General features: G+C 61.2%; 101 protein-coding genes (1 of these 101 running past the window's edge). 57 read left to right on the forward strand and 44 right to left on the reverse strand.

Annotated features, from left to right (window positions below; all coding sequences use genetic code 11):
• The 3 genes from GVL12_RS05980 to phbB all read left to right on the forward strand — a co-directional run.
• Positions 1-1,613, forward strand: the 3' portion of a protein-coding gene (locus GVL12_RS05980) for an alpha/beta hydrolase (protein WP_159911861.1). The gene continues 112 nt to the left of window position 1, outside the view; 1,613 of the gene's 1,725 nt are visible here — the last part of the coding sequence; its start codon lies beyond the left edge, outside the window; its stop codon occupies positions 1,611-1,613.
• Between the two features lie 93 nt (positions 1,614-1,706).
• Positions 1,707-2,888: an acetyl-CoA C-acetyltransferase gene (locus tag GVL12_RS05985; protein WP_159911863.1), complete on the forward strand. Its 1,182-nt coding sequence runs from the start codon at positions 1,707-1,709 to the stop codon at positions 2,886-2,888.
• 126 nt (positions 2,889-3,014) lie between these two features.
• Positions 3,015-3,752, forward strand: coding sequence for an acetoacetyl-CoA reductase (gene phbB, locus GVL12_RS05990; protein WP_159911865.1), 738 nt, complete (start codon positions 3,015-3,017; stop codon positions 3,750-3,752).
• A gap of 672 nt (positions 3,753-4,424) precedes the next feature.
• On the opposite strand, the gene GVL12_RS05995 is transcribed toward phbB, so the two are convergent.
• The 6 genes from GVL12_RS05995 to dapC all read right to left on the reverse strand — a co-directional run bounded on the left by GVL12_RS05995 (position 4,425) and on the right by dapC (position 12,192).
• Positions 4,425-6,455, reverse strand: a complete 2,031-nt coding sequence (locus GVL12_RS05995; protein WP_159911867.1) for an ABC-F family ATP-binding cassette domain-containing protein — start codon at positions 6,453-6,455, stop codon at positions 4,425-4,427.
• A gap of 120 nt (positions 6,456-6,575) precedes the next feature.
• Positions 6,576-7,493 carry a 50S ribosomal protein L3 N(5)-glutamine methyltransferase gene (gene prmB, locus GVL12_RS06000; protein ID WP_159911869.1) on the reverse strand — a complete coding sequence of 306 codons (918 nt, stop codon included), beginning with the start codon at positions 7,491-7,493 and terminating at the stop codon, positions 6,576-6,578.
• Positions 7,494-7,504: 11 nt separating this feature from the next.
• Positions 7,505-8,701 (reverse strand): succinyl-diaminopimelate desuccinylase, encoded by a 1,197-nt coding sequence (gene dapE / locus GVL12_RS06005; protein ID WP_159911871.1) that lies wholly within the window; start codon positions 8,699-8,701, stop codon positions 7,505-7,507.
• A 75-nt stretch (positions 8,702-8,776) separates the two neighbouring features.
• A complete protein-coding gene (locus tag GVL12_RS06010) occupies positions 8,777-9,955 on the reverse strand; it encodes a PilT/PilU family type 4a pilus ATPase (protein ID WP_159911873.1) in 1,179 nt (392 codons plus the stop codon).
• 200 nt (positions 9,956-10,155) lie between these two features.
• Entirely contained in the window at positions 10,156-10,980 is an 825-nt protein-coding gene (gene dapD, locus GVL12_RS06015) for a 2,3,4,5-tetrahydropyridine-2,6-dicarboxylate N-succinyltransferase (RefSeq protein WP_159911875.1), read from the reverse strand.
• 6 nt (positions 10,981-10,986) lie between these two features.
• Positions 10,987-12,192, reverse strand: a complete 1,206-nt coding sequence (gene dapC / locus GVL12_RS06020) for a succinyldiaminopimelate transaminase (RefSeq protein ID WP_159911877.1) — start codon at positions 12,190-12,192, stop codon at positions 10,987-10,989.
• Positions 12,193-12,235: 43 nt separating this feature from the next.
• On the opposite strand from dapC, the gene GVL12_RS06025 reads away from it, so the two are divergent.
• A complete protein-coding gene (locus tag GVL12_RS06025) occupies positions 12,236-12,544 on the forward strand; it encodes a GIY-YIG nuclease family protein (protein ID WP_159911879.1) in 309 nt (102 codons plus the stop codon).
• A gap of 802 nt (positions 12,545-13,346) precedes the next feature.
• Here GVL12_RS06025 and rsxB read toward each other — a convergent pair.
• From rsxB to dusA, 3 genes are all read right to left on the reverse strand, one after another.
• Positions 13,347-14,018 carry an electron transport complex subunit RsxB gene (rsxB, locus tag GVL12_RS06030; RefSeq protein WP_159911881.1) on the reverse strand — a complete coding sequence of 224 codons (672 nt, stop codon included), beginning with the start codon at positions 14,016-14,018 and terminating at the stop codon, positions 13,347-13,349.
• A 14-nt stretch (positions 14,019-14,032) separates the two neighbouring features.
• Complete coding sequence (locus GVL12_RS06035) at positions 14,033-15,634, reverse strand: polyhydroxyalkanoate depolymerase (RefSeq protein ID WP_159911883.1); 1,602 nt, start codon at positions 15,632-15,634, stop codon at positions 14,033-14,035.
• A 136-nt stretch (positions 15,635-15,770) separates the two neighbouring features.
• Positions 15,771-16,787, reverse strand: a complete 1,017-nt coding sequence (gene dusA / locus GVL12_RS06040) for a tRNA dihydrouridine(20/20a) synthase DusA (protein ID WP_159911885.1) — start codon at positions 16,785-16,787, stop codon at positions 15,771-15,773.
• Positions 16,788-17,294: 507 nt separating this feature from the next.
• Between dusA and GVL12_RS06045 the strand changes: the two genes are divergently transcribed.
• A complete protein-coding gene (locus GVL12_RS06045) occupies positions 17,295-18,818 on the forward strand; it encodes a hypothetical protein (RefSeq protein WP_159911887.1) in 1,524 nt (507 codons plus the stop codon).
• 207 nt (positions 18,819-19,025) lie between these two features.
• On the opposite strand, the gene GVL12_RS06050 is transcribed toward GVL12_RS06045, so the two are convergent.
• Positions 19,026-19,682, reverse strand: coding sequence for a DNA/RNA non-specific endonuclease (locus GVL12_RS06050; protein ID WP_200843527.1), 657 nt, complete (start codon positions 19,680-19,682; stop codon positions 19,026-19,028).
• Between the two features lie 915 nt (positions 19,683-20,597).
• Between GVL12_RS06050 and GVL12_RS06055 the strand changes: the two genes are divergently transcribed.
• The 15 genes from GVL12_RS06055 to GVL12_RS06125 all read left to right on the forward strand — a co-directional run bounded on the left by GVL12_RS06055 (position 20,598) and on the right by GVL12_RS06125 (position 42,626).
• On the forward strand, positions 20,598-21,392 hold the full coding sequence (locus GVL12_RS06055; protein WP_200843528.1) for an ABC transporter permease: 795 nt from the start codon (positions 20,598-20,600) through the stop codon (positions 21,390-21,392).
• A complete protein-coding gene (locus GVL12_RS06060) occupies positions 21,389-22,063 on the forward strand; it encodes an ABC transporter ATP-binding protein (RefSeq protein WP_159911893.1) in 675 nt (224 codons plus the stop codon). Before GVL12_RS06055 ends, GVL12_RS06060 begins: the two co-directional genes overlap by 4 nt.
• Before the next feature lie 158 nt (positions 22,064-22,221).
• On the forward strand, positions 22,222-23,178 hold the full coding sequence (locus tag GVL12_RS06065) for a hypothetical protein (protein ID WP_200843529.1): 957 nt from the start codon (positions 22,222-22,224) through the stop codon (positions 23,176-23,178).
• A gap of 96 nt (positions 23,179-23,274) precedes the next feature.
• Positions 23,275-25,062: an SLBB domain-containing protein gene (locus GVL12_RS06070; RefSeq protein ID WP_159911897.1), complete on the forward strand. Its 1,788-nt coding sequence runs from the start codon at positions 23,275-23,277 to the stop codon at positions 25,060-25,062.
• A 118-nt stretch (positions 25,063-25,180) separates the two neighbouring features.
• The gene (locus tag GVL12_RS06075; protein ID WP_159911899.1) at positions 25,181-26,836 is read left to right on the forward strand and encodes a hypothetical protein; all 1,656 of its coding nucleotides are present in this window, start codon (positions 25,181-25,183) and stop codon (positions 26,834-26,836) included.
• Positions 26,837-26,918: 82 nt separating this feature from the next.
• Complete coding sequence (locus GVL12_RS06080) at positions 26,919-29,108, forward strand: hypothetical protein (RefSeq protein ID WP_159911901.1); 2,190 nt, start codon at positions 26,919-26,921, stop codon at positions 29,106-29,108.
• Positions 29,109-29,139: 31 nt separating this feature from the next.
• A complete protein-coding gene (locus tag GVL12_RS06085) occupies positions 29,140-30,414 on the forward strand; it encodes a nucleotide sugar dehydrogenase (RefSeq protein ID WP_159911903.1) in 1,275 nt (424 codons plus the stop codon).
• A 186-nt stretch (positions 30,415-30,600) separates the two neighbouring features.
• Positions 30,601-32,964: a glycosyltransferase gene (locus tag GVL12_RS06090; RefSeq protein WP_159911905.1), complete on the forward strand. Its 2,364-nt coding sequence runs from the start codon at positions 30,601-30,603 to the stop codon at positions 32,962-32,964.
• 150 nt (positions 32,965-33,114) lie between these two features.
• Positions 33,115-34,365 carry a glycosyltransferase family A protein gene (locus GVL12_RS06095; RefSeq protein WP_159911907.1) on the forward strand — a complete coding sequence of 417 codons (1,251 nt, stop codon included), beginning with the start codon at positions 33,115-33,117 and terminating at the stop codon, positions 34,363-34,365.
• A gap of 30 nt (positions 34,366-34,395) precedes the next feature.
• Positions 34,396-35,844 (forward strand): glycosyltransferase family 2 protein, encoded by a 1,449-nt coding sequence (locus GVL12_RS06100; RefSeq protein WP_159911909.1) that lies wholly within the window; start codon positions 34,396-34,398, stop codon positions 35,842-35,844.
• Positions 35,845-35,972: 128 nt separating this feature from the next.
• Positions 35,973-38,060: a capsular polysaccharide biosynthesis protein gene (locus GVL12_RS06105; protein ID WP_200843530.1), complete on the forward strand. Its 2,088-nt coding sequence runs from the start codon at positions 35,973-35,975 to the stop codon at positions 38,058-38,060.
• A gap of 360 nt (positions 38,061-38,420) precedes the next feature.
• The gene (locus tag GVL12_RS06110; protein WP_368855038.1) at positions 38,421-39,632 is read left to right on the forward strand and encodes a capsular biosynthesis protein; all 1,212 of its coding nucleotides are present in this window, start codon (positions 38,421-38,423) and stop codon (positions 39,630-39,632) included.
• Positions 39,629-40,876 carry a hypothetical protein gene (locus tag GVL12_RS06115; RefSeq protein WP_200843532.1) on the forward strand — a complete coding sequence of 416 codons (1,248 nt, stop codon included), beginning with the start codon at positions 39,629-39,631 and terminating at the stop codon, positions 40,874-40,876. Before GVL12_RS06110 ends, GVL12_RS06115 begins: the two co-directional genes overlap by 4 nt.
• A gap of 83 nt (positions 40,877-40,959) precedes the next feature.
• Entirely contained in the window at positions 40,960-42,285 is a 1,326-nt protein-coding gene (locus GVL12_RS06120) for a cytochrome P450 (RefSeq protein ID WP_200843533.1), read from the forward strand.
• A complete protein-coding gene (locus GVL12_RS06125) occupies positions 42,282-42,626 on the forward strand; it encodes a hypothetical protein (RefSeq protein ID WP_159911915.1) in 345 nt (114 codons plus the stop codon). The genes GVL12_RS06120 and GVL12_RS06125 overlap by 4 nt, the downstream gene beginning before the upstream one ends.
• Before the next feature lie 448 nt (positions 42,627-43,074).
• Here GVL12_RS06125 and GVL12_RS06130 read toward each other — a convergent pair whose 3' ends face one another.
• Positions 43,075-43,968 (reverse strand): LysR family transcriptional regulator, encoded by an 894-nt coding sequence (locus GVL12_RS06130; RefSeq protein ID WP_159911917.1) that lies wholly within the window; start codon positions 43,966-43,968, stop codon positions 43,075-43,077.
• A 125-nt stretch (positions 43,969-44,093) separates the two neighbouring features.
• Here GVL12_RS06130 and GVL12_RS06135 point away from each other — a divergent pair, with 125 nt between their 5' ends.
• Positions 44,094-44,960: an MBL fold metallo-hydrolase gene (locus tag GVL12_RS06135; RefSeq protein ID WP_159912091.1), complete on the forward strand. Its 867-nt coding sequence runs from the start codon at positions 44,094-44,096 to the stop codon at positions 44,958-44,960.
• A 39-nt stretch (positions 44,961-44,999) separates the two neighbouring features.
• Here GVL12_RS06135 and GVL12_RS06140 read toward each other — a convergent pair whose 3' ends face one another.
• The 14 genes from GVL12_RS06140 to GVL12_RS06205 form a co-directional block, all read right to left on the reverse strand.
• Positions 45,000-45,257, reverse strand: coding sequence for a DUF2798 domain-containing protein (locus GVL12_RS06140; RefSeq protein ID WP_159911919.1), 258 nt, complete (start codon positions 45,255-45,257; stop codon positions 45,000-45,002).
• A 142-nt stretch (positions 45,258-45,399) separates the two neighbouring features.
• Entirely contained in the window at positions 45,400-46,530 is a 1,131-nt protein-coding gene (locus tag GVL12_RS06145) for a peroxidase-related enzyme (protein WP_159911921.1), read from the reverse strand.
• 80 nt (positions 46,531-46,610) lie between these two features.
• Complete coding sequence (locus GVL12_RS06150; RefSeq protein WP_159911923.1) at positions 46,611-47,924, reverse strand: acyl-CoA thioester hydrolase/BAAT C-terminal domain-containing protein; 1,314 nt, start codon at positions 47,922-47,924, stop codon at positions 46,611-46,613.
• Between the two features lie 12 nt (positions 47,925-47,936).
• Complete coding sequence (locus tag GVL12_RS06155; protein ID WP_159911925.1) at positions 47,937-49,511, reverse strand: ABC transporter substrate-binding protein; 1,575 nt, start codon at positions 49,509-49,511, stop codon at positions 47,937-47,939.
• A gap of 64 nt (positions 49,512-49,575) precedes the next feature.
• Positions 49,576-50,616: an ABC transporter ATP-binding protein gene (locus GVL12_RS06160; protein WP_159911927.1), complete on the reverse strand. Its 1,041-nt coding sequence runs from the start codon at positions 50,614-50,616 to the stop codon at positions 49,576-49,578.
• Positions 50,613-51,665: an ABC transporter ATP-binding protein gene (locus tag GVL12_RS06165; protein ID WP_159911929.1), complete on the reverse strand. Its 1,053-nt coding sequence runs from the start codon at positions 51,663-51,665 to the stop codon at positions 50,613-50,615. The genes GVL12_RS06160 and GVL12_RS06165 overlap by 4 nt, the downstream gene beginning before the upstream one ends.
• A 7-nt stretch (positions 51,666-51,672) precedes the next feature.
• Entirely contained in the window at positions 51,673-52,608 is a 936-nt protein-coding gene (locus GVL12_RS06170) for an ABC transporter permease (protein WP_159911931.1), read from the reverse strand.
• Positions 52,605-53,579 (reverse strand): ABC transporter permease, encoded by a 975-nt coding sequence (locus GVL12_RS06175; protein ID WP_159911933.1) that lies wholly within the window; start codon positions 53,577-53,579, stop codon positions 52,605-52,607. The genes GVL12_RS06170 and GVL12_RS06175 overlap by 4 nt, the downstream gene beginning before the upstream one ends.
• Entirely contained in the window at positions 53,576-55,054 is a 1,479-nt protein-coding gene (locus tag GVL12_RS06180) for an NAD(P)/FAD-dependent oxidoreductase (protein ID WP_159911935.1), read from the reverse strand. Before GVL12_RS06180 ends, GVL12_RS06175 begins: the two co-directional genes overlap by 4 nt.
• Entirely contained in the window at positions 55,051-56,052 is a 1,002-nt protein-coding gene (locus GVL12_RS06185; RefSeq protein WP_159911937.1) for a LysR family transcriptional regulator, read from the reverse strand. The genes GVL12_RS06180 and GVL12_RS06185 overlap by 4 nt, the downstream gene beginning before the upstream one ends.
• Before the next feature lie 186 nt (positions 56,053-56,238).
• Positions 56,239-57,180: a LysR family transcriptional regulator gene (locus tag GVL12_RS06190; RefSeq protein WP_159911939.1), complete on the reverse strand. Its 942-nt coding sequence runs from the start codon at positions 57,178-57,180 to the stop codon at positions 56,239-56,241.
• A gap of 1,019 nt (positions 57,181-58,199) precedes the next feature.
• A complete protein-coding gene (locus tag GVL12_RS06195) occupies positions 58,200-59,249 on the reverse strand; it encodes a tyrosine-type recombinase/integrase (RefSeq protein WP_159911941.1) in 1,050 nt (349 codons plus the stop codon).
• A gap of 86 nt (positions 59,250-59,335) precedes the next feature.
• On the reverse strand, positions 59,336-61,051 hold the full coding sequence (locus GVL12_RS06200) for a diguanylate cyclase (RefSeq protein ID WP_159911943.1): 1,716 nt from the start codon (positions 61,049-61,051) through the stop codon (positions 59,336-59,338).
• A gap of 210 nt (positions 61,052-61,261) precedes the next feature.
• Positions 61,262-61,900, reverse strand: a complete 639-nt coding sequence (locus GVL12_RS06205) for a GntR family transcriptional regulator (protein WP_159911945.1) — start codon at positions 61,898-61,900, stop codon at positions 61,262-61,264.
• Between the two features lie 88 nt (positions 61,901-61,988).
• On the opposite strand from GVL12_RS06205, the gene scpA reads away from it, so the two are divergent.
• From scpA to GVL12_RS06250, 9 genes are all read left to right on the forward strand, one after another.
• Positions 61,989-64,181, forward strand: coding sequence for a methylmalonyl-CoA mutase (gene scpA / locus GVL12_RS06210; RefSeq protein WP_159911947.1), 2,193 nt, complete (start codon positions 61,989-61,991; stop codon positions 64,179-64,181).
• A 7-nt stretch (positions 64,182-64,188) separates the two neighbouring features.
• Entirely contained in the window at positions 64,189-65,217 is a 1,029-nt protein-coding gene (meaB, locus tag GVL12_RS06215; protein ID WP_159911949.1) for a methylmalonyl Co-A mutase-associated GTPase MeaB, read from the forward strand.
• A 76-nt stretch (positions 65,218-65,293) separates the two neighbouring features.
• A complete protein-coding gene (locus tag GVL12_RS06220; protein ID WP_159911951.1) occupies positions 65,294-66,826 on the forward strand; it encodes an acyl-CoA carboxylase subunit beta in 1,533 nt (510 codons plus the stop codon).
• A gap of 25 nt (positions 66,827-66,851) precedes the next feature.
• Complete coding sequence (locus GVL12_RS06225; protein WP_159911953.1) at positions 66,852-68,912, forward strand: acetyl/propionyl/methylcrotonyl-CoA carboxylase subunit alpha; 2,061 nt, start codon at positions 66,852-66,854, stop codon at positions 68,910-68,912.
• 420 nt (positions 68,913-69,332) lie between these two features.
• Positions 69,333-70,952 carry a methyl-accepting chemotaxis protein gene (locus tag GVL12_RS26480; protein WP_306770576.1) on the forward strand — a complete coding sequence of 540 codons (1,620 nt, stop codon included), beginning with the start codon at positions 69,333-69,335 and terminating at the stop codon, positions 70,950-70,952.
• Between the two features lie 120 nt (positions 70,953-71,072).
• Positions 71,073-71,966 (forward strand): LysR family transcriptional regulator, encoded by an 894-nt coding sequence (locus GVL12_RS06235; RefSeq protein ID WP_159911957.1) that lies wholly within the window; start codon positions 71,073-71,075, stop codon positions 71,964-71,966.
• Positions 71,967-72,101: 135 nt separating this feature from the next.
• Complete coding sequence (locus GVL12_RS06240; protein WP_159911959.1) at positions 72,102-73,076, forward strand: tripartite tricarboxylate transporter substrate binding protein; 975 nt, start codon at positions 72,102-72,104, stop codon at positions 73,074-73,076.
• A 1-nt stretch (position 73,077) separates the two neighbouring features.
• Entirely contained in the window at positions 73,078-74,247 is a 1,170-nt protein-coding gene (locus GVL12_RS06245; protein ID WP_159911961.1) for a CaiB/BaiF CoA-transferase family protein, read from the forward strand.
• A gap of 5 nt (positions 74,248-74,252) precedes the next feature.
• On the forward strand, positions 74,253-75,005 hold the full coding sequence (locus GVL12_RS06250) for an enoyl-CoA hydratase (protein WP_159911963.1): 753 nt from the start codon (positions 74,253-74,255) through the stop codon (positions 75,003-75,005).
• A 154-nt stretch (positions 75,006-75,159) separates the two neighbouring features.
• Here GVL12_RS06250 and GVL12_RS06255 read toward each other — a convergent pair whose 3' ends face one another.
• Positions 75,160-75,939, reverse strand: a complete 780-nt coding sequence (locus GVL12_RS06255) for an IclR family transcriptional regulator C-terminal domain-containing protein (protein ID WP_159911965.1) — start codon at positions 75,937-75,939, stop codon at positions 75,160-75,162.
• Between the two features lie 173 nt (positions 75,940-76,112).
• Between GVL12_RS06255 and GVL12_RS06260 the strand changes: the two genes are divergently transcribed.
• From GVL12_RS06260 to GVL12_RS06270, 3 genes are all read left to right on the forward strand, one after another.
• Positions 76,113-77,102 (forward strand): tripartite tricarboxylate transporter substrate binding protein, encoded by a 990-nt coding sequence (locus GVL12_RS06260; protein WP_159911967.1) that lies wholly within the window; start codon positions 76,113-76,115, stop codon positions 77,100-77,102.
• Positions 77,103-77,117: 15 nt separating this feature from the next.
• Complete coding sequence (locus GVL12_RS06265) at positions 77,118-78,311, forward strand: FAD-dependent monooxygenase (RefSeq protein ID WP_159911969.1); 1,194 nt, start codon at positions 77,118-77,120, stop codon at positions 78,309-78,311.
• A gap of 219 nt (positions 78,312-78,530) precedes the next feature.
• On the forward strand, positions 78,531-79,001 hold the full coding sequence (locus GVL12_RS06270) for a VOC family protein (RefSeq protein ID WP_159911971.1): 471 nt from the start codon (positions 78,531-78,533) through the stop codon (positions 78,999-79,001).
• A 13-nt stretch (positions 79,002-79,014) separates the two neighbouring features.
• Here the strand turns inward: GVL12_RS06270 and chrA are convergent, their stop codons facing one another.
• Positions 79,015-80,214 (reverse strand): chromate efflux transporter, encoded by a 1,200-nt coding sequence (gene chrA, locus GVL12_RS06275; RefSeq protein ID WP_235033811.1) that lies wholly within the window; start codon positions 80,212-80,214, stop codon positions 79,015-79,017.
• A 379-nt stretch (positions 80,215-80,593) separates the two neighbouring features.
• Here chrA and bioB point away from each other — a divergent pair, with 379 nt between their 5' ends.
• Positions 80,594-81,628, forward strand: a complete 1,035-nt coding sequence (gene bioB / locus GVL12_RS06280; protein ID WP_159911975.1) for a biotin synthase BioB — start codon at positions 80,594-80,596, stop codon at positions 81,626-81,628.
• 43 nt (positions 81,629-81,671) lie between these two features.
• Here bioB and GVL12_RS06285 read toward each other — a convergent pair whose 3' ends face one another.
• The 3 genes from GVL12_RS06285 to GVL12_RS06295 all read right to left on the reverse strand — a co-directional run bounded on the left by GVL12_RS06285 (position 81,672) and on the right by GVL12_RS06295 (position 83,975).
• Positions 81,672-82,088 (reverse strand): organic hydroperoxide resistance protein, encoded by a 417-nt coding sequence (locus tag GVL12_RS06285; RefSeq protein WP_159911977.1) that lies wholly within the window; start codon positions 82,086-82,088, stop codon positions 81,672-81,674.
• 29 nt (positions 82,089-82,117) lie between these two features.
• Positions 82,118-82,591 carry a MarR family winged helix-turn-helix transcriptional regulator gene (locus GVL12_RS06290; protein WP_159911979.1) on the reverse strand — a complete coding sequence of 158 codons (474 nt, stop codon included), beginning with the start codon at positions 82,589-82,591 and terminating at the stop codon, positions 82,118-82,120.
• Positions 82,592-82,889: 298 nt separating this feature from the next.
• Positions 82,890-83,975 carry a site-specific integrase gene (locus GVL12_RS06295; RefSeq protein WP_159911981.1) on the reverse strand — a complete coding sequence of 362 codons (1,086 nt, stop codon included), beginning with the start codon at positions 83,973-83,975 and terminating at the stop codon, positions 82,890-82,892.
• Positions 83,976-84,148: 173 nt separating this feature from the next.
• Here GVL12_RS06295 and GVL12_RS06300 point away from each other — a divergent pair, with 173 nt between their 5' ends.
• Positions 84,149-85,123, forward strand: a complete 975-nt coding sequence (locus GVL12_RS06300; RefSeq protein WP_159911983.1) for a DNA-binding protein — start codon at positions 84,149-84,151, stop codon at positions 85,121-85,123.
• Positions 85,124-85,238: 115 nt separating this feature from the next.
• The gene (locus GVL12_RS06305; RefSeq protein ID WP_159911985.1) at positions 85,239-85,505 is read left to right on the forward strand and encodes a hypothetical protein; all 267 of its coding nucleotides are present in this window, start codon (positions 85,239-85,241) and stop codon (positions 85,503-85,505) included.
• A 71-nt stretch (positions 85,506-85,576) separates the two neighbouring features.
• Here the strand turns inward: GVL12_RS06305 and GVL12_RS06310 are convergent, their stop codons facing one another.
• The 10 genes from GVL12_RS06310 to GVL12_RS06355 form a co-directional block, all read right to left on the reverse strand.
• The gene (locus GVL12_RS06310) at positions 85,577-86,095 is read right to left on the reverse strand and encodes a (2Fe-2S)-binding protein (protein ID WP_159911987.1); all 519 of its coding nucleotides are present in this window, start codon (positions 86,093-86,095) and stop codon (positions 85,577-85,579) included.
• Positions 86,092-88,377, reverse strand: coding sequence for a xanthine dehydrogenase family protein molybdopterin-binding subunit (locus GVL12_RS06315; protein ID WP_200843535.1), 2,286 nt, complete (start codon positions 88,375-88,377; stop codon positions 86,092-86,094). The genes GVL12_RS06310 and GVL12_RS06315 overlap by 4 nt, the downstream gene beginning before the upstream one ends.
• A complete protein-coding gene (locus tag GVL12_RS06320; RefSeq protein WP_159911989.1) occupies positions 88,374-89,204 on the reverse strand; it encodes an FAD binding domain-containing protein in 831 nt (276 codons plus the stop codon). The genes GVL12_RS06315 and GVL12_RS06320 overlap by 4 nt, the downstream gene beginning before the upstream one ends.
• A 9-nt stretch (positions 89,205-89,213) precedes the next feature.
• Complete coding sequence (locus GVL12_RS06325) at positions 89,214-89,717, reverse strand: nucleoside deaminase (protein ID WP_159911991.1); 504 nt, start codon at positions 89,715-89,717, stop codon at positions 89,214-89,216.
• A 24-nt stretch (positions 89,718-89,741) separates the two neighbouring features.
• Complete coding sequence (locus tag GVL12_RS06330) at positions 89,742-90,500, reverse strand: ABC transporter permease (protein ID WP_159911993.1); 759 nt, start codon at positions 90,498-90,500, stop codon at positions 89,742-89,744.
• 49 nt (positions 90,501-90,549) lie between these two features.
• Positions 90,550-91,323 carry an ABC transporter ATP-binding protein gene (locus tag GVL12_RS06335; protein ID WP_159911995.1) on the reverse strand — a complete coding sequence of 258 codons (774 nt, stop codon included), beginning with the start codon at positions 91,321-91,323 and terminating at the stop codon, positions 90,550-90,552.
• Between the two features lie 73 nt (positions 91,324-91,396).
• Positions 91,397-92,386, reverse strand: a complete 990-nt coding sequence (locus GVL12_RS06340) for an ABC transporter substrate-binding protein (protein WP_200843536.1) — start codon at positions 92,384-92,386, stop codon at positions 91,397-91,399.
• Positions 92,387-92,539: 153 nt separating this feature from the next.
• Positions 92,540-93,322 (reverse strand): alpha/beta fold hydrolase, encoded by a 783-nt coding sequence (locus tag GVL12_RS06345; RefSeq protein WP_200843537.1) that lies wholly within the window; start codon positions 93,320-93,322, stop codon positions 92,540-92,542.
• Between the two features lie 4 nt (positions 93,323-93,326).
• Positions 93,327-94,298: an isopenicillin N synthase family oxygenase gene (locus GVL12_RS06350; protein WP_159911997.1), complete on the reverse strand. Its 972-nt coding sequence runs from the start codon at positions 94,296-94,298 to the stop codon at positions 93,327-93,329.
• A gap of 115 nt (positions 94,299-94,413) precedes the next feature.
• Positions 94,414-95,313: a LysR family transcriptional regulator gene (locus GVL12_RS06355; RefSeq protein ID WP_159911999.1), complete on the reverse strand. Its 900-nt coding sequence runs from the start codon at positions 95,311-95,313 to the stop codon at positions 94,414-94,416.
• Between the two features lie 49 nt (positions 95,314-95,362).
• Here GVL12_RS06355 and GVL12_RS06360 point away from each other — a divergent pair, with 49 nt between their 5' ends.
• Positions 95,363-95,950, forward strand: a complete 588-nt coding sequence (locus tag GVL12_RS06360; RefSeq protein WP_159912001.1) for an NTP transferase domain-containing protein — start codon at positions 95,363-95,365, stop codon at positions 95,948-95,950.
• A 13-nt stretch (positions 95,951-95,963) separates the two neighbouring features.
• On the opposite strand, the gene GVL12_RS06365 is transcribed toward GVL12_RS06360, so the two are convergent.
• Positions 95,964-96,200, reverse strand: coding sequence for a hypothetical protein (locus GVL12_RS06365; protein ID WP_159912003.1), 237 nt, complete (start codon positions 96,198-96,200; stop codon positions 95,964-95,966).
• A 99-nt stretch (positions 96,201-96,299) separates the two neighbouring features.
• A complete protein-coding gene (locus GVL12_RS06370; RefSeq protein WP_200843538.1) occupies positions 96,300-96,614 on the reverse strand; it encodes a hypothetical protein in 315 nt (104 codons plus the stop codon).
• Positions 96,615-96,739: 125 nt separating this feature from the next.
• On the opposite strand from GVL12_RS06370, the gene GVL12_RS06375 reads away from it, so the two are divergent.
• From GVL12_RS06375 to GVL12_RS06425, 11 genes are all read left to right on the forward strand, one after another.
• Positions 96,740-96,988: a hypothetical protein gene (locus tag GVL12_RS06375; protein WP_159912005.1), complete on the forward strand. Its 249-nt coding sequence runs from the start codon at positions 96,740-96,742 to the stop codon at positions 96,986-96,988.
• On the forward strand, positions 96,985-97,248 hold the full coding sequence (locus GVL12_RS06380; protein WP_159912007.1) for a hypothetical protein: 264 nt from the start codon (positions 96,985-96,987) through the stop codon (positions 97,246-97,248). Before GVL12_RS06375 ends, GVL12_RS06380 begins: the two co-directional genes overlap by 4 nt.
• A gap of 265 nt (positions 97,249-97,513) precedes the next feature.
• A complete protein-coding gene (locus GVL12_RS06385) occupies positions 97,514-98,776 on the forward strand; it encodes a replication initiation factor domain-containing protein (protein WP_159912009.1) in 1,263 nt (420 codons plus the stop codon).
• A gap of 21 nt (positions 98,777-98,797) precedes the next feature.
• On the forward strand, positions 98,798-99,121 hold the full coding sequence (locus GVL12_RS06390; protein ID WP_159912011.1) for a hypothetical protein: 324 nt from the start codon (positions 98,798-98,800) through the stop codon (positions 99,119-99,121).
• Entirely contained in the window at positions 99,121-99,318 is a 198-nt protein-coding gene (locus GVL12_RS06395) for a hypothetical protein (protein ID WP_159912013.1), read from the forward strand. Before GVL12_RS06390 ends, GVL12_RS06395 begins: the two co-directional genes overlap by 1 nt.
• Before the next feature lie 77 nt (positions 99,319-99,395).
• Complete coding sequence (locus tag GVL12_RS06400) at positions 99,396-99,605, forward strand: major capsid protein (RefSeq protein ID WP_159912015.1); 210 nt, start codon at positions 99,396-99,398, stop codon at positions 99,603-99,605.
• Between the two features lie 15 nt (positions 99,606-99,620).
• Positions 99,621-99,788: a hypothetical protein gene (locus GVL12_RS06405; protein WP_159912017.1), complete on the forward strand. Its 168-nt coding sequence runs from the start codon at positions 99,621-99,623 to the stop codon at positions 99,786-99,788.
• A gap of 375 nt (positions 99,789-100,163) precedes the next feature.
• A complete protein-coding gene (locus GVL12_RS06410) occupies positions 100,164-101,342 on the forward strand; it encodes an IgG-binding virulence factor TspB family protein (protein ID WP_159912019.1) in 1,179 nt (392 codons plus the stop codon).
• Positions 101,339-101,626, forward strand: coding sequence for a DUF2523 domain-containing protein (locus GVL12_RS06415; RefSeq protein WP_159912021.1), 288 nt, complete (start codon positions 101,339-101,341; stop codon positions 101,624-101,626). The genes GVL12_RS06410 and GVL12_RS06415 overlap by 4 nt, the downstream gene beginning before the upstream one ends.
• Positions 101,623-102,825, forward strand: a complete 1,203-nt coding sequence (locus tag GVL12_RS06420; RefSeq protein WP_159912023.1) for a zonular occludens toxin domain-containing protein — start codon at positions 101,623-101,625, stop codon at positions 102,823-102,825. The genes GVL12_RS06415 and GVL12_RS06420 overlap by 4 nt, the downstream gene beginning before the upstream one ends.
• 240 nt (positions 102,826-103,065) lie before the next feature.
• Positions 103,066-103,257: a hypothetical protein gene (locus tag GVL12_RS06425; RefSeq protein ID WP_159912025.1), complete on the forward strand. Its 192-nt coding sequence runs from the start codon at positions 103,066-103,068 to the stop codon at positions 103,255-103,257.
• A 6-nt stretch (positions 103,258-103,263) separates the two neighbouring features.
• Here GVL12_RS06425 and GVL12_RS06430 read toward each other — a convergent pair whose 3' ends face one another.
• The gene (locus GVL12_RS06430; RefSeq protein WP_200843539.1) at positions 103,264-103,575 is read right to left on the reverse strand and encodes an AlpA family transcriptional regulator; all 312 of its coding nucleotides are present in this window, start codon (positions 103,573-103,575) and stop codon (positions 103,264-103,266) included.
• Positions 103,576-103,891: 316 nt separating this feature from the next.
• Between GVL12_RS06430 and GVL12_RS06435 the strand changes: the two genes are divergently transcribed.
• From GVL12_RS06435 to GVL12_RS06475, 9 genes are all read left to right on the forward strand, one after another.
• Positions 103,892-104,206 carry a helix-turn-helix domain-containing protein gene (locus tag GVL12_RS06435; protein WP_159912029.1) on the forward strand — a complete coding sequence of 105 codons (315 nt, stop codon included), beginning with the start codon at positions 103,892-103,894 and terminating at the stop codon, positions 104,204-104,206.
• Positions 104,203-105,540 carry a type II toxin-antitoxin system HipA family toxin gene (locus GVL12_RS06440; RefSeq protein WP_159912031.1) on the forward strand — a complete coding sequence of 446 codons (1,338 nt, stop codon included), beginning with the start codon at positions 104,203-104,205 and terminating at the stop codon, positions 105,538-105,540. The genes GVL12_RS06435 and GVL12_RS06440 overlap by 4 nt, the downstream gene beginning before the upstream one ends.
• A gap of 151 nt (positions 105,541-105,691) precedes the next feature.
• Positions 105,692-106,387, forward strand: coding sequence for a GntR family transcriptional regulator (locus GVL12_RS06445; protein WP_159912033.1), 696 nt, complete (start codon positions 105,692-105,694; stop codon positions 106,385-106,387).
• 17 nt (positions 106,388-106,404) lie between these two features.
• The gene (locus tag GVL12_RS06450; RefSeq protein WP_200843540.1) at positions 106,405-107,478 is read left to right on the forward strand and encodes a tripartite tricarboxylate transporter substrate binding protein; all 1,074 of its coding nucleotides are present in this window, start codon (positions 106,405-106,407) and stop codon (positions 107,476-107,478) included.
• A 76-nt stretch (positions 107,479-107,554) separates the two neighbouring features.
• On the forward strand, positions 107,555-108,973 hold the full coding sequence (locus GVL12_RS06455; RefSeq protein ID WP_159912035.1) for an MmgE/PrpD family protein: 1,419 nt from the start codon (positions 107,555-107,557) through the stop codon (positions 108,971-108,973).
• Complete coding sequence (locus GVL12_RS06460; RefSeq protein WP_159912037.1) at positions 108,973-109,941, forward strand: D-2-hydroxyacid dehydrogenase family protein; 969 nt, start codon at positions 108,973-108,975, stop codon at positions 109,939-109,941. The genes GVL12_RS06455 and GVL12_RS06460 overlap by 1 nt, the downstream gene beginning before the upstream one ends.
• Before the next feature lie 129 nt (positions 109,942-110,070).
• Positions 110,071-110,505, forward strand: coding sequence for a lactoylglutathione lyase (gene gloA, locus GVL12_RS06465; protein ID WP_159912039.1), 435 nt, complete (start codon positions 110,071-110,073; stop codon positions 110,503-110,505).
• Positions 110,506-110,598: 93 nt separating this feature from the next.
• Entirely contained in the window at positions 110,599-111,246 is a 648-nt protein-coding gene (gene pdxH / locus GVL12_RS06470) for a pyridoxamine 5'-phosphate oxidase (RefSeq protein WP_159912041.1), read from the forward strand.
• Between the two features lie 111 nt (positions 111,247-111,357).
• Positions 111,358-112,434, forward strand: a complete 1,077-nt coding sequence (locus GVL12_RS06475; protein ID WP_159912043.1) for a site-specific integrase — start codon at positions 111,358-111,360, stop codon at positions 112,432-112,434.
• 210 nt (positions 112,435-112,644) lie between these two features.
• Here the strand turns inward: GVL12_RS06475 and GVL12_RS06480 are convergent, their stop codons facing one another.
• Positions 112,645-114,738 (reverse strand): TonB-dependent receptor, encoded by a 2,094-nt coding sequence (locus tag GVL12_RS06480; RefSeq protein WP_159912045.1) that lies wholly within the window; start codon positions 114,736-114,738, stop codon positions 112,645-112,647.
• Between the last annotated feature and the right edge of the window lie 145 nt (positions 114,739-114,883).

Raw genomic sequence — 114,883 nt, forward strand, 5'->3', positions numbered from 1 at the left:
CCGCCGCCGTGCCCGCGGCCCCGGCCTTGCAGTTCGACCCGCAAAAGCTCCAGAGTTTGCAGCAGCACTACCAGCGCGAGCTCACGCGGCTGTGGAGCCATGCGAGCCAGCCGCCGGTACAGGCGCCGAAAGACAAGCGTTTTGCCGCCGACAGCTGGCGCAGCCAGCCCGGTGCGGCGCTGATGGCCGAAGTCTATCTGCTCAATTCCCAGACCCTGCTGGACCTCGCCGACGCGGTGCAGGCCGACGAGAAGACCTGCCGGCGCATCCGCTTCGCGGTCGAGCAATGGACGGCCGCGCTGTCGCCCAGCAACTGCCTGGCCTTCAACCCCGAAGCGCAGCAAAAGCTCATCGCCTCGCAGGGCGCGAGCCTGGCCAAGGGCATCAGCAACCTGCTGCACGACATGCAGCAAGGCCATCTGTCGATGACCGATGAAAGCCGTTTCGAGGTCGGCCGGAACATGGCCACGACCGAAGGCGCGGTGGTGTTCGAGAACGAACTCTTCCAGCTGATCGAATACAAGCCGCTGACCGACAAGGTCAGCGAGCGGCCGCTGCTGATGGTGCCGCCCTGCATCAACAAGTACTACATTCTCGACCTGCAGCCCGAAAGCTCGCTGATCCGCTACGCGGTCGCGCAGGGCCAGCGCACTTTCGTGGTGAGCTGGCGCAACCCCGATGATTCGCTGGCCAAGGCGAGCTGGGACGACTATATCGACGGCGCCGTGCTCACGGCCATAGAGCGCGTGCGTGAAATTTCGGGCGCCGAGCAGATCAACACGCTGGGCTTTTGCGTAGGCGGCACCATGCTCACGGCGGCGCTGGGCGTGCTCGCGGCGCGTGGCGAGAAGCCGGTGGCCAGCGCCACGCTGCTGACCACGCTGCTCGACTTCAGCGACACCGGCATTCTCGACATCTTCATCGACGAGCCCATGGTGCGCTACCGCGAATGGCAGCTGGGGCAGGGCGGCCTGCTCAAGGGCCAGGAGCTCGCCTCGACGTTCAGCTTCCTGCGGCCCAACGACCTGGTCTGGAACTATGTTGTGGGCAACTACCTGCAGGGCGAAACGCCGCCGCCGTTCGACCTGCTCTACTGGAACAGCGATTCGACGAATCTGCCCGGCCCTTACTACGCCTGGTACCTGCGCAATCTCTACCTCGAGAACAAGCTGGTGCAGCCGCGCGCGCTCACCGTGTGCGGCCAGCCGCTGGACCTCTCGCAGCTCGACATCCCGGTCTACATCTACGGCTCGCGCGAAGACCATATCGTGCCCATCAACGCCGCCTACGCGTCCACGCGCCATCTGCCGGGCGCCAAACGCTTCGTGATGGGCGCTTCTGGCCATATCGCGGGCGTGATCAACCCGCCGGCGAAGAACAAGCGCAGCCACTGGATACGCGACGACGACCAGCTCCCTGAAAGCCATGCCGAGTGGCTCGGCGGCGCGAGCGAACGCCCGGGAAGCTGGTGGGGCGACTGGGCGCAATGGCTGGCCCGGCAGGGCGGCAAACAGGTCGCGGCGCCCAAGCGCTACGGCCGTGGCAAGGCCTTCGCGCAAATCGAACCCGCACCGGGTCGCTATGTCCGGCAAAAAGCCGGCGCAAATAGTTGACAATGTTGCGGTGCAATATCCGTAGCATGTGGCGATCCCTGGCCCAGCGCTGAAAGGGCCGGACGCCGAAACCAGAGTCATCAAAGGACCATCATGGAAGACATCGTCATCGTTTCTGCTGTTCGTACCCCCGTGGGCAAATTTGGCGGCACGCTCGCCAAGGTTCCCGCCACCGACCTCGGCGCCCTGGTCATCCGCGAGGCCCTGAGCCGCGCCCAGGTGCCGCTGGACCAGGTCGGTGAAGTCATCATGGGCCAGGTGCTCACCGCGGGCGTGGGCCAGAACCCCGCGCGCCAGGCCATGATGAAGGCCGGCGTGGCCCAGGAAACGCCCGCACTGACCATCAACGCCGTCTGCGGCTCCGGCCTCAAGGCCGTGATGCTCGCCGCCCAGGCCGTGGCCACGGGCGACAGCGAAATCGTGGTCGCGGGCGGCCAGGAAAACATGAGTCTTTCGCCCCATGTGCTCAACGGCTCGCGCGACGGCCAGCGCATGGGCGACTGGAAGATGACCGACACCATGATCGTCGACGGCCTGTGGGACGTCTACAACCAGTACCACATGGGCATCACCGCCGAGAACGTCGCCAGGGAAAACGGCGTGAGCCGCGAAGCCCAGGACGCGCTGGCGCTGGCCAGCCAGCAAAAGGCCGCTGCGGCGCAGGACGCGGGCAAGTTCGTCGATGAGATCGTTCCCGTTTCGATTCCCCAGCGCAAGGGCGAGCCGCTGCAGTTCGCGGCCGACGAATACATCAACCGCAAGACCAATGCCGAAGCGCTCGGCGGCCTGCGCCCCGCGTTCGACAAGGCCGGCTCGGTCACGGCCGGCAATGCGTCGGGCCTCAACGATGGCGCGGCCGCGGTGGTCGTCATGTCCGCAGCCAAGGCCAAGGCGCTGGGCCTGACGCCGCTGGCGCGCATCGTTTCCTATGCGACTTCGGGTCTCGATCCGGCCACCATGGGCATGGGCCCGGTTTTTGCTAGCCGTAAGGCACTCGAGCGCGCCGGCTGGAAGGCCGAAGAGGTCGATCTGTTCGAGCTCAACGAGGCGTTCGCGGCCCAGGCCTGCGCGGTCAACCAGCAGTTGGGCATAGACCCGGCCAAGGTCAACGTCAACGGCGGTGCGATCGCGCTGGGCCACCCCATCGGTGCCTCGGGCTGTCGCGTGCTGGTGACGCTGCTGCACGAAATGCAGCGCAGCGGCGCGCGCCGCGGTCTCGCGGGTCTGTGCATCGGTGGCGGCATGGGCGTGGCCATGGCGCTGGAACGCGTCTGATACGGCGCGTGGATACCCGGAGTCCGCGCGTTTTTAGCGCGGACTCAGTAGTTACCTCAGCCTTGCTGCCGGCTAATTTCGATAGAGTGTTTGAATCGTACGAGTGGTTTGTCCAGGAGAAATTGCATGAGTCAAAAAGTAGCGTATGTCACGGGGGGTATGGGCGGCATTGGTACATCGATCTGCCAGCGTCTGCACAAGGACGGCTTCAAGGTCATTGCCGGCTGCGGCCCTACACGGGATTTCAACAAATGGCTCAAGGAGCAAAAGGACCAGGGCTTCGAATTCCATGCGTCCGTCGGCAATGTCGGTGACTGGGACTCGACGCACGCGGCCTTCAGCGCGGCCAAGGCCGAGCACGGCACCATTGACGTGCTGGTCAACAACGCCGGCATCACGCGCGACCGCATGTTCCTCAAGATGACGCGCGAGGACTGGGACGCGGTGATCGAAACCAACCTGACGTCCATGTTCAACGTTACCAAGCAGGTGGTGGGCGACATGGTCGAAAAAGGCTGGGGCCGCATCATCAACATCAGCTCGGTCAACGGCGTGAAGGGCCAGTCGGGTCAGACCAACTACTCGGCCGCCAAGGCCGGCATGCACGGCTTCACGATGGCGCTGGCCCAGGAACTGGCCACCAAGGGCGTGACGGTCAACACCGTGAGCCCGGGCTATATCGGCACCGACATGGTCAAGGCGATCCGCACCGAAGTGCTCGACAAGATCGTCGGCACGATTCCGGTGCGCCGCCTGGGCGAGCCGGGCGAGATCGCTTCCATCATTGCCTGGCTGGCGTCGAATGACGGTGGTTACTCGACCGGGGCCGATTTCTCGGTCAACGGCGGCCTGCACATGCACTGACCGGACCGGAAAAGAAAAAACCCGCTGCGGCGGGTTTTTTCATTGCCGCCGGGCCGCCCCAAGGCAATGGCGCCCCCTTGGGGGGCAGCGGCTACACGCAGTGAGCAAGCGTGGGGGTGTTTGTATTGCCGCCGGGCCGCCCCAAGGCAATGTGCGCCCCCTTTGGGGGGCAGCGGCTACACGCAGTGAGCAAGCGTGGGGGTGTTTGTATTGCCGCCGGGCCGCCCCAAGGCAAGGAGCGCCCCTTTGGGGGGCAGCGGCTACACGGAGTGAGCAAGCGTGGGGAGGGGGGGAGATACCGTCTTGGCGGCGGGTTGAAATTGCGGGTCTGGCATCTGTGTATGGATGCCCGCCCGGCTTGGAAGATAGGGTGCATGCGGTTCGATCAAGCGGCACCGCGCACCGTGAAAATGCGTCTTAGCAGCGGGCTGGAGCGCGTTTGCGATCGCGTTCATCTTCGGGCCAGGCAGACGTGTGGGCAGTCATGTTCATTTAAAAAGCTCCTGTGATGCTTGTTCAACGCGAGGCCCATGGACCGCGTTGACAGCCAAACGCAAATAAATGAAACGAAAACGCGTCTTTTTTTGAAAAAACTTCATAGCTATCAAAATAGATAGCAAAAAACCAAGGGTGGGCCTTGGTTTTCTGGTTTCTTGAAGCCTGGCCTCGTGCTTACGAATCGTTGCCAGCCTGGGCCGTCAAACCTTCCATCGCGTCGTTGATCTCGAGCCAGCGCTCTTCGAGCGCGTCGATTTCATCGCTGCAGGCCTTGAGGCGCTTGCCGGCTTCGACGATTTCAGCGGCGGGCAGCGGCTCGGTCAGGCGCTGTTCGATCTGGGCGCGTTCGGCCGTGAGCTGGGCCAGCTTCTTGTCGTTGGCCTCGAGTTCCTTCTTGAACGGGCGCATCTTGTCGGCGAGTTCCTGTCGGGCCAGCGCAGCCAGGCGGCGCTGCTCCTTCTGGTCCACGGCCGGGGCGGGCGCTGTGGGCGCGGGCGGCGGGGCCACGGGCGCAATGGCTGCCGGAGCGAGCGCGGGTGCGGGGGCCGCAGCCGCGGGCCTGGCCTCTTCGTTCTTGGCTTCCTCGCGCAGGCGCTTGGACTCTTCGAGCAGGTAGCGCTGGTAGTCGTCGAGGTCGCCGTCGAACGGGCCCACCGCGCCGCGGCCGACCATCCAGAACTCGTCGCAGACCGCGCGCAGCAGCGCCCGGTCATGGCTGACCAGCATGACCGTGCCTTCGAACTCGTTGAGCGCCATCGACAGCGCCTCGCGCGTGGCCAGGTCCAGGTGGTTGGTAGGCTCATCGAGCAGCAGCAGGTTGGGGCGCTGCCAGACGATCATCGCCAGCACCAGTCGCGCCTTTTCACCACCGCTCATCGTGCCCACGGCCTGCTTGACCATGTCGCCCGTGAAGTTGAACGTGCCCAGGTAGCTGCGCAGGTCCTGCTCGCGCGACGGTTCGCGGCTGTTGGGGCCCTGCTCGCGCGCCAGGCGGATCATGTGTTCGAGCGGGCTGTCCGCGGGGCGCAGCACGTCGAGTTCCTGCTGCGCGAAGTAGCCTATGTTCAGGCCCTTGCCTTCGGTGACCTGGCCGGCGAGCGCGCCCATTTCGTGGGCAATCGTCTTGACCAGCGTCGACTTGCCCTGGCCGTTCGCGCCCAGGATGCCGATGCGCTGGCCGGCGAGCACCGAGCGGCTCACATTGCGCAGGATGACGGTGTCGTTGCCGTCCTCGCCGCGGTAGCCGAACGCGGCGTCCGAAATCGCCAGCATGGGGTTGGGCAGGTTGAGCGGTTCCTTGAACTCGAACGTGAAGTCGGCTTCGGCCAGCACCGGGCCGATCTTCTCCATGCGCTCCAGGGCCTTGACGCGGCTTTGCGCCTGCTTGGCCTTGGAGGCCTTGGCCTTGAAGCGGTCGATGAACTTCTGCAGGTGGGCGATCTTTTCCTGCTGCTTGGCAAAGCTCGCGCCCTGCAGTTCGAGCTGCTGGGCGCGCAGTTCCTCGAACTTGCTGTAGTTGCCGCCGTAGCGGTTGAGCTGGGCGGCGTTGATCTGCAGCGTGACCGTGGTCACGGCATCGAGGAATTCGCGGTCATGGCTGATGACGATCATCGTGCCCGCATAGCGCTTGAGCCAGGCTTCGAGCCAGACCAGCGCGTCCAGGTCCAAGTGGTTGGTGGGCTCGTCGAGCAGCAGCAGGTCGGAGGGGCACATCAGCGCGCGTGCGAGCTGCAGGCGCATGCGCCAGCCGCCCGAGAAGCTGTCGACGGGGTTGTCGAGCTCGGACGACTTGAAGCCCAGGCCCAGGATCAGTGCCTGGGCGCGTGCCACGGAGTCGTGTGCGCCGGCATCGGCGAGGTCGCAATACGCCTGCGCGATCGCCATGCCGTCGTCGCTGGCCTCGGCGTCGCGCAGCTGCTGCTGCACTTCGGCCAGGCGGGTGTCGCCGTCGATAACGAACTGCGTTGCCGACTGGTCGGTCTCGGGCATGTCCTGCGCGACCTGGGCCATGCGCCACTGGCGCGGCTTGGAGAATTCGCCGCCGTCTTCGGCCAGAGCGCCGGTGAACAGCGCGAACAGGCTGGACTTGCCCGCGCCGTTGCGCCCCACCAGGCCGACTTTTTCACCCGGGTTGATGGTCGCCGTCACTTTGTCGAGCAGCACCTTGGCCGATCGGCGCAAGCTCACGTTCTTAAGGGTAATCATTGAGAAGTCCAGGGCGTGGCGTGGCCACGTAAAGGCCCGCAGGCCTGGAAAAAAGAGAATGCCTGATTTTCCGCCGCTCCCGCCTCCAGGGCAAAAGCCGGCGCAAAGCCAGGCAGATGTTCAGAGGTCGGCGAGCGCCTGGCGTACCAGCGCTTCGCGGGTGATCAGCAGCACCTGTTCGTCGCCCGATGAGGTGTCGAGCCAGAACACCGGCAGCCGCGGGAACGCGGCCTCGAAGTATTCGCGCTCGTTGCCGATCTCCAGGATCAAGATTGCATGCTCGCGCATGCGGCTGGGCGCATCGCTGAGCAACTGCTTGATGAAGTCCATGCCGTCGGCGCCACCGGCGAGCGCGAGCTGGGGCTCGGCCTGGTATTCGGCGGGCAGCTCGCTCATGCTGTTGGCGTTGACGTAGGGCGGGTTGCACAGTATCAGGTCCCAGGGGCCGGGCGTCTGTGCCATGCCGTCGGATTCGATCAGTTGCACGCGCTGCTGCAGTTCATGGCGGTCGACATTGATGCGCGCCACGGCCAGCGCATCGGTCGACAGGTCGGCGCCCGTGACCTGTACGTCGGGGTAGGCCATCGCGGCCAGGCAGGCGAGGCTGCCGTTGCCGGTGCACAGGTCGAGCACGTCACGGGTCTTGTCGCTGAGCCAGTCGTCGATGGAGCCGTCGGCCAGTATTTCGGCAATGAAGCTGCGCGGCACGATGGCGCGTTCGTCCACATAGAACGGCACGCCCTGCAGCCAGGCTTCCCGGGTCAGGTAGGCAGCGGGCTTGCGCGTGCGTATGCGCTCGTCGAACAGCGCGGCGACGCCGGCCTGCTGCGCAGCATCGACGGCCTGCTCGGCGAGCGCGGCGTCGTCCAGGTCGCAATCCAGGGGAATGCCCAGGCGCCAGAGCACCAGCCAGGTGGCTTCATCATGGGCGTTGCTGGTGCCGTGGCCAAAGGCCACGCCAGCGGCGGTGAGTGCGCCGGCACCGGACGCGATGAGCGCGGCCACCGTCGTGCCGTGCACGGCTTGGGGTTCAATCATGGAGCTTTCGGTCACGCCGCGCCGGGGGCTGCACAGGCCGCGAGGGCCTGGGCATGCAGGTTTTCCAGCGTGCGGCGGTAGATGTTGGTCAGTGGCGCGATATCGGCCAGAACGATATTTTCGTCGATCTTGTGGATGCTCGCGTTGGGTGGGCCCATTTCGATGACCTGGTCGCAGATCTGGGCGATGAAACGTCCGTCGCTGGTGCCCCCCGTGGTCGAGAGTTCGGTCTGCAGCCCGGTCTCATCGGCGATCGCCTGCTGCACGGCGTGGACCAGGCTGCCTGGCGTGGTCAGGAACGGCTGGCCGCCAATGGTCCAGTCGAGCTGGTACTCGAGGCCATGGCTGTCGAGTATCGCCTTGACGCGCGCCTGCAGGCCTTCGGCCGTCGACTCGGTGCAGAAGCGGAAATTGAAGTCGATCACCACGCTGCCCGGAATCACATTGCTTGCGCCCGTGCCGCCGTGGATATTGCTGATCTGCCAGCTCGTGGGCGGGAAGAACGCATTGCCCTGGTCCCAGGCCGTGGCCGCGAGTTCGGTCAGCGCCGGCACGGCCTGGTGGATGGGATTGCGCGCGAGCTGCGGGTAGGCGATGTGGCCCTGGATGCCCAGCACCGTGAGCTTGCCGCTCATCGTGCCGCGGCGGCCGTTCTTGATCATGTCGCCGGTGCGCTCCACCGCCGTGGGCTCGCCGACGATGCAGTAGTCGAGGCGCTCGCCCCTGGCCTTGAACTGCTCGACCACGACCTTGGTGCCATCGATCGACGGGCCTTCCTCGTCGCTGGTCAGCAGAAAGGCCAGATCGATCAGCGGCTCGGGCGTCGCTGCCAGGAACTCCTCGACGGCAACGACAAACGCCGCAATCGAGGTCTTCATGTCGCTTGCGCCGCGGCCGTAGAGCCGGCCATCGCGGTGCGTGGGCGTGAACGGCGGGCTGCTCCATTGCTCCAGCGGGCCCGTGGGCACGACGTCGGTGTGGCCGGCGAACACCAGGGTCTTGGGCGCAACGCCGCTGGCGCCCACGGCGCCCGGGCGCTTGGCGTAGAGGTTTTGTACGCGAAAGCTGTCGGGGCCGCTGTCGAGGCGCTCGCAGACAAAGCCCAGCGGCGCGAGCCGCGCGGCGATCAGGTCGAGGCAGCCCGCATCTTCGGGTGTGACGGAAGGGCGGCTGATCAGTTGCTCGGCGAGCTGCAGTGTGCGGGACATGGAAAATACAGTGTTGGAAGTGCGGGACAGCAGTGGGCGGGTGGTGGGCGGCGGGCGGCTAGGCGCCCGCCGCGTTCAGCCGTTGGCGCCGATGTCCAGCACGATTTCGGTGAAGGAGGCGTGTTCGTCTTCGGCGGGCGCGGCGGCCTTGGCCTTGGTTTCCGTGCCCGGCGGCGGCGCGGGCTTGGTGCCCGGAAAATCGTTTTGCAGCCGCCACATCAGGTTGGTGGGCGAGTCGGCATGGGCCAGGCCTTCCTTGCGGTCTATGGTGCCCGCGACAATCAATGCGGCCAGCGCTTCCTCGAAAGTCTGCGAGCCTTCGGCCATGGATTTTTCCATGGCTTCGCGCACGGCCGAGAAATCGCCTTTTTCGATCAGGTCGGCGACCAGCTTGGTGTTGAGCATCACTTCCACGGCCGGCACGCGCAGGCCCGCGGGCGTGCGCACCAGGCGCTGCGACACCACGGCGCGCAGCGCAGCCGCGAGATCGCCGAGCATGGTGTCGCGCACTTCCACGGGATAGAAGCTCAGAATGCGGCTGAGCGCGTGGTAGCTGTTGTTGGCATGCAGCGTCGCCAGACACAGGTGGCCGGACTGCGCATAGGCCAGCGCGGCCGACATGGTTTCGCGGTCGCGGATCTCACCGATCAGTATCACGTCGGGCGCCTGGCGCAGCGCGTTCTTGAGCGCCGTCTGCAGCGAGTCCGTGTCGCTGCCGATCTCGCGCTGGTTGACGATGGAGCGCTGGCTGCGGAACTGGTATTCGATCGGGTCCTCTATGGTGAGGATATGGCCCGTGACGTTCTTGTTGCGCGCATCGATCATCGACGCGAGCGTGGTGCTCTTGCCCGAACCCGTCGCGCCCACGACCAGCAGCAGCCCGCGCTTTTGCAGGATCAGCTCGCTGAGTACAGGCGGCAGGTTCAGCGTCTCGAGCGCCGGAATATGCTGGGCAATGAAGCGGATCACCACCGCGTAGGTGCCGCGCTGGCGCATGGCGCTGACGCGAAAACGGCCCACGCCGCGCAGCGGAACGCCCATGTTGAGCTCGCCGGTCTGCTCGAGCTCCTGCATGCGCTCGGGCGGCACGATCTCGGCCAGCAGGCTGCGCGGCGCGTCGGGCGGCAGCAACTGGCTGTTGATCGGCACGCACTCGCCATGGATCTTGATCAGCGCGGGCGCGTTGGCTGAAAGGTAGACGTCGGACGCCTGCTTTTCCCCCATCAGGCGCAGGATTCGCTCCATGGTGCTCATGTCATCTTCCTCGTCTGTACTAGCTATACAAGAAATCATGGCGCTTGCGCGACCCACAGCTTAGGAAACTGGCATGACCCAACTCAGGGGCAGCGAGGAAGGGCCGCCCCGCACCGAGGCTGCCGTCCCTGGCCGGGCGCCCCCCTCCACCGAAGGTTGAGAGGGGGAAGCGGCAGTAGCCGCTCAGGGGGTGTTTCAAGTTAATCGCGCAGCAGATCGTTCAAGCTGGTGGTCGAGCGTGTCTTGGCATCGACCTTCTTGACGATGATCGCGGCATACATGCTGTAGCGGCCGTTGTCCTTGGGCAGATTGCCCGACACCACCACCGAGCCGGCGGGCACGCGGCCGTAGCTGATTTCGCCGGTTGCGCGGTCATAGATGGGGGTGCTCTGGCCGATGTACACGCCCATGGAGATCACAGAGTTCTCTTCGACGATCACGCCTTCGACGACTTCCGAGCGCGCACCGATGAAGCAGTTGTCTTCGATGATCGTGGGGTTGGCTTGCAGCGGCTCGAGCACGCCGCCCAGGCCCACGCCGCCCGACAGGTGGACGTTCTTGCCCACTTGCGCGCACGAACCGACCGTGGCCCAGGTGTCGACCATGGTGCCTTCGCCCACATAGGCGCCGATGTTCACATAGGAAGGCATCAGGATCGCGCCCTTGGCGATGAACGAGCCGCGGCGCGCCACGGCAGGCGGCACGACGCGCACGCCGGTCGCGGCGATCTCGGCTTCCGACATGCCTTCGTACTTGGTGGGCACCTTGTCGAAGAAGTTCAGGCTGCCCGAATTCATCAGCACGTTGTCCTTGAGGCGGAAGGACAGCAGCACGGCCTTCTTGATCCACTGGTGCACGGTCCACTGGCCCACGCCTTCCTGGGTGGCAACGCGCAGCTGGCCGTCATTGAGCTGGGCGATCACATGTTCGACGGCATCGACGATTTCTGCGGGCGCGCTCGCGGGGCTCAGGTTGGCACGGTTGTCCCAGGCGGCGTCGATGATGGATTGCAATTGCTGAGTCATGAAAGCTTACTTCTTCAGGTTTTGGATAAATTGGACGATGCGCCGGGCCGCTTCGAGGCATTCCGCGGTCTCGGCGACCAGGGCCATGCGTACGCGATTCGCACCGGGGTTGTGGCCTGCGACATCCCGGGCCAGATAGCTGCCCGGCAGGACCGTGACATTGTATTGAGCATACAGCGCGCGTGCGAACTCGACGTCGTCCATGCCCAGGGATTCGGGCACGCCGGCCCAGAGATAAAAGCCGGCGTCGGGCAGGCGCACGTCCATCACGCTGGCCAGCAGCGGCGTGACTTCGGCGAACTTCTGGCGGTACTGGCGGCGGTTGTCGATCACATGCGCTTCGTCGTTCCAGGCCACGATGCTCGCTTCCTGCACGGCCGGGCTCATTGCGCCGCCGTGGTAGGTGCGGTACAGCAGGAAGGCCTTGAGCAGCGCGGCGTCGCCGGCGACAAAACCGCTGCGCAGTCCCGGCACATTGCTGCGCTTGGAGAGGCTGGTGAACGACACCAGGTTCCTGAAGTCCGTGCGGCCCAGCTTGGATGCGGCCTCGAGGCCGCCCAGCGGCGCTTCCTCGCGGAAATAGATTTCGCTGTAGCACTCGTCCGAGGCAATCACGAAGCCATGGCGGTCGGACAGCGCGAACAGCTTTTCCCATTCGCCCAGGGGCATGACCGCGCCCGTGGGGTTGCCCGGCGAGCAGACATACAGCAGCTGCGTGGTCTGCCAGACGGCGTCGGGCACGCCGTCCCAGTCGATGGCGAAATTGCGCGCCGGGTCGCTGGGCACGTAGACCGGCTTGGCGCCAGCCAGCAGGGCCGCGCCTTCGTAGATCTGGTAGAACGGATTCGGGCAGACCACGGTCGCGCCGGGCTGGGACGAGTCGACCACTGTCTGCGCAAACGCAAACAGCGCTTCGCGCGAGCCGTTGACGGGCAGCACCTGGGTGGCAGGGTCGAGCGCCAGGCCGTAGCGCTGGTTCATCCATTGCGCCGCGGCCGCACGCAGCCGCGGGTCACCGCCCGTGGCCGGGTACTTGGCCAGCGCGCCCGGGCTGTTGCCCAGCACCTCTTCGATGAAAGGCGGCGTGGGGTGGCGCGGCTCGCCAATGCCCAGGCTGATCGGGCGATACAAGGGCGAGGGCGTGACCCCCGCGAAAAGCTGTCGCAGCCGTTCAAACGGATAAGGCTGCAGTTGGGAGAGCAGGGGATTCATTGCCCGCATTATCCACGCTGTTCCAGCGCAGCGAGAATTGCCCATGGGCTTTTGGGTCTACATGCTGCACTGCAACGACGGCAGCTATTGCACCGGACACACCGACGATCTGGAACAGCGGATCGCGCAGCATGCGTTCGGCACTTTTCCCGACTGCTATACGTTTTTGCGTCGCCCGATAGCACTGGTCTTTGCCCAAGAGCATGCCACGCGTGAGGAAGCGCTGGCCGCCGAGCGGCAAATCAAGGGCTGGAGCCGGAAGAAGAAAGAGGCGCTGATGCGAGGGGATTGGGCGGAGGTATCGCGCCTGGCGCATTTGTCCCGAAAGCATCCTTCGACGGGCTCTGGATGAGCGGACCCCCCGTTCGCCCAGAGCCTGCTGAAGGCCCCCGTTCGTCCTGAGTCCGTCGCAGGCCTCCCCCCGTTCACCCTGAGCCCGTCGAAGGGTGGGGGCCTACGTTAGCCCACCGCATTCCCGTTCCCCACTCGCTCTGAGTCCTGAGCCCGCCGAAGGAGGGAAGCGCCGTTTGCAGAAAGGGCTTCGACAGGCTCAGCCCGAACGGTTTTATACATTGCGCACTGTGCCACGGCGCACCCAGAACCTGCGGAAGGCCCCCGTTCGTCCTGAGTCCGTCGCAGGCCTCCCCCCGTTCACCCTGAGCCCGTCGAAGGGTGGGGGCCTACAGTTAGCTCACCGCGTTCCCATTCCCACTTGCTCTGAGTCCTGAGCCCGCCGAAGGAGGACAGCGCCATTTGCAGGCAGGGCTTCGACAGGCTCAGCCCGAACGGGTTTTTACATTGCGTGCTGTTCCACGGCGCACCCAGAACCTGCGGAAGGGCCCCGTTTGTCCTGAGTCCGTCGCAGGCCTCCCCCCGTTCACCCTGAGCCCGTCGAAGGGTGGAAACCTACAGTTCGCCCACCGCATTCCCGTTCCCCACTCGCTCTGAGCCCTGAGCCCACCGAAGGAGGGCAGCGCCATTTGCAGGCAGGGCTTCGACAGGCTCAGCCCGAACGGTTTTATACATTGCGTACTGTGCCACGGCTCACCCAGAACCTGCGGAAGGCCCCCGTTTGTCCTGAGTCCGTCGCAGGCTTCCCCCCCGTTCACCCTGAGCCCGTCGAAGGGTACCCGCGTCGAGAAGACGCCCCCTGCTCAAGTCCCCGCCCGCTGCGCTCGGGCCCTGGCCATCGCCGCGGCAATCGCCGCTTTCTTGGCATCGACAGGGTCTGCGGCAGCAGCCGGTTCCGCAGTCACGGCAAGCGCCACCTCCAAGCCCGCAGCCATTGCCGCCTTGGGCGCCGCCGCGCGTTCGGACCCGCCGAGTCGGCGCTGGCGCCGGGTATAGCGCGACAGAGCGTGCGTGGCCTGCTCCTGCGACCACGCGGCCCAGCCGGTCGCGCCGCCGCTGGCCGGAACCAGCGTGATGCAGTCGACGGGGCAGACCGGTATGCACAGCTCGCAGCCCGTGCAATGCGGCGCGATCACGGTATGCATGCGCTTGTTGGCGCCGACGATCGCATCGGTGGGGCAGGCCTTGATGCACAGCGTGCAGCCAATGCACCAGGCTTCGTCGATCACGGCCAGCGTGCGCACGGACTCGATGCCGTGCTCGGCTGAAAGCGGCAGCACGGGCCGACCCGTGAGCGCCGCGAGCCGGGCAATGCCTTCGGCGCCGCCCGGTGGGCACTGGTTGATGGCGGCCGCGTCGTCGGCAATCGCCTGCGCATAGGCGGCGCAGTCGGGATAACCGCAGCGCGTGCACTGGGTCTGCGGCAAGGCGGCGTCGATGCGAGCCGCCAGGCCTTGCAGGGCGGAGGCTGGCATGACGCGTCCTCCTGTCAGCTGCGGCGTGATCCGCGCGCAGCGCGCGGCTTGGTTTTTGTCGCTGCGGGGGCGCGCACCTGCGGGCCTTGCTCGGTCGTCGCCACTGCTTCTTCCTGGCCCTGTTCCAGCGCCGTTTCAAGCATGGTCTTGGCCGTTTCAGGCGCCGTGACCTGGGCTATTTCCAGTGCAATCTCGAGCACTGACACATCCAGGGTTGCGGTGGGCGCAAGCGCTGGTGCCACTTCGACCACCGGGGCGGCCGTGACGGGAGCGGCAGCGGCCTGGCTGGCGGGAGTCAATCGCGTGGGCAGGCCGTCATGGCCGACGCCGTCGTCGACCGGCACGGGGGCCTGCGTGGTGTGCGCGAGGATGAACTCGCGCACCTGCGGGTACACCTTTTCGCGCCAGCGGCGGCCGCTGAAGATGCCGTAGTGGCCCGCGCCCGGGACTTCGAGGTGCTGCTGCTGCTCGGCCGGCACACCCGTGCACAGGTCATGCGCGGCACGCGTCTGGCCCGATCCCGAGATATCGTCGAGCTCGCCTTCCACGGTGAGAATGGCGCTGCCCGTGATGTCTTGCGGGCGCACGCGCTCGATCTGGCCGTCTGGCGACTTCACGTCCCAGGTGCCCTTGACCAGCGAGAAGTTCTGGAACACGGTGTAGATCGTTTCCAGGTAATACGCCGCATCCATGTCGAGCACGGCGTTGTACTCGTCGTAGAACTTGCGGTGCGCTTCGGTGCCGGTGTCGTCACCCTTGAGCAGGTTCTCGAAATAGTCGTAATGGCTGGTCGCATGCCGGTCGGGGTTCATCGCGACGAAGCCCGTGTGCTGCAGGAAGCCCGGGTACACGCGCCTACCCGCGCCCGGGTAGTTGGACGGCACATCGTGGATCACATTGCTCTCGAACCACTCGTAGCTGTGGTTGGTCGCGAGGTTGTTCACTGCGGTGGGCGAGCGGCGCGCGTCGATGGGGCCGCCCATCATGGTCAGCGTCAGCGGCGTGGTTTCGCCGCGGCTGGCCATCAACGATACCGCAGCGAGCACCGGCACGGTGGGCTGACACACGCTGACCACATGACAATTGCCATACTTGCCCTGCAGGTGGCGGATGAACTCCTGCACATAGTTCACATAGTCATCGAGATGGAACACGCCCTGGTCCATTGGAACCAGGCGCGCGTTCTTCCAGTCGGTGACATAGACCTTGTGGTCCGACAGCATGCTGCGCACGGTGTCGCGCAGCAGCGTCGCGTAATGGCCCGACAGCGGCGCCACGATCAGCACCACGGGTTGCGCGAGCATGGTCTGCAGCGTGGCCGCTTCGTCGGTGAAGCGCTTGAAGCGCCGCAGCTCGCAGAAGGGCTTGTCGATCTCCACCCGCTCCATGATGGTCACGCCGACGCCGTCGACATCCACCGTGGTGATGCCGAACTGCGGTTTCTCGTAGTCCTTGCCCAGCCGGTGGAACAGCTCGAACCCCGCGGAAATACGTTGGGACAGCGGTGTTTGGCTGAAAGGCGACAGTGGATTGCTGTACAGCTTCGAGGCTGCGAGCGCAAAGTCGGCGAAAGGCTCCACGAGGGAGCGCTGGGTTTCATACATTTGGTAAAGCATGGGCAAGACCTTGTTATGTTGCAGTGCAATATAGCAGTTGTCTGGCATGAAGGTGCAAGACATTCCCACAAGCACTTCTGCCATCCTGGAAAAGCAGGTCGAGAAAACCCTTTTGCTTGTGCAGGCTGGAAGGGCCTCAGCCCCCGGCGCCCAGGCCCTGCGGCGCCCGCGCAATCGCCATGACTTCGCGCGCCGGCAAGCCCTTGAGGCGGTGGTCGCTCCAGGCCTGGCGCCAGCGGCGCGCACCCGCGAGCCCATGGCGCAGGCCAAGCATATGGCGCGCAATGCTGTACCAGTGCGTGCCATGCGCGAGCGCTTCGCGCTCCATGTAGTCGACCATCTGCTCCTCGACGGCCTCGCGCGTCAACGTGTTGGGTGCAGCGCCGTAGAACTGCGCATCCCAGCTCGCGAGCCACCAGGGGTTGTGATAGGCCTCGCGGCCGACCATCACGCCGTCGACGCACTCGAGCTGCTCGGCGACTGCCGCGCTGTCCTTGAAGCCGCCGTTGATGGCAATCGTCAGCTGCGGAAAATCGCGCTTGAGTTGGGCCACGACCTCATAGCGCAGCGGCGGCACCTCACGGTTCTCCTTGGGCGACAGGCCCTTGAGCCAGGCATTGCGCGCATGCACGATGAACACTTCGCAGCCCGCTTCGGCCACGGTGCCAATGAAGTCGCGCACGAAGTCGTAGCTTTCGCTCTTGTCGATGCCTATGCGGTGCTTGACGGTCACCGGAATCTGCACCACGTCGCGCATGGCCTTGACGCCGTCGGCCACCAGTTGCGCCTCGTTCATCAGGCAGGCGCCAAATGCGCCGCGCTGCACGCGCTCGCTAGGGCAGCCGCAGTTGAGGTTGATCTCGTCATAGCCCCATTGCGCGCCCAGCTGCGCGGCGCGCGCCAGATCAGCCGGCTCGCTGCCGCCCAGCTGCAGCGCGAGCGGGTGCTCTTCGGCATTGAAGCGCAGGTGGCGCGGCACATCGCCATGCAGCAGCGCGCCCGTGGTCACCATTTCGGTATAGAGCAGCGTATGGCGGGTCAACAGCCGGTGCAGGTAGCGGCAGTGGAGGTCTGACCAATCCATCATGGGGGCCACGGACATGCGCCACATCGAGTGGTGGGCTGATTCTGGCTTGTCGCTATTGGAAGTCATGCAATTTCGTGCCCATCAAGGGCTTTTCTGAATCATCTTGGTGTTGCCCGTGGGCCATGGGCTGGGCAACAGGGCCATGGTGTCGCAAGGCACTGGCCAGCAAGTACACGCGCAACTGGGGCAGGGACCCAGCGGGCCGTGAAATCTGGGGGATTATCTCAGCGCCCGTGGCTTTTTGCCCGTATGGGGACGTGGCAGCAAAGGTGGCGAAGGCTGGGGCGCGTCTTGAATTTTTTGGGCATTAATCCAGATCGGATTTTTTGGGGAGCTAAATGGCCCGCGGAGTGGGTCGGGGGCTGTCCATCCTGGGCCGGCCAGGCAAGCTCAGGGCGCATGCCCAGAGAATCCGCTCTCTTGGTCACTTCAGCATATGCATGTGCATCGCAGGGTAATCGAGGGGTGCGAAATGTCTCAGGTGCAACCATTGCGTGCAGCCAGACGATACAGTTGTATCCAAGAGTGCGGCATGTCAGCTGTTTCGCAGTCTTGGAATTCAAAGGAGCAGGCATGGGACACCTTGGCAATGCATTGAGTTTTGGCGAATCCGTTGTGACCACAAGGAGGTCATCAACTATGCCCGTCTTTGATGGGGTTCCCTTTGAAGGACGCGCGCGCGATGGCGCCGAGCGCCGCAGTTGCTGCCAGGCCCGCAGTCACTTTGCAGCGCCCCTGTCGTGGTCGACGCCATGCCGCCTGCTCGTGCTCGCCGTGGCCGCAGCCTTTCTGACGGGCTGCGCCAGCCCCATCATGCGCATCGAGGCGCCGGGCTATAGCGTTGCGCAGAGCCCCCCGCCAACCCGCGCGCCGAAGGATATGAGCGATGCCGTGGCCAAGCTGGAATTCTTTCGTGCGGTCTATTACGAAGCCATCGTCGATCGCGCGCAGGCCCAGCAGAACGCAACCACGGGTCTGGTCTGGCTGGGGGCCGCCGTGGTCGCGATGGCTGCCGGCACGGTCCACCGTGACCCGATTCTGGGCGCGACGCTGATCGGCGGCGCCACGTACGGTCTCAGCCGCACACAACTTGACGCGCGCCATGTGCAAGTGTGGCACCAGGGCATCAAGGCACTCAACTGCGCCAAGGAGGCAGCGCTGCCGATGGATATCGGCCAGAAACGCTCTGCCGGCCTGGAGGACGCCATCACGCAATTGTCCGTACAGCGGGCCACGGTGGAGAGGCTGCGTGTGCAGACCGCAGCAACTGCTGCCTTGGTGAAACCCGGCGGCGCCGCTCTAGTGAAAAGCGCTTACGCACTTCTGTCCACGGTGGACGAAGCGCTGATCGAGGCAGACCGCAGTGCCAATGCCGGCGCCGCTCTTTTGCACCAGGCAAAAGGTGCCGAACTGGGTGTGGCGGTGGACAAGATCCATGCCAAGGTCACCGAAGCGATGGGCGACCTGCTGGTCGATGTGTCGGCGGTGCCGCAACTCATTGCCGGGTTGGGTAGTTTCGCCTCTGCAGTGGCCCCTGGTGCCCCCGGTGTGGATGTGAAAGCACTGCTGTCAGTGGTGGGGGGGCCGAAAGTGGATATGGACGCACTGCTGGCAGCGATGAAGGCACAGGGCTTTTCGGAGGCTAGTAGTGGGGGCTTGGAGAAAATCAACGACATGAAAAAGCTGGAGCAGCAAATGGACAGCCTAAAGTCCGCCATGGATTTTCTCCGTGTGGACCAGCAGCGCGTCAACGGCATGCTGGTGACCGTGGACCGCGCGGCCGTGCTCGCGGCGCTCAAGGCCTGCGGTGTTGCTGGCGTCAGCACGGCCATGGTCCTTCGCCCCGCCACTTTGCAATTCAAGGCCGCTACCGCGGACGTCAAGGGATTCCAGATCAGCGGAGGAAAGGCACCGTATACCGTGGAGATGCTGGACAGCCCGCCAGAATGGCTGACGCCGGTCTTCCACGGTGGCCTGGCCGACACGGCACAGATCAAGGTGACCGACAAGGCTGTTGCTGGCAAGAGCTACAGCGTGCTGGTTTCGGATTCGAGCCCGACCAAGAACTCGCAAATCCTGACCGTGACCATCCCATAGGGAAATCTGCAGAGCGCGCCCTTCTTTGGTAATGCCGGCTCGTTGAAGGGACCGGTTCCCGTTCGCCCTGAGCCCGTCGAAGGGCATCCTGTCGAAAGGTCACCGCAGCATCTTGGCACTTGGCACTTGGCACTTGGCACGCCACATCATTTCGCTGCGCCGGTGCGCTTTGTTCTTTGTGGATGATCCGAAAGACTGCGGACGGGTTCAACGCGGCACAAACTCAATGCCGGTGCGCCGCACGAGCTCTTCGTAGCTGATGGGGGCGCTCACCTTGCGGCGGGGTTCATTGGGCTGCCAATGGGCCCAACTGCGGCCGGTGCTGGGGTCGTACACCAGCTTGTAGAAGAACTGTGGAACATGGACACCGCTGCGGCCAATGGTCTGTGGCGCTGACGAGTAGACCGGCCCGGTGAACACATAGACGCCGCCCTGAGCGCGCTGCACATATTTGCGCGTAGCTTGCTCGATGTCGTTCCAGGCGCCGTTGTTGAGCTCCACGTCTTGCGGCGCCATGTTCGCCAGGCTGAAGCTCTGGGCCTTGCCTTCGACCGAACCCATGTCGCCTGCGGGCGCCATATGGCCGCGTGAGTAGCCCGAATTCCTGTAGTCCCCGACTTCCGCACGCTCATCGCTGGGCAGCCGCGCTTCGGCATAGAAGTGGTCGCTGCGCTGGATATTGCGCCCCTGCTGAAGAACGGCGCGATCCAGGTGTTCGGCGACAAACACCGGCGTCTTCGTCTGTCCGCTGTGCAGCACCGCAAACCCGTTGAAGCACAACTCACGCTGCAGCGGCGCCTTGGGAACGATGGGCGGCAGGCCTGCGGGGAAAAAGTGCTTGCATTGCGAAAACTCGGTTGCCACATGTTCCGCAATGGGGGAGGGCGCAAACGCCTGGCCCGCCGCCTGCAATGCAAAAAAGGCCAAGGTCAATAGCAGCCAAGGTTGTTTCAGTGGGCGCGTTGCGGAAGTACGTGCAGCCATATCACACCTTTATGGGATGCGTTGAGGGGAAGATGGGGCGAAAATTACGCTGCTTCCAGCCGGATTGTCAGCCTCGAGCCATGCTTGCCGCTGCGGTGACGCAGCTTCACTGTGCCCTCGCGTCGCAAAAGACCAAGCCGGGTAGTCAAGATAGGTTTTGTAGGAACTGCGGCAGCAGGGGACGGTATTCCCGGATGACATGGCCCGTTCAGACGAATCAAAAACAGACAAATCGTTGATGGCCTGATCGCCTCTGTCATTGATGAGTTGCCTTTGAATTCTTCTGCCAGTAGCTGCAGTCGGCGATAGCTCACGGTGATGTGAAGCGGCTGCTGGAGCGAGGCTGGTGGGCGTCAGAGAGGGATCGTTAGCTGAGCTTGCCGAGGGTGAACGTCAGCCCGGTGCGAAAGCGCTCTGATGAAATGAGTAAAAGTTAGTTGTCGCTATTACATCTGCTAGCAGGCGTTTTCATCATTGATTGATATCTAATCAGATCATTAGTGATCATTTGCTGACTGTATCGAAATATAAATTCGATAGTGCCTGACTATTAAAATGGAGATTTTCAGTTTGAGTTACACATTTATGAGCAACCCACGTCGGGCATAATAGGGACGCATTTTTTTGCTCCCGTTTGGCGCATCCCTCGTTCAGGCGATGCACCGGTACCGAAGGCCGTAATGGCCTTCATTACTTTTCATATATCCCACCAATGACTCCCCCGACCCCCGATACCGAGTTGCGCGTGCAACTTCGGCAATGGTTGTTCCATCTGTTCCACGCAAGGGGGTGGCGGTGAGTCAAGTCACCCTGAAAACGGGCGCTTTCCAAAGGGCCACAGCCGTTTGGAAAGCGCTTTTTTTGCGTGAAGCCATGGTACGCATGTTTGGCTCGCGCATGGCGTGGGTCTGGCTCGTGCTCGAGCCCGTAGTCAATGTGCTTTGGCTCATATTGATCTTTACGGTCATCCGTATCCGGCATATCGGCGGTATCGAAACCGCCCTGTGGATTGCCGTGGGCATGCTGGTGTTCATGACCTTCCGACGTACTTTGTCACAGGTGCAAAACGGCGTGGACGCAAATAGCGCGCTGTTTGCCTATCGCCAGGTGCGGCCTGCGGATGTGGTGCTGGTGCGTGCCGGCGTCGAGGGCCTGAGCATGCTGCTGATCAGCAGCATGGTGTTTTTTATTGGCGCCATGCTGGGCTGGATGTCATGGCCTGCCAGTGTATGGAAAGTGCTTGAAGCCTTTACCTTGGCCTGGCTTTGTGGCCTGGGCCTGGGGATGACGTTTGGCGTGCTGGTCAAACTGGTCCCTGAGGTGGGGCGTATCGTCAGCTTCATTATGATGCCATTGATGATGATCTCCGGGGTCATCTTTCCCTTGTCAATGGTGCAGGAGCCTTATCTGGGCTGGTTGTTGCTCAATCCCTTGGCCCATGCCATCGAGGCCGCGCGCGTGGGCTTTGCGCCTTACTACCATGCAGTAAATGGGCTTGATCTAAGTTACGCCTACGCCTGTGCTCTGGTGCTTTTGTTCACGGGACTGGCGCTGTTTCGTCGCTTCAACGAACGATTGGTGACGCAATGATCGAGGTCATCGATGTACACAAGCGCTACTACACCGACCATGGCATGGGCCCATGGGTGCTCAAGGGCGTGAACCTGAGCATTCCTGCCGGATGCAGCGTCGGGCTGGTGGGCGGCAACGGCGCGGGAAAGTCCACACTGCTACGCATCATTGGTGGCGTGGACTACCCCTCCAAAGGCGAGGTACGGAGGCACTCAAAGGTGTCTTGGCCCATGGGTTTTGGCGGTGGTTTGCAAGGCAGCATGACGGGGCGGCAGAACACCAAATTCGTGGCTCGCATCCATGGCATGGACCATGACATTCCACGTATTCTTCAGCAGGTGCAGAGCTTTGCAGAAATCGGCGCGGCCTTCGAAGAGCCCATCAAAACCTATTCCTCGGGCATGAAATCGCGGCTGCAGTTCGCATTGTCGCTGGCATTCGATTTCGATGTCTATATCTCGGACGAAGTCACGGCAACCGGCGATCGGGCTTTCCAGGCCAAGGCAGCCAAGGCCTTCAAGGACATGGTGGGCAAGGCCAGCATCATCATGGTTTCGCACAGCGAAAGCACGCTCAAGGATTTTTGCCAGGCCGGTATCTGGCTGCACCAGGGCAAAGCGCATTGGTTTGACCAGATCGACGACGCCTTGCGCGCTTACCACGACAGCACCTCCATTATTAGTTCATGACAATTGCTCCTCCCCTTGAGCGTAGCCTGCAATGGCTGCGACGTTCCCCTTTGCGCGGCCTGACGGCCGTCGCTTGCGTTTGCAGTGCGGTGTATTGGCTGGGTATTGCTTCCGACCGCTATGTATCCGAATCACGTCTAATTATTCAAAGCACAAGCTTGAGCAGCGGCGCTTCGCTTGATTTGGGTAGCCTTATTTCGGGTACTTCGGGGGGCAACCGTGCAGACCAGCTCCTGCTGCGCGAGCATCTGCGTTCGCCCGACATGGCCGAGCAACTCGATGCCAAGCTGGGCCTGCGTACCCATTACAGTGCTGAAGGCGACTGGCTTTCGCGTCTTTGGGGTACCGACGCCAGCCGCGAAGACTTCCATGCCTATTACCTGCGCCGCGTGCAGGTGGAATACGACGAGTTCGCGGGCGTGCTGGTGCTCAAGGCCCAGGCCTATGGGCCCGAAGTGGCGCAGCAGATCAGCCAGGCGCTGGTGCAGGAGGGCGAGCGCTTCATGAACCGCATGGCCCATGCCATTGCGCAGGACCAGGTGACTTTTCTCGAAGGTCAGGTTCAGGCCTTGAACACCAAGGTACAAAGCACCCGCCAGGCATTGCTGAGCTTCCAGGAGAAAAAAGGCCTGATCTCACCCGAAGCCGCGGCGCAAGCCATTGGGACCATCGTCGCCAACCTGCAAGGGCAGTTGGCGGACTTGCAGGCCCAGCGCGGCGCCTTGCAGGCGTATCTGGTGAAAGACCACCCGAATATCGTCCTGCTCGACCAGCGCATTACGGCCCTGGAAAAGCAGATGCAGCAGGAGCAGGCCAAGCTTGCCGCGCCGGGCGGCAAGACGCTGAACCGCACGGCCGAGGCTTTTGCGCAACTCGAGTTGCAATCGCAGTTTGCGCTTGACATGTACAAGACCGCGCTCACGGCACTCGAACAGGGCAGGCTTGAAGCCACGCGCACGCTCAAGAAAGTCTCTGTGTTACAGCAGCCCAATCTGCCGCAAGAAGCCACAGAACCCCGACGCCTATACACCACGAGTGTGTGGATCATCGTTATTCTGCTGCTCGCTGGCGTGGCCCATCTGTTGATGGCCATTGTGCGGGACCACCGTGATTGACGAGTATTGCCTGTGGCTGGGCTTGCCCAGGCCGCTCCTTATTGCACTGCCTGCAGCTGTTGCTGGGCAGGCTATTACCTATTGATTGATCCATAGATGAAGACAAGCCAAACGCAACGTGCCGGAATCGCACCCGTTACCCGGTTGCGGCAAGTTGCTTCAGCCGCATTGCTCGTGACGCTGTTGCAACCTGCCTGGGCACAATACGATTTGAATACGGGCTTGGGGCTAGGTGCTGCCACGCCATCGGCAGCGGCTGCTGACGGCGCCAATGCCGCGGCCAGGGCCCAAGCTCAAGCCCGTGCAGCACAGAATATGGGAGGCGCACCTGCACTGCCTGCAACAGCCGTCGCCGCGCAAAGCCAGGACCATTTGAACAACCAGATCAGCGACGTTTTTGGCGCGCAGTTGTTCACGGGCGCTTTCAGCCAACCCGGTGCGACCCAGTTCAACCCCGATTACGCCATTGCAATCGGCGACCAGATCCAGGTGCGGCTCTGGGGGGCCTTTACCTTTGAAGAGACGCTCACGGTAGACCCCAAAGGCAATATCTTCCTGCCCCATGCTGGCCCCGTAAAGGTGCAGGGCGCACGCAATGAGGAACTGCAGGCAGTGGTGCAAGCTGCTATGCGCAGAACTTTCCGTAATAACGTCAGCAGCTATGCAAGCCTGGCAGCAGCCCAGCCGGTACGCGTGTTTGTGGGCGGCAATGTCAACCGCCCCGGTCTATACAACGGCACAAGCATGGACAGCGTGCTGCGCTATCTGGACATGGCGGGTGGTGTAGACCCTGAGCGCGGCAGCTATCTGCAAGTGAGCATCAAGCGCGGCCAGACCACCAAGGCTGTGGTGAACCTTTACGACTTCCTGCTCGATGGCAGCATGCCCATGGTGCAACTCGCCGATGGCGATGTGATCTTTGTGCCGCCGCATGCACAACGCGTCAAAGTCAAGGGCTTGGTCGCCAATGCCAAGCGCTTCGAGTTCAAGGCCGGCACGCAAAGTGTGGCGCAGTTAATGGAGTTTGCAAAGCCTTTTGCTACCGCCACCCATGTACGTGTAATGCGCAACACGGGCAGTGTGCGCAACGCCGAGTATTACCCTTTGAGTGAGGCCAGCATGGTGGCACTGGCCGACGGCGACGAGTTGGAGTTCACTGCGGACAAGAAGCCCGGCACCATCACCGTGCGCGTGGAAGGCGAACACAACAGCGCCCAGGAATATGTGCTGCCCTATGGCACGCGCATGGGTGCGCTCATGGGGCAAATCGCACCCACGGCCGATGCCGACACCCAAAGCGTGCAGCTTTTTCGCGAAAGCGTAAAGCAACGACAAAAGGAAATGCTGGCCACCAGCCTGCACAACCTGGAAATGAGCCTGCTCACGGCTCGCAGCGGCAGCAGTGATGAAGCGCGTCTGCGCAAGGAAGAGGCCGAACTGAGCCTGCAATGGGTGGAGCGCGCCAAGAAAGTCGAGCCTGTGGGCCAAGTGCAGATTGCTCGAGCCAGCCAGCGAGACACAATCTTACTGGAGAATTCTGATGTGATACGCATTCCCCGCAAGGATGACTTGGTCTTAGTTAGCGGGGAAGTCCTTTTCCCCAACGCGGTCGCGTACGAAGACAGTATGACCTTGCAAGACTACATCGAGCGCGCCGGTGGCTTTACGCAAATGGCCGACAATGCCCGTGTTGTAGTGGCACGCCGCGATGGCGCATTCGAACAAGTTGATACGAAACGTTTATTTGCCGATGCAGAAGTCCGAGCAGGGGACCAGATTCTGGTACTGCCTAAGGTTGATGAGAAAAAACGTCAATTTTGGAAGGACATGACACAAATCATCTACCAAGTTGCAATAAGTGCAAAAGTGGTTTTGGGACTTTGAAAGAATTATTTCTTGAGATTTTAGGTTTTTAATTTTCAATTAGATATTACATCTAATAATAAATTTATCAACAAAGAAAAAATAGTAAGATTTATTTTTTCTACTGCGACAAGAAACTATGCTTCATACAGATCATTCTAAAAAAAATCGCATTGTTGTAGTGATAGGACATCCTGCATCTGGAATGGAGGATGTACATTGCCAGCTTAATAGTCTAGGGATGAAAATTCCTGAGAGTGGACGCCTGCATGGAATGCCCGCAACTGATATTTCTTCTTATCTGGCTAAGCGGGCTGGAGGCGAGCTTGATTTCACTCAGCCCATTGTCCAGGTTAAACCTGCACTGATATGGCAATCACTTGCACTGGATTTATTGCTTGCGAACGGAATTAATAAGTTTTGGGGATGGGCGGATCCGCAGGCAATCTATTTGTTGGACTACTGGCTAGCAGTAGACCCAGAATTCTGTTTTGTTTTGGTGTATGACAAGCCTGAAAATGCTTTAGTGCGTGAATTTGCTGGCCAGTTTTTAAATGAAGAGAAGCTGTTGCAGTTTTTTTCGGGATGGTTTAACTATAACGAAGCATTATTAGGCCTTTATAGTCGGCATCCAGAACGTTGCTTGCTTGTGCATAGCGCCGCAGTACATTCTAATCGGCAGGTCTTTATTGATGCACTTGACTCACGTTTAAGAATTGAAATAAAGGCTTCTGATTTGGAAATTGAGGGAGGGAAAGTTGATGCTCAATTGCAGCGTAGTGCAGAAATAATCGTAGAGGCCGGTGAGTGGAATCATGGCTATGAAGATCTTCAATCAATGGCAGACCTTCCACAGTACGCAGAGCATACCATTAATCCTCTTTCATTTTGGAATAATCATATTGAGTCGCAGCGGAATCTTGATAGCGCGACAAAAAAACATAAAATTTTGTGTGAAGATTTGAAGCAGCGTGAACTCCATATCAAGGAGCAATCCGATAGGGAAAAAATAACAGAGGAGCACTTGAAGAGGTGCCAGGACGAAGCTGGCTTATTTTTGTTGAATGTGCATAAAATGCAAGAGGAATTGCAAAAGAAACATGATCAAAACGTGGGGCTACAAAATAAAACCATTGAGATTCAAAAAAATTTAGAGATATCTGAAGATCAAAGCAAGAAAATAAAAAATCAGCTACTTGCAAGTAAAAAAAATCTGACCGCTCGGGACGAAGAAGTTGATATTTTAAGAAAAAAGAACGTGGTTCTTTTGGAAAACAATGAAGCTCTAAAAAGTGTAAACGAACAATTTTTACTGAACCTGCATCAGATACAGGAAGCATTTGAGTCGTTCTACGCCGAAAACAAGATTCTTAAGTTAGAGATTACAGCCCGGAACGCTGCAGAAGCAGCAGAAAATGAGAAATTTGCTCTTGCAAAAATAGAAGCTTTGAAGCAGTACGGTGCCGCTGATCGAGTAAAAAGTCAACTTTCTTATCGTCTCGGGAGTGTATTGGTTCAACAGACTAATTCTGTGACCGGTGTTCTTACTTTACCCGTTTCCATTTGGAAGCAAGTGTGTGAATTTAATCACGATAAAAAATTAAATGCTAATTTGAAGCGGCTGCCAATTGAACGTTACGCAGATGCACACGAAGCAGAAGAGATACGTCAACATCTATCTTATCGGTTGGGTAAGACTTTGCTCGAGAATTATAAGTCGCCCGTCGGCTGGGTGAAGTTACCGTTTATTGCTAGAAAAGAAATAAGAAAATTTCGATCACAAAGCGCAAAGTAACAATTTTAAGAGTGTTCATATAGCTATCTTCGGGCGACTTTTTTTACTAAAGGCCTAAAAATTGGTGAGAGAAAAATAACTTATGACATTGCCCCTTGTTCATAGACCTTTGGTTGAATCTGGCTTGGTTGTATTGCAATTGGCTATTCAAACACTTTACCCAGTCCGCGGTTGGCTTTGCGTTGGTGCCGGTGATGGAAATTTTTTGGATAAACTGTCTGTTCGCAATGTAGCTCATCTCCTTGCGGTCGAGGCGGAAAGAAATGCTTGCGCACGCCTCTTAAAACGGATTGAAGGAAATGAAAATTGGTCGGTGCTTCAGGCCTTAATAAGTGATAAAGATGAAGAAGTTGACTATTATCGATATTTCAATGCAAATGAAAGTGGTTTGCTAACCTCCGACGAGTTGGTCGATGTCTGGAAAAATTTACCGCTTAGGCAGTTTTTGCGAGTGTCTGCTCGCAGTTTAAGCAGCATCTTAGAGAATGAAGGACAAAACGCTTCTTATAACTGGCTTACCATCGACTGCTTACCTGCCGTTCCTTTATTGAAAGGGCTTGGTTCACATCTCAATGACTTCGATGTTGTTCAGTTACGTGTGACTTTGGTGGATGGAGTGCTTGAACAACTCGGCGCTAGTTATAAGGCGTGTGAGGATTTTTTGGTTTCTCAAGGTTTTAAATCTATTTTTGGAGAAGAGGAATCTAATTCCAAGATTGGAAAAATATTGTATTTGAGGGATTGGAAAAACTCTCTTTCGAAAGATAAAGATAATTTAGTATCTTTATTCGAAGAAGATAAACGTAAAGAAAAATCTCTTTTCGAAGAGAAAAAAGAAATATTAATTTCCTCTTTCGAAGAAGAGAAGGGCGAATTAATTTCTTCCTTCAAGCAAGAGAAAATTATGCTGATTTCTTCACACAAAGAAGAGAAGTATGCATTGGTTGCTTCGCTTGAAGAGGAGAAGTGTGCATTGGTTGCTTCGCTTGAAGAGGAGAAGTGTGCATTGGTTGCTTCGCTTGAAGAGGAGAAGTGTGCATTGGTTGCTTCGCTTGAAGAGGAGAAGGGTGCGTTGGTTGCTTCGCTTGAAGAGGAGAAGGGTGCATTGGTTGCTTCGCTTGAAGAGGAGAAGGGTGCGTTGGTTGTTTCGCTTGAAGAAGAGAAGTGTGCGCTGCTTGTTTCTCTCGAAGCGGAGAAGGGCACGTTGATTTCTTCGGTCGAAAAAGAGAAAGAGATGCTGATTTCCTTTTTGGAGGAAGAAAAGAAAGCGTTAATATCATCTTTTGAAAAGGATAAGCGCACACTAATTTCTTCGTTTGAAAATGAAAAAAAATCGCTAATTCATTTTCTTAAAGAAGAAAATAATAAAGACCATGAACGTGTCTTATCCAGTTTGAACGAAGTTGTAAAACGTTTAAATGATTACAATGACGATCTTTCTCGAGTTAATAAATCATTAGCTATCAAGTTGAGCAGTATTGAAGAAGATGAAAGAAAATATCGTAGTGCCTCTGACGATATTGTTGCTTTACAAAAAAGTCTTAATAAAAACATCAAGACTGAAATGGCAAATGCTGCAAAGCAGATAGGTGATTTTCTGAATCTTAAAGATTATTTGGAAGCAGGCAATTTGGCTGCGGTGGATTTGGAAACTAATGGCTGGCCAGCAAGTAGTGACTTCATGCTCTATCTCGTACGTTTAATAGAGAATAATAAATACGACATGATAATTGAGTTTGGCTCAGGAACATCTACACTTGTTGTCGCTAAAACAATTGAATATATTTCGCGTAGAAATGACAAAAAGAGTATTCCAATATTTGTTTCCTTTGATCATCTCGAGAAATATTTTTCTGAAACGGCGCGTAGGTTGAAAATTTCTAATTTGGAGAAGTATGTTAAGTTAGTGCATGCGCCATTGAAAAATTATATTACTCCAAATGGAGAAAGTTATTCTTATTATGATTGTTGCGGTGTGCTGGACGAGTTGAAAACGGAAAATGAAGTTGGTATTCGTGTGCTTGCAATAATTGATGGTCCACCGGCTGCTACTCAAAAGCATGCGAGATATCCGGCAGGTCCAATTGTTTTTAAAGCATTTGAAGGACAAAAAATCGATTTTCTTCTTGATGATGCTTCAAGAAAAGATGAAAAAGAGATTTCAGAAAAATGGAAAAATGAAGCTCGAGAAAATGGTTACGAATTTGTCGAGGAATTTGTCAGCACTGAAAAGGGTGCATTTTTGTTGAAAACTAAAAAGCTAACGGCTTGATAATAATTGTAAAATTAATATTTAATTTAAAATGAATAGTACTAATATAAAGATTGCGTTAATTGGTCTTGGATATGTAGGCCTTCCGTTGGCTGTTGAATTCAGCAAAAAATATCCGACGATCGGTTTTGATATAAAAAAACAACGAATAGCTGAACTTCAGGATGGTCACGACTCAACGCTAGAAGTCTCAGGCGATGAACTTAAATTGGCTAGTAACCTTATATTTGCATGTGAAGAGCATGAAATAAAAGATGCAAATGTGTTCATCGTGACCGTACCAACGCCTATTGATCAGCATCGTCAGCCAGACCTTACACCTTTGATTAAAGCTTCAGAGTTGCTTGGCCGGGTTATTAAGAAAGGTGATGTTGTTATCTACGAATCGACGGTCTATCCTGGTGCAACGGAAGAGGAATGTATTCCAGTCATTGAAAAAGTATCGGGCCTCAAGTTTAATAAAGATTTTTATGCTGGTTATAGCCCTGAGCGGATTAATCCAGGTGATAAAAATAGGCCAGTTAGCAAAATTCAAAAAGTCACTTCTGGCTCTACTCCGGAAATAGCAGAATTTGTTGATCAGCTTTATCGCACTATTATTTCAGCTGGGACTTTTAAAGCGGCAAGCATTAAGGTTGCTGAAGCTTCAAAAATTATTGAAAACACTCAGCGCGATGTCAATATTGCACTTATTAATGAGTTATCGATGATTTTTAGTCACATGGGAATTGATACTGGCGATGTGATTGAAGCCGCTGCAACTAAATGGAACTTCATTAAATTGCAACCAGGATTGGTTGGCGGGCACTGCATTGGTGTTGATCCTTATTATCTGGTGCAAAAATCCATGAGTGTCGGCCATATTCCTGATATGATCCGTACCGCTCGAGAGATTAATGATGGAATGGCGCGATTCGTGGTTGGAAAGCTCGTTAAGAGCATGATAAATAATGACCAAACGATCAAAAAAAGCAAGGCGCTAGTGCTTGGATTTACTTTTAAGGAAAACTGTCCTGATATTCGGAATACGAAAGTTGTTGATTTGATATCCGAAATGAAAAGTTATGGAATGAGTGTGGATATTCATGATCCTTGGGTGCAGCAGCCAGACATCGAAGGCGAATACGGTTTGAGTATCGTCGCATCACCGGCCATTAATACCTATGATGTGATCGTAATCGCTGTTGCTCATGATGAGTTCAAAGACATGGGGGAGAAATTAGGACAATTTGGTAAAAATATTCGCACTATTCTTGATATGAAGAATGTTCTTGGGAATCTATCTATGGGCCAAGTGCGACTTTAAATTATAGTTTTATAGATGTCTTTTATAGAAAATCAGAGGTGTAAATTTAAAAGATATCTCTGATTTTCTTATGTGGTTTTAAAAATTAAACTGAAGCTTCCTTGCAAGTTTTTGGGCAAGTCAACTTAATAAAATTTTTAGTTGGCTTGTGCAAGTATTTGCTTGAAATTAATTGATGGCGCGTATATGGAAAAAACTATTAGCTTGAAAGATGCCAACGAACTACTTCGCACAAGCAAGTGGAATGAAGCAATAGATGCTTACAGAATGTTGTGGAGTAAATGGGAGCATGAGCCTTCTCTAAGAGAGCTTGTGCTTCAAAACATTAATTTTATAATAAAAAATGCTCCAACTGAATATTTTGATGAAGAAAATTTATTGAAAATAAAGGAATTCCCGCTTTCTGATTGTGCTTTTCTTAAAGCTGATCAAAAGTTGAAAGTCGACAGAGCACTTTGTTCTGAGAATTTTTTAAGATCTGGTGAATCTAGGAGTAGTTTGTCTGATGCTCTTGAAAAATCTTTTGGTATTCAGCGGATTTATGCAGTAAATTTAGATAGAAGGCCGGATAGGCATATACGCTTGCTTCGTGAGTTCACCTATCAAGGTGTGCGAATTTCTAGGGTCAGTGGCGTCGATGCTAAGAAATCTCAGGAAACTCTTGATAAATACAATCAATTTTTTAGTCGCAGTTTGACTAATAGATGTATCACATCTAGTCATATTCCAGATAAAAGAATTAAAGCCTATAGAGAAATTGCATCCTTAGGTTGGTTCGCATATCTTCTTTCTCAGCGCAAAGTTTTCGAGGATGCTATAAAAAATGATTATCGCAGAATTTTAATACTTGATGATGATGTATTTTTTAGCTCAAATGCTGTTGAGCAATTAAATCGTCTTGGTGGGAAAATTCCTGATGACTTCAAGGTTTTCCTATTGGGAGCATCCGAATATTCTAATAGAAATTCGGAAGAATTCTTGAATTCAATCGTGCCAGATATGCCGGGAATTTATAGACCTATCGCGGGTAAAACTTGTGGGAGTTTTGCGGTTGTATATGATAGCAGTGTCTTTCCAGACATATTAAAGGCAATTGATGAGGCTGACGGTCCATTTGATAATGTCGCGCTGGGATATGTTTATAACAAATTTGCAAAGAATTGTTTTTCGTTTGCTTCTGCTATTTGTATACCCGATGTGGGAGATAGTGATATCCGCCCTGATAAACGTGCGCAATCTGCGCATAGCGAAAAAATGGGTTGGGAGTTTTTGAGGTATTCTGAGTATACAAAGGAGTTCAGAATTTCTGTTCTTGTTGATAATGTTGATGCTCTAAGGCATGTCCACACGTTGCAGCATGAACTTCCTTCAGAAATATTTTTGAATGTATATTTCGTTTCAGAAGATGGTTTGCGTCCAGTGATAACTGGCCATCACTGCGCCGTTGTCGATTTAAAGCCGCTTCCAATTTCTGCTCTAGATGAACATCAGCTTTTGAAGATTATTGAAAAATACAGAGTTCCACATTCTGATCTGATTTTTAATTGGTCCAATTCGCCTGTTTCGGAAGAAAAGGTTTTGCAGCTTGCTGCAAAGGCGATGGAGCTGAAAAATGCAGAGAGTATTCTCTCTGGCAATATAGAGGGGGTTAGGTATGTTTTTAATGCCGGAGTCTCACCTGTCAAGGGGCGACACTCGATAATTATTCCTTCATTTAGAGTTGTTAATGATATTTGGCCTACAGTTGAATCAGCATTGAATCAAGATTCTTCTGATTTTGAAGTTGTTATTGTCAATGATAATCCATTGAATATTAAATTTTCCGATGAATTAGAGACCAAAATTAGGATTTTTTCACAAAAATCTCGGTTTGATGTAGTCCCTAATAAAATTAAAATAATTAATCATCGAGTTAATAGGAATGCATCGGCAGCTAGAAATACTGGATATTTTATGTCGACTGGAGAGTTTATTACTTTTCTGGATGATGATGATACTTTTGATGCATCAAGAATTTCAGGCGTTGATTTAGCCTTGCGTGATTCTCCTAAGGATATTGGTGCTTGCTATTGCGGCTATCGTGGGAAGTGGAATGGTGAGGAAAACATGAATCGCTTTCCAGAAGGTGACTTAATGGAAAGAGTTTTGTCACTCAGATATGCAGAGCATTACATGTGCACAAACACAATAACTTTTAAACGTTCTAGTTTGGATCGACTGGGTGGTTTAAATGAATCATATCGGAGGCATCAAGACTTAGAGTTGATGGCTCGATTTTTTAAATATTCCAAGATATTAGCTGTAAAAGATTTTTTTGTAAACAATCGCCCTAGCACTGTTCCTGAGACCTTTGTTGCTGATGTCAAGAAATTAGTAGATCTCAAAATTCAATTCTTGTCAGATATGAAAATGTTAATTGTGAGTAAAGGCGATCAATTTGTAGACTTGGTTGTTGATGCTCACGCTAAAGATATCATTAAAAGAGATAAAAGCATGACTGCTGAAACTGCGAATGTTATTAAATTGTTCTTAAAATCTGTATTACGGTAAAATAAGTACATGTGAGTTTTTTTCTTGTGATAATTCGTTGGCATAAACATCTCCATTTCTGATATGGTTTTCGCATTGTTGTGATATTTATGTTGATGTCTTTATTTGAGATTTATTTTTTAAATATTCGAAAAAAATGGGCGTGCTGCTATGTTAGATGCAAGCTATATCCGTCGGCAAACTGTGTTTTCTAGGGGTTTTCCATTTTGTGCAGCTGAGTCTGCTTATTTGGTCTTACGGCATATAAATGAGAAAATTGACGATAAAAGCAAATTTTATTTTTTTTCTAATCATGGAGCGTGCACTAATATAGATATTTTGCCTGCTAGAGCTTCTTCGACTGGAAGGAAAGACTGCTTGCGTCGCATTGGGGAGGATTTGTTTAAAAATGCTGAATCGTTGGCGCAGGCATATCTACAGTGTAGCGGAGCCCTTTCTCCTACTTTATCTGTGGCATATGCGAATAATTTTCTGAGCAATGGTTCGCAATATGGATGGCTTCAATTTATTAATAATTATTTGAAACAATGGAATCAAGTTGCTCCTATAGAAATTAAAGAATCCATTAATTGTAATTTCTTGAGAAAAATTTCTTTTGGTTTGAATTCTATCAATGTAGATGAATATCCGGAAAAAGTCTCTGTCATTGTTCCTGTTTTCAATGCTGAAGAGACGTTGAGGTATTCTGTTGAGTCTTTGTTAAATCAAAACCATAAGAATATTGAAATTATTCTGGTTGATGATTGCAGTCTGGATAACTCTTATGAAATTGCAAAAGAGTTATCATCCTCTGATGGTCGAGTTATCGCTCTTCAAAATAAGAAAAATTTGGGTGCTTATTTTTCTCGTAACTACGGGCTATCTGTTGCTACTGGTGATTTGATAACAGTGCATGATGCGGATGATTTGTCTTTTCCTGATAGAATTGCTTATCAAGTTTCTGTTATTAGAGAAAAAAATGCAGTTGCACATTTGGGTGGTTATTTTCGCATGAATGCTGAGGGGTATTTGACAGGATATAGAGTGCCTGGGAAATTTTCCTACGATGGATTTACCCATCAGTGTTTAGTTTCTTTGATGATTAAGGCCGATTTTTTGAGAAAGCATCTCGGTTGTTGGGATAGTGTCAGATTTGGGGCTGATGCTGAACTTTTTCATAGATTGAAAAAAATTGCTCCACTAGGGGTTGTCGAAGACTGGCGACCGCTTATTATTGCCCTAGATTCTCCACAGTCTCTTACTGGAAATTCTGAGACTAAATTGGGCAGCCCAGCGCGAAATGAATATGCGCAAAATTTCTTAGCTTGGCACGCTGAAGCAAAAATTGAAGATTTAAGACTTGAGCCAGGATCTCTAAAACGAGCGTTTCCTGTTCCTTCGATATGTTTGAGTGCTTCGTAAGAATAAAATTATTGGGTTATGATGGCTGGTATGAATTTCGGAGTTTTGAGATTTTTCTGGTATTTTCGGAAGAAGCGCTTTGCTCATGCTTTGGCCGCTTTACCACCTGGCGTGGAAAGCGCCTTAGCTTGGCAGCACTATGCGTTTTACCGTTTAGGCATGTATCGTTCCGTTGCCTATTGTGAACCTGTATACAACAGCTGGCGCTCTTTATTTGCAGTCATTGTTTCTAAAGCGGCGTGTGGGGAGCGGGATCGGGTGGATACTTTGCTTAGAAATCCTCAAATATTGCGATTGCTTAAGCCGAAGATGGAATCGTTGGCTAGTGCCTTATTGGCTTTTTATCCGGATTTTTCGATAAGAATTTTATCGCAGCAGCGTTCATCTGTTTTGCAAGTGGCGGCTTGCATGCGAATTGGCGATACCGTGAATGCGAAGGCCCACCTGAAAGCTTCCATGGCTAATGCTGAGCGTGATTCAGAAGTATTTTTGCATCGTAGCAACGTACTGCGCCTGCCGCCAACAGAGCAGTTGATTGCTCTTAATAAATTCTTGCAAGCGAATAACGTAGCTCCCATAGCTTTGAACAACGAGTCTCTTCCTGTTGGAGCCATGAATCTTCGGCCGACTGGAGTACTACCTTTCGTAAAGGGTCCACTGGTAAGTGTAGTAATGACTGCTTTTCAAAGCGCAGATCGTATTTTGTTTTCCATCGAATCCTTATTGAATCAAACCTATCAAAATATTGAAGTAATTGTCGTAGATGATGCTAGCTACGATGAAACAAGGCAGGTGGTCGAAAAATTGGCGAGCGAAGATCCTCGCGTACGTTATGTTCGCTTGCCTCTGAATGTTGGTACATATGTGGCAAAATCGATTGGGGTTCACCTGACGAACGGGGATTTTGTGACTTGTCAAGATTCAGATGATTGGGCGCATCCGCAAAAAATTTATTTGCAAATGGCACCGATTCTCGCTGATGAACATGTCATGTTTACAGTTTCGAATTTAATTCGCGTCCAGGATGATGGTGTTTTCTATGCGCGATCTGTGTTTCCATTAACTAGAATTAATCATTCTTCAGTTTTATTTAGAAAAGATATAGTGTTTAGAATGACTGGTTTTTGGGACTTGGTCAGAACAGGTGCTGATAGTGAGTTTCTTGCGCGCTTAAAGCTAGTTTTTGGTAAGCGATCTATGCGGCGCCTCTCTCAGCCTCTGTCTATTTGTGCTCATCGCGAAAATTCGTTAATGACGGCTCCTGCGACTGGTTATGATAAATCAGGTAAATCTAATGCTAGATTGGATTATTGGGAATATTTTTCAAAATGGCACGTAGATTCGCTCCGTCAGGGAGCAGTTATCAGATTTTGTAATAATAGGCATTTGAAAAGACCATTTCCGGTTCCGGACGAAATTGCTGTTCATCCGGCTGATATTGAAAATTGCATGCGCATTTTTGGTTTGAGTAAGTTATAGGAATGATGGTGTGAGGTGAAAGTCGATTCTAATGCCTAATTGCTTAATTTTGTCTTGTTTTGATAATTTTCTAATTGGATATTTTAGGTTGGCGTTGGACGTAATTGATATTCTTAATTCAGAGTTTTGTGAATAAGAAAATTGGCATATTTTCTAATGGAATTTTAAATATTCCTTTTTTGTCAGTATTGCTTGACTCTACAGTTGTGGCATTACGGATTTGGCACCGGCCGTTCGTGAATTTTGTTGCGGGATGGGGAATGCGTCCGAGCACATATAGGTCTCGTTCCTATGCCCGGACTCACGACTTGCCCTATTTGGCGCTTGAAGATGGGTTTTTGCGTTCTTTTGGAACAGGAGATATTTTTCCGCCGATCTCCATCGTTTTAGATGGCGATGGAATTTATTATGACTGCACTAAAGTCAGCGCATTGGAACGAATGCTTAATAGCGCTGATGATGTGCTATATTTTGACTCGATTTCATTTCGCAGGGCTCAAGCGAAGTTGCTGCAATGTTTATTGAGTAAATACAATAATGCGCCAGTTTTTCCGGCCAATACCCTGCGCCCGAAAGATCGTGCACGTGTGCTTGTAATCGATCAGACGAACGGCGACATGAGTGTGACTCTTGGTGGCGCCGACGCACGGACATTCGAGATTATGCTAGCTGCTGCAAAGGCGGAAAATCCGGAGGCCACAGTATATGTAAAGACCCATCCGGAGGTCGCATCCGGCCGCAAAGGTGGCTATTTGACCAGTTTGCATTTGGATGAGCAAACTGTTTTGTTGCGTGACGCCGTTAACCCTTTGAGTCTGATAAAACACATGGATCATGTTTATGTGGTCACTTCTACCATGGGGTTTGAAGCGTTGCTTGCGGGAAAGCCTGTAACTTGCTTTGGCATGCCTTGGTATGCGGGCTGGGGAGCAACGGATGACCGTCAGGCTGACCATCCTGCCGCGCGCCGACGCACGCGGGTACGCTCTGTGGATGAACTATTTGCCGCAGCCTATGTACATTACACGCGCTATTTAAACCCGGAGACTCGTCAGCTGGGTAGCATTTGGGATGGAATGCAATGGCTCTCGCGCCAACGCGAGGTTGCGCAACGCTTTCCTGCACGTATGATTTGCGTGGGTTTTCGTAGGTGGAAGGCTGCTAACCTCAAGTCAATGCTCTCCTTGTTTCCGGGTAAGGTTGTGTTCGTAAAAAATGCACAGGCTGCCGCTGCGTTGTTTCCAAAGGGGGACGACTGCCTGGTCTGCTGGGGTCTGGTACCTCCAAGGGGTATGGAATCGTTGGCGAATGAAACCGACGTACGCTTGCTGCGTATGGAAGATGGTTTCGTGCGTTCGGTAGGCTTGGGCTCGGACCTGATTCCGCCGCAGTCGTTTGTGCTTGATGCCAAAGGCATTTATTTCGATCCCAGCGGGCCTTCCGAGCTCGAAGACATGCTCAACACGCGTGCTTTTTCGCCGGATGATTTGCAGCGCGCGCGCAAGGTGCGCGAAACCATCGTTGTGCATGGCATCACCAAATACAACCTCGAGCCCGTCATGCCTGTGCAGTGGCCGGGCGTTGGGTCGGGCCAGCAGGTGGTGCTGGTGCCGGGGCAGGTGGAAGATGACGCCTCGATACGCTTTGGCTGTGACACTGTCAACGGCGTGCATACCAACCTGGGTTTGCTACAGGCCGCGCGCACAGCCTATCCGCAGGCCTTTATCGTCTACAAGCCTCACCCCGATGTGATGAGCGGCAACCGTCGCGGCAAGCTCATGCTCAATGAGGCACGGCAATGGGCCGACCATGTGGAACTACAAACCTCGGTGGTCAGTTGCATTGACGCCTGTGACGTCGTCGTGACCATGACCTCGCTCACGGGCTTCGACGCCTTGCTGCGTGGCAAGACCGTGGTGGTGCATGGCCGGCCGTTCTATGCGGGCTGGGGGCTCACGCAGGACATGCTCCCCGTGCCGCGCCGTGAGCGGCAACTGGGCCTGGACGCCCTGGTGGCCGGAGCGCTGTTGCACTACCCGTTGTACTGGGACCCTGTGCTTAGGGGTTACACCACTTGCGAGGCTGTATTACTACGTATTGTCGAAGAGCGCCAGCGCCTTGAGCAAAATGGTGGTTTGAAACAATTGAAACTGGGTTATGTACGCCGACAGGCGCGTAAAATGCGCACTCTGCTCCGTTCTTTGCGGATTATTTAATTGTTGGAAGAACGCAGCTGCCACTGCCGCATGCGCTTTCGATGCGCGTCGTGTGCCAAGGAAATAAGAGTCGTGAAACCTGGTGATTCGCCTTTTTTTGGCAAACGCGTATTGCTCTTGCAGGGCCCGGTGGGGCCGTTTTTTTGGAATCTGGCCCAGGATCTGCGCAGCGCGGGCGCGGAAGTCTTCAAATTCAACTTCAATGCGGGCGACTGGCTGTTCTATCCGCGCCATGCGCGCAGCTTCAAGGGCAGTCTTGAAGATTGGCATCTGGAGCTGGCCAAGTTCCTGCGAACGAACCACGTCGACGCGGTATTGCTGTTTGGCGACTGCCGTCCGGTACATGCTCAGGTCCGAGCGATGGCAGAGCGCATGGGCTTCGCTGTGGGCGTGTTCGAAGAAGGCTATTTGCGGCCCGACCATGTGACGTTCGAGCCTATCGGAGTCAACGGCCATTCGCAGTTTCACCAGGATCTCGCGGAGTGGCTGCAGCAACAGGCTTTGCAGGACCATCAGGAGGCCCTGCAGCAATTGGATGCCGAAGCCGGTTTCCTCCCCTCGGCGCTGTCTTTGGGGAAGGGCGATTTGCCTAAGCAGCCTGAAGCGCCAAAGCTCCCCCAGCATCATTCCGTGGGCAACACTTACTGGCATGCGGCGGCCTGGGGCATGCTGTATTTCTTTGCCGCCTGGCTGGGCCAGTTTTTTTGGAACAATACGCTGCACCATCGCCGGATGTCGGTCTTTGACGCGCCCTGGTGGTGGCTGTCGTTTGGCCGCAAGGCCTGGTACCGGGTCAAGGAGCGCAACGTGCAGGCCCTGCTCGAAGGGCAGAAGCGGCATAAGTTCTTCCTGGTGCCGCTGCAGGTGCACAACGACGCGCAGATTACCGTGCACTCCGGCTATGAGTCGGTATGCGGCTTTATTGACCATGTGATGCGCTCGTTCGCTGGCGCTTTGCTGCGCGAGTGCCAGCCAGACAAGCAGCTGCCGCCAGGCTCCGAGTCCGTGCAGGGGGATATGCTGGTGTTCAAGCACCATCCCATGGACCGCGGCCACCGCAACTACGGCAAGGCCGTGCGCCTGCTCGCCCAGCGCCATGGTTTGCAGGGCCGGGTGCTTTATATCCATGACCAGCATTTGCCCAGCCTGCTCAAGGCCTGCAAGGGCGTGGTGCTGGTGAACAGCACGACAGGCCTGTCTGCCTTGGGGCATGGTGCGCCGGTCAAGGTCTGCGGCTCGGCGCTTTATGACTTGCCGAGGATCACGTTCCAGGGGCGCCTGAACGATTTCTGGTTCCAGGCGCGCTCTGCCGTGCCTGACGCTGAAGTGCTGCGCCGTTTCAAGGCCGCGCTGATCAAGCGAACCCAGCTGAACGGCAGCTTCTACCGCAAGCTGCCCCAGGTGCGCTGGCGTTGCGGTGTGGCGCTGCAAGGGCAGATGGCCTTGCGCCTGTGGCCCAAGCCCAAGGCCGCAGCGCCCGTGCGCCAGCCCGTGGCACAGGCCAACAAGCGCAAGCCCCGCAGGGCGCGCGGCAAAGCCCGGGGCGCGGTTGGCAAGGCGCCCGCACTGTGATGCAGCGTTCGGGCTACGCAGGGGGCAACATGGGGCGGCTGGTGGTGTTTGTCGGGGGCTTCGACCCCCGTGGCGCGCGCCATTACCACCGCTTGTTTTCCGAAAATGCCGCCCGGCAAGGGGAAGTGGACGGCTGCACCTATTCGGCCGGGCCGCGTGAAGCCCTGGATGTGGGCCAGGGGGCAGGCGCGCATCGCCATGCGCGCTGGGCATTCCACGGGCCGCAAGGCGGCGGCGAATATGTGTTTTTCGACTGGAGCGACCAGGTGCGCGCGCATTGGCCCCGGGCCTTGTGGCGTGTGGCCGCGCAGGCATGCATGACCTATGCGCTGGCCGTCACGCAGTGGCGCGTGCTGCGCGGATTGCGCCGGCAGGTGCCTTACACCTTGCTCTCTTTTACCTACCCTTTGCTGTTTGGCCTGCTGGCCGTCGCGGCCGCAGCCGGCGGCGCCTTCGCAGGGTGGCGCTTTGCACAGGGGCTGCCTGAGTTGGCCCAGTGGCTCGTGCCGATGGTTGCGGCGTTTGCCGTGCTGTGGGGCGCGGCCGGGCTCGACAAGCTGCTGCATGTGAGCTGGCTGCTGCGGATCTTCAATTTCGCGCGTATCAGCGCGGCCGAAGACTCCGAGGTGCTCGCGGCGCGCACGCAGGCGATGGCCGAATGGGTCAGGCACCGTGTGGCGCAGCAGCCTGGCCTCGAAGTGGTGGTGCTGGGCTTCAGCGTAGGCAGCGTGCAGGCCGTGCGGCTGGTGGATGCGTTGCGCCAGCCCGCGGCGCTGGTGGTCTGTGGGGGAGATGGGGCCGCGTCAGCGTCCGATGCGCCGAATGCGCCTGTGGCGGTCACATTGCTGACGCTGGGCAATTGCATTCCCTTGTTTTCGCTGATGCCCGAGGCAGTGAAATTGCGCGCGGCCCTGCAGAACCTGGCGAACGACAGCCAGCTGTACTGGGCCGATATCTCTTCGCCCGGCGACAGCGTGAGTTTTGGCATGTGTGATCTGATGCGGCTGTCGCTGCGTGACGCGGCCATGCCCGCCGAGGCATTGCACAACCCGCGCCGCATGTGCTCGCCGCGTTTCCACAAGCTGTTTGATCCATTGGCTTACCGCCTGATGCGGCGCAACAAGATGCGCATGCATTTTCAGTACCTGATGGCCTCGCAAAAGCGCGGTGCCTACAATTTTTTTGCCATGCTGACAGCTCCCGGTGCTGTGCGTGATTTTGTTGAAAAGTATCTGGTTCGATGAGTCTTTTTTGCCCCGCTTACCCCAAGCCCCATCCTGAAAAGGCTTCCAAGCTACGCATGTTCTGGCATGCGCGCCGCTCCTGGATGGACGCTTTGTACGAGCGCAGCTACACCATGCAGATGGGTGAAGTGCATCTGCCGGGCGTGGACCTGTACATGCTCAACGACATCCAGGAAGTCAAGCGCGTGATGCAAGGCGAGGCGCAGGCATTCCCCAAGAGCCATTTGTTGCACGAATCGCTGGAGCCACTGCTGGGCGACAGCATTTTCACCACCAACGGCGCGCAGTGGCAACGCCAGCGCAGCATGATGAACCCGGCGTTCGAGCAGGCGCGCCTGCAGGTGGCCTTTCCGCGCATGCTGGGCGCGGTCGAGTCCATGCTGGAGCGCATGGATGCGCTCAAGAGCGATGAGCCGTATGACATCGAAGTCGAGATGACCCATGTCACGGCCGACATCATCTTCCGCACGATTTTTTCCGAGCCCATGCAGGGCCCCGATGCGCACCGGGTGTTCGACGCGTTTGCACGCTACCAGGCCCTGGCCCCGAAGCTGATGCTGCCGGCGCTGTTCGGCGTGCGCTGGCTGAAGATGCCCTGGCTGCAATGGCGCAGCAACCAGGCCGCGAAGGAAATCCGCACGTTGCTGCAGGCCATGGTCCTGCCGCGCTACGAGGCCCATCAGCGCGGCGAAGAGACAGGCAAGGAAGATATTCTGGCGGCCTTCATGCGCGCCAGGGACGCCGAGACGGGCGAGCCCTTTCCGTTCGAGGAACTGGTGAACCAGGTGGCGATGCTGTTCCTGGCAGGCCATGAAACGTCTGCGAGTGCACTGACCTGGGCCAGCTATCTGCTGGCCAAGTCGCCGGAGATCCAGCAGCGTGCCCATGAACAGGTGCGCGAAGCGCTGGGTGAGCGCACGCCCGAGCAGTCGGACATGAAAAGCCTGCCCCTGGTCTGGAACATCTTTCGGGAAACCCTGCGGCTGTTTCCTCCCGTCGGGTTCTTCGCACGGGAGAACACCGCGGCCTGCCCCATGCGCGGCAAGCAGCTCAAGGCCGGCAGCACCGTGGTGGTCGCGCCCTGGCTGCTGCAGCGCCATCGCAAATGGTGGGTCAATCCCGACGCCTTCGATCCCGATCGCTTCGACCGTGCCGAAAGCAAGGAGGCCATCAAGAACGCCTACATGCCTTTCAGCATGGGCCCGCGCGTGTGCCTGGGCGCGGCATTTGCGCTGCAGGAGGCCGTATTGATCCTGTCATGCCTGCTGCGGCGGTATGAATTGCAGCCCGTCGAAGGCCATGTGCCGCAACCCGTCGGGCGCCTGACCATCCGCTCCGCCAACGGCGTGGAGCTGCGCCTGGTCAAGCGCGCGGGTGTGGGCCTGAACGAGGGAACGGCGGGCGCATGAAAGAGCGATTTGCGGGTTTCTTGCTGATGTGCGCGATCGTGCCCATGGCGGTGCTGGGCTATCTGCTGCTGGTGCTCGTGGGCTTTTTCGGCAAATCCGAGCGTGGCCGCGCCGGAGTGCGCGCGCTGGACCACTTCGTCAATGCGACGCTGTTCAATGGTTACGCCTGGGAGAGCGTGTCGTCCCATGCCTGGCGCGAGCGCGACCGGCGCTGGGCAAAGGCTGTGATCTGGGTGACCGACCATCTCCAGAAGGACCATTGCAAACGCGCAAACAAGCGCGAGCAGCCGGTTGTCGATCTGGTGCTCAAGAAGGGGCTAGGGGATCGCACTATTCATTGATGCGAGCCGAGTTCTTCGGCCCTGCCTTTGGCGAGCTTGGGACTCTCGGGGAACAGATTTTTTCAAATAAATCAACGACTTAGCAGTGGATTGATTTGTGAAAACAGCGATAGCAAAGTCATGATTTTTCGAAAACGAATAGCTAATGGCCGTTCGCCCTGAGCCCGTCGAAGGGCGCCTCCACCCGAGGCCAGTGCGCCAGTTCATCCTTCGACAGGCGCTCAAGAAACAGCTTTTTTCCCAAAATAAATCAATGACTTAGAAAGCATTCGATTTGAGCAAACAGCAGCTGACTATGGGCGGCCTACTCTCAAAATACCGACCCTTCGATCCTTCGACGGGCTCAGGACTCAGGGCGAGCGGGTAAAAACCGTTCGTGGTGAGCCCGTCGAACCATGAACGGCCCGTCCTCATGATTTGAACGCCGGTCGTTCACCCTTCGACGGGCTCATGCCCAGGGAATCTTCGCGAAGCGTTCGACCAGAAAGTCGAGCAGGGCGCGCACCGCGGGCGACAGATGCTTGCGCGAGGGGTAGAGGGCATAGATGTCCATCGTGGGCAGCTCCCAGTCCGGCAAGACCGCTTTGAGGCTGCCGTCGCGCAGGTGGAGGTTGGCGAGGTAAGTCGGCTGCATGGCGATACCGCCACCCGCCAGCGCCGCCTGCAGCAAGGCCGTGGCTTCGTTGCCGCTGAAGTGGCTGCCGACGCTCACTTCCTCGATAGCGTCGCCACGCTGCAGCTTCCAGATGCTTTTGCCAAAGTTGGCATAGCTCAGGCAGCGGTGCGCGCCGAGGTCGGCGGGTTGCTGCGGCGTGCCGTGCGTGCGCAGGTAAGCGGGCGATGCGACCAGCACCGAGCTGCAGGGCGCGAGCACCCGGCCTATCAGCATGGGGTCGGGCTCGGCGCTGATGCGTATGGCCAGGTCTATGCGCGCTTCGACCAGATTGAGCGCACCCTCGCTGGCGTTCAGGTCGATCTTGAGCGCGGGGTAGCGCTGCAGAAAGTCGACCACGGCCGCGGCCATTTGCGCATAGGCAAAGGACACGCTGCAGGTGATGCGCAACTGCCCGCGCAAGGCGCCGTCGTGGCGGCTGGTTTCCTCTTCGACGTCATCCATCAACGCCAGCATCTGCTGGCTGCGGCGCAGGCAGCTTTCACCCGCGTCGGTGAGCGTGACGCTGCGCGTGGTGCGCTGCAAAAGGCGCGCGCCCAGCCATTGCTCGAGCGCGCCCACATAGCGCGTGACCATGGCGCGCGACATGTCCAGCTTGTCGGCCGTGGCGCTGAAGCTGCCGCTGTGCGCCACTTCGACGAACACCTGCATGGCGGTCAATCTATCCATGATCTGATCGATTTTTGAAACAGTTATGCGCGGATTATCGCGTTTATCTGCGCGGATATTGAAACTAAAGTCCATGTCAACGCCTTAGCGCGTCCATGCAATCCGCCACTATCTGGAGTTTCACCATGATCCGCACCACGCTTCTCGCCGCATCCCTTGCCATCGCTTTCACCGGCGCCCAGGCCGCCCAGCCGCTCACCGTCAAGGTCTACAATGCCAACGGCAACAGCTTCAATGTCAATTCCACTTTGGTAATCGGAGAGAAAGAGGCCATGGTGATTGACGCGGGCTTTACCCGCGCGGATGCGCTGCGCATTGCCGCCAATGTGCTCGACAGCGGCAAGAAGCTCACCACCATCTATGTGAGCCAGGCCGACCCCGACTACTATTTCGGCGTGGAAACGCTCAAGGAGCTCTTTCCCCAGGCCGATGTGGTGACCACGCCCGCCGTGCTGGCCAAGCTCGCGCCCAAGATGGCCGGCAAGCTCGCGTTCTGGGGCCCCAAGATGGGCGCCAATGCGCCGCGCCGGCCCGTGCTGCCGCGCGCGCTCGAAGGCAATACCTTGACGCTGGAAGGGCAGGCGATAGAGATCCGCGGCACCGAAGGCGTGCTTGCCCACCGCCCATATGCCTGGATTCCATCCCTGCATGCCATCGTCGGCAATCTGGCCGTGTTCGGCAACATGCATGTCTGGACCGCCGATACCCAAACCCCGGCAGAGCGCGCCGCATGGGTTGCGCAACTGGACGAGATGGCGGCGCTCCAGCCCGCGCTGGTGATTCCAGGCCACATGCAGGCCGGCACCCAGGTGGATGCGAGCACCATCACGTTCACCAAGGACTATTTGCAGACGTTCGAGAAGCAGCTCGCGGCCAGCAAGAACAGCGCAGAGCTGATTGATGCGATGAAAAAGGCCTACCCGAAGCTGAGCGACGGCGCGATGTCGCTGGACATAGGCGCCAAGGTCAACAAGGGCGAAATGAAGTGGTAAGCAGCATGTAAAGGACGATCTCTGCTCGGCTGGAATGTCCTAGAGGTGCACCGTGAGCGCCACCAGGCGCATCACAAAGGGGCGCACGGCGATCACACAGCAAAAAGCCACGGGCATTGCCAGTCCGTAGGCTTTCATGACGCTGCTCCAATACCCGGGGCCGAAACCGCTTTGCACTCCCACAATGGCGGCGCACATCAGCAACGCCATGATGACCGCCATGTAGAAGGCAAACGCATACGGCATGAAGCGCCGGGGCAGTTTTCGGCGCGAGGGAGAGGACGAATGTGCAGGCATATTTTCGGAGTGGTTGATAAAGTCAACAATTATGCGTTGTGACGTTGACTTTATCAACCTTATGTCGGTCCTATAGCCGCTTGCCCGCAATCTTCTCCGAGTTGGCGACATGGCTGCGGGCAGGACCGCAGCAGTGTGCTACTCAGGGGTGCACGGCCTCGCCCAGATTGAGCATCAGACGGTTGGCCCAGGCAAAGATTGCGGCGGCGTGCAGCGCGTCGAGGATTTCGAGATGGCTCAGGCCGGCTTCGCGCAGCGACTGCAGGCGCTGGCCACTGAGCTGGTTGGGCGCTTCGGTCAGGTCGATGGCGAACTGGACCAGGGCTTTTTCGCGTGCGTTGGTGCCCGCTGTATGAGGGTTCTCGAAAACCTGGGCAATGACGTCATTGCGCTTGGCCAGCTGTTCGAAGCGTTGTGCATGGACCGAGGCGCAGTACACGCAGCCGTTGATGCACGAAACCACGGCGCTCACCAGCTCGCGCTCGGCGCGCGACAGGCCGCCGGGCGCGTACATGATGGCGTTGAACACCACCGAGCGTTCCTGCAGGATCTGCGGCTGGTGGATCAGCGCCAGGTAGTAGTCGCTGGTCTTGGCCGATGGGTGGCTGGCTTCGAGGATGGCCAGCTGTTCGGCCGTCGCTTCCTCGAGCTTGACCACGGGCACCCAGGCTTTCCAGCCCAGCGTTTCGCTGGTGAAGCCGTTGATGCGCAGTGCTTCACCGGGCTTGGGCAGGTGGTGGGGGTGCACAAAGGTTTCGGCACTGGCCGCGGCGGCAGGCGTGGCGAGCAGGTCGTCGCCCAGCGCCGTGAGCGCCTGCAGGCCTGCGACCACACGAATCTGGTAGCTGAGGAAGGCGATCAACTGGGCCAGCGCAATGATTTCGGGCGGCTGCAGGCCGGCGGCGAGCAGGGCATCGATGCTGGAGCGATCGCCTTCGACGGGCTTGTGCGTGAGCAGCGTGGCGAACTTCTGCAGCGCAGCTTCGCGCTGCGCGTTCACGGGCGCTTCGGGCAGGCAGGCCAGCTGCTGCGTGTAGTGCTGCAGCAGGCTGGCGCTGTCGCTGAGCTGGCTGATGGTCTGCGCCACGCGCAGGCGTTCGCCCAGCGTCAGGCCGGGCAGGGCCGGGTCGAACAGCTGCTGGTAGCTGCCTTGCGTGGCATCGACGACCTTGTTGCGCTGGTGGCGTATGGCCTTGACGGCGGGAGACTGGTCCAGCTGGGTCAGGGTGTCGATCAGGTCCTGGGTGGGCGCGGGGGTGTGGGTTTCGGTCATGGCAAGAAAAGGGTAGGGGGTCTATGGCTGTAGGGCAGGCCGTTCGCCCGGAGTCCTGGGCCTGAACGGCCATTCAACCGTTATCGAGCCCTGGCCGCATGCGCGGCCGTGGCGCGCGCAAGAAAGGCCTGGACGGCGGCCCACGATTGCTCGTTGACCAGGGCGTTGATCGCCGGCGTTCCGCCCGACGTGCTCAGGCGCCTGGACACCGGGTGGGCATAGGTCAGATGCGTGGTCGGCACATAGGGGAACAGGATGGCATGGCCGCCGCCTTCCCAGTCGTGGTGTTCCACGGGGTAGGGGTGATGGTTGGCGGCCAGGTGGTCCTTGACCATCTTGCCGTAGAGCGATGAAGGCCAGGAGCCGTCATCGGTCGCCGACAGCAGCATCACCGGGCCGGCTATGCGCTCCACGCGTATGCGGGCGCGCTCGACGGCGTCGGCGTCCTGCAGCGCGGTGAGCATGGCCGCGGTGTGGCGGCGCGGCTCGGGGCCTTCGTCCCAGGGAGCCCATGACGCCGTGCGGTTGTTGCTCCAGATGTCGGCAAGCGGCTTGCCGCGGAAGATCCAGGCCGGGCCTTCGCGTCCCTTGGCCGGGTCACAGGCGTTTTGCGCGCAGTGCACCAGAGCGCTTGGCACATAGCCGATCACGGCCTTGACCATGTCGGGGAACAGCGAGCCCAGCAGCAGCACCAGTTCGCCGCCGCGCGACTGGCCGCTGAGCGCGACAAAGCCGTCCTTGGGTTGGAGCTCGCGGTGGATCCACTGCAGCGCGGTCTCGAAGTATTCGAGCTGCGTGTCGGAGATGTAGTCGGAGCGGCCCGGCGACTTGAAATAGCCCACGGCCAGGGCCGCATAGCCGCGCGATGCGTAGAGCGCGGCGCGCGGCTCGTTGATGCCGCCGCCCGAGCCGTTGAGCACCATCACCACGGGGTGCGGGCCCGGCGTCGCGGGGGTGAACAGCGTGGCCGACAGGCCTTCGTCGCGGATCTCGCGGCGCGTCACGCCTTCGGCGGCCAGTTGCTGCACGAAATGGCCGATGAACTCGGGCCCGTCGTCGCCGACCAGCGCGCGCACTTCGGTGGTCAGCGCGGCGCTGGGTTCGGCGGCAAACTGGTCGTTCGGCTGGCCCGCAATGGCCTGGGTTTGCGACCAGATCAGGCCCATGGCCGAGACACCGCTGTAGCTGCCGCTCTCGGGCGCGTCACGCGTCAGATCCACGCAGCCGTCGGCGCCGGCGAGAAAGCGCGCCTCGGATGTCCATTCGACCTGCGGGCCGCGCACGGTGCGCGTGCGCAGCGTGACCTGCTGGCCGGGCGTCAGCCCGCGCAGAGTGATGCTGCGCGGCACGTCGATAAGCGCCGTCTGCGGCGTGATCTCGAGCTGAGGATGCATGGCGTCTGTGCCTTACTTGCCGGACACGGGCGTGACCTGCAGTGCCGTGGTGCGGTCGCTGAGGATGGGCACCACCTTGAGGCCCTTCTTGGCAGCCCAGATGTTCTTGTAGTGGAACAGCGGGATCTGTGCGACGTCGTCGGTCACGAGCTTGGCGGCATGCCTAAAGATGGCTTCGCGGCGCTTGGCGTCGAACTCGATGGTCGCGGCGTCCAGCGCCTTGTCCACGTTTTCATTGCTGTAGCGGCCCCAGTTGCTCGCGCCGCGGCCGGCCTTGGAGTCGTGGGTCGCGAGGGTCTGCAGCAGGCCATAGCCGGCTTCGCCCGTGCCGTTGCCCCAGGCGATGACGCTGACCGCGTACTCGTTCTTGCCCGCACGGCTCGCATAGACCGACCATGGCACGACTTCGAGCTTGGTCTTCACGCCGATGCGCGTCCAGAACTGGGCCACGGCCTGCAGCGTTTCAGGCGCTTGCGGGTAGCGGTCGCCGGGCACGTGCACCGTGAGCTGGAAGCCTTCGGGGAAGCCCGCGTCGGCGAGCAGCTTCTTGGCTTTCTCGGCGGAGTAGGGCGTTGCCGGGATGTCGGGGTTGTAGCCGAACGAGCCTTTGGGCATCCACTGGTTGGCTTCGGTCGCCGTGCCTTGCAGGATGCGGTCGGTGATGGCCTTGCGGTTGATCGCAATGTTCAGCGCTTCGCGCACGCGCTGGTCGATCAGCGGGTTCTCGGCCAGCGGCTTGCCGGCGTTGTCGGTGATGAACTCGCTGCTGCCCTTGCGCAGGCTGGGCTGGATCAGCAGCGCGCGCAGGCCGGGGTATTCGTAGACGCTGACCGACGCCGTCCTCTTGAGCTTGGCCACATCGGTCACGGCGACCTTGTCGATCACGTCGACATCGCCCGACAGCAGCGCCGCAGTGCGTGCCGCGCCGTTGTTGATGAAGCGGTAGGTCACCTTGTCCCAGGGCTCCTGCGGGCCGTAGTAGCTGGGGCTGCGCTCCATCACGGTGCGATCGCCGGGTGTGTAGGACGTGAATTTATACGGGCCGGTGCCGACCATGGCCTTGCCGGAGTTGTAGTCCTCGCTCCTGGACTGCGCACCCACATGCTTGCTCACGACGTAGATCGACGCGATCTCGAGGGGCAGCATGGGGTTGGGCACGGTGGTCTTGATGACGACGGTGTGCGCATCCTTGGCGGTGGTCGACTCGACGGTGCGCAGCGCGCCGCGGTAGGACGCCACCGAGCCCGGGACATTGCGCGCGCGCTCGAACGAGAACACGATGTCATCGGCGGTGAACGGCTTGCCGTCCTGCCACTTGATGTCCTTGCGCAGCTTGAATTCCCAGGTCTTGTCGTTGACGGCTTTCCAGCTTTCGGCCAGGCCCGGCTCGAGCTTGCCGCCGTCACGCGAATTCACCAGGGAATCCCAGAAGTGCAGGGCCAGCGAGCGGTCGCCTGCATGGTTGTTGAGCTGAGGGTCGGCCGAGGAGATGGGATCGGCAAAGCCGATGCGCAGATCTTTGGCGCTGGCGCCGGAGACGGCCAGCAGGGCGGCCATCGCAATGGCGGAAAGGGAAGCAGTGTGCATGGTGGGTGCTTTCTCTCGGGAGTGGATAGGGGGGAGGGGCTTCGACGGGCTCAGCCCGAACGTATCAGGCGACATGGGGCAAGTCATTGAGATGGCAGGCACTCTCGTGCTGAATGGCAATGCCCTTGAGGCGCGGCACTTCCACGCTGCAGCGCGGCATGGCCTGCGGGCAGCGCGGATGGAAGTGGCAGCCGCTGGGCGGCGCCATGGGGCTGGGGATTTCGCCGCGTATGGTCTGAAAGCTCGTGCGCCGGTGGTCCAGGCGCGGAATTTCCGCGAGCAGCGCCTGGGTGTAGGGGTGCTGCGGGTTGGAGAACAGTTCCTCGACTGTCGCGGTCTCGACGATGCGGCCCAGGTACATCACGGCGACGCGGTCGCACAGATGCCGGATCACGCCCAGGTCATGGCTGATGAACAGATAGGCCAGGCCCAGCTCGTCGCGCAGGTCCATGAACAGGTTGAGGATCTGCGCCTGGATGGACACGTCGAGAGCGGCCACGGCCTCGTCGCAGACCAGCATCTTCGGCTGCACGGCGAGCGCGCGCGCAATGCCTATGCGCTGGCGCTGGCCGCCGCTGAACTGGTGGGGGTAGCGAAAGCGCAGGCGCGGGTCCAGCCCCGCGCGTTCGAGCTGCTGGCAGACGTATTCGTCCTCGTGCTCTGCGTCGACCAGGCCGTGCAGGCGCGCGGCCTCGCCGACGATGCGGTTGACGCGCAGGCGCGGGTTCAGGCTGGACTGCGGGTCCTGGAAAATCATCTGTATGCCCAGCCGGGCCTGCAGCATTTCCTCGGCGCTCAGTTGCGTGCGGTCCTTGCCCATGACCTGCACATGGCCGTCCGTGGGCGCGAGCAGGCCGGTCGCAATCCGGCCCAGTGTGGATTTGCCGCAGCCCGACTCGCCGACCAGGCCGACGACTTCACCCGGGCGCACCTGCAGGTCGACGCCGTCAAGCGCGTGGGTCACGACGGGCGCCTTTTGCAGGCCGAGCTGGCGCATCCAGCGGCCAAAGCCTCCTGGCGGCGGGCGCTGGCCGAAGCGCTTGGTGATGCCCTGCAGGTCGAGCAGGGGCGCGGTTTCTACGGTGTCGCTCACGTTGCCGGTCATGCGGCGCTCCGGGAAAAATCGGCCACTGCACCGGGGAAGAAGCAGCGCACGGTATGTGCTGTGGCGGTCGCTGCACCAGCGGGTGCGGCAATGGTTTGCAGGTCTGGCGGCTGCTGGCAGCGCGCCTGGGCGCGCGGGCAGCGCGGCGCGAAGGCGCAGCCGGGCGGCAGGTCCAGCAGGTTCGGGGCCATGCCCGAGATCTGCTGCAGGCGGCTCTTGCGCTGGTTGGCGCTGGGCAGGCTGCCGATCAGGCCCTGGGTATAAGGGTGCTGGGGGGCGTCGAGCACCGCGTCGACGCTGCCATGCTCGACGATGCGGCCCGCATACATGACGGCGATGTCGTCGGCCAGGCCCGCAACCACCGACAGGTCGTGGCTGATCCAGATCATGGCCGTGCCGGTCTCGCGCACCAGCTGCTGCATTTCCGAGAGGATCTGCGCCTGGATGGTCACGTCGAGCGCCGTGGTCGGCTCGTCGGCGATGATCAGTTCGGGGTCGTTGAGCAGCGCGATGGCAATTGCCACGCGCTGGCGCATGCCGCCCGAGAGCTGGTGGGGGTAGGCCTTGAGGCGTTCCCCGGGGCTGGGAATGCCCATGCGCGCCAGTGTCTTGCGGCAGTGCTCCAGCGCCTGGGCCTTGCCCATCTTGCGGTGGGCGCGAATGGTCTCGAGCATCTGCACGTCGATGCGCAGCACGGGGTTGAGCGTGGCCATGGGGTCCTGGAAGATCATGGCGATGCGGTTGCCGCGCAGGCTGCGCAGCGCGCGGCTGTCCAGGCGCGCGAGGTCCTGGCCCTGGAACAGCACCTGGCCGGCCGTGATGCGCCCGGGCGCGTCGAGCAGGCCCATGATGGAAAAGCCGGTCACCGACTTGCCCGAGCCCGACTCGCCAACCAGGCCCAGCACCTTGCCGCGCTCCAGGCGAAAGCCGACGCCGTTGACCACGGGCAGCAGGCCCGCGCGCGTGTCGAACTGGGTGTGCAGGTCCTTTACCTCGAGCACGGGAGCTGCGGTGGGCGGCAGCGAGGAGTTGTCTGAATCGTGGGACATGTAGCTTTTATTTCTGCAGGCGCGGGTTGAGCACATCGCGCAGTTGGTCGCCGACCAGGTTGATCGCGACAATCGTCAGCAGCAGGGCGACACCGGGGAAGAAGCTGATCCAGTATTCGTTGGACAGTAGATACTGGTAGCCGTTGGAAATCAACAGGCCCAGCGACGGCTCGGTGATGGGCACGCCCAGGCCGAGGAACGACAGCGTGGCTTCCAGCGTGATGGCGCGCGCCACCTGCAGCGCGGCAATCACCAGCAGCGGCGGCAGGCAGTTGGGCAGGATATGGCCCAGCAGGATGCGCCACTGGGGGATGCCCTGGCCGCGCGCGGCGTCCACATATTCGCGCCGCGTTTCGACCAGCGCCTGGCCCCGCGCGGTGCGCGCGTAGTACGCCCACTCGACCAGCACCAGGGTCAGGATCACATTGCCTATGCCCTTGCCCATATAGGCCAGGATCATCAAGGCCATCAGGATGGTGGGGAACGACAGCAGCAGGTCGACCACGCGCATGATCAGCGCGTCGATCTTGCCGCCGGCGTAAGCCGCCGTCAGGCCGACGACGGTGCCGACCACGGCCGCGATCGCCGCCGAGCCCACGCCCACCAGCAGGCTGATGCGCAGGCCGTAGACGATGGCCGAGTACAGGTCGCGGCCCTGGCCGTCGGTGCCCAGCCAGTAGGTGAAGCCATGCTCCGCGCTGGCCGAGCCGGGCGTCAGGCGCGCGTCGAGCACGTCGAGCTGCATCAGATCGTAGGGGTTTTGCGGCGTGATGAAGGGCGCGAGCAGCGCCATCAGCACGACGACCAGCAGCGTGACGAGACCGATGACCGCGGGCTTGGAGCGCAGGAAGTCGTGCGCGATCTGTGCCCAGATCGACTGCACGCGGCCGGCGTCGGTCGCCGCGGGCGCGGCGACGGAAGAATTGACAGGAGCTTGGCTCATTGGGCGGCCTCCAGGCGAACGCGCGGGTCAAGCAGCTTGTAGAGCAGGTCCACGATCAGGTTGAGGGTCACGAAAATCACGACAACGACCATCAGATAGGCGACCACCACGGGGCGGTCCAGGGAGTTGATGCTGTCCAGAATCAGTTTGCCCGCGCCTGGCCAGGCGAAGATCGACTCGGTCACCACGGCATAGGCGATGGTCGAGCCCAGTTCCAGGCCCAGCACGGTCACCAGCGGAATCATGGTGTTGCGCAGTACGTGCATGCACATCACGCGGGTTTCGGACAGGCCCTTGGCGCGCGCGAATTTCACGAAATCCTGCGGCATCACTTCGCGCACCCCGGCACGCGTGAGGCGCAGCACCAGCGAAATCTTGAACAGCGCGAGGTTGAACGCCGGCAGCAGCAGGTGGTGCAGGCCGTCGAGGGTGAGGAACGACCATTCGATGCCGAACAGGCTGCGCGTGTCGCCACGGCCGCTCGAGGGCATCCAGCCCAGCTGCACGCTGAACACCATGATCAGCATCAGCGCGACCCAGAACGCGGGCAGCGAAAAGCCCAGGATGGAGCCGCTCATCAGCAGCTTGGAGACCGGGCTCGTGGGCTTCATGCCCGCATACAGGCCCAGCGGCACGCCCAGCACGATGGCCATGCCCAGCGCGACGACGGCCAGCTCGAGCGTCGCGGGCAGGCGGTCGAGAATCAGCCCTATCGCGGGTTGGTTGTAGACAAAGCTCGTGCCCAGGTCCCCTTGCAGCGCGTTCTTCAGAAAGCTGAAGTACTGCTGCAGCAGCGGCTGGTCCAGGCCCAGGTGGGCAATCGCTTCGAGGCGCTCCTGCTGGTTCAGGTCTTCGCCGATCAGGATGTCGACGGGGTTGCCGATCGCATGCAGGCCTCCGAAGACGATCACCGTCATGGCCAGCACCACCAGCAGGGCCTGGCCGATGCGGCGCAGCAGCCAGCCTGTCATGCTGCCACCTCGTCATAGGGGGGCAGGGGCGAGGCGGTCCATTCGTCGCCGAAGAGCTCGGGCTCGCTGTAGCGCTCCATGGCCGCGTAGTGCAGCGCGATGTCCTCTGCGTACAGCGCGCCGGCCAGCCCTTGCGACAGGCGGCGCGCGCCGTCGCTGATCTGCGGAATATCGCCAGAGACCGTGCCCAGCGACAGCGCCGCGGGGTAGCTGAAGCAGTGGATGCGCTCCAGCCCGGGGCAGCTGCCCGGCGTCTTTTCCTGGAATTCGAACAGATCGCCCAGATCAGGCGACAGGTTCAGTTCGCTGTCTTCCTGGCCTGGCGGCGGCGTGAAGCGGTCCTGCCACAGGCGCACATGGGGCGCGAACGGCGCAAATTCCGGGCGCAGCTGCCAGTCGGGGCGAAAGCCGGTGCAGAAGATCACGCTGTCGGCGGCGATAGCGCCTTGGGTGGTGTCTATGCGCAGCTTGCCATCGGCGCGCACTTGCGCGCTTTCAATGCCCGCGCCCAGGTGAAAGAATGCATTTTTGTGCTGCGACACGCGCAGCGTGCTGCCGTGCGGCGGCGGCACCTGCTGGCGGTTGATGTAGTTGCGCACTTGCCATTTCCAGGCATCGGGCAGGCGTGCAAAGCCATGCGCGGCGCCGGGGCTGCCCGCGCCCTTGCCCTTGTTGACCGTAGGCAGCTCCTGGCGCCGGATCAGCAGGTGCACGGATGCAGCGCCGTTTTCCAGCGCCGTCGCGGCGCTGTCCATGGCCGAGGCGCCTCCGCCCACGACCACGACCTGCTTGCCCGCGAAAGCATCATCGGCCCAGGGATCGGACGAGTGCGCCCAGCGGTCGCGCGGCAGCTGGTGCGCCACATCGGGCACCCAGGGGCCGCCCAGGCCGTCGCGGCCCGTGGCCAGCACCACATGGCGCGCGAGCACGCTGTAGGCGCGGTCGCCATTCTGCGCATCGATCAGGTCCAGCTGCGCGAGCTGGTCGGCGCGCGGGCGCACGGCCACCACGCGCTGCTGGTTGTGCAGCACCACGCCCGTGGTCTCGCGGTACCAGCGCAGGTAGTCCATCCACTGCAGGCGGGGAATCTTGTCGAGTGCGGCCCAGGCTTCGGCGCCCCATTGGGCTTCGAACCAGGCGCGGAAGGTCAATGCCGCAAAGCCCAGCGCCGGGCCGGTCAGCTCCTTGGGCGAGCGCAGCGTTTCCATGCGCGCGGTCGTGGCCCAGGGGCCTTCGTAGCCCTCAGGGTTTTGGTCGAATATCTGCGCGCGAATGCCCAGATGGGTCAGCGCCGTGGTCAGCGCAAGCCCGCCCATGCCGCCGCCGACGACCGCGACATCGAGCACGGGCTGGCCTTCGTGGGTGAGGTCCGGTGTCCAGGCCCTGGAAGGCAGGGCCAGCAGTTGCAGGTCGCGTTGGTAGCGCGCCTGCAGCGCGGCGAGGGAGGGAGTGAGAGGGGAAAGCAGACTGTTCATGGGGTAGGCGTCGTTTTGCGTCCAGGGCGGCAAAGCGGGCTTGTGGAAGGCAATGAAATGGAAGGAGAGCCGACGCCGGCCATGGCCTGGGCGTCGTGCAGGCGGCACTGGTCCAGCGAGGCGGCGGTTTCGCGCAGCGCCTCGAGCAGGACCAGCGCGGGCGCCGACAGGTTTTTTCCCTGGGCGCTGATCGCGCCGAAGTGAAATGGAATGCGCACATCGAGATCGCGGTAGGCCAGGCCAGGCAAAGGCGCGCCCAGCAGCGTCATGGGGTCCAGAATCGCCACACCCAGCCCCGCGCGCACCAGCGCCTGGGCGTTCATCGACGAATTGGTCTCGATGTCGGCCTGCAGCCCGGGCGCGCCGGCCTTGTGCAGCGCGGCATCGATGTGCTGCTTGAGCCGGTGGGGATTGTGCATGCCGATCACGCGCTGCTCGGCCAGCGAGGCGATGGGAATTACCTCGAGCGCGGCCAGCGGATGGTCGGCCGGCACCACGGCCTTGCAGGCCACTTCGGCGACCCAGTGCACGCTAATTTGCTGGTGGTCCAGCGGCAGGCTGCAGACGCCGATATCGGCCATGCCATGCAGCACGTCGCTGACAACGTTCTCGGGGCGCACGGACAGCAGCTCGATCTTGCTCACGGCCAGCGCGGGGCGGCAGTGCGCGAGCGCCGGCGCAACCACGCCCAGCGACAGCGCCGGCGTGGCCGAAACCAGCAGCGGTGGGCATACGACTTCGGATGCGCGCCGTGCATGCTGCTGGATGCGCCGCACGCCGTTGACGATGCGCTCGGCTTCCTCATAAAGCACATAGCCCAGCGCCGTGGGCGTGACCTTGGGGCCGTTGCGGTGCAGCAGCGCGTCGCCCAGGCCCACTTCCAGCTCCTGGATCTGCCGGGTGATGGCGGGCTGCGAGCGTTCCAGCAGCTTGGCTGCACCGGTGATGCTGCCAATCGTCATTACCGCAACAAAAGCTTCGAGCTGGCGTATGTCCATGCGCGTCTGGATTATGCAAAACGTGAATGATGACGCATTCTGCATGCGTTTGTGAAATACTAAATTGGTATTTGCTTATGAGGCGGGTGCTTTTTTACGGGTTTTGCGCCCTGCGCGCGTTTATCCTGGGTACGTCAAAGGCGCTCCACCGTTCACCGTGAGCCCGTCAAAGGGTGCTCCCTCCGTTCACCCTGAGCTTGACGAAGGGTGCTCCGCCATGCGCTGCAACCAGTCCGAAAACGCCTGCAGCACCGCCGATGGCGGCAGGGAAGGCGTGATCAGGTAGTAGCTGCGCTCGCGGCGCAGCGACAGCGAGCAGGCCACGACCAGGTCGCCGCGCGCGAGTTCGGCTTCGACCAGCATCGGCGGAATCAGCGCCACGCCCATGCCATGCGTGGCGGCCATGGCCAGCATGGAAAACAATTCATAGCGCGGGCCGTCGAGCGCGCGCGCAGGCGCGAGCCCCGCGGCCTGGAACCACTGCTGCCAGCCATAGGGCCGCGTGCTTTGCTGCAGCAGCGGCAACTGGGCAATGGCGTCGGGCGACACCGTCTGCCAGGCGCGCCCCAGCCCGCGCTGGGCGGCCTGGCCCAGCAGGGCGGGGCTGCACATGGGCACGACCTGCTCGTCCATCAGCCACTGGGCCTGTATGCCCGGCCATTGCGTCACCTGCTCGGGCGTGCCCGCGTAGAGCGCGGCGTCGAAGCCCGTATCGGCAAAGAGAAAAGGGCGGGTCTGGGTGTCGATGTGCACCGTGATGCCCGGGTGTTCCTTGGCCAGCAGCGGCAGGCGGGGCAGCAGCCAGCGCGTGGCAAACGTGGGCACGGCGGCAAGGCTCAGCGTGCCGCCTTCGCCCTGGCGGGCCATGATGTCCAGCGTATCGCGCTCCAGGCCCTGCAGCCAGCTGCGCACCTTGCGCGCATAGGTCGTGCCCGCAGGCGTGAGCTCCATGCCGTGGCGCGTGCGCCGAAACAGCGCCACGCCCACGAACTCCTCCAGCGCAATGATCTGCCGCGACACCGCGCTCTGGGTGAGGGCGAGCTCCTGCGCGGCGCGGGTATAGCTCTGGTGCCGGGCGCAGGCCTCGAAGCAGGCCAGGGCTTGGGTGGAGGGAATGGCGCGGCGCATGGGACGGGGAGTGTGGAAGCAGTTCGCGGGAATTAGGCCATAAAAACGCCCAACTGCAGGAGGCAGGGAGTACGCAGCGCATCAGGCCTGGAATACGAGCGAACAGCGGAGGGCGCTCGCTGAGCCAGACCTGCTGGCGCTGTCAGTCACGCGCAGTGATGGCAGACGCCAAGTTCCCTGGTTTGGACTGGCAGTTCTTGCCTATGGATTAGGAGATTGAATACAGCTTACATGAAATAAAAACACATCTAATTGAACGAAAGTGCCACGTCTTGCTGCCATCAGAAAGGGGGGCCAGGTTTGCGCCAGCAGCGGCCACAACCGGCCTGCCGCCCAAAGAACTCCAGACCTTTGAAAGGCTCTGGGCGAACTGGTACGACCCGTTCGTGGTGGGCCGCCCATCGAACCATGATGGCCCGTCCTCATTCCATCGAGTCGCGCGCTTTGTGCCATGGCGTTGGATTGCCAAAGCACACACCGCGCCCTGAAACGCCCTTCGACGGGCTCTCAAGAAACAGCTTTTTCGTCAAATAAATCAATGTCTTAGCAATGGTCGGTTTTGTGCAAACAGCGATCGCAAAGTCATGTTTTTTCCAAAACGAATAGCTAATGGCCGTTCGCCCTGAGCCTGCCTAGGCGGCCCCGTCGAAGGGTGTCTCCACCCTAGGCCAGTGCGCCAGTTCATCCTTCGACAGGCGCTCAAGAAACAGCTTTTTTCGTCAAATAAATCAATGACTTAGAAAGAACTCGATTTGAGCAAACAGCGGCGAACTATGGGCGGCCTACGCTCAAAATACCGACCCTTCGATCCTTCGACGGGCTCAGGACTCAGGGCGAGCGGGGAAAACCGTTCGTGGTGAGCCTCGCTCGGCGCGCCCATCGCACCATGAAAGGCCTGCCCTCAAGCCCCGCTGTTTCTTAACGCATTGCGAGACTTCGTCTCGCTTACCTTGCTCAGGGCGAGCGGTGGTTTAGGGCACGATGGAAAACTCCGTTCGGGCTGAGCCCAGGCCCATGCACTAGAAAGAACGCACCCGCTGCGACAAGGCGGTTCGGGCCTCATCGCTGACCAGATCGCGCAGATGCAGCAGGCCGTTGACGTTCTTGAGCCCCGCGCGCTCCACGACGTCGGCCAGGGGCATGCCTGCATTGAGCCAGCGCACGATGGCGGTGTTGCGCACGATCTGCGGGCCCAGGCGCGCGGGCGTGGGCAGGCCGGTGGACTGGGCGGCTTCGGCCAGGGTCTTGGTGACCAGGTGCAGCAGCGTATGGTTCGACAGCGTGCGCGATTTGCGTGAACAGAACAGCGATGCTTCGCCCTGCATCGCGGGATATTGCGCACGCGCGCGCAGCCAGTGGGCGAGACCGCGTGCGAGCGCCGTGCTGATCGACAGCTTGCGCTGCTGGTTGTCGCGCAGGCCTTCGATATGCACGCCGATGATCTGCGTTTCGCCGCTGTCACCCTGTGGCGTGCTGTAGAGCAGGTTGTCCGTGCGCAGCATGCGCAGTTCTTCGGGTGCCAGGCCCAGCTCGAACAGCAGCATCAGCACCGCGCGGTCGCGTGCGCCCACCAGATCGTCGCCCGCGGGAATATGGGCAATGCCTGCCTGCCACATCGCGTCCGACAGGACTGCGCCTTTGGGGTCTTCGCTGGGTGGGCGTTCGGCAGGCGCGACGGCATGCACGGGGTTGATCTCCATCCAGCCGAGCATCAGCGCGTGGTCATAGATGCGGTCGAGCACGCGCCAGTAGCGCCGGCGCGTGATGTCGCTGACCTTGCGGCCCTTGACGGTCTGCGGGATGTGGTTGATGAAGTGCAGCACCTGCACGGCGCTGGCCTCGTTCCAGGCCAGCGCTTCGACGTTCCGGCCCTGGGCGTCGAGATGGGCCTGCAGGAACTTGCTCCATGCGCCCCAGATGAAGCGGTAGGGCTTGGCGGCTTCGGCGGTCAGCGGTGCCCAGGGATCGTTGCTGCGCGCCTGCAGCCAATGGTCGAACAGGCCGTCGGCACTGGGCAGCGCCGGCGCAGTGGCTGCGGCGCTGGAATCGGGAAGGGCAGAGGTGGGCATGGCAGGGCCTGATCGCAGAAGCAGGAGATTTGAACAGACGCGCCTATTGTCGCAGTCCGTGGAGCGGGGCGCCGCGGCAGACGGCCTCAGTTCGTCTGCGCGGGCTGCACGCAGTCCGGGTCTTCGCTGCGCGGGTCCGCATCTTGCGCACCATGGAAACGCCGGTACTGGTTTTTTCCGCATTGCTTGGCGTCGTACATCGCCCTATCGGCCTGGTCGAGCAGCGTTTCGGGCAACTGCGCGTCGAGCGGAAAGATGCTCATGCCTATGCTGGCCGTGACGCGCACCGTGCCGCGCGGCAGGACCACGGGCCGGCCAATGGTTTCAAGCAGGCGCGCGATGATGGCTTCGGCCTGCTGCACTTCGTTCCAGTCGCCCAGCAGCAGCACCATTTCGTCGCCGCCCACGCGCGCTGCGGTGTCATCGCCACGCAGCTCGGCGCGGATGCGCCGGCCCTGCTCGCACAGCAGCAGGTCACCGTCCGCATGCCCCATGAGGTCGTTGACCTGCTTGAATCCGTCGAGGTCGATGTAGAGCACGGCGAGCAGCGTTTTCTGCCGGGTCGCGGCATGCATGCCCTGGGTCAGGCGATCGTTGAGCAGGCGGCGGTTGGGCAGGCCGGTCAGGCTGTCGTAGAGCGCAATCTGCTCGAGTTCGCGCTCATGCGATTTTTCCCGGGTCACATCGCTGATGACCACGATGAAGTGCTGGATGCGTTTGAACTCGTCAAGCACGGCTGAAATCGAGATGCGGTGCACGGCGTTGACGCCGCTCGCATCCATGGCTTCGATTTCGCCTTGCCAATGCCTGGTGTTCGCCACGATCTGCTGCACCGAATCAAAAGTCTGGCCGAGCACCAGGGGCCCGTAAAGGTCTTCCAGCGTGCGTCCGGCGCAATGGGTCTTGGAAAATCCGCTCATGCGCTGGTAGGCATGGTTGATGTCCGTCACGCGAAAATGCGCATCCAGCACCATGAAGCCTTCATAGCCGTGCTCGAACACGCTGGCCGCGACGCGCAGGCGTGACTCGGTCCTCTTGCGCTCGCTCAGATCGGTCACGAAGCCCACGAACAGCAGCGCATCGGGCGTGTCGACCTTGCGCAATGACAGCTTGAGCTGCAGCTGGCGGCCCGACTTGTGCAGGCCCGGCACTTCGCTGCCCACGGCGCCGGGCAAGCGCGTGTCCCCTGTGCGGTGGTAGCGCTCAAGGTAGCCCTCATGCTGCTCGTCAAGCGGGGAGGGCATGAGCATGTTGACGTTGCGGCCCACGGCTTCCTTTGCCGTCCAGCCGAAAATCGTTTCGGCCGCGCGGTTGTACGCCTGGATGATGCCATTGCGGTCTATGGTGATGATGCCGTCGACAGCCATGTCGACCAGCGACTGCAGGCGCTGTTCGTTCGATTCCACGCGCCGCCACAGCGCGCGGTAGCGCAGCAGGCCCATGAGCAGGCCGATCAGAGCGATCACCGCCAGCGCGGCAACCGCGACCGTCATTGCCAGCGTGTGCGCGGCCGAAGCGCCCGGGCCTTCGACCATGTCGGGCGTGCCGACGAATGGCGCCGCAGCCATGGCGGTGTAGTGCATGCCGGAAATCGCCCCACCCATGCACAGCGCGGACACCGTCCTGGCTGTTTGTCGCGACCACTTGAGCGCCGCTCGCCGGCGCTCGCGCAGCGCAAGGCGCAGGCAGACGGCCGCGCTGGCGATGGCAATGAGTACCGACAGCACGACCAGTCCGGCGTCGCTATACCCTTCGAGCAACCGGGCGGGACTGGCGTGGCTGAGGAAAAAATCATCCAGCATGATGAATGCCCTCACATTGCCGCGCGGATGCGATTTCGAATGACACGGGTCCTGCACGAAACTGCACGCGGGGCATCTTCAGCAAGAAGGCTTCAACCCCATGCCGGCCGTGCACGCATTCCTGCTGTTTTCCCGCCATCCAACGCCTGGTTTATAGCATTTTATGTTTCACAGCGTAACAAACACGCCGGCAACGCTTGCCGGCCAGCTTCATTGCACGGCAGCCACGAGGCCATTGGAGAAATGCTGCTGCATCGCCGCGCGGGCCCGCTCGGGCGCGCGATCGAGCACGGCCTGCAGGATGAGCGCGTGCTCCTGCAGCGATTCGTCTATGCGCCCCTGGCGGAACAGCGACTTGTGGCGGTTGAGCTTCATCACCTTGCGCAGGTCGGCCACGACCTGGTCCGACCAGCGGTTGTTGGCCAGCGCGAGCAGGCGCATGTGAAAGCGTTCGTTGATCGCGAAGAACTGCTCGGCGTTGTCCTTGTGCGCGACCAGATCGGCGTGCAGCGCGCGCAGCGCTGCGAGCTCGTCATCGGTGGCAGAAGTCGCGACCGCGGCCGCGGCGTCGCTCTCGAGCAGCGCCAGCAGGTGATAGACATCGCGCACATCCTTGGTCGAGACTTCGGTCACATAGGCGCCGCGGCGCACTTTCATCGTCACCAGCCCTTCGGCCGCGAGCACCTTGAGGGCTTCACGCAGCGGCGTGCGGCTGATGCCGAACTCTTCGGCGATCTTGAGCTCGTCTATCCAGGCACCAGGCTCGAGCGCATGCTGGAAGATGCGTTGGCGCAGTTGCTCGGCAACCTGTTGGTAGAGCGCGGAGGGGGCTAGGGTAATCACTGACATGAATGCTGGATTGTAGCCTGGATTATTTTGAATCAATAATTATGAATCATGTACACTCTTTCCGTCACAACCTACCGTGGTCTCACCGATGGACAAGCCTACAGATATACGCCAAAGCGTGGCGAACGCCGACACCCCTGAATTTGCCCCCGCCGACCTGAGCGCCTGGGCCAAGGCGGCAGCCAAATCCGCGCCAGGCGGCGATGTGCAGGCCTTGAACTGGATCACGCCCGACGGCATCACCGTCAAGCCCCTCTATACGGCAGCAGACAGCGCGGACCTGCCGCATGCGAACACGCTGCCCGGCTTCGAGCCCTATCTGCGCGGCCCGCAGGCGACGATGTATGCGGTGCGCCCCTGGACCATCCGCCAGTACGCGGGCTTCTCCACGGCCGAGGAATCGAATGCGTTCTACCGCAAGGCGCTGGCCGCGGGCGGCCAGGGCGTGTCCGTGGCGTTCGACCTGGCCACGCACCGCGGCTACGACTCCGACCACCCGCGCGTGACCGGCGACGTGGGCAAGGCCGGCGTGGCCATCGACTCGGTCGAGGACATGAAGGTGCTGTTCGACCAGATTCCGCTCGACAAGGTGTCGGTCTCGATGACCATGAACGGCGCGGTGCTGCCGGTGCTCGCGGGTTATGTGGTCGCGGCCGAAGAGCAGGGCGTGCGCCAGGATCAGCTCTCGGGCACGATCCAGAACGACATCCTCAAAGAGTTCATGGTGCGCAACACCTATATCTACCCGCCCAAGCCGTCGATGCGCATCATCGGCGACATCATCGAGTACACGAGCGTGAACATGCCCAAGTTCAACTCGATCTCGATCTCGGGCTACCACATGCAGGAAGCCGGCGCCAACCAGGCGCTGGAGCTCGCCTTCACGCTGGCCGACGGCAAGGAATACGTGAAGACCGCCACGGCCAAGGGCATGGACGTAGACGCCTTCGCGGGCCGGCTGTCGTTCTTCTGGGCGATAGGCATGAACTTCTATCTCGAGATCGCCAAGATGCGCGCCGCCCGCCTGCTGTGGTGCCGCATCATGAAGGAGTTCGGCGCGAAGAACCCCAAGAGCCTGATGCTGCGCACCCACTGCCAGACTTCGGGCTGGTCGCTGACCGAGCAGGACCCGTACAACAACGTGGTGCGCACCACCATCGAAGCCATGGCCGCGGTGTTCGGCGGCACGCAGTCGCTGCACACCAACAGCTTCGACGAAGCGATCGCGCTGCCCACCGAGTTCTCGTCGCGCATCGCGCGCAACACCCAACTGATCATCCAGGAAGAAACGCATATCCCCAGCGTGATCGATCCCTGGGCGGGCTCGTACATGATGGAAAAGCTCACCCAGGACATGGCCGATGCGGCCTGGGCCATCATTGAGGAAGTCGAAGCCATGGGCGGCATGACCCAGGCCGTGGACAGCGGCTGGGCCAAGCTCAAGATCGAGGCCGCGGCGGCCGAGAAGCAGGCGCGCATCGATTCGGGCAAGGACGTGATCGTCGGCGTCAACAAGTACAAGCTGGCCAAGGAAGATCCCATCGATATTCTGGAAATCGACAACGTCAAGGTGCGCGACGGCCAGATCGAGCGGCTCAACAAGATCAAGAAGGAGCGTGATGCCGCGAAAGTGCAGCAGGCACTCGAGGCACTCACGGCCGCCGCCGAAAGCGGCGAAGGCAATCTGCTCGATCTCGCCATCCAGGCCGTGCGCCTGCGCGCCACGGTGGGCGAAGTCAGCGATGCGCTGGAAAAGGTCTACAGCCGCCACCGCGCCGATACGCAGAAGGTCACCGGCGTCTACGCCGCCGCCTATGACTCGGCCGAAGGCTGGGACAAGCTCAAGACCGAAATCAATGAACTGGCCGAGGAACTGGGCCGGCGCCCGCGCGTGATGATCGCCAAGCTCGGTCAGGACGGCCATGACCGCGGCGCCAAGGTCGTGGCCACGGCGTTTGCCGACCTGGGCTTCGACGTCGACATGGGTCCGCTGTTCCAGACGCCCGAAGAGTGCGCACGCCAGGCGATCGAGAACGATGTGCACGCGGTTGGCGTCTCCACGCTCGCGGCCGGCCACAAGACGCTGGTGCCGGCCATCATCGCCGAGCTCAAGAAGCAGGGCGCGGACGACATCATCGTGTTTGTCGGCGGCGTGGTGCCGGCGCAGGACTACGAGTTCCTGTTCGAAGCCGGCGTCAAGGGCGTCTATGGCCCGGGCACGCCGATTCCGGCCAGCGCCAAGCATGTGCTCGAGCAGATCCGTCAGGCCACCGCCGTCTGAGACAGGCATGACACCTTCCGAGTTGCTGCAAGGCATTTTGCACGGCGGCCCCGCCGTGCAGCGCCGGGCCATCGCCAAGGCGATCACCCTGCTCGAGTCCACGCGCGCCGACCACCGCGCGCAGGCCGATGCGTTGCTCACCGAAATGCTGCCCCATACGGGCAAGGCGTTCCGGCTGGGCATCAGCGGCGTGCCGGGCGTGGGCAAGTCGACGTTCATCGAAACCCTGGGCCTGTACCTGATCAAGCAGGGCCTGCGCGTGGCCGTGCTGGCCATCGACCCCTCGTCGTCGGTCTCGGGCGGCTCCATCCTGGGCGACAAGACGCGCATGGAGCATCTGTCGGTCCATCACCAGGCCTATATACGGCCCAGCCCGGCGAGCGGAACGCTGGGCGGCGTGGCCGAGAAGACGCGCGAGGCCATGCTGGTCTGCGAAGCCGCGGCCTATGACGTGGTGATCGTCGAGACCGTGGGCGTGGGCCAGAGCGAAACGGCCGTCAACGGCATGACCGACATGTTCGTGCTGCTGCAGTTGCCCAATGCGGGCGACGACCTGCAGGCGATCAAGAAGGGCGTGATGGAACTCGCCGACCTGGTGGTCATCAACAAGGCCGACATCGACAAGAACGCGGCCACGCGCGCCGAGGCGCAGATCACATCGAGCCTGCGCCTGCTGGGCATGCATGGCAACCCCGACCACGCCACGCACGGCGCGCTGTGGCAGCCGCGCGTGCTGCAGATCAGCGCGCTGCTGGGCCAGGGCGTGGAAGCTTTCTGGCAGGCCGTGCAGCAGTTCCGGCAGATGCAGACGGCCAATGGCCGGCTCGCCGCACGCCGCGAAAAACAGTCGCTGTCGTGGATGTGGGAACGCATAGACGCCGGCCTCAAGCAGGCGTTTCGCACGCACCCGCAAGTGCAGGCCCTGCTGCCGCAGACGATAGCGGCCGTGGCCGCAGGCCGGCTGCCCGCATCGACCGCGGCCCGCAACCTGCTGGCCGCGCAGTCACAACCCGCACATTCCCGCGCGCCACAATAGGGCGCGCAGTCATCCATCCCCAAGAAGTGCACGCGCCTCCGGGCCGTGCGACGACTCAGTAAGAAAGACGAGCATCATGCAGGACATTCTGGAGCGACTCGAGAAACAGCGCGCGCTGGCGCGGCTCGGCGGTGGTCAAAAGCGCATAGACGCGCAGCACGGCAAAGGCAAGCTCACGGCGCGCGAGCGCATCGAGCTGCTGCTCGACGACGGCACATTCGAGGAATGGGACATGTTCGTCGAGCACCGCTGCACCGATTTCGGCATGCAGGACAGCAAGATCCCGGGCGATGGCGTTGTGACCGGCTACGGCATGATCAACGGCCGGCTGGTGTTCGTCTACAGCCAGGACTTCACGGTGTTCGGCGGCGCCCTGAGCGAAACCCATGCCGAGAAGATCTGCAAGGTCATGGACCAGGCGATGAAAGTCGGCGCGCCCGTGATCGGCCTCAATGATTCGGGCGGCGCGCGCATCCAGGAAGGCGTGGCGAGCCTGGGCGGCTACGCCGACGTGTTCCAGAAGAACGTGCTGGCCAGCGGCGTGGTGCCGCAGATCAGCATGATCATGGGCCCCTGCGCGGGCGGCGCGGTGTATTCGCCGGCGATGACCGACTTCATCTTCATGGTCAAGGACTCGTCGTACATGTTCGTGACCGGCCCCGAAGTGGTCAAGACCGTCACGCACGAGGAAGTCACGGCCGAGGAGCTTGGCGGCGCCGTCACCCACACGACCAAGAGCGGCGTGGCCGACATGGCGTTCGACAACGACGTCGAGGCGCTGATGATGCTGCGCCGCCTGTACAACTACCTGCCGCTGAACAACCGCGAAAAGGCACCGCTGCGCGCGACCAGCGACCCATCGGACCGCGCCGACCGCTCGCTCGACACGCTGGTGCCCGAGAACCCGAACAAGCCCTACGACATGAAGGAGCTGATCGCCAAGACCGTGGACGACGGCGACTTCTTCGAGCTGCAGCCCGACTACGCGAAGAACATCCTGATCGGCTTCGCGCGCATGGCCGGCCAGACCGTGGGCATCGTCGCCAACCAGCCGCTGGTGCTCGCCGGCTGCCTGGACATCAAGAGCTCGATCAAGGCCGCGCGCTTCGTGCGCTTTTGCGATGCGTTCAACATTCCCGTGCTGACGTTTGTCGACGTGCCCGGCTTCATGCCCGGCACCAGCCAGGAATACGGCGGCATCATCAAGCACGGCGCCAAGCTGCTCTACGCCTACGCCGAAGCCACGGTGCCCAAGATCACCATCATCACGCGCAAGGCCTATGGCGGCGCGTATGACGTGATGGCCTCCAAGCACCTGCGCGGCGACGTGAACCTGGCCTGGCCCCAGGCCGAAATCGCGGTGATGGGCGCCAAGGGCGCGGTCGAGATCATCTTCCGCGAAGACAAGAACGACCCCGAAAAACTCGCCGCGCGCGAAGCCGAGTACAAGGCGCGCTTTGCCAACCCGTTTGTCGCCGGCGCGCGGGGCTTCATCGACGACGTGATCCTGCCGCACGAGACGCGCAAGCGCATCTGCCGCAGCCTGACCATGCTGCAGAACAAGCAGCTCGAGAACCCGTGGCGCAAGCACGGCAACATTCCGCTCTAAGAACGACAGCGCCAGGAAAAATCCCATGTTCACCAAGATTCTGATTGCCAACCGCGGCGAGATCGCCTGCCGCGTGATCGCCACCGCCCGCAAGATGGGCATCGCCACCGTGGCCGTGTATTCCGATGCCGACAAGGACGCGCGCCACGTGCAGCTCGCCGACGAGGCCGTGCACATCGGCGCCGCGCCCAGCCGCGAGTCCTATCTGCTCGCCGACAAGATCATCGCGGCCTGCAAGCAGACCGGCGCCCAGGCCGTGCACCCGGGCTACGGTTTCTTGAGCGAAAACGAGGCCTTCGCCAAGCGCGTAGAGGAAGAGGGCATCGTCTTCATCGGCCCCAAGCACCATGCAATTGCCGCCATGGGCGACAAGATCGCCTCGAAGAAGCTCGCGGCCGAAGCCAAGGTCAACACCATTCCCGGCTACAACGACGCGATCGCGGGCGCCGAGCAGGCCGTCGAGATCGCGCGCGGCATAGGCTATCCCGTGATGATCAAGGCCAGCGCCGGCGGCGGCGGCAAGGGCCTGCGCGTGGCCTTTAACGACAAGGAAGCGTTCGACGGCTTCGCGAGCTGCCAGAACGAGGCGCGCAACAGCTTTGGCGACGACCGCGTGTTCATCGAGAAATTCGTCGAGGAGCCGCGCCACATCGAAATCCAGGTGCTGGGCGACGCCCACGGCAACGTGGTGTTCCTCAACGAGCGCGAATGCTCCATCCAGCGCCGCCACCAGAAGGTGATCGAGGAGGCTCCGTCGCCCTTCATCTCCGAGGAAACGCGCGCCGCGATGGGCGCCCAGGCCGTGGCGCTGGCCAAGGCCGTGCAATACCAGAGCGCGGGCACGGTGGAGTTCGTGGTCGGCAAGGACCAGTCGTTCTATTTCCTGGAAATGAACACCCGCCTGCAGGTCGAGCACCCCGTGACCGAAGCGATCACCGGCCTGGACCTGGTCGAGCAGATGATACGCGTCGCGGCCGGCGAGAAGCTGGCGTTCGCGCAGGCCGACGTGCGCCGCGATGGCTGGGCCATCGAGTGCCGCATCAACGCCGAAGATCCGTTTCGCAGCTTTTTGCCGTCCACGGGCCGGCTGGTGCGCTTTCAGCCGCCGCAGCAGACCATGTGGCAGGCCGACACCGAACACCTGCAGGGCGTGCGCGTAGACACCGGTGTCTACGAAGGCGGCGAGATCCCGATGTTCTACGACTCGATGATCGCCAAGCTCATCGTGCACGGCAAGGACCGCACCGAAGCCATCGCCAAGATGCGCGCGGCGCTCAACGGTTTCGTGATCCGCGGCATCAGCTCGAACATTCCGTTCCAGGCCGCGCTGCTGGCCCACCCGAAGTTCATTGCCGGCGACTTCAACACCGGCTTCATCGCCGAGCACTACGCGGGCGGCTTCCATGCCGAGGACGTGCCGCACAGCGACCCGCAGTTCCTGGTGGCCCTCGCGGCCTATATGAACCGCCGCTACCGCGAGCGCGCCTCGACCATCACCGGCCAGCTCCAGGGCCATGAACTGCAGCTGGGCATCGACTACACCGTGGTCACGCTGGGCGCCGAAGGCCGCAACCAGCACGCGCGCGTGCGGGTCGAGGACTTCGACCTGTCGCGCCATGCGAGCAAGGTCACGGTGCATGGCGAAGGCGACGACAAGGTCTACGAGATCAGCAGCGACAGCCATCTGCGCGATGCGCGCCTCGAAGGCCTGGTCAACGGCCAGCCGTTCACCGTGCAGATCGAGCGCGGCACGGGCAAGAACCCGCTGGCCCTGCGCATTGCGCACAACGGCACGCAGATCGAGGCCCTGGTGCTGTCGCCGCGCGGCGCCGAGCTGCACCAGCTGATGCCCTACAAGGCGCCGCCCGACCTGTCCAAGTTCCTGCTCTCGCCCATGCCCGGCCTGCTGATCGACGTCGCGGTGCAATCGGGCCAGAAGGTGCAGGCCGGCGAAAAGCTCGCCGTGATCGAAGCCATGAAAATGGAAAACATCCTGTTTGCGACGCAGGACGGCGTGGTCGGCAAGATCAGCGCCAGCAAGGGGGATTCGCTGGCGGTGGATGACGTGATTCTTGAATTCGTCTGAGCTTGCAGCGTAATACGCGCCGGGCCTGTCGCAGGCAGCCGCCAATGCAATGGCGGCTCCCACGCGGGCCCGGCGACTCCCGCCTGGGGCACGGACCGGAATGGCGCCATCGCTTTCTGCAAGTGCGTGGCGGTCGCTCCCTGGCATGGTCCAAAGCCGCGAGGCAAGATCGGCAAGTCATATAGCTGACACAAGCGCAGTGCTCAGTACCCCGCTTTTGTCAAGAGTGCAAGCAAAAGCGTGCTATTTTTTTGTGCGGCATTCACGGCCTGAAAAGCGCTGATCTCCGACGCTTCTGCCCTCGGTCCTCTCCCACAGATTTTTATGCACTTCAACAACCTTTCGGTCGCCAGCAAGCTCTGGACGATCATTCTCGGTCTCATGCTTTCCCTGCTGGCCCTTGGCACAGGCCTTTATGTAATGACGGTGCAACTCCATGCACAAGCGGCGCAGGACGTGCAGGACAAGGAGGACCGCATTTCCATGGCGCTGCGCTGGAAAGGCATGACGGAGCTGGCCGTGGAGCGCGTGGTGGTCGGATCCATCACCACCGATGAGTTGCTCAGTCAGCGGCTGCAGCCGCAACTCAAGACCGCCGTCGAGGCGGTTTCAGCGGTACAGAAGCAAATCGTCGACGCAGCCGACTCGCCAGCCGACAAGGCCCAGCTCGAGCGCGTGGCGGCCGAGCGCGTCATCGTGCTGCAGCTCGTCGCCCAGGCCCAGAAGACACGCAGTGACGGTGATGTGGAAGGCGCCCAGCGCGTGGTCAATGAGCAATTGCTGCCTGCCGTGGCCAAATACATCGCTGCACAGGAAGCCTTCGTCGAACTGCAACAACGCCAGCGCGACCAGATCAAGGCCGAAGCACTGCAGCGCAATACCGTGGCGCGATGGATCGCTGAAGCCTTCGCCGCCGTAGTGCTGCTCATAGGCGTGGGCCTGGCCGCGCTGACCGTACGCTCCATCACCCGGCCGCTGGAGCAGGCCGTGCGCCTGACCGACGCCATTACCGGTGGCGACCTTACAGTGGAAGCGCGCGATGAACGCAAGGACGAGCTGGGCCATCTGCTGAGGTCGCTGTCGGCGATGGCCGCGCGCCTGCGCGGCGTGGTCAGCGAAGTGCGCTCGGGCGTGGAATCCGTTTCGTCCGCGTCCACGCAGATCGCCACCGGCAACCAGGATCTGTCGGCCCGCACGGAGCAGACGGCGGCCAACCTCGAGGAAACGGCGTCCAGCATGGAACAGCTGACGGCTACGGTGACCCAGTCCGCCGACACCGCGCGGCAAGCCAACCAATTGGCGTCCACAGCGGCGCAGGCCGCCGAGCGCGGCGGCGAAGTGGTGGTCCAGGTAGTGCACAGCATGCAGCAGATCACGGAGAGTTCGCGCAAGATCAACGACATCATCGGCGTGATCGACTCCATCGCCTTCCAGACCAACATCCTGGCGCTCAATGCGGCGGTGGAAGCGGCCCGCGCGGGGGAACAGGGCAGGGGCTTCGCCGTGGTGGCTTCGGAGGTGCGCAGCCTTGCGCAGCGCAGCGCCGAGGCCGCCAAGGAGATCAAGCAACTCATCAGCGCATCGGTGCAGAACGTCGACGCCGGCTCGGCGCAGGTGGCGCATGCGGGCCGGAGCATGGAAGAGATCGTGAGCAGCGTGCGCCGCGTATCCGACCTGATCGGGGAAATCACGGCCTCGTCCACCGAGCAGCGCGACGGCATTGGCCAAGTGAATCAGGCGGTGTCCAATCTGGACCAGATGACGCAGCAGAACGCGGCCTTGGTGGAAGAGTCGAGCGCGGCAGCCACTGCCATGCGCGATCAGGCGCAGCGCCTGTCGCAGGTGGTAGCGGTGTTCAATGTGGGCGCAGCGGTGGCCAAGGCCCCGGCGCCTGCGCTGTATTCACCGGCGGCTCAGCCCGCAAGAGCGACGACGGCCGCGCCCAGGAAAGTGGCTGCTGCCCCGCGCCTGGCGCCCACGGCCAATGCTCCGGCGGCGCGTCCTGCGGGCAAGGCCGAGGGCGAGTGGGAGAGTTTTTAACAGCGTATCTGGACGCCCCGGTGTGCCAAGGAGGTGCCTTTCATCACTCCTGTGCAGGGCCCATGCATTGCGAGCGCCGGCGCTGCGGATGGCAGGCCCTGCGGCGGCAATAATCTCCCCATGAAAATCGACACCCTCACGGTCCAGCTGGCCCTGGCCGTCGCCGAGGAAGGCAGCATCTCGCGCGCGGCCGACAAGCTGCAGCTGGCCGTGGCCGCGGCGTCCAAGCGCCTCACGGATCTGGAGCGCCAGCTGGGCACGCCGCTGTTCAAGCGCGTGCCGCATGGGGTCAAGGTCACCGAGTCGGGCACCAAGCTGCTAGCCCATATCCACCAGATCGACAGCCTGATCACGCGCCTGGCCGACGACGCCCAGGCAATGCGCGACGGCCAGGACGGGCGCATCATCATCGGTGCGCCCAAGGCGGCAATCATCGAATTCCTCGCCAGCGACCTCGCGCTGGTGCGCGCCCGGTACCCGCAGATCACGCTGCACATCATTGAGGAAAACAGCAAGATCATCCAGCAGCTGCTGCGCGACAAGGTGATAGACATCGGCATCTTCGAGAAGAAAAGTGGTTTCATCGACGTGGAGAAGTTCGATTACCGCGCCGACGAGCTGGTCGCGGTCTACAGCCGCGCGCATTTCTCTTTTGCGGACACCCCGCTCGAAGCCGATCCGCTGCTTGACTGCCCGCTGGTCAGCCTGGGCCAGGGCTCGGCCATTCTGGGCAGCCTGCAGCGCCTGCACCAGAGCCGGGGCCGGGCCATGGGCCGGCATCTCACGGTGGGCGGCTTCGACACCATGCTCGCGCTGGTGCGCCACGGCCTGGGCGTGGGGCTGATGCCGCCGGCCGTGCTCGCCAGCATGCACCCCGAGCCCGCCATCGGCCATGTGGCGCTGGCCGGTGACTGGCACCAGCGCTCCTATGTGCTGGCCAGCGTGCAAGGCCGGGCGCAGGAGCACACGCTGCGCAACGTAGTGTCCGAACTGCTGCGCGACCGCGGCAGCTGAGCGCAGCTTCCTCGCATTTTGTTGATTTAGCGCCGCTGGGTTTCGCAAAACACGAAGCCAGGCATGCTTGATGCATTCTTGCCGCCTAGGCCTGCGTCAGCGAGCATTGCTTCAAACAAAACACAGGAGACAAGCATGAAGCGTCGCGAATTCATGGCCGGCAGCGCAGCTGCACTGGCCGCGCCCTGGGCCCTGGCCTCCGCCGACCTGCCCAAGGGCCCGGTGAAAATCCTCGTGGGCTGGGCCCCGGGCGGCGGCACCGATGTGTTTGCGCGCATCGTCGGCCAGAAGCTCACGGAAATGTGGGGCCGTTCGGTGATCGTCGAGAACAAGCCCGGCGCAACCGGCGCGCTCGCGGCCGACTACTTCGCCAAGACCCGCTTCACCGACGGCCTGACGCTGCTCATGGCCCACGTCAACACCCATGCGATCTCGCCGCAGATCTTCAAGAGCATCACCTACGACCCGCTCAAGGACTTCGCGCCCATCGTGCTGATCGGCGCCACGCCGCACATTCTCGTGACCAGCCACAAGAACAGCTATGCGAGCGTCAAGGAAGTGGTCGAGCTGTGCCAGAGGAACCCGGGCAAGATCAGCTTCGGCTCGTCGGGCACGGGCTCGGTCCAGCACCTGGCCGCCGAAATGTTCAACATGGCCGCGGGCGTGCAGACCATCCATGTGCCCTACAAGGGCTCGGGCCCTATGCAGACCGACCTGATAGGCGGCCAGATCGATTTCAGCTTCGACACCATGACCGCGGCCACGGCCCAGGTCAAGGCAAAGAAGATGAATGCGATTGCCCAGACCCGCGTGAGCCGCGCCAAGGGCTTTCCCGAGGTCACGACCATGGACGAGCAGGGCTTCAAGGGCTTTGATGCCTCGAGCTGGTACGGACTGGTCGGCCCCAGGGACATGTCCAGGGAGCTGGCCCAGCGCATCAATGCCGACGTCAACAAGGTGCTGGCCATGCCCGATGTGGTGGCACGTTTCGACGGCTTCGGCGTCGAGGACGGCGGCGGCTCGGTGGAGAAATTCGCGGCCTTCATGGTCACCGAGTACAAGAAATGGGGCGAAGTCGTGCGCCTTGCCAAAGTGACCGAGGAGAGCTGATATGAGCCAGACCACATCCCCCCTGCCGCTGCAAGGCATACGCGTGCTCGACGTGAGCCAGGTCATGGCCGGCCCGTTCGCCTGCATGCTGCTGGCTGATCTCGGCGCCGACGTGATCAAGGTCGAGCCGCCCACCGGCGACCAGACGCGCGGCGCAATGGGCTTCAAGATGAAGGGGCCCGACAGCATGGGCTTTCTCAATATGAACCGCAACAAGCGTTCGCTGACGCTGGACCTCAAGAGCGACGAAGGCCGCGAGTTCTTCTACAAGCTCGCCGAGACCGCCGACGTGATCGTCGAGAACTACCGCCCCGGCGCCGTGCAGCGCATGAAGATCGACTACGAGACCATCCGCAAGATCAATCCCAGGATCGTCTACGTGAGCATTTCGGGCTTTGGCCAAAGCGGCCCCTGGGCCACGCGCCCGGGCTTCGACCTGATGGCCCAGGCCATGTCGGGCGTGATGAGCGTCACGGGCTACAAGGGCGAAAAGCCGGTCAAGGCCGGCGTGCCCGTGGCCGACATCGGCTGCGCGCTGTTCGCGACCTATGGCCTGCTCGCGGCCTACATCGGCGCGCAGAAGTCGGGCGTGGGCCAGCACATCGATGCCTCGCTGTTCGACTCGGCGATGGCGTTCTCGATCTGGGACATGTCCGACTACTGGGGCACGGGCGTTGCGCCTTCGCCGCTGGGCACCAGCAACAAGATGAGCGCACCTTACCAGGCCGTGAAGGCGCGTGACGGCTATTTCGTCATGGGCGCGACCAACCAGAAGCTCTGGGCCAAGCTGTGCGCGCTGCTCGAGCGGCCCGACCTGGTCGAGCACGCGGATTACGCCACGGTGGCGCTGCGTCTGAAGCACCGCGAAGCGCTGATCGAGGAACTTGAAAAGAGCTTTGCCCAGCGGGGCAGCGACGACTGGGTGGACACCATGCTCGAAGCCGGCATTCCCGCCGGCCCGCTGCTGACCTACCCTGAAGCGTTTGAAGGCGAGCACGGCACCCACCGCAAGATGTGCATGGAGATCGACCACCCGATCGAAGGCAAGGTCAAGAACATCGGTTTTCCCGTGAAGATGCTGGGCACGCCCCAGCAGGTGCGCCGCCATCCGCCGCTGCTGGGCGAGCACAACGAGGAAATCATGGCCGAAATCTACGCGTTATCGGCGTGACTGGCATGAGCGAACTGGTCCAACTCCACATTCAGCCTTCGGGCGCGGCACACATCACCATAGCCCGCCCCGAGCGCCACAACGCCATGACGCAGGCGATGTACGAGTCGTTGCTCGCGTGCATCGCCGAGTGCGCGCGCACCCCGCGGGTGCGCGCCATCCTCTTTCGCGGCGCGGGCGGCAAGTCCTTCATTTCGGGCACGGACATCGCGCACTTCGCCGATTTCACGCGGGGCGAGCAGGGCATTGCCTACGAAGCCTTTGTCGAGAAGGTCATCGACAGCGTCGAGCGCATCGCCGTGCCGACGATTGCCGTGATCGACGGCTGGGCCGTGGGCGGCGGCCTGGCGCTGGCCACGGCCTGCGACTTTCGCGTCTGCAGCGAGGGCTCGCGCTTTGGCGCGCCGATTGCCAAGACGCTGTCCAACACCTTGTCGTCGCGCAATATCGCGCGGCTGCAGGCCGCTTTGGGCGTGCCGCGCGTCAAGAAAATGCTGCTGCTGGCCGAGTACATCGACGTCGCCGAAGCACTGTCCTGCGGCTTTGTCCATGAAGCCTGCGCGGCCGGGCAACTGACCGAACGCGCGAATGCGCTGGCCGAGCGCCTGATGGCGCTGTCGGGCGTGACGCAGCAGGCCGTCAAGGAAAGCCTGCGGCGCATCGTCATCGAGCAAAGCCTGGAAGACGACGACCTGGTGCACCAGGTCTACGCAAGCGAAGCGTTTCAGCAGGGCGTGAACCGGTTTCTCAAGCGCTGACCGCTGGCACTGCCGGCCGAGCCGCCGTCTGCAGGCCAATTCGGCCTTGAATTCTTCTATGGCCACGGCCGAGCACACGCCGCACACCGGGCTGCAAACGACCCGTGGACGCTCTCTCGATCAGGGTGGGGGAATGCCGCTATGCGCAGGGGCGTTACTCAAACACCTTGCTGGCAGCCAGCTTGTCACTTGCTTCTTGAAGCGCCTCTAAGTGGGTAGCGACAAAGCTTTCCATGCTCATGCGCTCAGCGCGCACGGAAAGACTAATGGCTCCCATCGAATGTCTTGACGTGCTAGCGATAGGCACTGCAATGGACCTGACGCCGACTTCCACTTCCTCGTTGCATGCGGCCCAGCCTCGCTCCCTGCATAGGCGGATCTCTTCGTAAGCCGCCTGTGGAGTGCCCGCGGTCTTGGGCGCCCATGCCTCAAAAGTCACGTTCTGCAGGTAATGCATGACATGTTCCGCACTTTTCTGTGAAAGTAGGGCGCGCCCTAGAGAAGAGCAATACGCGGGGAGACGTGATCCTATGCCTAAACCCGTCGATAAAGTTCGCCGCCCAGTTGATCGGGCAATGATCAGAACGTCGTCATCGACCAATGTAGCCAACGAGGCTGACTGACGGGTGTGTTCGGCAAGGGTATCCAAAATGGGCTGTGCCAACTGGGGCGTAGGGCGCGACACCAAATACGGCCTGGCCAGCAGCAGCGTCCGCGGCGCGACCCAAAAACGCTTGCCGTCGGTGTGCAAGAAGTCCAGTGACTCCAGTGTCAGCAGCAGCCTGCGCGCGGTAGCCGGTGTGTAGCCGGTCAGCTGAGAGACTTCCGAAAGATTGAGTTTGGGGTGCTTGCGGTCAAAGCACATCAACACTTTCAGCCCTTTTTCAAGGGACGCAACAAAGTCTCTGGAATGGTTTCGATGTTCATCCGTCATGGTCAATTATTGCGCAATGCGCAACTTTTCATTGCGTCAAAACATACCCAACTACAGAATAAAAAAGGATCAGCACACAGCGGGCAGGACAACCAAGACTGCGGCTGATTCGAACTGGACCTACGGGGGACTTGCAGGGCCACTTTTGAAATACGAAGAAAGTAATTTACACAATGATTCCGAGACGACTCCTTCTGCTTTATCCCGCGTTGCTGGCAGCACCGTTTTCTGCCCGCGCCAGCAACTATCCCAACATGCCAATCAACATCGTCACACCATTGGCTTCGGGTGACGCTGCAGATACTGCAGCACGTTTGATGTCGCATGAAATGTCCAAATCACTGGGCGTGCCGATGACTGTGGTGAATCGCCCTGGTGCAGGGGGCTCCATTGGCACGCAATCGGTCATTCGCGCTCCCAAGGACGGCTACAACATATTGTTTGCGCAAAACAGTCCCCTGACTATTCGCCGCTTGATTGATCCGGCCAATGCTTCCTACGACCCGACCAAGGATCTCATCCCCATTGGGCTTACTACGCGCAGCCCTTCCATCTTGGTGGTGCGCGGCGACGGCAAGTTCAAGAACATGCAGGAGCTGCTCGGCTTGGCCAGGCAAAACCCCAATACCCTGCGCATTGGCAATGCAGGACCAGGCTCCGTAGGCGACATCAGCGTGCAGTTGCTCAGCGAATTGACAGGAACCGAAATCACCTCCGTGAACTACAAGGGTGCAGCTCCCGCAGTGACCGACCTGATTGGTGGGCACATCGACGCCATCATCTTGGCCCTTGGAGCCGTCAGTTCCCACATTAAATCAGGCGTCCTGAAGGGATTGGCAATCTCTTCGAAATTCCCTGAATTCTCCGATGTTCCAACCTTGGGAGAGCTTGGATATAAAAGCGAGATTCAAGGGGTGTGGTTCGGCTTTTTCATGCCGGCAGGCACACCCACAGAGATTACGGCCTTGGTGGCCAAGGCACTGGAGAAATCCGTCAAGGAGCCTGCCATTGCCGCACGGCTACAGCCTATGGGTATCGTTCAGGAATGGTCGGACGGCGCAGCACTGACCAAAGAAATCAATAAGGAATATCTGCAAGTCAAAGCCTTGCTAGAGAAAACAAAAGCAAGGCTTGATAAGCCGGGCTCACATCCATCGTTATAGAGAGAGGGAAAAACAATGACTAAAAAATTGCATGTAGCCATAGTGGGAGGCGGCATTGGTGGCCTGGCTGCAGCCCATGCGTTGATGCACCGTGGCATTAGCGTGGCTGTGTACGAGCAGGCGAAGGCGCTGGGGGAAGTGGGTGCTGGTGTTTTTATCTATCCCAACAGCTTGCGCCAGATGGAGCGCACAGGCCTGGGGCCTACCCTGGCAGCCGTAGGCGCCAAGGTGGGCACCGGCTCTGAGTACTACCGCATGGACGGCAGCGTGGTGGGCAAGATTTTGACTACCGACTCACAGGGCTGGAACGGGATGTACGGCATGCACCGTGCCGACCTGCTCAAGGCCTTGGCCGACACAGTGCCTGCTGATGTGGTGCACACCGGCCACCGCTGCACAGGCTTTAGTCAAGACGACGATGGCGCTTACCTGACGTTTGAGAACGGAAACACAGCCAAGGCAGACGTGGTGATTGCTGCTGATGGCATTAACTCCGTGCTGCAAAAGCATGTTGTGCTTCCATCTGCGCCAGAGTACTCGGGCTACCGCGCCTACCGTGGCCTGATCAGCGCCGACTTGCTGCCCGGCTGGAAGAAGGATTCCCACCAGGTGTGGATGGGTGACGGCAAGCATTTCATGGTGTTCCCCGTGCGCGGCAGCCAGTTGCTGAACTACGTGGGCTTTGTGCCGACTGACCACCAGACCGTGGAGTCTTGGTCCGCCATCGGTGATCGCGATGAACTGGCGGCGTCTTTTGCAGGCTGGGATCCACGTATCACGGAACTGCTAAGCAAGGTGGAAAGCTGTTTCTGGTGGGGTCTGTACGACCGTAAGCCAATCGACAAATGGGTCAACGGACGACTGACGCTGCTGGGCGATGCCGCACACCCCATGCTGCCGCACCTTGGCCAAGGTGCCAACCAGGCAATCGAAGATGGCACGGCGCTGGCAGTGCTGCTGGAGCATGTTGAGCAAAGCAGCGATATCAATGCCATCCTGAACCAATACGAGGCCTTGCGCCGCCCCCGCACTTCCATGGTCCAGGCAGAGGCGCGACAAAACGGTCGACGTTACGACTCACAGTACAAGGACCTCGCGCAGCGAGACAAGGAAATCGCCAACTCTGCTGCGTTCCGCAAGTCGCTATACGACTACGACATCGAAAAAGAAGCACTGCAAGTGGTGCAAAGCAGCAAAGTCGCAGCCTGATCTTGCCCCCGTCGTTGCGCCGGGCACGGTCCGGTCGCTACGTCAGCCCTGGTGGGCGTGGAGATTGTGCTGCCTTCGGAACGCCTTGGGCAGCGGCTGCACGCAGCGAGCAAGCGCGGGGGCTTTTTTATGCGCTCCCACCGGGCCGCAGGCCTGTATTTCTCCGAAAATGACCGAGGTGCCCTTCGCGGGGCGATTCAAAACAATACAAGGAGCAACATGACTGCAGCGCAGCGCCCATTCAAGGTCTTGGGCATTCAACAGGTGGCCATTGGCGGTACCGACAAGAACCGCATGAAGAAACTCTGGGTCGACATGCTCGGCCTGGAGCAGACCGGCACGTTCCAGAGCGAGCGCGAGAACGTCGACGAAGACATTCTGTCCATGGGCCGCGGCGCGATGAAGGTCGAAGTGGACATCATGCAGCCGCTGGACCTGGACAAGAAGCCCGCGGTCCACACCACGCCGCTCAACCATATCGGCCTGTGGATAGACGACCTGCCTTTGGCGGTGGAGTGGCTCACCGCCCAGGGCGTGCGCTTCGCGCCCGGCGGCATTCGCCCGGGCGCCGCGGGCTATGACATCTGCTTTTTGCACCCCAAGAGCAACGACGAGTTCCCTATCGCGGGCGAAGGCGTGCTGATCGAACTGGTGCAGGCGCCCGCGGACGTGATTGCTGCCCTGGGTTGAGCCAGACGGGTCGTCAGACCAGCAGCCAGGCCGCGACGGCCGAAAGCGCCACCACGCGCAGCGGTGACTGGCGGCCATAGGCCAGCAGCCCGAAGGCCGCGAGCGCGATGCCGAAATCCAGTCGGGAATGGATGGCACTGGTCCACAGCGGGTCGTAGAGTGCGGCGAGCAGCAAGCCGACCACGGCGGCATTGGCTCCGGCCATTGCCCGCTGGACATTGCGTCGCTGGCGCAACGATTCCCAGAAGGGCAGTGCGCCCGCCACCAGCAGCAGTCCGGGAAGAAAAACGGCGGCGAGCAGCAAAATGCCGCCCGTCCAGCCGCCCATGGGCGCGGGCATCAGCGCTCCCAGGTAAGCCGCGAAGGTGAACAACGGCCCGGGCACGGCCTGGGCCAGGCCGTAGCCGGCAATAAAGGCATCGTTCGTGATCCAGCCCGGCGGCACGACCGCCGCCTGCAGCAGCGCCAGCACCACATGGCCGCCGCCAAACACCAGCGCACCCGCCTGATAGAACGCGGCGAACTGCGCGCCCAGCGACGGCGCGGCCACCACGGCCACGGACCACAGCAATAGCAGCGCGAAAACCAGCAGCAGCACCGCAGCGGCCGTTTTTCCGAGACCGGGATCGCGCGACAGAGAGGCGGGCAGCGGGGCGGGTTGAAGCCACCACAGTCCCACCAGGCCGGCCGCGGCAATCGCCGCGACCTGTCCCAGCGCCGAAGGAATCGCCAACGCAAGCAGCGCGGCAGCAATGGCCAATGCCGCCCGGGAGCGATCGGGGCACAGCGAGCGCGCCATGCCCCATACCGCATGCGCCACCACGGCGACCGCGGCCAGCTTCAGGCCGTGCACCGCGCCCGATGTGGCCAGCCAGGCCCATTGCTGGATACCGAACGCAAACAGGATCAGCACCAGCGCCGACGGCAGCGTGAAACCCAGCCATGCCGCGAGCGCGCCAGCCCAGCCCGCGCGCCCCAGGCCCAGCGCAAAACCCACCTGGCTGCTTGCCGGGCCCGGCAGGAACTGGCATAGCGCGACCAGGTCGGCATAGGCACGGTCATCGATCCACCGGCGCCGCTCGACAAATTCCGCGCGAAAGTAGGCCAGATGCGCGATGGGCCCGCCGAAAGCCGTCAGCCCCAGCTTCAAAAATACAAAGAAGACTTCGGCAGCATTGCCAGCGGGCGCGGGGCGAGCGGGTGTTTTGGGCAAGGGTGGCAGGCAGGACATCCAGGAAAAATCATGAAAACCGGGGGATCCCCACGAAAAACGGGGCGCTGGCGCGTCAACCGACAGCATAGCGCGCGCCAGTGACAAAAGCCGCGTGCAAACGCCAGGATGGTCCAAGCGGTTTTGGGCGCAGTTGGCGTGTGTTGCGCGCAGCATAGCCGCGGCAAACTGCAAGCCCGCCAACCACCGCCAAATGGCAGGCATCTCCGCTTAAAAATAGCCGAATTTGTGCGCATTTGCAGGCATCATTTTTTGCCCATTTATTTTGAGGCATGAGGCGCTGCGCAGGGGAATTCACCTCCCACAATCGCTTCCATGGACTGCCAGCCTTCGCCAGCAGCCTGATCCAGGAGTCATTTCCATGCCTGTCTTGAACCCGCCTGCCAACGCAGCAGAGCACGCGTTGCACTTCCACCCTCCGGTGTCCGTCATGGACACCCAAGGGGCCGAGCCCGTCGAATGGACCGAGGCCGCCGTGCAGCAACTGCTTGACCTGCCTTTCCTCGATCTGCTGCACCGGGCGCAGACCGTTCACCGCGCGCATTGGCCCGAAGGCGATATGGAGCTGGCGACGCTGTTGTCGGTCAAGACCGGGGGCTGCCCGGAAAACTGCGGCTATTGCCCGCAGGCCGCCGAGTTCGACACCGGCGTCAGCGCGCAAAAGCTCATGGGCGTCGACGAGGTGCGGGCTGCGGCCCAGGCCGCCAAGGACGCGGGTGCGACGCGCTTTTGCATGGGCGCGGCCTGGCGCGCGCCCAAGGACCGCGATATCGAGAAAATGGCGGTGCTGATCGAAACCGTCAAAGGCCTGGGAATGCAGACCTGCGCGACGCTGGGCATGCTGCAGAACCACCAGGCCGCGGCCTTGAAAGAGGCGGGCCTGGACTACTACAACCACAACCTCGACACCGCGCCCGAGTACTACACCGACGTGATCAGCACGCGCAGCTACCAGGACCGGCTCGATACGCTGAGCGCAGTGCGCTCGGCCGGCATCAGTGTGTGCTGCGGCGGCATCGTCGGCATGGGTGAAGCGCCCGTGCACCGCGCAGGGCTGATCGCGCAGCTGGCCAATCTGAATCCTTATCCCGAGTCGGTGCCCATCAACAGCCTGGTCGCCGTCCCCGGAACGCCGCTGGCCGACAGCCCGCCCGTGGACCCGCTGGATTTCGTGCGCGTGATTGCCGCCTGCCGCATCACCATGCCCAAGGCGCGGGTGCGCATGTCGGCGGGGCGCCAGCAAATGGGCGAAGCCGTGCAGGCCCTGTGCTTTCTGGCCGGCGCGAACTCGATCTTCTATGGCGACAAGCTGCTGGTGACCGGCAACCCCGAAGTCGACGCCGACAACCTCTTGCTGCAAAAGCTGGGCATGCGGGTTCGCCGCAGCCCGGCCTGAGTCTATAGAGCAGGCCAGGCGCGCCCTGTGCCTGCCGACTGCCTTACGCCAAGGTCAGCGTGACGTCGATATTGCCGCGCGTGGCGTTGGAGTAGGGGCAGACCTGGTGGGCGGCATCGACCAGTTCCTGCGCCTGGGCCTTGTCGAGGCCGGGCAGCGTGATGGTCAGGCGCACGGCAATGCCGAAGGCCTGGCCCACGGGGCCCAGATCCACTTCGGCGTCAATAGCCAGATCCTGGGGCAGCGTCACTTTCTGGCGTGCGGCCACGGCCTTGAGCGCGCCGATGAAGCAGGCCGAATAGCCCGCGCCAAACAGCTGCTCGGGGTTGGTGCCCGTGCCTGCGCCGCCGGGCGAAGACAGGCTGACGTCCAGGCGGCCGTCGTCACTGCTGGAAGCGCCGTCGCGGCCACCTGTGGTGTGGGTGCGGGCGGTGTAGAGAACTTTGTCGAGCGATGCCATGGATGGACTCCTTGAAAAGTGAAAACGCTTCAGGTCGAAGCGGGAGGGGTCAGCGCGACCAGATGGTCACGCCATTGCTGGAGTTGCAGGCGCAAGGCCTGCAGCTCGGAGAGTGTGCAAGGGCTTTGTTGCAGCATGCAGTCGGGGATGCCGGCGACTTTTTCGCGCAGGCCCCGGCCCGCATCGGTCAGGGCCACGCGCACGCGGCGTTCATCGGCGCTGTCGCGCTGACGTTGCAGCCAGCCCGCGCTTTCCATGCGCTTGAGCAGCGGGGTCAATGTGCCGGAATCGAGAAACAGCCGTTCGCCCAGTTCGGACACCATGCAGTCGTCCTTTTCCCACAGCGCAAGCATGACCAGATACTGGGGATAGGTGAGCCCCCATGGCTTTAGCAGCGGTTTGTACAGCTTGGTCGTGGCCAGCGAAGCGGAATACAGCGCGAAGCACAACTGGTTGTCGAGCTGGAGGGCGTGATCGCTGGAGGGCGCAAAGGCGTTGGGCATGGGTGTATTCTCATGCACAATCAAATTGTGTGCAATTTAATTTACCGAAAAGCCTTCTTGCAATAGGGTCGGCGCCTGCGCCCCGCGTTCACAGCGTCAAGGGCGCACCGCGTCAGGCTCCCGGTGGGCCTTGTGCGCACGCCAGGCGCGGCGCACGAACGGGTCGGTGACACAGTACACGCCATGGCTTTTGCGCATGATGATGTTGGGCCCGACGTCTCGAACGCCGCGACCGCGATGGAAAATTATCACCATCAAATGATTCAGAATAATTGACCAGCGCCGGCGCACACGGCTGTTATTCGCCGTCCATCATGCGCGCGCCCTGGTTGCCCAGTGCCGACTCGGCGCGAAAATACCCCAGCACCGTCGCCACACTCTGGTGGCCGGTCATGGCCATGGTGTCGGACAAGGGCACGTTGCGCCGCCCGGCCTCGGTCACAAAGCCCGAGCGCAGCGAGTGCGCGGAAAAATCGCCCTCGACGCCCGCCAGCGCGCAGCGCTCGCGCACGATGTTGCGCACCGCGGGCGGGCTCAAGGGCTCGCCCAGGTGACCTCCCTTGCGTATGCGCCGGAAAATCGCGCCTTCGCCAATGCCGCTGGCCTGCAGCCAGGCGTCCAGCGCCTTGGCCGCCGCGCCCAGCACGGGCTTGTGGTTTTCAGGCGCGTCCACGCCGGCCTGGTTGGTCTTGGAATGGACGAGGGTGTAGAGATAGTCGCCCGAAGGCAGGCGCCGCAGGAATTGCATGTCGGCGCCCGCGACTTCGGAGCGCCGCCGCCCGCCGCTGGCCCAGGCGAACAGCAGCAGCGCGCGGTCGCGCCGCCCGCGCAGACTGTCGTCGCAGGTGTCCAGCAACTGCGTCAGCAGATCGCGCGTCAGCGCCTCCTTCTTTTGCGGCAGTGCGCCGCGCTTGGCATAGGCCTTGCGCGTGCGCGACAGCAGCTCGCGCACCCGGGGGTCATGGCAGGGGTTGGCCAGGTCCCGCACCTGGTGCGCTTTGGACAGCACCGACACGCGGTGCACCAGCGTGTTGTGCGCGGGCGCTCCCGGGCGCGTCTTGTAGCCCGCTTCGATCAGCGCCTGGTCCATGGCCGCCGGCAGCTCGCAGACCAGGCCTTGCGGCGTGCTGCGCTGCGCGTGGTCGACGACGAACTGCAGCACGCAGTCCACCGACAGCGGCAGCACGATCTGGCGGCCATAGCGCAGCGCATGCCAGGCGGCCCAGTAGCGCAGCGCGCTCTGGTAACTCATGCGCGTATTGAGCGACTCGCCTTCGCGCAGCAAGGCTTGCATGGCCTGGCGCGCCTGTTCGTCCAGCCCCTGCGCCGGCAAGGGTGCGGGCAGCGTGGCGTCATCGGCGCCGGGAGCCAGCGCATCGGACATTTCAGCGCCGCAATTCCCTGAAGAGGGCAGGGCAAGGTCAAAAACAGCAGGATGCATGGAATGATTTGAATGTTTGTATTATTTGATATGTAATACATATCGTATAATACATATATAAACTATAACTCGCGATAACAATCTCTTATCGATACCAATCCTATCAGGGTGTGAAGATGAACCAACCAAAAGTGACCCGCGGCGTGCAGGAGGCCGATGTCTGGGCTGCAGCCGACGCCTTGCTTGCCCAGGGGCTGCGCCCGACCATCGAGCGCGTGCGCCAGCAGATAGGCCGCGGCTCGCCCAATACCGTGAGCCCCATGCTCGAGTCCTGGTTCGCCACGCTGGGCCAGCGCCTGGGCGTGGCCCAGTCGGACAACAGCCAGGGCAGCGTTCCCGAGAACGTGCTGCGCCTGGCCCAGGAGCTGTGGAACAGCGCCACGCAGGAAGCCGTGGCCGTGGCGCAAAAGGCATTGCACGAACGCGAAGCCGCGCTGCAGGCCAGTCGCCTGTCGCACGAAGCCGACCTGGAGCACATGGCGCAGCGCGAAAAGGCCTTGCACCAGCAAAAGCAGGCCATGGACGAAGCCATGAAACTCGCGCATGCACAGGCCCAGGAACTGTCGCGCCGCCTCGATGAAATGCAGCAACTGGCCCAGGACCGCGAAGCCCAGCTGGGCAGCCTGCGCGCGGAAATCGCCGCAGTCGCCAAGGCCCGCGAGCTCGAGCGCAAGGAGCACAGCGAAGAGCAGCAGGCCGCGGCCCAGGAGCGCCAGCGCCTGGCCGAGCAATTCGCGGGCAACGAGCGGCGCATGCTGACCGACCTCGATCGCGCGCGCCAGGAAGTGACCAGCGCCAAGAAGGCCCAGGCCGAGCAGGAGCGCAAATCCGAAGCCCGCCTGGCGGAGTGGCAAAGCCGCCAGCAGCACCTCGAGGAAGAATTGCTGCAGGCGCGCACCCAGTTGCTGGGCGCGCAGCAAACCGCCCAGGCCGCGCAGGAACGCGTGGCCGACCTCAAGGCCTTGCTGCTGGCCACGCAGTCCGCAGCCTCGCCGGCAGCTCCCGCCGCCAAGGCTGCGCCGCGCTCCGGCAGCCCGTCGCTGCAGCGGCGCGCACTGGCCCAGCGCGCGCGCAATCTGCCGCGCAAGTAAGCCAAGACGCAGCAGCGGGCGGCGCTTTTCCCGGTCGTCCGTGCTGCCTATCGTTGTGAATGCCATGGAGACTGCTTACGCTGGCCGCTACGCCATCTTCAGAAGAGGCACCACCATGCGGATCTGTGTCTTCGCGCTGCTCTATGCGCTCGCCAGCCTGGCCCAGGCCACGCCCGGCGGGCTGGACGCCCGCGGCTGCCATCACCCGAAAAACAAGGAATTTCACTGCCATGCGCCGCGCGACAAGGCCAAAGGCAAAAGCCAGGGCAGCGCCGAAACCCCGGCCCAGCGCGAAAAGCGCCTGCTGCGCGAATGCCGGGGCCGGCCCAACGCCGGCGCCTGCCTGGGCTATGCGAAGCAGGCGAAAGGTCCGGCGCGATAGCCGCCACGAGACCCGTGCTGCGCAGGCTTTTGCGGAGAATACGCAAGCCAATCACCGCAAAAATGCGGAGATTAGGCGGCAGAGGTGGATGCAGGGAACAGCGAATCAATCGCCCGCTGAATACCGCCATAGCCCGTGCAGCGGCACAGATGGCCGCACATCAGCGCGCTTGCGGTGGGCGCATCCATGCCCGGCTGCTGGTACAGATAGGCCAGCCCCATGCACATTCCCGCGCTGCAGTAGCCGCACTGCACGCCGCCGCATTGCGCCAGGGCGTCGACCACGGGCGCGCTTTGCGGCGCATCGGACAGGCCTTCGATGGTGGTGACCTGCCGGCCTTCGAGCTGCCAGGCCATCAGCAGGCAGCTGTTGGCGGGCCGGCCGTCGAGCCAGACCATGCAGGCACCGCAGCGCCCGACTTCGCAGCCGGGCTTGGCGCCGACCAGCATGAAATGCTCGCGCAGCAGGGTCAGCAGGCGCTGGTCGGCCGCGCAGTGCACGGCGACCGCCTGGCCGTTGAGCGTAAACGACCAGGACGGCAGCGCGGCGTGCGCGCTTTCGGCAAGGGGCACAGGAATGCAGGCGTTCATGCAAATACTCCTTCCAGCAAGCGAAAGACGGTCGCCGGCCGCACCGGCAGGCTTTCAATAGGCGCCTGCAAGGCGCAGGCAATGGCATTGGCGCAGGCCGGGGTGGCGATATTGACGCTGATTTCTCCCGTGCCGCGCGGCCCCGTGGTGTCACCTTGGGGCAGGCCTTCGATGGCCCAGACATCCATCGCGGGCGCATCGGCCAGCGTAGGAATCAGATAGCTGTCGAGGTTGCGCTGCTGGTAGTGGCCGTCCACGCAGTCAAGCGACTCCTGGGTGCACAGCGCCTGGCCCATGAGCGCGCCGCCTTCGAGCTGGCCCAGATAGCCCATGGGCGAGACCACCGGGCCGACGGCGCCGACCAGGGCCATCTCCACGATGCGTATGCTGCCCGTCCAGCTGTCGACGACCGCATGGGCCACGGCCGCGCAGGCGCCAAACACATAGTGGGTATCGGGCGCATCGCTGGGCGTGACTTCGGGCGGCTGGTCTATGGTGATGGCGGGGCGCTGCGCTCCCAGCTGACCGGCCAGCTGCACGTAGCTTGCGACCAGGCCGTGGGGGCCATGAATGCCGCCCGTGCCCAGCCGCAGGCTGTCAAGCGGCATATCGAACGCCTGGGCAGTCGCTTGGCACAGCTGCGCCTGCCATTGCGGCGCGGCGCGCTGCAGCGCATGCCAGACCAGCGTGGTCGCACGCGAGGCCGCGACCGGGCCCGAATCAGGCGTGCAGCGCGTATCGCCCAGCACCGGGCGCACTTCGTCCGCGCCGCAGTGCAGGAAATGCATGCAGGTATTGCGCGTGGCGGCCAGCAGGTTCTGGCCCAGCTCGGTAAAGCCGCTGCGCAGCTCGATGGCACCGTCCTCGGCCAGCGCGAGTTCCATGCGGCAGCCAAAAGGAAAGCCTTTGCCAAAGCCGTCGCTGCGGTGGACCAGCGCCAGGCCTATGCCGTGGCGGTAGCGTCCGCCCGGGCCGTCGGTCCAATGGCGCTGGGGATGCGACGTCCACAGCGGGTGCTGGACCAGCGCCGCGAGCGCGCGCTGCGGGCCGTCGAACGGCACGACGATCTGGCCCAGCGGCCCGGGCGCGTCTACGGGCTTGAGGTTCTGCATGCGCAACTGCGCACAGTCCAGGCCCACGGCGCGGGCCAGTCGGTCGATCTGCTGCTCGAGCGCGAACTGCACCTGCACCGCGCCAAAGCCGCGAAACGCGCCGGCCACGCCGTTGTTGGTATAGGCCAGGCGCCCGGCGATGTCTATGGCTTGCCAGGCATAGGGCCCGGGCGCATGCTCGAGCGCCGCGTCCAGCACTTCGGGGCCATGGGTTGCATAGGCGCCGGTGTCGGCGAGGATTTGCACGCGGTGATAGGTCAGCCGGCCTTCGGCGTCGCAGCCGCTTTCCATATGGATGCGCATAGGGTGGCGCTTGACGCCGAAATCGGTCGACTGCGCGCGCCCCAGGTGCAGGCGCACGCTGCGCCGGGTTTTCCAGGCGAGCAGCGCGGCAATCGGCTGTACCGTGAGTTCGTCCTTGCCGCCGTATGACCCGCCGACCGGCGAGCCCACGCTGTGCACGCGCTCGGGCGGCAAATCGAGCAGCGCCGCAACGACCTGGCGCTCGCGCTCGGGGTTATGGTTGGCAAATAACAGGCACAGCCCGCCCTGGCCGTCGGGCTCGGCCACGCCGCCTTCGGTTTCCAGAAACGCATGCATCTGGCGCGGCGTCTCGTAAATGGCGCAGACCCGGTGCACGGTCGCCGCATCCGCCGCGCCATCGTCGCCCAGGCGGTGATGGTGGCGGTGCAGCAGATTGCCGCCCGCGTGCAGCGCGGGCGCCTCGGGCAGCAGCGCGGCTTCGGGGCAGGTCACGGCAGGCAGCAGCTCATACTCGACCACGATCAAATCCAGGGCCGCGTGCGCGATCTCCAGCGAGTCGGCGGCCACCGCCGCGACCGCATCGCCCACATAGCGCACACGATCGCGGCACAAAGCAGGGCGGTCTATGCGGCGCAGCCCATAGTCGGCCTGGCCCGGAATATCGGCATGGGTCACAACCGCATGCACTCCGGGCAATGCCAACGCTGCAGCTGTATCGAGACACACAATGCGCGCATGCGGGTGCGGACTGCCGAGAATGGCGCCGCGCAACTGGCCGGGCACGATGCGGTCGGTCAGATAGCCGGGGTTGCCGGCGAGCTTGTCCAGCGCGTCGGGGCGGGGGAGGTCTGCATGCGCGAGCGGGCGCATCACGCCTGCGGGCAGCGGTGCATACGGCTTGGTCATTGCACTTCCTCGATGGCAGAAGCCAGCAGACCGCAATGGCCTGCAATGAGCCGGGCCGCGAGATGGGCCAGGTCTTCGGGCTGCTGCGTGGGCAGGCCGTCGTCGGCACAGGCCTGGCGCAGACCCGCGAGCGCTGCAGGCCCGCGCCGCCCGGGGTGGGCCTGCAGCCAGGCGAGCGCATTCACCAGCAGGCGCGCGGGAAGGTCGGGCGCGGCGCAGGCCGCGTGGCTCAGTTGCCCAGCGCTCCAACGCAATGTGAACCGCAGACGCGCGGGCGCGAATGCCGCCCGTGCCGCGGCTTTTTCAAAGACGGTCTGCGCTGGCGGATGGCCGGGCTGCAGCGGAATATGCAAGGCGACAATCAGCGGCAATTCGGCTTCGGCCAGCAGCGCCGCCAGGGGCAGGCGCTGACCGGGCGCATGGGCGCATTCGGCCTGTGCATCGAGCACCAGCAGCGCGGGCGTGCTGTCGCCCCAGCGCCATCCCACATTGCCGCCCAGCGTGCCCAGATGCCGCACGCCCAGCGCGCCCAATTGCGCAAGCGCCTGGGCCAGCAGCGGCGCGTGTTCGCGCACCAGCGCATGGGTGCGCACCGTCTCGAGTGCCATGGCCGCGCCTATGCGCAGCGAGGTTGCGCCATCAACCAGCTCAATGCCTTGCAAGGCACTCAATCGATGCAACGGTACAAGGCTGCAACCCGCAGGCGCGCGATGGCGATCGCCCCATTCCTGCTGCAAGGCCGTGCCTCCGGCGACAAAGCGCGCGCCCGGGTGCGCTGCGCGCAGCGCCAGGGCATGGGCAGCGCTTTCGGGCCAGAGCAGTTGCATCGCCGGCTTTCAGCGCCCGGCCCAGAACGCGCGCTGCTGCGCGGCGATCTCGGCCTCGAGCGCGGGCACGGGGCCGATCAGCGCTACGGGTTTCTGGCAGTGGTCGAACACATAGCGCGAGGGCACGCTCATCGTCGGGTTCTCGGCGTGGTTGCCGGTCTGCTGCAGCAGCGCGTGCTCGGTCATGCCGAACACCACGCGGCCGATATTGGCCCAGTACGAGGTGCCGGCGCACATGCAGCAGGGCTCGACCGAGGTATAGAGCGTGCAGTTCCACAGGTAGTCGGCCGGGTAGTTGCTTGCCGCCACGCGCGCCAGCGTCGATTCGGCGTGGTTGACGGTGTCGATATTGCACTGCTCCAGCAGCACGGTTTCGTTGTCGGGCGCGACCAGGATGGCGCCAAACGGGTGGCGGCCGATGCTGACGGCGCGCTCGGCGACTTCCATGGTGCGGCGCAGATGGCGTTCGATCTGTTCGGGCGAGGGCGGGCTGGAAGGGGGCAGGGTGGTCATGGCAGTCGAAGTGAAGAAAGCGGATCAGGCCTTGGGGCTGCTCCAGCCGAAGAAGCGCTGGTGCACCCATTGCACCAGGCTGTAGAGCGTGAGGCTGCTGAGCACCAGCAGCGCCAGGGCGGCAAAGGCCACGGGCACCTTGAACGACGAGGTGGTGAACAGGATCAGATAGCCCAGGCCTTTTTCCGCGGCAACGAACTCGGCGACCACGGCGCCCACCACGGCCAGCGTGACCGAGACCTTCATTGCCGAAAACACATGCGGAATCGCGAACGGCATGCGCACCTGCCAGTACTGGCGCGCGGTATTGGCGCGCAGCGAACGCGACAGCTCGATGAACTCTGCCGGCACCGACGACAGGCCCAGGCAGGTGGACACCACCAATGGGAAGAACGCCAGCAGCGTGGTGATGGCCACGCGCGGCAGCACGCCCGCGCCCAGCGTGACGACGATGATGGGCGCGACGGCCACGATGGGCGTGGACTGGATGACCACCAGCCAGGGCATGACGATGCGCGACAGCAGCGCCGAGCGCGTGATGGCCACGGCCAGCGGGATCGACAGCGCAATCGCCAGCGCATAGCCCAGCAGCGCGACTTCTATCGTCGCCCACAGGTGCTCGGCCCAGCGCGCCAGGCCCAGGCTGCCTGCGGCCAGCGCAATCACGCTGGGCGCGGGCAGGATGTACTCGGGCACGGCCAGCGCGCGGCAGGCCAGCTCCCAGATGCCCAGCAGGGCGATAAAGGCCAGCAGCGAGGCGTAGCGGTAGGCAAAGGCTTTCATGGGCAGGGTCCGGAAAAGGTGGCGTGGGGCTTGGCTGGTCGCGTGGTGCTCAATGTGGGTGGCGTGTGAACACCTGCTCGCGAATTTCATTGGCCATGCGCGTGAACACCGGATCGGTCAGCGTCTGCAACGTGCGCGGGCGGGCCAGCGGCACGTCGATGATTTGCGACACCCGGCCCGGGCGCGCGCTCATGACCACGATGCGGTCCGACAGCAGCAGCGCCTCCTGGATGGAGTGGGTCACAAACACCACGGTCTTGGGGCGTTCGCTGCAGATGCGCAGCAGCTCGAAACTCATTTCATCGCGCGTGAGCGCATCGAGCGCCGAAAACGGCTCGTCCATCAGCAGGATGTCGGGGTCGTGCAGCAGCGAGCGCGCGATCGCCACGCGCTGCTGCATGCCGCCCGACAGCTCGTGCGGGCGCTTGTGGCCGAAATCCTGCAGACCTATCATCTGCAGCAGCGACTGCGCGCGTGCCTGGTCCCTGGCGTCCACGCGGCCGTATTTGTGGCGCATGGGAAACGTGATGTTGTCGACCACGCTGAGCCAGGGCAGCAGCGTGGGCTTCTGGAAGACCATGCCGATCTCGTCGCGCGGCTCGGTCACGGGCAGGTCGAAAATGCGCACTTCGCCGGCGCTGGGGCGCAGCAGCCCCGCGATCAGGCGCAGCACCGTGGATTTTCCGCAGCCCGAGGGGCCGATCAGCGAGACGAATTCATTGCGCTGCAGGTGCAGATCGACGTTCTGCAAGGCCGTGACAGGGCTGCCATCGCTGGACACAAAAGTTTGGGTGACGGCATTCAGGTCAATGACGGAAGACATGGCAGGTCCAGCAGGCGGGCAAGAAGAGGGCGGATGGCCCGGGAGTCAGGCCATCCGGGGGACAGGGGCTGGCTCAGCGCGCCAGGAAGCGGCGGTCGACCAGCGCTTCCGGGTCGACCTTCTTGATGTCGTAGCCCATGGATGCGGAGACCCAGCCCCAGGTCTCGGCCAGCAACTGGGGCTGGAAGGCGCCCAGGCCGTCGCGCGCCGCGGCATCGGTCTTGAGCAGCGGAATCGACGCGCGGAATTCGGCCTCGATCACGTCGACATTGGCCTCGGGCACCATTGCCACCAGCGACTCGGCGGCCTTGCGCGGCTGGGCGATCGAGAATTCCAGCGACTTGGTCAGCGCGCGCAGATAGCGCTTGAGCACTTCGGGGCGGTTGGCAATGGTCTTGTCATTTGCAATCGCCGACCAGCCATAGCCCGTGAGGCCGAACTGGCTCCAGGGCAGCACAGCCAGATCCTGCTTGGCCTGGCCCAGCACGTTCTGGAAGGCGGGCGCGACGGTCACCCAGTTGATGGTTGCATCGACGCGGCCCTGGGCCAGCATGGGCGCCAGCGTTGCGGGGTCGGTCTTGATGATCTTGATCTTGGAGATATCGACGTTGTTGCGTTGCAGCACCACCGGCCACAGCGCATTGGACGAGGAGAACGTGGGCATGCCAACGGTCTTGCCTTCCATGTCCTTGAGGCTCTTGATATTGCTGCTGACCTTGGTGAACAGCGCGTCGGGCTGGGCGGAATACAACGACATCACGGCCTTGACCGGAATCTTGCCTTCGGCCGCGGCCATCATCACCGCCGAAATGCCGCCAAAGCCCACATCGGCCGAACCCGAAGCGACTTTGGTCACCGCATCGGCCGAGCCACGCCCCGGCAGTATCCTGACCTCAAGCCCTTCGGCCTTGAAGAAGCCCTGCTGCACGCCCGCATAGACAAAGGACTTGTCGCCGCCGGGCAGCCAGTCGAGCTGCACCGTCAGCGCATCGGCCGCGTGGGACGTGGACGCCATCAAGGCCAGGGCCAGGGCGGACAGAACAGGGCGAACATTGTGGGTCATGGCAGGCGGCTCCAGAGAGTAAGAAGAAAGAGGCATCCAGCGGGGTTTCAGGGCCGCTGGCGGCGGTATGTTGATTCAAGCAATATCCAGGCCACATTTGCATACCAATTTCGTATACACATTTGGCCGCACTGGATGGCGTCCATCACAGGACTAGGCAAGCAGCACTTCGAGCGCGGGCAGCAAGGCCTGTGTCAGCGCCGCGGGGCAGGCCAGTTGCGGCACATGGCCGCAGTCGAGAACGATCTGGGCTTGGGGCGGCTGCAGGCGCAGCATGCGTTGCTGCAAGGCCCAGGGCACGGAGCGGTCCTTGCGGCAGGCGACATACAGGCGCGGCACGCGCCCGAAGCGCTGCACCGACAGCTGGCCAGCGATAGCCCGGCCGCTTTCGGGCTGGGGCCTGAGCCGGGCGGCGGCCGCGCGCGCAGCCTCGGCAGGGCAGTCGTGCACGAAGGTTTCCAGCGCGCCTTGAAGGCTTACCTGGCTGCTGCTGCGGTCGGCGCTCCAGTTGAGGTGCGGGCCAATGCCGACATAGGTCCAGCCGGGGTCATCGCGCCGGGCCTGGGCAATCAGCTCGGAGTACGACATGCCGCTGGGCAGCATCATTCCCACGAGATACACCAACGCGGCCACCTGGTCGGGCAGGGCCTCGGCCACCTGCGAGGCGACCATGCCGCCGCCGCTGTGGCCCAGCACCACCGCGGGGCGGGCTATCGCGTTCAGAACGTCGCAGACATGGTCGGTGTAGCCCGCCAAAGTGGCCGGTCGCTGCACGCTCGCGGGCGTGTGGCCATTGCCCGGCAGATCGACGCCGTGCACACGCCAGCCCGCGGCTTCGAGCAGGGGGCGCCAGGCTTCAAACGCCCAGCTGCCTTGCCATGCGCCGTGTATCAGCACCATATCGCGCACGCCGGTGCCAGAAGTTGAGCTACTCATGGTCTCAGGCCGCCGCGGTGGCATAGGTCCGGCGGTAGCAGGCACGCTGGTGCTCCTCGACCGTGGTCACGGGGTAGCGCGGGGCTTCGCCCGCGGCCAGGCAGGTGGGAATGCAGCGCACTTCATGCAGCGGATTGCCCGTGAAGAAAAACGGCACGGAATAGCGCCGCTGCCCCGAGCGGTTGATCACCCGGTGCAGGGTCGATACGTAGCGATCGTTGGTCCAGCGCGCAAACAGGTCGCCGATATTGACCACGAAGCTGCCGGCCACGGGCGGCGCGTCTATCCAGCCCTGGTGCTGGCGGTCCCAGACCTGCAGGCCCCCGAGCGCGTCCTGCAGCAGCAGCGTGAGCCCGCCGAAGTCGGTATGTGCGCCACAGCCTTTTTCGCCGGGAGCCGGCTGCGCGGGCTGGGTCGGATAGTGCAGCAGGCGCAGCGTGGCCGCGGCGTCACCGAGATAGGCTTCGAAGAAATCCGCGGGCAGTTGCAGCGACAGCGCCATGCCGCGCACCAGATCAGCCCCGAGCGCATGGACTGCCTGGTAATAGGCCTGGGTGACGGACGCGAAGCCGGCAAGCTCGGTGGGCCACTGGTTGGGGCCGGTATTGAAACGGCCTGCCAGCACGCGCGGGTCATCGGCAGGCACTTCGGCTCCTATATAGAAGCTTTCCTTGAGATCGGGCGGCGCGCCGGCCTCCAGGGTCTGGGCGCGCAGCGGCTCGTAGCCGCGGTTGCACGGAGAGTGGCGCTTGTCGAGCGCATTCTTGCGGGCTTCGGGCAAGTCGAAAAAGGCACGGCTCGCGGCAAACACCGCATCGATCAGCGCCGGATCGATGCCATGGCCCGTGATGTAGAAAAAGCCGTGCGTTTCACAGGCCAGGCCCAGTTGCGCAGCAATGGCCTGGCGCTGGGCGGCGCTGCCGTGGCGCAAGGCCTGCACATCGATCACGGGCAGTTGCAGTTGGGAGGTGGTCATGGCGGGAGCATTCAAAAAACGGTTTGGAACCGCGACAGCCGCCAGTCTAGAAAGGAGCCGGGGCCAGCGGGTAGCACCGTTTTTGGCGCAGGGTGCTGCCGTTTTTGAAGCGCCCTCAGCCAACAAGCTCGGCCATCAGCAGATGCACCAAAGCAGTGACCGCAGGCGGCAGGCTGCGCCGCGCACGCACGTAGACGCCCAGCTCGCACCACACTGGTGCCGGCGAATGCAGCGGCACATGCACCAGCTGGCGCTGCGCGATTTCCTGCTCCAGCCCCCAGCGGCTCTGAAAGGCAATGCCCAGCCCCTGCTGGGCCATGCGCTTGGCCAGGTCGAGCGAAGCGGTTTCCAGCAGCACGGGTGGTCGCTCGGGCAGACGGCAGAGCAGGGGGGCCAGCAGCGCATGCAGCGAAAGGCTGGGAAGCGGCAAAATCAATGGAGACGCCTGCGCGCATTCGGCAAGGCTCAGCGTCGCACGGTCCGCCAGCGCATGGTCCTGGCTCAGCACGGCGCCTATAGGGTCGCGCCGCAGGCAGCAGGCTTGCAGCTCGTCGTCGGCCGCGATCGAAAAACCCAGGCCTATGTCGGCGTCGCCAGTGCGCACGGCCTCGGCAGTGGCCGCCGACCCTCCGGTGTGCAATTGCACCGACAGGCCCGGGTGGCGGCGGTACAGCTGGGCGAGCACGCGCGGCAACAGGTCGCTGCACAGGCCCTCGACGGCCATCACATGCAAGGGCCCGCGCTGCAGCCCCTGGAGCTGCCCCAGTTCCTGGGACAGGCGCCGCTCATCCTGAAAGACGTTCTGCACATGGCGCGCAAACGCTTCGCCCGCGGCCGTGAGCACCAGGCCTTGCGGCAGGCGCTCGAACAGCGGCGTGCCCAGCGTGTCCTCGAGCTGCAGCAACTGGCGGTTGATTGCCGACGAGGCAATGTGCAGATGGCGCGAGGCTTCGCGGATCGAGCCGCAGCGGCGGATCATGTCGAAGGATTTGAGGACACGGGCATGGATGTGCATGCCGCCATGGCCAGCAGCTTGCGTGCCAGACCTTTCTACAATGGCCGCGATGCACAGCAGCAACGACAATCCGCAGAACCTGCCCGTGGTGGTGGTACTGGCCGCGGGCCAGGGCCGGCGCTTTCGCGCTTCGGGTGCACAGACCGGCAAACTGCAGGCGCAATTGCATGGGCGCAGCGTGCTCGAACATACGCTCGCGGCAGTCGCCGCCAGTGGCCTGCGCGCGGTGCTCGTGGAAAACGGTCCGCTGTGGCGCAGCAAAGGCATGGGCCATTCGATCGCGCGCGGCGTCGCGCTGTCGCCCGACGCCAGCGGATGGTTGATCCTTCCCGGCGATCTGCCGGCCATAGCGCCTGAGAGCCTGCGCGCCGTGGCCCGGCTGCTAGAGGCCCAAGGCGGTGTGGTGCGTCCTCGAATCCAGGGCCAATGGGGCCATCCCGTCGGTTTTTCCGCAGCCTGGAAGGACCAGTTGCTGCAGCTGACCGGCGACAGCGGTGCGCAGAGCGTGGTCAAAGCAGCGCAGGCGCAAGCTCAGTGGCATGCGCTGGCGCTGGACGACTGGGGCGCCCTGGCGGATACCGATACGCTGGCCGACCTGTCTGCGGTGGCGCATCGGTGGGAGCAGCGCCACGCCTGAGGCTTGGCGGCCCTCAGTTGCGCGGCGGACGTTGGCGCCGGTGGCTCTTGGGCGCGTAAACCGTGGAAAGGTGGGAAAACCGTTGCTGCTCTTTGCGGGAGCGCAGCAGCGGCGTCGCCGCAGGCCTGGGACGCCGGTCTTTGCGTGGTCGGTTCATCCACCGGATCGCGCAACCCAGCACCACCAAAGCGCCCAACACCATCCAGGGATGGCGCAGCGCCCATTGCATGGCGGTGGTGATCAAGTCCATGCGGCGAAGTTAGCACGCTTTCAAAAGCTCACGCCAGAACGCGTCAAGAGGGACGTTCAGACTAGGATCACCAACCATGCAGATACAGGCGCATAATACTTAACATAAGATACAAACAGTGGTGGCAGCAGCGTTGCCAACGGCGCCCAGGGTGAGGGCGGCACCGGTCAAAAATCTGCGCACCATACGCGTTTTGCAGGCGCTTTCGCGCTCTCCTTCCAGGGCTGCAATCACTATCCATTTTTGCGGGTCTTCACCCAATGCTTCGGCCAGCGCGCCGGCGATCGCGGGGCTTAAATTGCCTCTTTGCCGTGCCGAGTGCAGGGCGTTTCTCGACAGGTCCAGCTGCTTATGCCAGTCGGCTGCACTGCGCAATTTCAGTGCGGAATCCAGTAAATCCATGGTGTTTTGCATGTCTGCGTCCTTTGCGTTGTGCAAATGATACGTGTGCATCGTAATTCTTGATTTGCACATGTGGCATGTGCAGTCTAAGCTCCGATCCAGTGCACATGTCACATGTGCTAACAAACGGAGCCGGCATGCATCCCATCGCAACATCAGAACGTCCATCCTCTGCCATCGCGGCACCGGCCAGCTTGCCGGCTCCAGCCGATGCCGGGCAGGGGGTGGGCACCATCAATGAGTTTGATCAGGACGAACTCAATGCGTTGAGGGTGCTGATCAAGATGCGCGAACGTGCCAAGTTCAATTCCCCTCAGCACGAAGCCTTGATTCATGCCTGCTGTGTGCTGAAGCTGCGCCTTGAAGACAAGGGGATTCGCGCATGAGCGCCGGGAACGAAACGCGCACAGGTCGCCCGGCAGTGCATGCCAGTGCAGCAGCCAAAAAGGCCGCATATCGCGCTGGCAAGGCACGTATCGACTACACGGATACGGCCGAGATTGTCGAGAAGCTCAAGGAAACCGCGAAGTCGCTTGATTGCAGCGTGAACGAACTACTGCAGTCGATGGTGCGTTTCGCGCAATGCAATCGCAACTGGAAGCAACTGGGCTTGTTCGGTGCCCGCAAAAACGGAGTGCTGCGATGAGCCGCAATATCAAACACCTCGATCACGCGCCTGTCGAGCGCAACGCGCACCAGTGGCGCGCGATTGCGTACTTCCTGAGCGGATTCGAAGTGCTTGTTTCGCAGCGCCAAAACGCTGACGGAGCCGGGCAAGCGCAGCGCCGCACGGCGATCGGCGGCGTTGACGCTGCCGCATCCACTGCTATCAATTTTGGGGGGTGCGCAGCGCCTTGCACCACTGCTGTCCCCGTAGGTAACACGGGGACAACTTCCCCACGGGGCGAAGCATGAGACTCCCGACCGTTTCTGATCTGGTCCTGGAAGGCCGGGAAATCAAGCTGCGGCTGCAAGCCGAGCGCGAGCAAACCGGGTCGCATGCCCATGTCGATTGGCTGCGCTTCACGGTCAATCTGCGCCATGCCCCTATCCCCACGGTCGAAACCTTGTTTCCCTCGGCCAGTGATGCCCAGTATGACCGCGCAGGCTTCTTTGACATGAGCTCGATAGCCGAGCTCGAGGACGGCAAGCGTCGCATGAAATACAACCGCGTCAAGCTCGTCAATGAGCTGCGCGAACTGGATGATGCTGACTATGCGGCCAGCACCCAGGCCTTCCAACTTGCCGAAGACGTGGCGGCCATTCTCGGCCCTGATTTCGAAGCCTCGCCTGAGTTCTGCAAAGGCAAGGATTTCTATCGTTTCCGCTTCAACATCACGCGCCAAAGCAAGCCAGTCGGCTGGGTCGGTTTCCTGTCTGTCGGCAATGGCTCACGCGTCCAGCAGCAGGCCAAAACCATCCATTGCAACCTGGAAGGCATGGCCTGCACGTTCGCCCGTCCTGGCTGGTTGGAGCACATGGCGAACTACATCGATCAGCATCGCGGCCTGATCACCAGATGCGATCTGGCGCTGGATTTTTTCGATGGCATCAAGGGCGGAATTGAGCGCTTCGAAGCCGAGTACAAGGCCGGGTTGATGGATCACATGGGGCACCGCCCCAAGAATGGCCAGAACGGCGATTGGTGGGGCGGCAATGACGGTCGGTCCGTCTATTTCGGCTCGCGCGCAGCGGGAAAAATTACCAATCTTTACGAGAAGGGAAAGCAGCTTTTCGGGGCCAAAGATGCGACCGAATGGCTGCGCGCAGAACTGCGCTACGGCAATCAAAAGCGTCTGCTGCCGACCGACATGCTCCGCCGTCCTGCCGACTTCTTCGCAGGTGCTTCTGACTGGCATGCGGCCCTCGTTGAAGAGCATGGTGCTCAGTGCCTGCCTGAGCCCGTCAAGACTGAGCCACGGCTCGCTTTGGAGACCGTCAAGGCCGAGTGCACGCGCAATGCCCGCTGGGTTCTCGACACGGCTGGAAAAAGCCTCTCGCTCGCTTTCAAGTACCTCGATTTCGAGACGCTTTCCCAGTTCATCGAGAACTGCAAAGACCTGCCTAACCGCCTGAGCAAATTTCAGCAGGAAGAGGTGGGTGGCGTCTACGCCGAAGTGTTCAAACAAGTTTCAGCCTCCGGCACTGGCCGCGTCGGATTGCAGGCTGCGTAAAGGCTCAACCAAGGAAAAAACATGCGTATTCCATCAAAAGCCGTCTTGCACGGCATCAAGTCGAGCAAGGGTGATTTCGAAGGCCGTGGCTACGACAGCACGACTTTTCATTTGAGCGTTGATCTGGGCGAATCCAGCAACGGCGAATCCATGGGCGCAGTGACTCGGCCTTTCAAGCTGGGCACATCTGAAGAACTGCAAAAGTGGATTCACTACAAGCAGAAGTGGCCATTGGGCGGTGTCCTGGTCGACTGCGAATTCGACATCGTTGCCGGCGCTGACCAGTCGTCGAAGCTGACCCTGGTGTCGATCAAACCCGCGCCTGCAGCACCGAAGGCCGCGTAATGAGCCGCTACGTGATCCAGTCCGGAACAACAGGCCAGTTTTTGGCCCCGTCCTTCGAGGATGGGCAACCGGAATGGGTCATGTTGCTGAAAGAGGCGGGAATCGTTGAAGACCTTGAGAGTTGCGCGCAACTGATCGAGGATCACACCGAGCCTTTCCACCGTCCCCAGGTCGTTGATTTGGACGAATTGTCTTGACCGCCTGAGTGCAGCTCGTAGCCCTTGCCTGAGGGCTTCCGGGTGCAATTCCGCGCCGTATTTTCAAAGGGAATTCCATGTCCAAAGCTCTGAAACTCCGTCTGGCCGCTGTGCCTGCTTTCGTCCTGGCCACGGTTGGCACTGCGCATGCCGATCTGCCGGCTGCTGTCGCCACCGCGATCACCGATTACCAGACCGATGCCACCACGGCCATCGGCCTGATCATGGCTGCAGGCGTGACCATCTGGGGCTTGCTCAAGCTGGCCTCGAAGCTGGGCTGGCGCTAAGCCGGGGCGGGTTCCATGGCCGAGCCGACAACCGTCATCGTCCAGGTCGAACCCGCGCCACCTGATCCCGAACGCATCGAAGATATTTCGGTGTTGTTCGGGCTTTTTTTGGTGGCTGCTGTGGTCATCACCTGCGCCCGCGCGCTCATGAAGCTATTCAGCGTCGATACGGCAAAGGACTAGCCAAGATGATTGATTCTGCAACTCCTCCTACTGACCAATTAATTTTTGGAGTATTGGGACTGGTGGCCTTCTTCTGTTTCATTCTTCTTGTGGTCGTCTCTTTGACAAGCGCTTGTATAGAGTGCCTTATGAGGCTCGCTGGCTTTAATCATGAAAAGTAATAGCCATGCCATCTTCCATCGAGTTTATGTTCGCCTTGGGCTCGTTGCTGCTCTTGTGGGTGGCGTTCCGCTGATCTCGCACGCTGCACATGCGACCCTCTCTCCACCGCCTGGGTGGAGCGCGGGAGGGTCTGCTGCTTGGGCTACGCCGTCGAATGGCTATGCGGCGCAAACCGCGAATCAGTGGATTAATAACGCGGCAAGAACTAGTGCCATGCTGAATGTCGGCGGTAAACAGGTTGCAATTCAGGCAAGGCTGGGGCTTGGACCATCAGCGCCTCGGATTATTGCCGCTGCCATTTACATGAATCCTCAAGTAAGAGCTGCAGTTGGAATTGCTTCATTGCTTGGCACTGCAAAATTAATCTACGATGAAGCGGATAGGCAGTGGAAAAAAAGCGGCAGTGCCAGCGATGTAATTTCAGACGGATTTGAATATATGGTGTCACCTAGTAATATTTGGACGTCTGATCCAACATCTGCGTGCATGGCAGCTATTCCTTATAGAGCAACGCAGCCTGGTAATTGGTCTGTGAAGGAAGTCATTTATTCTGGTGCAATTCCGTTGTCCTGCGTTATGAAGTCAATAAACGAATCGGAATCTATAGGCGATTTCCCTCTTGGGCGTAGAGCATCTACTTCTTGTCCTGCTGGCTGGACTATAACGCCGGCTGGATGTACTTCGGGATCGCAGCCGGTGCCTGTGACCCAGCAGGAGATGGTCGAGCTTCTCAATCCAGACAATCATGTCGGATGGCCTACAAGTGTCCCAAATGAATTGCCTTTGGGTACGCCTTTGCCTGTTCAGCTACCTGTTGTTAACCCATCGACAGGGGTAAACCCATTCCCTAAGCCACTGTTTGTGCCAACTGGTGACCCAGTTAAAAACCCAAACTACGATCCATCCAAGCCGCAAACTGCAGATAATCAGCCATTTATTCAGCCTGGTGTGAACGTGACGCCACGCCCCACGACTGCTAACCCTTGGCAGGTCGATATTCAGCCGGTCGAGCGACCGCAGTCAGGTGCTGATCCATTGCCTGACGAACAGCAAAACCCGGATACTGACCCTGACGACAAGCCAAAAGAGGAAGACTCGAAAAGCCTGTGCGAAAAGCATCCTGATATTTTGGCGTGCTCCAAGCCTGACCTGGATACTCCAGATGGAGAGATTCCACGATTAAACCTCGATGTGAGCCTGCAGGAAGAAAACCTGTTCGGCGGTGGTGCATGTCCTGCTGATATTTATTTTGCACCCCACGGGTTGCAGCAAATGAAAGTTTGGGACTGGAATAAGGCATGCGGCGACATAACCACCTATCTAAAACCTATCCTGCTTATCTGCTGCACGTTCGCTGCATTCATGATTCTTGTACCTGGTAGAACAGAATGAAAATTGGAACCTGGCTTCTTTCGCTTGTACAGCCATTCATTGCCAAAATCCTTTTGGCGCTCGGCTTCTCGGTCGTCACGATCACCGGATTCGAGGCGGCAATCAACCAGGTCAAGCAGCAGCTGGTCGGCAGCATCAATGCGCTGCCGGTGGATCTGCTGAATGTGTTTCTCCTGGCCGGTGGTGGCAAGGGCGTGGGCATCATCCTGGCGGCGGTGGCGGTCAAGGTGCTGCTGTGGCATATCAGTTCCGCGACCAAGATCCTGGGAGTGAACCCGCAATGATCACCATCATTTCCGGCACGCCAGGCGCGGGCAAGACGCTCTACACCATCGAAAAACTGGTGTTGCCGCTGGTGGGCAAGACCATCACAGGCACCGATGCCAATGGCGATCCGGTCGAAGTTCCGCGCACGATCTACACGAACATCAATGGCCTACAGATCGATCATGAGTTGATCGACGGCGGCGAAAACCAGGGGCTACGGGACTGGCACAAATGGGCCAAGCCTGGCAGCGTCATCGTGTTCGATGAGGTGCAAAAAGTCTGGCCACCGCGCGCCAACGGCTCCAAGGTTCCCGAAGACATTCAGACCCTCGACACCCACCGACACATGGGTGTCGATTTCATTTTGATCACGCAAAACGTGGTCAACATCGACAAGCACATTCACGCCCTGGGAGGACGGCATCTACATGTTCGCCGCATTGCCAACATGCCGCTGGCCATCGTTTACGAGTGGGACCATGTCAGCCGCGGCTTGATGTTTTCCAAGAGCCTCACGAAGTCGCCGTGGCGCTATGACAAAAAGGTCTTCAAGCTCTACAAAAGCGCCCAGCTCCACACCAAGCAGCCGCGGCGGTTGCCTGGCCTGGTGTGGTTCATCCTGATTGCGATCATCGCGATGGTAATTCTTGCGCCAACGCTCAAGGCGCGCATGGAAGATCGTTTCAACGGGCAGGCCAAGCCGGCCGCACAGCAGCCTGAAAACGTTGGGGCAGGGGGTAACGCACTATCGCAGGCTGCGGCGTCTTCTGCGGCTGCTGAGCCTGCATTTATTGATGACAGGATTGCGTTCATTCCGCGCGTTTCCAACAGGCCGGAAACCGCGCCGGCCTATGACTCGCTGCGCGTGGTAGTCAACATGCCTCAGGTGGCCGGCGCGGTGTGTTTCAAGGGCGGTTGCAAATGCCTGACCCAGCAGGGCACGGATGCGGGCTTGTCGGATGGCGACTGCAGGGACTGGATGAAAAATCCGACTTTTGACAACTACCGCAAGCAGCCCGAGCCGCAGCCGCCATCTCGAGTGCAGGCCGCTGCTGAGCCATCCGAGAAAACTGCGGCCGCCAAGGGTGTCGAGGTCGTGCCAATGGCGTCGACGTCGATCAATGCGCGGGTGGCTGATCGTGAAGACCAGCGCGAGAACCAGTATCTGCAGGGCCTTTCTGCTCGCAATGCCATGGTGCGTACATCGATCAATTGATGGGGTATGGGGCAACGCCCCATGTTTACCTTGCTCCGCGCGACATACCCCAGGCCATGCTGCATGTTGAATCCAGCGCGCCTGCATGAGCTTCCAGTTTCGACCAGGTTAAGCGTTGCCGTGTCGTGGCCACCGATCGGGCGCGTTCTTTTGCCGTGAGGCCATGCACCTGGTCGAGCATGGCCGTTGCTCACGTCGTGCGAAACTGGTGTTCGGGCTTCGGCTGTAGGATCTCGGCCTATGGCTATCGATACTAGAGACTATTACAGAGACAGAATCCGCAAGAAATCGGGCTATGTCGAACGCGCTGATTTTCGTGTGAGCGAGCATGATGTTGCGCGCCGAAAGCACGCCAAGGCATGGCGCGGCAACTGGATCAAGCTGGGTATCTTTTTGGCCATCGTTGCTGCCGTGATCTGGCTCAAACGATAGCCGTTATCAGCCGATTTGGAACAGTGGGCCGTTGGCCGCACCATTTTTTTGCTCGGAAATCTCTGATTCCATGGTCAACAATTGCTTGACCAATCGTGCATTTTCACGCTGGAGTATTTGCGCCTGCTGGTGGCTTGATGCCGCCCAGTTTACGGCCTCGCAATCGGCGGTGGCGCGGCCCCATTTTGTTTCCCAGAAAAGTGCGAGCATTACGGGCCGAGGCGCTTGGCCTTCGCGCCGGTAGCGCTCAATCGTGGCGGGCTTGAGGCCAAGCAGGTTTGCGATTTGTTCGGGGGTGGCGTGGATGTCGTCCAGCATCGTGTGAATGTGCGGCAGCGATGCGTATCTAGGTGCTCGAAACATGGCAGAAAACGAAAGCCTACCTAGCTGTATCCTTTGCCAGCCCTGGGATAAAAGCTATCGAATCTGTAGCGCATATGACTTTACATAAGATACATCGTATCTACTAGTATAGAATACTGAAAAGACATCGTCGGGCACCTAGTAAACGCCTAAAGCGTTCTTCTATCAAAGTAGAATTTTTGACTGAAGTTCTACTTTAGTACGCATGCTCTTTGCAATAAATGACTACCAAAGTAGAATTTCAGAAAATTCTTCTACTATGAAGGACACCATGAACACAATACAGCAGGTCTCCGGCGAACTTCGTGCAGCCCTCAGGCGCAGCGGGCTGACCCAGCAGGCGGTCCGTGATGCCGCAGGGGTTTCACGGCAGACTTTCGCCAACGTCGTCGGTGGCGAGGCCGACTACAAACTGAGCACGCTGCTGGCAATTGCTGATCGGCTGGGCCTTGAGTTATTGCTTGTGCCCAAAGGCGCCGCCAGAGGCCTGCAGCGCCCTAGCGAAAGACCCGTTGAAAGCCTGGTGGACCGCGCACGCAAACAACTGGGCCTGGCGAATGACGCCACGAAGAGCGACGCCCCATGAACGTCAAGGCACTCGAAATCATGCTCGGCACGCGACGGGTTGGCGTGCTCTTCCAGTACCCCCTCTCGCACGACCACACGGTCAACCGCTTCGTGGCGGATGACGATTTCGCCAGTGACCCGCAGCAGGAAATTCTGTCCCTGTCGTACAAGGCTGGTGACCCGCAGGCCCAGGCCGCTTTCTGGCGGGCAATAGGGTCTGCCCAGTTCAATGGCTCGCTGTCGAGCGACGCCAAGCGAGGCTGGTTGCTTCCGGCTTTCTTCCAGAACCTTCTTCCCGAAGGGCCGTTGCGCACGCGTATCGCGCAAATGCGGGGCTGCGACCCCGAGGATCAGTTCGAGCTTCTGGCGGCCACGGGCAAGGACCTGCCAGGCGATGTGCATGCAATGCCCGCGGAACTGAGCCGGGATGCCCTGGCCCGTATCATCACGCAGAACAACGATGCATTGGAGATGTCCGTGGTCGCCGCGCCCATGGAGGACGCCATCTCGGTTTCGGGAGTGCAGGCAAAACTCGCGGTCCTCAAGGCTGGCGGCCGGTTTGTGGCCAGTACCAAGCTGACGGATGAACACCAGGTACGCCACGTCATCGCCAAGCTGCCGGTGGCCAACTACCCTCACCTGCCTGAGCTGGAGGATCTGTCCTTGCGATTGGCGCGTGCCGCCGGCGTGCGGGTGGTTGACGCAGAACTGGCGCCGCTTGAGTTGCTGGCTGCCGAGCACCACTACGACCTTGGCGACGTCGACGGGCAAACCAGATTCCTGGCCGTCTTCCGGTATGACCGCGACGCAGATACGGCCACCGGCCGTGTGCACTGCGAAGACTTCGCGCAGATTATGGGAGTGCAGCCCGAAGCGAAGTACACGCTCGACTACCTCACAGTCGCCGCAGTGATGCAGACGGTGCCGTCGCTGGGAGAGGCTGCGGTGCACGAGCTGCTGCGCCGTATCCTCGTGAGCGACCTGATGGGTAATCCAGACATGCATTTGAAGAACATCGGCCTGCGCTACCCCGACGCAATGACCCCCGAACTGCCGCCAGCCTATGACATCGTCGCTTACTCGGCGTATGGATTCGTCAAGAGTGGACGGGCATTGCACCTGATGCCGCCAGCCCCAGGAGTTCACAACGCGTTCAAGCCGCTGAGCCCGGTAGTTGTGCGCGATTTTTGCGGACGTCTGGGCATGCCGGAGAAGCCCGCGTGGAGCACGCTGCGGCGTTGCGCCGAGCAGGCATTCGACACCTGGCCGGCACTCATCGCCCAGGCCGACATCACCGAACTGATGAAGGCCCGGATCCTGGAGCGCATGGCGAGATTTCGGCCCGGGAAATGATGCGACGGGCAGACTCGAGAAGCCCCCCCAGGAAAACGCCCGAGCCTGCCCACCGCGCAGCACATGCATTGCACACCGATCCGCATACTCCGGGTTTGCCCCTGCTTTTCTTTTTGTAGTTTCGTATACGATTAGTCGAAATAACCGCCTTATGAATTTCCTCTTCCCCACTCCCAGCAACGACTTCGCCGAGATCAAGAACACCACGCTTGGCACCTTGGTTCGTGATCGTCTATTGACCAAGATCCTCTGCGGGGACCTGGCGCCAGGCCAAGCACTGCGGGAGCCTGAGATCGTCGAGGAACTGCAGGTCTCCCGTGTTCCGGTACGCGAGGCACTGCGCCAGCTGGAGAGCATGGGCCTGGTGGTTGCGCGCAAGAACTGCGGCGTGAATGTGCGCACCTTGACGGACAAGGAGGTCACCGACCTTTATGCCTTCCGCGCGCTGCTCGATGGTTTTGCCGGCCAGCAAATCGCTTTGCGCGACAAGACACAGCGCATTGCCCTGGCGGCGCGCCTGGACCAGTTGTGCAACGAGATGGACCAGGCCATTTCACTGGACGATGCCAAAAGTTATTACAGCCGGAATCTCCAGTTTCACTGGAGCTTCATAGAAGCCCTGGGAAACGCGGAGATTGAAAAGACATACCGCGAGATTATTCAAAAGCTGCATCTGGCGCGCTTCAAGAATCTGAAGAGCCTTGAACACCGCAAGCGTTCGAATGACGAGCACAGATTGATTACCGCAGCGCTGCACGACGCTGATTCTCCGCAGGAGATTCAGAAGTGCGCCGCCCTGCTCTCGAATCATGTAAGTCAGGCCTTGGACCGACTGCGGGAGATCTAAGCCGCGATGGCAAGCCAGTGAATTGGGAAGGCCTGCCCTCCGCAGCAAAGAGCATTCCATTTCTCTTTCGAGAAATTGGCATAGCAAGTACGTTTTATAAAAAAGGAGACTGTGTTATGTATCGACGTTCTTTTCTGCTGGGCACTGGCGCTGCGGCATTGGCCTGCCCCACACTGGGTTTGTCCCAGGAAAAATTCCCTTCACGCCCTATTTCCTTCATCGTGCCTGTCGCGGCCGGAGGCGGCAGCGATTATGTGGCCAGAGCCACCACCCATGAATGGGGCAAGACCCTCGGCAGCTCGTTCGTGGTGGAAAACATCGCCGGCGGCGGCGGGGTCATCGCCTGTCAAAAGACCATGCGCTCGAAAGCCGATGGCTACACCTTGATGCAAGGGTATGTGGCGACCCTGGGTACTGTGCCTGCCACCCGGCAGGTCGCCTATGACCCGCTCAAGCACTTCACCTCCGTGGGCATGATAGGCGGCACACCGAATGCGCTGGTGGTGGATGCAAAGCTGCCCGTCAGAACCTATGACGATTTCCTGAAGTACGTCAAAGACAACCAGCACACCAACTATGGCTCCGCCGGTGCCGGCTCGCTGACCCACCTGCTGATGGAGTTGCTCAAGCAAAAATCGGGCTTCACGACGGAACACGTTGCCTACAAAGGCATTGCACCGGCATTCAACGATGTGCTGGCAGGCTCGACCCAATTCATTTTTCCCGGCCTGGCGGCAGCCGTTCCCCATGTCACCAGCGGCAAGGTCCGGCTCCTGGCCATCACAGGCAAGGAGCGCAGCAAGCGTTTCCCGGATGTGCCCACGTTCGAAGAGCTGGGCATCAAAGGCTTTGACGACATCTTGCAGTGGTACGGCGTGTCCGGGCCCGCGGGCATGCCGGCAGACATCGTGGCGACGCTCAATACCTCGCTGAACAAGGTGCTGGCCAACCCTGCCTTGGAGAAGACGCTGTCCATAGAAGCCATCTTGCCCATGCCCATGCAGCCCGAGCAGTTCGATGCCTATCTGCGCAAGGACCTGGAGCGCTGGCAAAAGGTGGTCAAGGAGCAAAACATCCGGCTGGACGCCTGAGCCGAAAGAACAAGGCACTGCCCGGCGCGGTGCCCGATTTCCCCCCTCCCAATTTTTGAAGAGAAGAAAGACCGAAATGGCATTGAACACCACCATTGAAGCGGACAAGAACGCCCCTCCCATCACCCGCATCCTCGCCGAGTTCGTGGCCAACCACCCTTCGCGCGGCTGGAGCGATGCCGTGGAGCACGAAGCACTGCGCACTTTCATGAACTGGCTGGGCTGTGCCGTAGGCGCTGCCCACCATGAATCGACCCAGGCGGCCATCCGCGCCACGCAGTTCCTCGATCCTGCCGAACAAGCGCTGGTGCTGGGCACCAATGTGCGCGTCGACATGACCAACGCCGCATTGATCAACGGCATCAGCTCGCACACCTTCGATTTCGACGACACGCACCTGAAGACCATCATCCACCCTGCGGGCCCTGTCTGCTCTGCGGTCCTGGCGCTGGCCGAAAAGCTCGGGTCTTCCGGCCGGGAAGTCATTGACGCCGTGGTGCTGGGCATCGATGTGTCCTGCCGCATCGGCAACATGATGTATCCCGACCATTACGACCGTGGCTGGCACATCACGGGTTCCACCGGAACGCTGGGCGCAGCTGCGGCGTGCGCGCGTCTGCTAGGGCTTGATGCGGACAAGACGCAAATGGCGCTGGGCATTGCAGCTTCCCAGCCCGTGGGCCTGCGGGAACAGTTTGGCACCATGACCAAGCCATTCCACCCGGGAGGCGCGGCCAAGGCAGGACTGATGTCGGCGCTGCTGGCCAAGGAAGGCTTCACTGCCAGCCCGCGGGCGCTGGAAGCTCCGCGTGGCTTTGCCCAGGTGGTTTCCACCAAGTACGCATGGAACGAGGTCACCGACGCGCTGGGCCAGCGTTTCGAGATATCCTTCAACACCTACAAGCCTTTTGCCTGCGGCATCGTCATCCACCCCAGCATTGATGCCTGCATCCAGTTGCGCGACAAGGGCGTCACGGCCGGGAACCTGGAACGGCTGGACCTGCGTGTCCACTCCCTGGTGCTGGAGTTGACCGGCAAGAAGGAGCCCAAGGACGGCCTGCAAGGCAAGTTCAGCGTCTATCACGGCTGCGCCGCCGGCCTGATCTTTGGCCAGGCCAGCGAAGACCAGTACGCGGACGACATCGTCAACCGCGCAGACATGGTGGCCGCACGCGGCAAGGTGAATGCGGTGATAGACAACGCCATCAGCGAAGCGGCTGTCGACGCCACGGCACACCTCAAGGATGGCCGCCAGGTACACATCCACGTAGAACACGCGATTGGATCGCTTCAGCGCCCGATGACCGACGGAAATCTGGAGACGAAGTTCAGCAACATGGCCAACGATATTCTGGGCAAGGCACAGACGCGCAAGCTCATGGATGCATGCTGGTCACTGGCCGACGCGTCGAACGTACGCGATGTGATAAAGCTTGCCACCTTGCAGGGCGCCCACGCCGCTCAGCTCAACGAACTGGCCACGGCGTCCGCGTAATGGCTGGCGCTCTTCCTGGCGTAGTGGTTCTCGACGACTGGGAAAATTCTCTGGCCAATCTCGTCGATTGGTCCGAGATCACCCCTCGCGCTGAAGTCACCATCCATCGGCAGCATCTCGAGGGAGCTGACCTGCTGCGGGCCTTGAAAGATGCCCGTTGCCTGGTCCTGTTCCGGGACCGGACGGTCGTGGACCGGGCACTTCTGGCTCAACTTCCCCATCTCGAACAGATCATCTCCACCGGCAGCCGCAATCAAAAGCTCGACGGTGACGCGGCGAAGGAGTTCGGGATTGGCGTGGGCTTCACGGAATGGGGGCCATCGAAGGCCAGCACCTGCGAAATGGCCTGGTCCCTGATCCTGTCCTGTGCGCGCCGGCTTCCCCAGTTGCAGTTGCAGCCGACGCAGCCGCATTGGCGCCGTCCCGATGCATTCGATGTGCTTCCCCAGGTCCTTGCAGGAAAGACGCTGGGACTCGTCGGCCTGGGGCAGATCGGTCAGCGCATGGCGGCCGTCGGTCAGGCGTTCGGGATGCAGGTGGTCACATGGAGTCCCAACATGACACCAGAGCGTGCATCGGCCCATGGGGTGGAGGCAGTTGCGCTCGATGAGCTGCTGGCCACCTCCCATGTCATCAGCCTGCACCTCGTACCTTCTGCGGCCACAAGGCACCTGCTGAACGCCGAGACGATTGCCAGGATGGGCCGGGACGCCATCCTGGTGAACACATCCAGAGCCGAGCTTGTCCATATGCCGGCACTGGTGGACGCACTGCGCTCTCGAAAGATCGGCTTTGCGGGCCTGGACGTCTTCGAGCAGGAGCCCTTGCCGGCAGACCACCCTTTGCTGGCGCTGGACAACGTCCTGTTGACGCCGCACTACGGCTTCATCTGCCGCGAAGTGCTGGCGACCTTTGCATCGGGCTTGGGGAAGAATCTGGCCACCTGGCTGGCGGCGACCAGAAACTGAAGAAAGCCCGTGGGTGACGCAGGGCGCACGCTTGCACAGGGGTGCAGCGCTCTTTTGCCGCAGGCCATGGGGCCTGCGGCAATGGCAGCATCGCTGCATGGGCCGCTATCTGCCGGCACAATGCGGGGCATGAGATTTCTACACACGATGCTGCGCGTTGGCAACCTTCAACGCTCGATTGATTTCTACACCCAGGTGCTGGGCATGCAACTGCTGCGCACTTCCGAAAACAGCGAATACAAGTATTCGCTGGCGTTTCTGGGCTTTGACGGCGGCAATCCTGGCCAGGCCGAGATCGAGCTGACCTACAACTGGGGCACGGAAAGCTATGAGCTCGGCACGGCCTATGGCCATGTGGCCCTGGGCGTGGCCGATGCCTACGCGGCCTGCGAGAAGATCAAGGCCGCGGGCGGCAATGTGACGCGCGAAGCGGGCCCGGTCAAGGGTGGCAGCACGGTGATTGCATTCGTCACGGATCCGGACGGGTACAAGATTGAATTGATACAGGAGAATTCGCGCGCGCATGCGGGCGGCTCCGGCGTCGACCCGCTGCGCGCGAGCTGATTCGCCATTGATGCCTGGCACCGCCGCAGCCACCAAAGGCTGCGGCAGGTGCCATTGGCTTCGGGCCCATGTCCCGCCGTGCACAATGGCGGCATGAGCCAAATCTCTTCTTCCATTGCCGATCTGCGCAAAAGCTATGAGCGCGCGGAACTCAGCGAAGACGCTTCGCACGCCAACCCCATGCAGCAGTTCGACCAGTGGCTGCAGGAGGCGGTGAATGCCCAGGTACCCGAGCCCAATGCGATGACGCTGGCGACCGTGGGCCCGGACCAGCGCCCGAGCACGCGCATCGTGCTGATCAAGGGCTATGACGAGCATGGCATCGTCTGGTACACCAACTACGACAGCCGCAAGGGCCGTGAGCTCGAGGGCAATCCGTTCGCGGCGCTGCAATTCCACTGGGTGGAGCTCGAACGTGTGGTCCGCATCGAAGGCCGCGTCGAGAAAGTCAGCGCGCAGGAAAGCGACGCCTATTTCCAAAGCCGCCCGCTGGACTCGCGCATTGGCGCCTGGGCCAGCCCGCAAAGCCAGGTCATTTCGGGCCGCAGCGTGCTCGTGGCCAATGCGGCGCGCTACGGTGCGCAGTTCCTGCTGTCGCCTCCCCGGCCGCCGCACTGGGGCGGTTTTCGCCTTGTGCCCGAGCGTTTCGAGTTCTGGCAGGGCCGCAAAAGCCGGCTGCACGACCGCCTGCGCTACCGCCTGGACAACGGCCAATGGAGGCGCGAGCGGCTTGCGCCCTGAACTGTGAATGGGCATGGAACACGCCCTTCCCATTGACAAGCCATGTACTCGCGCATGGCATTTTTTCTCGCACTTGATGCCTTATCATCACATGTAAGTTACATTCATTGAATGACGAAAGAAACGCTGGCGCCTGATTTGAAAAACTGCGTGCAATCTTCGATGCTGCCCGACGCCACGGCCGCCTTTGCCCATTGGCAGCAGGCCGAGCTGGGCCACGAGGAAGATGAGGCTGAAATACCAGACGCCGAACGGCTCGGTACCGGCTATGCGCTCGTATGGAATGCCTGGGCTTTGCAGCTGCAAGGCAACGCGTGCACGGATCGCAGCGCCCCGCCCGCCTCTGCAGCCAAGGCCTGGCACGAGGCCACGGCCGAAGATGTCGCCCGTTTCCTGCAGATACGCCCCGGCCAGCGCGCCCACCACCAGCCCGGGCGCCAGATCAGCGAAGTCACGCGCCGGCGCTACTGGCGCCTGCTCGATCGCATCTATGCCCATGCATTGCTCCAGGGCTGGGTCGCCTGCAACCCCGTGCAGGCGGTCCATCCCATCGAACGCCCTGCGCCCGAGCAGCCCACGGGCCATATGCTGCCACCGGCGCTGTGGAAGGCCCTGCCCCGCCATTTCCCCGGCAGCGATGATTTGCAAGGCGCACGCGACCAGGCGGTATTGCGGCTGCTGTATGACCTCGCGCTCGCGCCCGAGGAAGTGAGGCTGCTGACGCTCGCGTCGCTGCGCAATGCGCGGCTCGCCGCGCTGGCCACCGCGCAAAAACCGTGTTTCATACAGATAGAAGGCACGCGCGCAGCGCAAAACCGCTGCCTTGCCCTGCCCCCGACCACGCAAGCCGCGCTGACCGCATGGCTGGCGTTCCGGCGCAAGAGCGGCACGCCCGCGGGCACGCATGCGCCGCTGTTCGAATCGCGCAAAGGCGGTCCACTGAGCATTCGCGCGCTGTTCCATATCGCGTCCAAGACGATTGCGCTGGCCCAGCAGGCAAGCCGGGACCGCGCCCTGCCGCTGGCCCGCATGGGGCCGCAGGTCATTCGCAACACCGCCATCGTGCACTGGCTGCACGCTGGCGTGGCGCCGTCCGAGGTGGTGCAGCGCATAGGCGTAGAGCATCCGCGCGCGCTTGCGCATCTGCAGCATTGCGTCGATGCGCTGCAGCCCATCAGGCTGTCGTAAGTGCCTTTTTTGCCAAACTGTACAAATATACAGTTACGGAAAAATCGGCACCAAGGCGCAGACCCTGGAGCTTGCGGACCTTTGAATGGCTCAACGGCCGTCCATCCTTAAGCGCAGCCCTTGGACGTGTTCGGGGAGAACGGCCGGGGCATCCCATCGTTCCGCGCCCGGCACCTATCGAAGGGGCGAAGGGCTCTTCAGAGGATTGGCTTAGAAGTCCATCTTCACGCCCACGGTGATGTTGCGCCCCATCAGCGGCGCGGCCGACTTGATGAACGAGGTATGGGCATAGGCCAGGCGATCGCTCAGGTTGCGCGCCTTGACATAGACCTGCCACGGCGTGCCGCCCGCGGTGCGCATCTGGTAGCTGGCCGAAAGGTTCAGCATGCCGTAGCCGTCGGTCGTGCTTTCGAAGTCAGCGACGCGGCTTTGCTTGCCCACCTGGACCCACTCGGCCATGCCCTGCCAGCCGTTCCAGCGTGCATCGACGCGCAGGCCGACGCGCCCCGAAGGAATGCGCGGCAAGGTGGCGCCTCCATCGAGCCGCGCGCGCACCGTGTCGCCGAACAGCGTCACGCCCCAATGGCTGCCCAGACGCTGGCGCACATGGCCTTCCAAGCCGGTAAAACGCGCATCGGCCTGGCTGTACTGCAGCAGTTGCAAGCCGTCGTGCTCGTCAAGCGTGCGGCCGTAGATATAGTTGCCCACGCGGTGCTGGAAGGCGCTGACGCCGAAGGTGGTTGGCCCCGCAGTCTTGCGCAGCGACAGGTCCCAGGCCTTGGACTTCTCGCGCTGCAGGTCGGCATTGCCGCGCTCATAGGTCGACGTCGCCATGTGCAGGCCCTTGGCATAGAGTTCCTCCACGGTCGGCAGGCGGCTCGAATGGGTCAGCGACGACGCGAGCTGGTAGCCCGGTGCCAGCTGCCAGACCGCGCCCAGCGAAGCCGACGTGCCGCTGTGCTTGCGCTCTATGCCTGACGTCAGCGCCTCGGCCGTCTGGCGCTCGTGGCGCAGCGCGGCTTCGAAGCGCCAGTCCTGCCAGCGGTACTCTTCCAGGATGAACAGGCTGTTGCGCCGGGTCTCGGTCGGCTGCACATAGGCTTCCTCGCCTACGGCGCTGAACTTGCGGTTCGTGGTCTGCATGCCGACCACGCCGCGCAGCCCGGCGATCGGCAAATGCTCGATCTCGACGCGCGCATCGTGCGCCTTGTTGCTGAAGGTGGTGGCAATGGCGCCGTCCTCGATCTCGTCGTGGCGGTAGTCGGTCAGGCCCGCACGAAAACGCACGGCGGCCACGCCCGTGAAAGGCTGACGCAGCTCGCCGCGCACGTCCAGCCGCTCGCTCACCATATCCACCACCGGCACTTCGCCCGCATGGTCGTGATCGTGCTCATCGTGGTCATGGCCATCGTGGCTGCCGCAATGCAGGTGGTTGCCATGGGTATGGCAACCTTCAAAGTCATGGCTGTGGCCCGGCAGGCCGTAGCGCGATGTCTGGCGGGTATAGGCCGCGCCCAGATAGCCTTGCGTGCCTATCCACGACAGCCCCAGGCTGCCGGTGTCGCCGCGGTTGAAGCTGCCGCCCACGCGCGCGCCGTCGGCCCAGCCGCTGCCCACGCGGTAGTCGCCCGCGTCGCGCGTCAGGCCCTCGACATGCACCGCGACCTGGCCCGCGCCGCCGGTCAGCGAGAACGCGCCGGCCTTCTCCCTGGCGCCGCTGCCGTAGCGCATTTCGGCGCTGCCTTCGTAGCCTTTTTCAGGAATCTTCGTGGGGATCTTGTTGTCGAGGATATTGACCACGCCGCCCATGGCGCCGCCGCCGTGGATCAGCGCCGAAGGGCCGCGCAGCACTTCGACCTGGGTGGCCAGCATGGGCTCCATGGCCACCGCATGGTCGGGGCTGATCGATGACGCATCGTGCAGCTCGGCGCCGTCGCTGAGGATCTTCACGCGCGGGCCGTCCATGCCGCGGATGATGGGACGGCTCGCGCCCGCGCCGAAATGGCTGGCATGGATGCCGGGCTCGCCGCCCAGCGTCTCGCCCAGCGTGGCTTCGCGGCGCAGGACCAGCTCCTGGCCTTCGAGAATGCTGGCGGGCGTGGTCATCTCGCTGCCCGATTGGCCCAGGCCCGAAGCCGAGACCCTGACTTCGGACAGAGCGGTTTCAGCCGCGGCCGGCACCACGGTCTGCGCCGAGGCCAGGCCCGAAAATGCCAAGGCAGCCAGCGTGGCACAGGCCAGGGCGACCGGTGTGGGGCGCTGGAATGCGGAAAAGTCACCCCGAGGGGATTGGATGCGGTGCATGGGAACGCTTTCTAAACAGGCACGGCGGCGCGCCGGTGGGAAGCAATCCACCGGACGCGCTGCGCCGGCGCAGGCCAGTGCCTGCGCAAAAAAATCAGGAGAACAGGGGATGGGGTCCTGCCCAGGCCAGTGCGCGTTGACGGCA

The organism is Pantoea sp. 18069, assembly GCF_902706035.1.
GTDB lineage: Bacteria > Pseudomonadota > Gammaproteobacteria > Burkholderiales > Burkholderiaceae_C > Comamonas.

Excerpts from the sequence above, each read along its gene's own strand:
- GVL12_RS06380 (WP_159912007.1), top strand. The coding sequence starts at position 96,985 with ATGAGCGCCGGGAACGAAACGCGCACAGGTCGCCCGGCAGTGCATGCC.
- GVL12_RS06335 (WP_159911995.1), bottom strand. The coding sequence starts at position 91,323 with ATGTCTTCCGTCATTGACCTGAATGCCGTCACCCAAACTTTTGTGTCC.
- GVL12_RS06240 (WP_159911959.1), top strand. The coding sequence starts at position 72,102 with ATGAAGCGTCGCGAATTCATGGCCGGCAGCGCAGCTGCACTGGCCGCG.
- dapD (WP_159911875.1), bottom strand. The coding sequence starts at position 10,980 with ATGACTCAGCAATTGCAATCCATCATCGACGCCGCCTGGGACAACCGT.
- GVL12_RS06330 (WP_159911993.1), bottom strand. The coding sequence starts at position 90,500 with ATGAAAGCCTTTGCCTACCGCTACGCCTCGCTGCTGGCCTTTATCGCC.
- GVL12_RS06320 (WP_159911989.1), bottom strand. The coding sequence starts at position 89,204 with ATGCAACTGCTCTGGCCCGAAAGCGCTGCCCATGCCCTGGCGCTGCGC.
- GVL12_RS06375 (WP_159912005.1), top strand. The coding sequence starts at position 96,740 with ATGCATCCCATCGCAACATCAGAACGTCCATCCTCTGCCATCGCGGCA.
- GVL12_RS06095 (WP_159911907.1), top strand. The coding sequence starts at position 33,115 with ATGTTAGATGCAAGCTATATCCGTCGGCAAACTGTGTTTTCTAGGGGT.
- GVL12_RS06355 (WP_159911999.1), bottom strand. The coding sequence starts at position 95,313 with ATGCACATCCATGCCCGTGTCCTCAAATCCTTCGACATGATCCGCCGC.
- GVL12_RS06365 (WP_159912003.1), bottom strand. The coding sequence starts at position 96,200 with ATGGACTTGATCACCACCGCCATGCAATGGGCGCTGCGCCATCCCTGG.
- GVL12_RS06170 (WP_159911931.1), bottom strand. The coding sequence starts at position 52,608 with ATGAGCCAAGCTCCTGTCAATTCTTCCGTCGCCGCGCCCGCGGCGACC.
- dusA (WP_159911885.1), bottom strand. The coding sequence starts at position 16,787 with ATGACTTCCAATAGCGACAAGCCAGAATCAGCCCACCACTCGATGTGG.
- GVL12_RS06155 (WP_159911925.1), bottom strand. The coding sequence starts at position 49,511 with ATGCACACTGCTTCCCTTTCCGCCATTGCGATGGCCGCCCTGCTGGCC.
- GVL12_RS06405 (WP_159912017.1), top strand. The coding sequence starts at position 99,621 with ATGGCCGAGCCGACAACCGTCATCGTCCAGGTCGAACCCGCGCCACCT.
- GVL12_RS06140 (WP_159911919.1), bottom strand. The coding sequence starts at position 45,257 with ATGCCTGCACATTCGTCCTCTCCCTCGCGCCGAAAACTGCCCCGGCGC.
- phbB (WP_159911865.1), top strand. The coding sequence starts at position 3,015 with ATGAGTCAAAAAGTAGCGTATGTCACGGGGGGTATGGGCGGCATTGGT.
- GVL12_RS06440 (WP_159912031.1), top strand. The coding sequence starts at position 104,203 with ATGAACGTCAAGGCACTCGAAATCATGCTCGGCACGCGACGGGTTGGC.
- GVL12_RS06225 (WP_159911953.1), top strand. The coding sequence starts at position 66,852 with ATGTTCACCAAGATTCTGATTGCCAACCGCGGCGAGATCGCCTGCCGC.
- GVL12_RS06435 (WP_159912029.1), top strand. The coding sequence starts at position 103,892 with ATGAACACAATACAGCAGGTCTCCGGCGAACTTCGTGCAGCCCTCAGG.
- GVL12_RS06455 (WP_159912035.1), top strand. The coding sequence starts at position 107,555 with ATGGCATTGAACACCACCATTGAAGCGGACAAGAACGCCCCTCCCATC.
- GVL12_RS06350 (WP_159911997.1), bottom strand. The coding sequence starts at position 94,298 with ATGACCACCTCCCAACTGCAACTGCCCGTGATCGATGTGCAGGCCTTG.
- GVL12_RS06025 (WP_159911879.1), top strand. The coding sequence starts at position 12,236 with ATGGGCTTTTGGGTCTACATGCTGCACTGCAACGACGGCAGCTATTGC.
- GVL12_RS05995 (WP_159911867.1), bottom strand. The coding sequence starts at position 6,455 with ATGATTACCCTTAAGAACGTGAGCTTGCGCCGATCGGCCAAGGTGCTG.
- dapE (WP_159911871.1), bottom strand. The coding sequence starts at position 8,701 with ATGTCCCGCACACTGCAGCTCGCCGAGCAACTGATCAGCCGCCCTTCC.
- GVL12_RS06265 (WP_159911969.1), top strand. The coding sequence starts at position 77,118 with ATGACTAAAAAATTGCATGTAGCCATAGTGGGAGGCGGCATTGGTGGC.
- GVL12_RS06370 (WP_200843538.1), bottom strand. The coding sequence starts at position 96,614 with ATGCAAAACACCATGGATTTACTGGATTCCGCACTGAAATTGCGCAGT.
- GVL12_RS06245 (WP_159911961.1), top strand. The coding sequence starts at position 73,078 with ATGAGCCAGACCACATCCCCCCTGCCGCTGCAAGGCATACGCGTGCTC.
- GVL12_RS06250 (WP_159911963.1), top strand. The coding sequence starts at position 74,253 with ATGAGCGAACTGGTCCAACTCCACATTCAGCCTTCGGGCGCGGCACAC.
- GVL12_RS06290 (WP_159911979.1), bottom strand. The coding sequence starts at position 82,591 with ATGCCCAACGCCTTTGCGCCCTCCAGCGATCACGCCCTCCAGCTCGAC.
- GVL12_RS06445 (WP_159912033.1), top strand. The coding sequence starts at position 105,692 with ATGAATTTCCTCTTCCCCACTCCCAGCAACGACTTCGCCGAGATCAAG.
- GVL12_RS06235 (WP_159911957.1), top strand. The coding sequence starts at position 71,073 with ATGAAAATCGACACCCTCACGGTCCAGCTGGCCCTGGCCGTCGCCGAG.
- GVL12_RS06460 (WP_159912037.1), top strand. The coding sequence starts at position 108,973 with ATGGCTGGCGCTCTTCCTGGCGTAGTGGTTCTCGACGACTGGGAAAAT.
- GVL12_RS06070 (WP_159911897.1), top strand. The coding sequence starts at position 23,275 with ATGAAGACAAGCCAAACGCAACGTGCCGGAATCGCACCCGTTACCCGG.
- GVL12_RS06260 (WP_159911967.1), top strand. The coding sequence starts at position 76,113 with ATGATTCCGAGACGACTCCTTCTGCTTTATCCCGCGTTGCTGGCAGCA.
- GVL12_RS06035 (WP_159911883.1), bottom strand. The coding sequence starts at position 15,634 with ATGCTTTACCAAATGTATGAAACCCAGCGCTCCCTCGTGGAGCCTTTC.
- GVL12_RS06385 (WP_159912009.1), top strand. The coding sequence starts at position 97,514 with ATGAGACTCCCGACCGTTTCTGATCTGGTCCTGGAAGGCCGGGAAATC.
- GVL12_RS06390 (WP_159912011.1), top strand. The coding sequence starts at position 98,798 with ATGCGTATTCCATCAAAAGCCGTCTTGCACGGCATCAAGTCGAGCAAG.
- GVL12_RS06305 (WP_159911985.1), top strand. The coding sequence starts at position 85,239 with ATGCGGATCTGTGTCTTCGCGCTGCTCTATGCGCTCGCCAGCCTGGCC.
- GVL12_RS06315 (WP_200843535.1), bottom strand. The coding sequence starts at position 88,377 with ATGACCAAGCCGTATGCACCGCTGCCCGCAGGCGTGATGCGCCCGCTC.
- GVL12_RS06410 (WP_159912019.1), top strand. The coding sequence starts at position 100,164 with ATGCTGAATGTCGGCGGTAAACAGGTTGCAATTCAGGCAAGGCTGGGG.
- prmB (WP_159911869.1), bottom strand. The coding sequence starts at position 7,493 with ATGATTGAACCCCAAGCCGTGCACGGCACGACGGTGGCCGCGCTCATC.
- GVL12_RS06010 (WP_159911873.1), bottom strand. The coding sequence starts at position 9,955 with ATGAGCACCATGGAGCGAATCCTGCGCCTGATGGGGGAAAAGCAGGCG.
- GVL12_RS06085 (WP_159911903.1), top strand. The coding sequence starts at position 29,140 with ATGAATAGTACTAATATAAAGATTGCGTTAATTGGTCTTGGATATGTA.
- GVL12_RS06420 (WP_159912023.1), top strand. The coding sequence starts at position 101,623 with ATGATCACCATCATTTCCGGCACGCCAGGCGCGGGCAAGACGCTCTAC.
- rsxB (WP_159911881.1), bottom strand. The coding sequence starts at position 14,018 with ATGCCAGCCTCCGCCCTGCAAGGCCTGGCGGCTCGCATCGACGCCGCC.
- GVL12_RS06415 (WP_159912021.1), top strand. The coding sequence starts at position 101,339 with ATGAAAATTGGAACCTGGCTTCTTTCGCTTGTACAGCCATTCATTGCC.
- GVL12_RS06075 (WP_159911899.1), top strand. The coding sequence starts at position 25,181 with ATGCTTCATACAGATCATTCTAAAAAAAATCGCATTGTTGTAGTGATA.
- GVL12_RS06145 (WP_159911921.1), bottom strand. The coding sequence starts at position 46,530 with ATGACCGAAACCCACACCCCCGCGCCCACCCAGGACCTGATCGACACC.
- GVL12_RS06395 (WP_159912013.1), top strand. The coding sequence starts at position 99,121 with ATGAGCCGCTACGTGATCCAGTCCGGAACAACAGGCCAGTTTTTGGCC.
- GVL12_RS06480 (WP_159912045.1), bottom strand. The coding sequence starts at position 114,738 with ATGCACCGCATCCAATCCCCTCGGGGTGACTTTTCCGCATTCCAGCGC.
- GVL12_RS06150 (WP_159911923.1), bottom strand. The coding sequence starts at position 47,924 with ATGCATCCTCAGCTCGAGATCACGCCGCAGACGGCGCTTATCGACGTG.
- GVL12_RS06285 (WP_159911977.1), bottom strand. The coding sequence starts at position 82,088 with ATGGCATCGCTCGACAAAGTTCTCTACACCGCCCGCACCCACACCACA.
- GVL12_RS06060 (WP_159911893.1), top strand. The coding sequence starts at position 21,389 with ATGATCGAGGTCATCGATGTACACAAGCGCTACTACACCGACCATGGC.
- GVL12_RS06120 (WP_200843533.1), top strand. The coding sequence starts at position 40,960 with ATGGACGCTTTGTACGAGCGCAGCTACACCATGCAGATGGGTGAAGTG.
- GVL12_RS06185 (WP_159911937.1), bottom strand. The coding sequence starts at position 56,052 with ATGGACATACGCCAGCTCGAAGCTTTTGTTGCGGTAATGACGATTGGC.
- GVL12_RS06205 (WP_159911945.1), bottom strand. The coding sequence starts at position 61,900 with ATGTCAGTGATTACCCTAGCCCCCTCCGCGCTCTACCAACAGGTTGCC.
- GVL12_RS06125 (WP_159911915.1), top strand. The coding sequence starts at position 42,282 with ATGAAAGAGCGATTTGCGGGTTTCTTGCTGATGTGCGCGATCGTGCCC.
- GVL12_RS06295 (WP_159911981.1), bottom strand. The coding sequence starts at position 83,975 with ATGTCCGATGCGCTGGCTCCCGGCGCCGATGACGCCACGCTGCCCGCA.
- GVL12_RS06190 (WP_159911939.1), bottom strand. The coding sequence starts at position 57,180 with ATGCGCCGCGCCATTCCCTCCACCCAAGCCCTGGCCTGCTTCGAGGCC.
- GVL12_RS05985 (WP_159911863.1), top strand. The coding sequence starts at position 1,707 with ATGGAAGACATCGTCATCGTTTCTGCTGTTCGTACCCCCGTGGGCAAA.
- GVL12_RS06175 (WP_159911933.1), bottom strand. The coding sequence starts at position 53,579 with ATGACAGGCTGGCTGCTGCGCCGCATCGGCCAGGCCCTGCTGGTGGTG.
- GVL12_RS06110 (WP_368855038.1), top strand. The coding sequence starts at position 38,421 with ATGGCAGAGCGCATGGGCTTCGCTGTGGGCGTGTTCGAAGAAGGCTAT.
- GVL12_RS06090 (WP_159911905.1), top strand. The coding sequence starts at position 30,601 with ATGGAAAAAACTATTAGCTTGAAAGATGCCAACGAACTACTTCGCACA.
- GVL12_RS06300 (WP_159911983.1), top strand. The coding sequence starts at position 84,149 with ATGAACCAACCAAAAGTGACCCGCGGCGTGCAGGAGGCCGATGTCTGG.
- meaB (WP_159911949.1), top strand. The coding sequence starts at position 64,189 with ATGACACCTTCCGAGTTGCTGCAAGGCATTTTGCACGGCGGCCCCGCC.
- GVL12_RS06310 (WP_159911987.1), bottom strand. The coding sequence starts at position 86,095 with ATGAACGCCTGCATTCCTGTGCCCCTTGCCGAAAGCGCGCACGCCGCG.
- dapC (WP_159911877.1), bottom strand. The coding sequence starts at position 12,192 with ATGAATCCCCTGCTCTCCCAACTGCAGCCTTATCCGTTTGAACGGCTG.
- GVL12_RS06475 (WP_159912043.1), top strand. The coding sequence starts at position 111,358 with ATGACGAAAGAAACGCTGGCGCCTGATTTGAAAAACTGCGTGCAATCT.
- GVL12_RS06360 (WP_159912001.1), top strand. The coding sequence starts at position 95,363 with ATGCACAGCAGCAACGACAATCCGCAGAACCTGCCCGTGGTGGTGGTA.
- GVL12_RS06255 (WP_159911965.1), bottom strand. The coding sequence starts at position 75,939 with ATGACGGATGAACATCGAAACCATTCCAGAGACTTTGTTGCGTCCCTT.
- GVL12_RS06400 (WP_159912015.1), top strand. The coding sequence starts at position 99,396 with ATGTCCAAAGCTCTGAAACTCCGTCTGGCCGCTGTGCCTGCTTTCGTC.
- GVL12_RS06270 (WP_159911971.1), top strand. The coding sequence starts at position 78,531 with ATGACTGCAGCGCAGCGCCCATTCAAGGTCTTGGGCATTCAACAGGTG.
- gloA (WP_159912039.1), top strand. The coding sequence starts at position 110,071 with ATGAGATTTCTACACACGATGCTGCGCGTTGGCAACCTTCAACGCTCG.
- bioB (WP_159911975.1), top strand. The coding sequence starts at position 80,594 with ATGCCTGTCTTGAACCCGCCTGCCAACGCAGCAGAGCACGCGTTGCAC.
- GVL12_RS06325 (WP_159911991.1), bottom strand. The coding sequence starts at position 89,717 with ATGACCACCCTGCCCCCTTCCAGCCCGCCCTCGCCCGAACAGATCGAA.
- GVL12_RS06180 (WP_159911935.1), bottom strand. The coding sequence starts at position 55,054 with ATGAACAGTCTGCTTTCCCCTCTCACTCCCTCCCTCGCCGCGCTGCAG.
- GVL12_RS06430 (WP_200843539.1), bottom strand. The coding sequence starts at position 103,575 with ATGCTGGACGACATCCACGCCACCCCCGAACAAATCGCAAACCTGCTT.
- GVL12_RS06130 (WP_159911917.1), bottom strand. The coding sequence starts at position 43,968 with ATGGATAGATTGACCGCCATGCAGGTGTTCGTCGAAGTGGCGCACAGC.
- GVL12_RS06425 (WP_159912025.1), top strand. The coding sequence starts at position 103,066 with ATGGCTATCGATACTAGAGACTATTACAGAGACAGAATCCGCAAGAAA.
- GVL12_RS06100 (WP_159911909.1), top strand. The coding sequence starts at position 34,396 with ATGAATTTCGGAGTTTTGAGATTTTTCTGGTATTTTCGGAAGAAGCGC.
- GVL12_RS06340 (WP_200843536.1), bottom strand. The coding sequence starts at position 92,386 with ATGACCCACAATGTTCGCCCTGTTCTGTCCGCCCTGGCCCTGGCCTTG.
- GVL12_RS06135 (WP_159912091.1), top strand. The coding sequence starts at position 44,094 with ATGATCCGCACCACGCTTCTCGCCGCATCCCTTGCCATCGCTTTCACC.
- GVL12_RS06345 (WP_200843537.1), bottom strand. The coding sequence starts at position 93,322 with ATGAGTAGCTCAACTTCTGGCACCGGCGTGCGCGATATGGTGCTGATA.
- pdxH (WP_159912041.1), top strand. The coding sequence starts at position 110,599 with ATGAGCCAAATCTCTTCTTCCATTGCCGATCTGCGCAAAAGCTATGAG.
- GVL12_RS06160 (WP_159911927.1), bottom strand. The coding sequence starts at position 50,616 with ATGACCGGCAACGTGAGCGACACCGTAGAAACCGCGCCCCTGCTCGAC.
- GVL12_RS06200 (WP_159911943.1), bottom strand. The coding sequence starts at position 61,051 with ATGCTGGATGATTTTTTCCTCAGCCACGCCAGTCCCGCCCGGTTGCTC.
- GVL12_RS06080 (WP_159911901.1), top strand. The coding sequence starts at position 26,919 with ATGACATTGCCCCTTGTTCATAGACCTTTGGTTGAATCTGGCTTGGTT.
- scpA (WP_159911947.1), top strand. The coding sequence starts at position 61,989 with ATGGACAAGCCTACAGATATACGCCAAAGCGTGGCGAACGCCGACACC.
- GVL12_RS06195 (WP_159911941.1), bottom strand. The coding sequence starts at position 59,249 with ATGCCCACCTCTGCCCTTCCCGATTCCAGCGCCGCAGCCACTGCGCCG.
- GVL12_RS06165 (WP_159911929.1), bottom strand. The coding sequence starts at position 51,665 with ATGTCCCACGATTCAGACAACTCCTCGCTGCCGCCCACCGCAGCTCCC.
- GVL12_RS06220 (WP_159911951.1), top strand. The coding sequence starts at position 65,294 with ATGCAGGACATTCTGGAGCGACTCGAGAAACAGCGCGCGCTGGCGCGG.
- GVL12_RS26480 (WP_306770576.1), top strand. The coding sequence starts at position 69,333 with ATGACGGTGCAACTCCATGCACAAGCGGCGCAGGACGTGCAGGACAAG.
- GVL12_RS06045 (WP_159911887.1), top strand. The coding sequence starts at position 17,295 with ATGGGACACCTTGGCAATGCATTGAGTTTTGGCGAATCCGTTGTGACC.